This window comes from Rhizobium sp. NPDC092011 (assembly GCF_044756305.1).
GTDB lineage: Bacteria > Pseudomonadota > Alphaproteobacteria > Rhizobiales > Rhizobiaceae > Rhizobium.
The window spans coordinates 1-108,438 of record NZ_JBIVSO010000002.1; the positions used below are offsets into that span (position 1 = coordinate 1).

General features: G+C 59.0%; 122 protein-coding genes, 1 tRNA gene and 1 other RNA gene (1 of these 124 only partly in view). 82 read left to right on the forward strand and 42 right to left on the reverse strand.

The genetic code is table 11. The features are described 5' to 3' along the window. A partial coding sequence (locus ACIQJ2_RS08335; protein WP_400746505.1) for a glyceraldehyde 3-phosphate dehydrogenase NAD-binding domain-containing protein occupies positions 1 to 290 on the reverse strand: 290 nt, incomplete at its 3' end. Positions 291 to 354: 64 nt separating this feature from the next. After that, positions 355 to 2,337 (reverse strand): transketolase, encoded by a 1,983-nt coding sequence (tkt, locus tag ACIQJ2_RS08340; RefSeq protein WP_400677122.1) that lies wholly within the window; start codon positions 2,335 to 2,337, stop codon positions 355 to 357. Between the two features lie 404 nt (positions 2,338 to 2,741). On the opposite strand from tkt, the gene ACIQJ2_RS08345 reads away from it, so the two are divergent. The 3 genes from ACIQJ2_RS08345 to ssrS all read left to right on the forward strand — a co-directional run bounded on the left by ACIQJ2_RS08345 (position 2,742) and on the right by ssrS (position 3,666). Then, a complete protein-coding gene (locus ACIQJ2_RS08345; protein ID WP_199148295.1) occupies positions 2,742 to 3,017 on the forward strand; it encodes a DUF4164 domain-containing protein in 276 nt (91 codons plus the stop codon). Positions 3,018 to 3,064: 47 nt separating this feature from the next. Further along, the gene (locus ACIQJ2_RS08350) at positions 3,065 to 3,442 is read left to right on the forward strand and encodes a cell division protein ZapA (RefSeq protein ID WP_400677126.1); all 378 of its coding nucleotides are present in this window, start codon (positions 3,065 to 3,067) and stop codon (positions 3,440 to 3,442) included. Between the two features lie 65 nt (positions 3,443 to 3,507). Next, positions 3,508 to 3,666, forward strand: a non-coding RNA gene (gene ssrS, locus ACIQJ2_RS08355) — 6S RNA. A 138-nt stretch (positions 3,667 to 3,804) separates the two neighbouring features. On the opposite strand, the gene ACIQJ2_RS08360 is transcribed toward ssrS, so the two are convergent. Further along, positions 3,805 to 5,604: a chloride channel protein gene (locus ACIQJ2_RS08360; protein ID WP_199148297.1), complete on the reverse strand. Its 1,800-nt coding sequence runs from the start codon at positions 5,602 to 5,604 to the stop codon at positions 3,805 to 3,807. A 330-nt stretch (positions 5,605 to 5,934) separates the two neighbouring features. Between ACIQJ2_RS08360 and ACIQJ2_RS08365 the strand changes: the two genes are divergently transcribed. Next, positions 5,935 to 6,375, forward strand: a complete 441-nt coding sequence (locus ACIQJ2_RS08365; protein ID WP_400677130.1) for a MarR family winged helix-turn-helix transcriptional regulator — start codon at positions 5,935 to 5,937, stop codon at positions 6,373 to 6,375. Positions 6,376 to 6,455: 80 nt separating this feature from the next. On the opposite strand, the gene ACIQJ2_RS08370 is transcribed toward ACIQJ2_RS08365, so the two are convergent. Next, positions 6,456 to 6,779: an ArsR/SmtB family transcription factor gene (locus tag ACIQJ2_RS08370; protein WP_400677133.1), complete on the reverse strand. Its 324-nt coding sequence runs from the start codon at positions 6,777 to 6,779 to the stop codon at positions 6,456 to 6,458. A gap of 74 nt (positions 6,780 to 6,853) precedes the next feature. On the opposite strand from ACIQJ2_RS08370, the gene ACIQJ2_RS08375 reads away from it, so the two are divergent. The 8 genes from ACIQJ2_RS08375 (at position 6,854) to ACIQJ2_RS08410 (ending at position 15,961) form a co-directional block, all read left to right on the forward strand. Continuing rightward, entirely contained in the window at positions 6,854 to 7,336 is a 483-nt protein-coding gene (locus ACIQJ2_RS08375) for an SRPBCC domain-containing protein (protein WP_400677136.1), read from the forward strand. Between the two features lie 525 nt (positions 7,337 to 7,861). Then, entirely contained in the window at positions 7,862 to 10,471 is a 2,610-nt protein-coding gene (gene mprF, locus ACIQJ2_RS08380) for a bifunctional lysylphosphatidylglycerol flippase/synthetase MprF (RefSeq protein WP_400677139.1), read from the forward strand. After that, positions 10,468 to 11,865: a virulence factor gene (locus tag ACIQJ2_RS08385; protein WP_400677142.1), complete on the forward strand. Its 1,398-nt coding sequence runs from the start codon at positions 10,468 to 10,470 to the stop codon at positions 11,863 to 11,865. The genes mprF and ACIQJ2_RS08385 overlap by 4 nt, the downstream gene beginning before the upstream one ends. Positions 11,866 to 12,206: 341 nt before the next feature. Then, positions 12,207 to 12,881, forward strand: coding sequence for an HAD family hydrolase (locus tag ACIQJ2_RS08390; protein WP_400677145.1), 675 nt, complete (start codon positions 12,207 to 12,209; stop codon positions 12,879 to 12,881). A 104-nt stretch (positions 12,882 to 12,985) separates the two neighbouring features. Next, positions 12,986 to 13,573 carry a 5-formyltetrahydrofolate cyclo-ligase gene (locus tag ACIQJ2_RS08395; protein ID WP_400677148.1) on the forward strand — a complete coding sequence of 196 codons (588 nt, stop codon included), beginning with the start codon at positions 12,986 to 12,988 and terminating at the stop codon, positions 13,571 to 13,573. A gap of 3 nt (positions 13,574 to 13,576) precedes the next feature. Next, positions 13,577 to 14,401 (forward strand): YmdB family metallophosphoesterase, encoded by an 825-nt coding sequence (locus ACIQJ2_RS08400; protein WP_400677151.1) that lies wholly within the window; start codon positions 13,577 to 13,579, stop codon positions 14,399 to 14,401. Positions 14,402 to 14,555: 154 nt separating this feature from the next. Then, positions 14,556 to 15,101, forward strand: a complete 546-nt coding sequence (locus tag ACIQJ2_RS08405; RefSeq protein ID WP_400677153.1) for a hypothetical protein — start codon at positions 14,556 to 14,558, stop codon at positions 15,099 to 15,101. Positions 15,102 to 15,214: 113 nt separating this feature from the next. Then, complete coding sequence (locus ACIQJ2_RS08410; RefSeq protein ID WP_400677156.1) at positions 15,215 to 15,961, forward strand: YebC/PmpR family DNA-binding transcriptional regulator; 747 nt, start codon at positions 15,215 to 15,217, stop codon at positions 15,959 to 15,961. A gap of 52 nt (positions 15,962 to 16,013) precedes the next feature. On the opposite strand, the gene ACIQJ2_RS08415 is transcribed toward ACIQJ2_RS08410, so the two are convergent. Further along, complete coding sequence (locus ACIQJ2_RS08415; RefSeq protein WP_400677159.1) at positions 16,014 to 16,832, reverse strand: zf-HC2 domain-containing protein; 819 nt, start codon at positions 16,830 to 16,832, stop codon at positions 16,014 to 16,016. Beyond that, a complete protein-coding gene (locus ACIQJ2_RS08420; RefSeq protein WP_400677162.1) occupies positions 16,829 to 17,602 on the reverse strand; it encodes a sigma-70 family RNA polymerase sigma factor in 774 nt (257 codons plus the stop codon). Before ACIQJ2_RS08420 ends, ACIQJ2_RS08415 begins: the two co-directional genes overlap by 4 nt. A 324-nt stretch (positions 17,603 to 17,926) precedes the next feature. Between ACIQJ2_RS08420 and ACIQJ2_RS08425 the strand changes: the two genes are divergently transcribed. From ACIQJ2_RS08425 to ACIQJ2_RS08435, 3 genes are all read left to right on the forward strand, one after another. After that, positions 17,927 to 18,901 (forward strand): MBL fold metallo-hydrolase, encoded by a 975-nt coding sequence (locus tag ACIQJ2_RS08425; RefSeq protein ID WP_400677165.1) that lies wholly within the window; start codon positions 17,927 to 17,929, stop codon positions 18,899 to 18,901. A gap of 25 nt (positions 18,902 to 18,926) precedes the next feature. Next, complete coding sequence (locus tag ACIQJ2_RS08430; protein ID WP_400677168.1) at positions 18,927 to 19,388, forward strand: tetratricopeptide repeat protein; 462 nt, start codon at positions 18,927 to 18,929, stop codon at positions 19,386 to 19,388. Between the two features lie 105 nt (positions 19,389 to 19,493). Continuing rightward, on the forward strand, positions 19,494 to 19,931 hold the full coding sequence (locus tag ACIQJ2_RS08435) for a DoxX family protein (RefSeq protein ID WP_400677171.1): 438 nt from the start codon (positions 19,494 to 19,496) through the stop codon (positions 19,929 to 19,931). Between the two features lie 66 nt (positions 19,932 to 19,997). On the opposite strand, the gene ACIQJ2_RS08440 is transcribed toward ACIQJ2_RS08435, so the two are convergent. Next, complete coding sequence (locus ACIQJ2_RS08440) at positions 19,998 to 20,996, reverse strand: LLM class flavin-dependent oxidoreductase (RefSeq protein WP_400677174.1); 999 nt, start codon at positions 20,994 to 20,996, stop codon at positions 19,998 to 20,000. 190 nt (positions 20,997 to 21,186) lie between these two features. On the opposite strand from ACIQJ2_RS08440, the gene ruvC reads away from it, so the two are divergent. The 8 genes from ruvC to ACIQJ2_RS08480 all read left to right on the forward strand — a co-directional run bounded on the left by ruvC (position 21,187) and on the right by ACIQJ2_RS08480 (position 26,244). Next, the gene (gene ruvC, locus ACIQJ2_RS08445) at positions 21,187 to 21,699 is read left to right on the forward strand and encodes a crossover junction endodeoxyribonuclease RuvC (protein ID WP_400677177.1); all 513 of its coding nucleotides are present in this window, start codon (positions 21,187 to 21,189) and stop codon (positions 21,697 to 21,699) included. 60 nt (positions 21,700 to 21,759) lie between these two features. Further along, the gene (locus tag ACIQJ2_RS08450) at positions 21,760 to 22,011 is read left to right on the forward strand and encodes an AbrB/MazE/SpoVT family DNA-binding domain-containing protein (RefSeq protein ID WP_075851557.1); all 252 of its coding nucleotides are present in this window, start codon (positions 21,760 to 21,762) and stop codon (positions 22,009 to 22,011) included. A 2-nt stretch (positions 22,012 to 22,013) separates the two neighbouring features. Further along, positions 22,014 to 22,427, forward strand: a complete 414-nt coding sequence (locus tag ACIQJ2_RS08455; protein ID WP_199148311.1) for a type II toxin-antitoxin system VapC family toxin — start codon at positions 22,014 to 22,016, stop codon at positions 22,425 to 22,427. 12 nt (positions 22,428 to 22,439) lie between these two features. Then, positions 22,440 to 23,054 (forward strand): Holliday junction branch migration protein RuvA, encoded by a 615-nt coding sequence (gene ruvA / locus ACIQJ2_RS08460; RefSeq protein ID WP_400677181.1) that lies wholly within the window; start codon positions 22,440 to 22,442, stop codon positions 23,052 to 23,054. Positions 23,055 to 23,207: 153 nt separating this feature from the next. Continuing rightward, on the forward strand, positions 23,208 to 24,248 hold the full coding sequence (ruvB, locus tag ACIQJ2_RS08465) for a Holliday junction branch migration DNA helicase RuvB (RefSeq protein ID WP_199148313.1): 1,041 nt from the start codon (positions 23,208 to 23,210) through the stop codon (positions 24,246 to 24,248). Between the two features lies 1 nt (position 24,249). Further along, the gene (locus ACIQJ2_RS08470; protein ID WP_400677185.1) at positions 24,250 to 25,152 is read left to right on the forward strand and encodes a metallophosphoesterase; all 903 of its coding nucleotides are present in this window, start codon (positions 24,250 to 24,252) and stop codon (positions 25,150 to 25,152) included. Between the two features lie 6 nt (positions 25,153 to 25,158). Continuing rightward, complete coding sequence (locus ACIQJ2_RS08475; protein ID WP_400677188.1) at positions 25,159 to 25,668, forward strand: NUDIX hydrolase; 510 nt, start codon at positions 25,159 to 25,161, stop codon at positions 25,666 to 25,668. Between the two features lie 12 nt (positions 25,669 to 25,680). Continuing rightward, the gene (locus ACIQJ2_RS08480; protein ID WP_400677190.1) at positions 25,681 to 26,244 is read left to right on the forward strand and encodes a DinB family protein; all 564 of its coding nucleotides are present in this window, start codon (positions 25,681 to 25,683) and stop codon (positions 26,242 to 26,244) included. Here the strand turns inward: ACIQJ2_RS08480 and ACIQJ2_RS08485 are convergent. From ACIQJ2_RS08485 to ACIQJ2_RS08495, 3 genes are read right to left on the reverse strand one after another with little or no spacing between them, the layout of a single operon-like run. Further along, a complete protein-coding gene (locus ACIQJ2_RS08485; RefSeq protein ID WP_400677193.1) occupies positions 26,213 to 27,142 on the reverse strand; it encodes an NAD-dependent epimerase/dehydratase family protein in 930 nt (309 codons plus the stop codon). The genes ACIQJ2_RS08480 and ACIQJ2_RS08485 overlap by 32 nt on opposite strands. Further along, complete coding sequence (locus tag ACIQJ2_RS08490; RefSeq protein WP_400677196.1) at positions 27,139 to 28,005, reverse strand: glycosyltransferase; 867 nt, start codon at positions 28,003 to 28,005, stop codon at positions 27,139 to 27,141. The genes ACIQJ2_RS08485 and ACIQJ2_RS08490 overlap by 4 nt, the downstream gene beginning before the upstream one ends. Continuing rightward, positions 28,002 to 29,222 (reverse strand): NAD-dependent epimerase/dehydratase family protein, encoded by a 1,221-nt coding sequence (locus ACIQJ2_RS08495; protein ID WP_400677199.1) that lies wholly within the window; start codon positions 29,220 to 29,222, stop codon positions 28,002 to 28,004. Before ACIQJ2_RS08495 ends, ACIQJ2_RS08490 begins: the two co-directional genes overlap by 4 nt. 136 nt (positions 29,223 to 29,358) lie before the next feature. On the opposite strand from ACIQJ2_RS08495, the gene ybgC reads away from it, so the two are divergent. The 11 genes from ybgC to glmM all read left to right on the forward strand — a co-directional run bounded on the left by ybgC (position 29,359) and on the right by glmM (position 41,409). Beyond that, positions 29,359 to 29,814, forward strand: coding sequence for a tol-pal system-associated acyl-CoA thioesterase (ybgC, locus tag ACIQJ2_RS08500; RefSeq protein ID WP_199087732.1), 456 nt, complete (start codon positions 29,359 to 29,361; stop codon positions 29,812 to 29,814). 413 nt (positions 29,815 to 30,227) lie between these two features. Continuing rightward, the gene (tolQ, locus tag ACIQJ2_RS08505) at positions 30,228 to 30,950 is read left to right on the forward strand and encodes a protein TolQ (protein ID WP_199148321.1); all 723 of its coding nucleotides are present in this window, start codon (positions 30,228 to 30,230) and stop codon (positions 30,948 to 30,950) included. A gap of 26 nt (positions 30,951 to 30,976) precedes the next feature. Beyond that, complete coding sequence (gene tolR / locus ACIQJ2_RS08510) at positions 30,977 to 31,438, forward strand: protein TolR (RefSeq protein ID WP_400677203.1); 462 nt, start codon at positions 30,977 to 30,979, stop codon at positions 31,436 to 31,438. 9 nt (positions 31,439 to 31,447) lie between these two features. After that, positions 31,448 to 32,704 carry a hypothetical protein gene (locus tag ACIQJ2_RS08515; protein ID WP_400677206.1) on the forward strand — a complete coding sequence of 419 codons (1,257 nt, stop codon included), beginning with the start codon at positions 31,448 to 31,450 and terminating at the stop codon, positions 32,702 to 32,704. Then, positions 32,704 to 33,120 (forward strand): hypothetical protein, encoded by a 417-nt coding sequence (locus ACIQJ2_RS08520; protein WP_400677209.1) that lies wholly within the window; start codon positions 32,704 to 32,706, stop codon positions 33,118 to 33,120. Before ACIQJ2_RS08515 ends, ACIQJ2_RS08520 begins: the two co-directional genes overlap by 1 nt. A gap of 28 nt (positions 33,121 to 33,148) precedes the next feature. Continuing rightward, the gene (tolB, locus tag ACIQJ2_RS08525; RefSeq protein ID WP_400677212.1) at positions 33,149 to 34,453 is read left to right on the forward strand and encodes a Tol-Pal system beta propeller repeat protein TolB; all 1,305 of its coding nucleotides are present in this window, start codon (positions 33,149 to 33,151) and stop codon (positions 34,451 to 34,453) included. A gap of 151 nt (positions 34,454 to 34,604) precedes the next feature. Further along, positions 34,605 to 35,141, forward strand: coding sequence for a peptidoglycan-associated lipoprotein Pal (pal, locus tag ACIQJ2_RS08530; RefSeq protein WP_400677215.1), 537 nt, complete (start codon positions 34,605 to 34,607; stop codon positions 35,139 to 35,141). A 159-nt stretch (positions 35,142 to 35,300) separates the two neighbouring features. Beyond that, entirely contained in the window at positions 35,301 to 36,314 is a 1,014-nt protein-coding gene (ybgF, locus tag ACIQJ2_RS08535) for a tol-pal system protein YbgF (RefSeq protein ID WP_400677218.1), read from the forward strand. A gap of 5 nt (positions 36,315 to 36,319) precedes the next feature. Then, positions 36,320 to 37,651, forward strand: a complete 1,332-nt coding sequence (gene tilS, locus ACIQJ2_RS08540; protein WP_400677221.1) for a tRNA lysidine(34) synthetase TilS — start codon at positions 36,320 to 36,322, stop codon at positions 37,649 to 37,651. Between the two features lie 116 nt (positions 37,652 to 37,767). Further along, the gene (ftsH, locus tag ACIQJ2_RS08545; RefSeq protein WP_199087717.1) at positions 37,768 to 39,711 is read left to right on the forward strand and encodes an ATP-dependent zinc metalloprotease FtsH; all 1,944 of its coding nucleotides are present in this window, start codon (positions 37,768 to 37,770) and stop codon (positions 39,709 to 39,711) included. A 345-nt stretch (positions 39,712 to 40,056) separates the two neighbouring features. Next, a complete protein-coding gene (gene glmM, locus ACIQJ2_RS08550; RefSeq protein WP_199148106.1) occupies positions 40,057 to 41,409 on the forward strand; it encodes a phosphoglucosamine mutase in 1,353 nt (450 codons plus the stop codon). Positions 41,410 to 41,506: 97 nt separating this feature from the next. Here the strand turns inward: glmM and ACIQJ2_RS08555 are convergent, their stop codons facing one another. Next, positions 41,507 to 42,061 carry an SH3 domain-containing protein gene (locus ACIQJ2_RS08555; RefSeq protein ID WP_400677225.1) on the reverse strand — a complete coding sequence of 185 codons (555 nt, stop codon included), beginning with the start codon at positions 42,059 to 42,061 and terminating at the stop codon, positions 41,507 to 41,509. A gap of 320 nt (positions 42,062 to 42,381) precedes the next feature. Between ACIQJ2_RS08555 and ACIQJ2_RS08560 the strand changes: the two genes are divergently transcribed. Both ACIQJ2_RS08560 and ACIQJ2_RS08565 read left to right on the forward strand, forming a co-directional pair. Continuing rightward, positions 42,382 to 43,230: an outer membrane protein gene (locus ACIQJ2_RS08560; RefSeq protein WP_199148107.1), complete on the forward strand. Its 849-nt coding sequence runs from the start codon at positions 42,382 to 42,384 to the stop codon at positions 43,228 to 43,230. Between the two features lie 241 nt (positions 43,231 to 43,471). Continuing rightward, positions 43,472 to 44,305, forward strand: a complete 834-nt coding sequence (locus tag ACIQJ2_RS08565; RefSeq protein ID WP_400677227.1) for an outer membrane protein — start codon at positions 43,472 to 43,474, stop codon at positions 44,303 to 44,305. A 9-nt stretch (positions 44,306 to 44,314) separates the two neighbouring features. Here the strand turns inward: ACIQJ2_RS08565 and ACIQJ2_RS08570 are convergent, their stop codons facing one another. Further along, positions 44,315 to 45,100, reverse strand: a complete 786-nt coding sequence (locus ACIQJ2_RS08570; RefSeq protein ID WP_400677229.1) for a glycosyltransferase family 25 protein — start codon at positions 45,098 to 45,100, stop codon at positions 44,315 to 44,317. Between the two features lie 264 nt (positions 45,101 to 45,364). Between ACIQJ2_RS08570 and ACIQJ2_RS08575 the strand changes: the two genes are divergently transcribed. The 8 genes from ACIQJ2_RS08575 to ACIQJ2_RS08610 all read left to right on the forward strand — a co-directional run bounded on the left by ACIQJ2_RS08575 (position 45,365) and on the right by ACIQJ2_RS08610 (position 52,952). Continuing rightward, positions 45,365 to 46,543, forward strand: coding sequence for a phosphoserine transaminase (locus ACIQJ2_RS08575; RefSeq protein ID WP_199148110.1), 1,179 nt, complete (start codon positions 45,365 to 45,367; stop codon positions 46,541 to 46,543). Between the two features lie 142 nt (positions 46,544 to 46,685). Then, complete coding sequence (serA, locus tag ACIQJ2_RS08580; RefSeq protein ID WP_400677231.1) at positions 46,686 to 48,281, forward strand: phosphoglycerate dehydrogenase; 1,596 nt, start codon at positions 46,686 to 46,688, stop codon at positions 48,279 to 48,281. A 205-nt stretch (positions 48,282 to 48,486) separates the two neighbouring features. After that, on the forward strand, positions 48,487 to 49,134 hold the full coding sequence (locus ACIQJ2_RS08585; protein WP_400677234.1) for a lysophospholipid acyltransferase family protein: 648 nt from the start codon (positions 48,487 to 48,489) through the stop codon (positions 49,132 to 49,134). Positions 49,135 to 49,136: 2 nt separating this feature from the next. Next, positions 49,137 to 50,084 (forward strand): phosphatidate cytidylyltransferase, encoded by a 948-nt coding sequence (locus tag ACIQJ2_RS08590; RefSeq protein WP_400677237.1) that lies wholly within the window; start codon positions 49,137 to 49,139, stop codon positions 50,082 to 50,084. After that, complete coding sequence (locus tag ACIQJ2_RS08595; RefSeq protein WP_400677240.1) at positions 50,081 to 50,485, forward strand: hypothetical protein; 405 nt, start codon at positions 50,081 to 50,083, stop codon at positions 50,483 to 50,485. The genes ACIQJ2_RS08590 and ACIQJ2_RS08595 overlap by 4 nt, the downstream gene beginning before the upstream one ends. Before the next feature lie 6 nt (positions 50,486 to 50,491). After that, positions 50,492 to 51,145, forward strand: coding sequence for a CDP-alcohol phosphatidyltransferase family protein (locus ACIQJ2_RS08600; protein WP_400677243.1), 654 nt, complete (start codon positions 50,492 to 50,494; stop codon positions 51,143 to 51,145). A gap of 369 nt (positions 51,146 to 51,514) precedes the next feature. Next, a complete protein-coding gene (gene mnmA, locus ACIQJ2_RS08605; protein WP_400677320.1) occupies positions 51,515 to 52,714 on the forward strand; it encodes a tRNA 2-thiouridine(34) synthase MnmA in 1,200 nt (399 codons plus the stop codon). Between the two features lie 161 nt (positions 52,715 to 52,875). Continuing rightward, positions 52,876 to 52,952 (forward strand) — tRNA-Met (locus ACIQJ2_RS08610). On the opposite strand, the gene ACIQJ2_RS08615 is transcribed toward ACIQJ2_RS08610, so the two are convergent. The 10 genes from ACIQJ2_RS08615 to ACIQJ2_RS08660 all read right to left on the reverse strand — a co-directional run bounded on the left by ACIQJ2_RS08615 (position 52,909) and on the right by ACIQJ2_RS08660 (position 58,454). Continuing rightward, the gene (locus tag ACIQJ2_RS08615; RefSeq protein WP_400677323.1) at positions 52,909 to 54,507 is read right to left on the reverse strand and encodes a recombinase family protein; all 1,599 of its coding nucleotides are present in this window, start codon (positions 54,505 to 54,507) and stop codon (positions 52,909 to 52,911) included. The two genes, ACIQJ2_RS08610 and ACIQJ2_RS08615, sit on opposite strands and share 44 nt — an antisense overlap. 128 nt (positions 54,508 to 54,635) lie before the next feature. Next, a complete protein-coding gene (locus tag ACIQJ2_RS08620; RefSeq protein WP_400677246.1) occupies positions 54,636 to 54,947 on the reverse strand; it encodes a hypothetical protein in 312 nt (103 codons plus the stop codon). Then, positions 54,947 to 55,144 (reverse strand): hypothetical protein, encoded by a 198-nt coding sequence (locus ACIQJ2_RS08625; RefSeq protein ID WP_400677249.1) that lies wholly within the window; start codon positions 55,142 to 55,144, stop codon positions 54,947 to 54,949. The genes ACIQJ2_RS08620 and ACIQJ2_RS08625 overlap by 1 nt, the downstream gene beginning before the upstream one ends. Next, positions 55,137 to 55,397 (reverse strand): hypothetical protein, encoded by a 261-nt coding sequence (locus ACIQJ2_RS08630; RefSeq protein ID WP_400677251.1) that lies wholly within the window; start codon positions 55,395 to 55,397, stop codon positions 55,137 to 55,139. The genes ACIQJ2_RS08625 and ACIQJ2_RS08630 overlap by 8 nt, the downstream gene beginning before the upstream one ends. A gap of 10 nt (positions 55,398 to 55,407) precedes the next feature. Continuing rightward, entirely contained in the window at positions 55,408 to 55,764 is a 357-nt protein-coding gene (locus ACIQJ2_RS08635; RefSeq protein WP_400677254.1) for a hypothetical protein, read from the reverse strand. 15 nt (positions 55,765 to 55,779) lie between these two features. Beyond that, positions 55,780 to 56,238: a hypothetical protein gene (locus tag ACIQJ2_RS08640; RefSeq protein ID WP_400677256.1), complete on the reverse strand. Its 459-nt coding sequence runs from the start codon at positions 56,236 to 56,238 to the stop codon at positions 55,780 to 55,782. Continuing rightward, a complete protein-coding gene (locus ACIQJ2_RS08645) occupies positions 56,235 to 56,468 on the reverse strand; it encodes a hypothetical protein (protein ID WP_400677258.1) in 234 nt (77 codons plus the stop codon). The genes ACIQJ2_RS08640 and ACIQJ2_RS08645 overlap by 4 nt, the downstream gene beginning before the upstream one ends. A 43-nt stretch (positions 56,469 to 56,511) precedes the next feature. Continuing rightward, positions 56,512 to 57,309, reverse strand: coding sequence for a hypothetical protein (locus tag ACIQJ2_RS08650; protein WP_400677261.1), 798 nt, complete (start codon positions 57,307 to 57,309; stop codon positions 56,512 to 56,514). Between the two features lie 81 nt (positions 57,310 to 57,390). Further along, a complete protein-coding gene (locus ACIQJ2_RS08655; protein ID WP_400677263.1) occupies positions 57,391 to 58,107 on the reverse strand; it encodes a helix-turn-helix domain-containing protein in 717 nt (238 codons plus the stop codon). Then, positions 58,104 to 58,454, reverse strand: a complete 351-nt coding sequence (locus ACIQJ2_RS08660) for a hypothetical protein (RefSeq protein WP_400677265.1) — start codon at positions 58,452 to 58,454, stop codon at positions 58,104 to 58,106. Before ACIQJ2_RS08660 ends, ACIQJ2_RS08655 begins: the two co-directional genes overlap by 4 nt. A gap of 253 nt (positions 58,455 to 58,707) precedes the next feature. Here ACIQJ2_RS08660 and ACIQJ2_RS08665 point away from each other — a divergent pair, with 253 nt between their 5' ends. The 5 genes from ACIQJ2_RS08665 (at position 58,708) to ACIQJ2_RS08685 (ending at position 61,593) form a co-directional block, all read left to right on the forward strand. Further along, positions 58,708 to 59,448: a hypothetical protein gene (locus ACIQJ2_RS08665; protein WP_400677268.1), complete on the forward strand. Its 741-nt coding sequence runs from the start codon at positions 58,708 to 58,710 to the stop codon at positions 59,446 to 59,448. A 151-nt stretch (positions 59,449 to 59,599) separates the two neighbouring features. Continuing rightward, positions 59,600 to 60,058 carry a hypothetical protein gene (locus ACIQJ2_RS08670; RefSeq protein ID WP_400677271.1) on the forward strand — a complete coding sequence of 153 codons (459 nt, stop codon included), beginning with the start codon at positions 59,600 to 59,602 and terminating at the stop codon, positions 60,056 to 60,058. A gap of 64 nt (positions 60,059 to 60,122) precedes the next feature. After that, entirely contained in the window at positions 60,123 to 60,563 is a 441-nt protein-coding gene (locus ACIQJ2_RS08675; protein WP_400677273.1) for a hypothetical protein, read from the forward strand. Then, positions 60,560 to 60,982 carry a hypothetical protein gene (locus ACIQJ2_RS08680; RefSeq protein ID WP_400677276.1) on the forward strand — a complete coding sequence of 141 codons (423 nt, stop codon included), beginning with the start codon at positions 60,560 to 60,562 and terminating at the stop codon, positions 60,980 to 60,982. The genes ACIQJ2_RS08675 and ACIQJ2_RS08680 overlap by 4 nt, the downstream gene beginning before the upstream one ends. After that, the gene (locus ACIQJ2_RS08685) at positions 60,979 to 61,593 is read left to right on the forward strand and encodes a DUF6362 family protein (RefSeq protein ID WP_400677279.1); all 615 of its coding nucleotides are present in this window, start codon (positions 60,979 to 60,981) and stop codon (positions 61,591 to 61,593) included. Before ACIQJ2_RS08680 ends, ACIQJ2_RS08685 begins: the two co-directional genes overlap by 4 nt. A 132-nt stretch (positions 61,594 to 61,725) precedes the next feature. On the opposite strand, the gene ACIQJ2_RS08690 is transcribed toward ACIQJ2_RS08685, so the two are convergent. The 4 genes from ACIQJ2_RS08690 to ACIQJ2_RS08705 form a co-directional block, all read right to left on the reverse strand. Then, positions 61,726 to 61,905: a YodC family protein gene (locus ACIQJ2_RS08690; protein WP_400677281.1), complete on the reverse strand. Its 180-nt coding sequence runs from the start codon at positions 61,903 to 61,905 to the stop codon at positions 61,726 to 61,728. Between the two features lie 41 nt (positions 61,906 to 61,946). Then, entirely contained in the window at positions 61,947 to 62,177 is a 231-nt protein-coding gene (locus ACIQJ2_RS08695) for a hypothetical protein (protein WP_400677284.1), read from the reverse strand. 321 nt (positions 62,178 to 62,498) lie between these two features. Next, on the reverse strand, positions 62,499 to 62,723 hold the full coding sequence (locus ACIQJ2_RS08700) for a hypothetical protein (protein WP_400677285.1): 225 nt from the start codon (positions 62,721 to 62,723) through the stop codon (positions 62,499 to 62,501). A gap of 68 nt (positions 62,724 to 62,791) precedes the next feature. After that, positions 62,792 to 63,091, reverse strand: a complete 300-nt coding sequence (locus ACIQJ2_RS08705; protein WP_400677288.1) for a hypothetical protein — start codon at positions 63,089 to 63,091, stop codon at positions 62,792 to 62,794. Positions 63,092 to 63,189: 98 nt separating this feature from the next. On the opposite strand from ACIQJ2_RS08705, the gene ACIQJ2_RS08710 reads away from it, so the two are divergent. The 24 genes from ACIQJ2_RS08710 to ACIQJ2_RS08825 all read left to right on the forward strand — a co-directional run bounded on the left by ACIQJ2_RS08710 (position 63,190) and on the right by ACIQJ2_RS08825 (position 87,263). Next, positions 63,190 to 63,663: a terminase small subunit protein gene (locus ACIQJ2_RS08710; protein ID WP_400677290.1), complete on the forward strand. Its 474-nt coding sequence runs from the start codon at positions 63,190 to 63,192 to the stop codon at positions 63,661 to 63,663. Further along, positions 63,644 to 65,101 (forward strand): terminase, encoded by a 1,458-nt coding sequence (locus tag ACIQJ2_RS08715; RefSeq protein WP_400677293.1) that lies wholly within the window; start codon positions 63,644 to 63,646, stop codon positions 65,099 to 65,101. The genes ACIQJ2_RS08710 and ACIQJ2_RS08715 overlap by 20 nt, the downstream gene beginning before the upstream one ends. After that, positions 65,101 to 67,248, forward strand: a complete 2,148-nt coding sequence (locus ACIQJ2_RS08720; protein ID WP_400677296.1) for a hypothetical protein — start codon at positions 65,101 to 65,103, stop codon at positions 67,246 to 67,248. The genes ACIQJ2_RS08715 and ACIQJ2_RS08720 overlap by 1 nt, the downstream gene beginning before the upstream one ends. Beyond that, on the forward strand, positions 67,245 to 67,556 hold the full coding sequence (locus tag ACIQJ2_RS08725) for a hypothetical protein (protein ID WP_400677299.1): 312 nt from the start codon (positions 67,245 to 67,247) through the stop codon (positions 67,554 to 67,556). Before ACIQJ2_RS08720 ends, ACIQJ2_RS08725 begins: the two co-directional genes overlap by 4 nt. Before the next feature lie 32 nt (positions 67,557 to 67,588). After that, complete coding sequence (locus tag ACIQJ2_RS08730; RefSeq protein WP_400677302.1) at positions 67,589 to 68,668, forward strand: hypothetical protein; 1,080 nt, start codon at positions 67,589 to 67,591, stop codon at positions 68,666 to 68,668. A 16-nt stretch (positions 68,669 to 68,684) separates the two neighbouring features. Then, positions 68,685 to 69,656 (forward strand): phage major capsid protein, encoded by a 972-nt coding sequence (locus ACIQJ2_RS08735; protein ID WP_400677304.1) that lies wholly within the window; start codon positions 68,685 to 68,687, stop codon positions 69,654 to 69,656. Positions 69,657 to 69,676: 20 nt separating this feature from the next. After that, positions 69,677 to 70,462 (forward strand): hypothetical protein, encoded by a 786-nt coding sequence (locus tag ACIQJ2_RS08740; RefSeq protein ID WP_400677307.1) that lies wholly within the window; start codon positions 69,677 to 69,679, stop codon positions 70,460 to 70,462. A gap of 12 nt (positions 70,463 to 70,474) precedes the next feature. Beyond that, positions 70,475 to 70,774 carry a hypothetical protein gene (locus tag ACIQJ2_RS08745; RefSeq protein WP_400677310.1) on the forward strand — a complete coding sequence of 100 codons (300 nt, stop codon included), beginning with the start codon at positions 70,475 to 70,477 and terminating at the stop codon, positions 70,772 to 70,774. 55 nt (positions 70,775 to 70,829) lie between these two features. Beyond that, entirely contained in the window at positions 70,830 to 71,396 is a 567-nt protein-coding gene (locus ACIQJ2_RS08750) for a hypothetical protein (RefSeq protein WP_400677312.1), read from the forward strand. A 17-nt stretch (positions 71,397 to 71,413) separates the two neighbouring features. Further along, positions 71,414 to 72,184, forward strand: a complete 771-nt coding sequence (locus tag ACIQJ2_RS08755; protein WP_400677315.1) for a hypothetical protein — start codon at positions 71,414 to 71,416, stop codon at positions 72,182 to 72,184. Then, a complete protein-coding gene (locus ACIQJ2_RS08760) occupies positions 72,181 to 72,411 on the forward strand; it encodes a hypothetical protein (protein ID WP_400677317.1) in 231 nt (76 codons plus the stop codon). The genes ACIQJ2_RS08755 and ACIQJ2_RS08760 overlap by 4 nt, the downstream gene beginning before the upstream one ends. Positions 72,412 to 72,420: 9 nt before the next feature. After that, positions 72,421 to 73,944: a beta strand repeat-containing protein gene (locus ACIQJ2_RS08765; RefSeq protein WP_400746508.1), complete on the forward strand. Its 1,524-nt coding sequence runs from the start codon at positions 72,421 to 72,423 to the stop codon at positions 73,942 to 73,944. A gap of 10 nt (positions 73,945 to 73,954) precedes the next feature. Further along, complete coding sequence (locus tag ACIQJ2_RS08770) at positions 73,955 to 74,761, forward strand: hypothetical protein (RefSeq protein WP_400669629.1); 807 nt, start codon at positions 73,955 to 73,957, stop codon at positions 74,759 to 74,761. A 22-nt stretch (positions 74,762 to 74,783) separates the two neighbouring features. Beyond that, entirely contained in the window at positions 74,784 to 76,604 is a 1,821-nt protein-coding gene (locus tag ACIQJ2_RS08775) for a hypothetical protein (RefSeq protein ID WP_400669631.1), read from the forward strand. Then, positions 76,601 to 76,999, forward strand: coding sequence for a GNAT family N-acetyltransferase (locus ACIQJ2_RS08780; RefSeq protein ID WP_400669634.1), 399 nt, complete (start codon positions 76,601 to 76,603; stop codon positions 76,997 to 76,999). The genes ACIQJ2_RS08775 and ACIQJ2_RS08780 overlap by 4 nt, the downstream gene beginning before the upstream one ends. Further along, the gene (locus ACIQJ2_RS08785; RefSeq protein ID WP_400669637.1) at positions 76,983 to 77,981 is read left to right on the forward strand and encodes a tail fiber domain-containing protein; all 999 of its coding nucleotides are present in this window, start codon (positions 76,983 to 76,985) and stop codon (positions 77,979 to 77,981) included. Before ACIQJ2_RS08780 ends, ACIQJ2_RS08785 begins: the two co-directional genes overlap by 17 nt. After that, the gene (locus tag ACIQJ2_RS08790; RefSeq protein ID WP_400669639.1) at positions 77,981 to 80,623 is read left to right on the forward strand and encodes a hypothetical protein; all 2,643 of its coding nucleotides are present in this window, start codon (positions 77,981 to 77,983) and stop codon (positions 80,621 to 80,623) included. The genes ACIQJ2_RS08785 and ACIQJ2_RS08790 overlap by 1 nt, the downstream gene beginning before the upstream one ends. 171 nt (positions 80,624 to 80,794) lie before the next feature. Then, complete coding sequence (locus tag ACIQJ2_RS08795) at positions 80,795 to 82,690, forward strand: hypothetical protein (RefSeq protein WP_400669642.1); 1,896 nt, start codon at positions 80,795 to 80,797, stop codon at positions 82,688 to 82,690. Between the two features lie 735 nt (positions 82,691 to 83,425). Next, positions 83,426 to 84,718: a hypothetical protein gene (locus tag ACIQJ2_RS08800; protein ID WP_400669644.1), complete on the forward strand. Its 1,293-nt coding sequence runs from the start codon at positions 83,426 to 83,428 to the stop codon at positions 84,716 to 84,718. Positions 84,719 to 84,730: 12 nt separating this feature from the next. Beyond that, positions 84,731 to 85,162, forward strand: coding sequence for a hypothetical protein (locus ACIQJ2_RS08805; protein WP_400669647.1), 432 nt, complete (start codon positions 84,731 to 84,733; stop codon positions 85,160 to 85,162). A 20-nt stretch (positions 85,163 to 85,182) separates the two neighbouring features. Continuing rightward, the gene (locus ACIQJ2_RS08810) at positions 85,183 to 85,506 is read left to right on the forward strand and encodes a hypothetical protein (RefSeq protein WP_400669650.1); all 324 of its coding nucleotides are present in this window, start codon (positions 85,183 to 85,185) and stop codon (positions 85,504 to 85,506) included. A 37-nt stretch (positions 85,507 to 85,543) separates the two neighbouring features. After that, a complete protein-coding gene (locus ACIQJ2_RS08815; RefSeq protein ID WP_400669653.1) occupies positions 85,544 to 86,272 on the forward strand; it encodes a lysozyme in 729 nt (242 codons plus the stop codon). Further along, positions 86,272 to 86,658: a hypothetical protein gene (locus ACIQJ2_RS08820; protein WP_400669655.1), complete on the forward strand. Its 387-nt coding sequence runs from the start codon at positions 86,272 to 86,274 to the stop codon at positions 86,656 to 86,658. Before ACIQJ2_RS08815 ends, ACIQJ2_RS08820 begins: the two co-directional genes overlap by 1 nt. A gap of 110 nt (positions 86,659 to 86,768) precedes the next feature. After that, on the forward strand, positions 86,769 to 87,263 hold the full coding sequence (locus ACIQJ2_RS08825) for a hypothetical protein (protein ID WP_400669657.1): 495 nt from the start codon (positions 86,769 to 86,771) through the stop codon (positions 87,261 to 87,263). 107 nt (positions 87,264 to 87,370) lie between these two features. On the opposite strand, the gene ACIQJ2_RS08830 is transcribed toward ACIQJ2_RS08825, so the two are convergent. Then, positions 87,371 to 87,832, reverse strand: coding sequence for a helix-turn-helix domain-containing protein (locus ACIQJ2_RS08830; RefSeq protein WP_400669659.1), 462 nt, complete (start codon positions 87,830 to 87,832; stop codon positions 87,371 to 87,373). A 48-nt stretch (positions 87,833 to 87,880) separates the two neighbouring features. Beyond that, positions 87,881 to 88,135 carry a DUF4258 domain-containing protein gene (locus ACIQJ2_RS08835; RefSeq protein WP_400670245.1) on the reverse strand — a complete coding sequence of 85 codons (255 nt, stop codon included), beginning with the start codon at positions 88,133 to 88,135 and terminating at the stop codon, positions 87,881 to 87,883. Between the two features lie 502 nt (positions 88,136 to 88,637). Between ACIQJ2_RS08835 and ACIQJ2_RS08840 the strand changes: the two genes are divergently transcribed. Beyond that, entirely contained in the window at positions 88,638 to 88,853 is a 216-nt protein-coding gene (locus ACIQJ2_RS08840) for a hypothetical protein (RefSeq protein WP_400669662.1), read from the forward strand. A gap of 439 nt (positions 88,854 to 89,292) precedes the next feature. On the opposite strand, the gene ACIQJ2_RS08845 is transcribed toward ACIQJ2_RS08840, so the two are convergent. Next, a complete protein-coding gene (locus tag ACIQJ2_RS08845; RefSeq protein ID WP_400669664.1) occupies positions 89,293 to 89,547 on the reverse strand; it encodes a hypothetical protein in 255 nt (84 codons plus the stop codon). 501 nt (positions 89,548 to 90,048) lie between these two features. Here ACIQJ2_RS08845 and ACIQJ2_RS08850 point away from each other — a divergent pair. Next, positions 90,049 to 90,903, forward strand: coding sequence for a hypothetical protein (locus tag ACIQJ2_RS08850; RefSeq protein WP_400669667.1), 855 nt, complete (start codon positions 90,049 to 90,051; stop codon positions 90,901 to 90,903). A 316-nt stretch (positions 90,904 to 91,219) separates the two neighbouring features. Here ACIQJ2_RS08850 and ACIQJ2_RS08855 read toward each other — a convergent pair whose 3' ends face one another. After that, positions 91,220 to 91,474 carry a PilZ domain-containing protein gene (locus tag ACIQJ2_RS08855; RefSeq protein WP_400669669.1) on the reverse strand — a complete coding sequence of 85 codons (255 nt, stop codon included), beginning with the start codon at positions 91,472 to 91,474 and terminating at the stop codon, positions 91,220 to 91,222. 369 nt (positions 91,475 to 91,843) lie between these two features. Here ACIQJ2_RS08855 and ACIQJ2_RS08860 point away from each other — a divergent pair, with 369 nt between their 5' ends. Next, positions 91,844 to 92,170: a hypothetical protein gene (locus ACIQJ2_RS08860; RefSeq protein ID WP_400669672.1), complete on the forward strand. Its 327-nt coding sequence runs from the start codon at positions 91,844 to 91,846 to the stop codon at positions 92,168 to 92,170. Between the two features lie 109 nt (positions 92,171 to 92,279). Here the strand turns inward: ACIQJ2_RS08860 and ACIQJ2_RS08865 are convergent, their stop codons facing one another. The 4 genes from ACIQJ2_RS08865 to ACIQJ2_RS08880 all read right to left on the reverse strand — a co-directional run bounded on the left by ACIQJ2_RS08865 (position 92,280) and on the right by ACIQJ2_RS08880 (position 94,148). After that, entirely contained in the window at positions 92,280 to 92,531 is a 252-nt protein-coding gene (locus ACIQJ2_RS08865; protein ID WP_199150356.1) for a DUF6074 family protein, read from the reverse strand. A gap of 122 nt (positions 92,532 to 92,653) precedes the next feature. Beyond that, positions 92,654 to 92,908 (reverse strand): DUF982 domain-containing protein, encoded by a 255-nt coding sequence (locus tag ACIQJ2_RS08870; protein ID WP_246762376.1) that lies wholly within the window; start codon positions 92,906 to 92,908, stop codon positions 92,654 to 92,656. A gap of 301 nt (positions 92,909 to 93,209) precedes the next feature. Beyond that, a complete protein-coding gene (locus ACIQJ2_RS08875; protein WP_199150357.1) occupies positions 93,210 to 93,467 on the reverse strand; it encodes a DUF982 domain-containing protein in 258 nt (85 codons plus the stop codon). A 420-nt stretch (positions 93,468 to 93,887) separates the two neighbouring features. Continuing rightward, positions 93,888 to 94,148, reverse strand: a complete 261-nt coding sequence (locus ACIQJ2_RS08880) for a DUF982 domain-containing protein (protein WP_199150358.1) — start codon at positions 94,146 to 94,148, stop codon at positions 93,888 to 93,890. A 259-nt stretch (positions 94,149 to 94,407) separates the two neighbouring features. Here ACIQJ2_RS08880 and ACIQJ2_RS08885 point away from each other — a divergent pair, with 259 nt between their 5' ends. From ACIQJ2_RS08885 to ACIQJ2_RS08895, 3 genes are all read left to right on the forward strand, one after another. Continuing rightward, a complete protein-coding gene (locus ACIQJ2_RS08885; RefSeq protein WP_400669677.1) occupies positions 94,408 to 95,106 on the forward strand; it encodes a DNA-3-methyladenine glycosylase I in 699 nt (232 codons plus the stop codon). Between the two features lie 51 nt (positions 95,107 to 95,157). Next, entirely contained in the window at positions 95,158 to 96,189 is a 1,032-nt protein-coding gene (locus ACIQJ2_RS08890; RefSeq protein WP_400669679.1) for a hydroxyacid dehydrogenase, read from the forward strand. 88 nt (positions 96,190 to 96,277) lie between these two features. After that, complete coding sequence (locus ACIQJ2_RS08895; protein ID WP_400669681.1) at positions 96,278 to 97,276, forward strand: prohibitin family protein; 999 nt, start codon at positions 96,278 to 96,280, stop codon at positions 97,274 to 97,276. Between the two features lie 81 nt (positions 97,277 to 97,357). Here ACIQJ2_RS08895 and ACIQJ2_RS08900 read toward each other — a convergent pair whose 3' ends face one another. The 4 genes from ACIQJ2_RS08900 to ACIQJ2_RS08915 form a co-directional block, all read right to left on the reverse strand. Next, positions 97,358 to 98,014: a methionine ABC transporter permease gene (locus tag ACIQJ2_RS08900; protein ID WP_400669683.1), complete on the reverse strand. Its 657-nt coding sequence runs from the start codon at positions 98,012 to 98,014 to the stop codon at positions 97,358 to 97,360. Beyond that, the gene (locus ACIQJ2_RS08905) at positions 98,004 to 99,089 is read right to left on the reverse strand and encodes a methionine ABC transporter ATP-binding protein (RefSeq protein WP_400669685.1); all 1,086 of its coding nucleotides are present in this window, start codon (positions 99,087 to 99,089) and stop codon (positions 98,004 to 98,006) included. Before ACIQJ2_RS08905 ends, ACIQJ2_RS08900 begins: the two co-directional genes overlap by 11 nt. A 128-nt stretch (positions 99,090 to 99,217) precedes the next feature. Next, positions 99,218 to 100,066, reverse strand: a complete 849-nt coding sequence (locus ACIQJ2_RS08910) for a MetQ/NlpA family ABC transporter substrate-binding protein (protein WP_400669688.1) — start codon at positions 100,064 to 100,066, stop codon at positions 99,218 to 99,220. Positions 100,067 to 100,276: 210 nt separating this feature from the next. Further along, on the reverse strand, positions 100,277 to 100,780 hold the full coding sequence (locus tag ACIQJ2_RS08915) for a cupin domain-containing protein (RefSeq protein WP_400669691.1): 504 nt from the start codon (positions 100,778 to 100,780) through the stop codon (positions 100,277 to 100,279). Positions 100,781 to 101,119: 339 nt separating this feature from the next. Here ACIQJ2_RS08915 and ACIQJ2_RS08920 point away from each other — a divergent pair, with 339 nt between their 5' ends. Continuing rightward, positions 101,120 to 101,509 carry a hypothetical protein gene (locus ACIQJ2_RS08920; protein ID WP_184702785.1) on the forward strand — a complete coding sequence of 130 codons (390 nt, stop codon included), beginning with the start codon at positions 101,120 to 101,122 and terminating at the stop codon, positions 101,507 to 101,509. A 57-nt stretch (positions 101,510 to 101,566) separates the two neighbouring features. Here ACIQJ2_RS08920 and ACIQJ2_RS08925 read toward each other — a convergent pair whose 3' ends face one another. Beyond that, positions 101,567 to 101,983 carry a carboxymuconolactone decarboxylase family protein gene (locus tag ACIQJ2_RS08925; RefSeq protein ID WP_199150366.1) on the reverse strand — a complete coding sequence of 139 codons (417 nt, stop codon included), beginning with the start codon at positions 101,981 to 101,983 and terminating at the stop codon, positions 101,567 to 101,569. Positions 101,984 to 102,213: 230 nt separating this feature from the next. On the opposite strand from ACIQJ2_RS08925, the gene ACIQJ2_RS08930 reads away from it, so the two are divergent. Next, positions 102,214 to 103,374 (forward strand): CaiB/BaiF CoA transferase family protein, encoded by a 1,161-nt coding sequence (locus tag ACIQJ2_RS08930; RefSeq protein WP_400670248.1) that lies wholly within the window; start codon positions 102,214 to 102,216, stop codon positions 103,372 to 103,374. Positions 103,375 to 103,414: 40 nt separating this feature from the next. Continuing rightward, positions 103,415 to 104,692, forward strand: coding sequence for an L-fuconate dehydratase (locus ACIQJ2_RS08935; protein WP_400669696.1), 1,278 nt, complete (start codon positions 103,415 to 103,417; stop codon positions 104,690 to 104,692). A gap of 73 nt (positions 104,693 to 104,765) precedes the next feature. Here the strand turns inward: ACIQJ2_RS08935 and ACIQJ2_RS08940 are convergent, their stop codons facing one another. From ACIQJ2_RS08940 to ggt, 3 genes are all read right to left on the reverse strand, one after another. Further along, positions 104,766 to 106,319 carry a VOC family protein gene (locus ACIQJ2_RS08940; protein WP_400669699.1) on the reverse strand — a complete coding sequence of 518 codons (1,554 nt, stop codon included), beginning with the start codon at positions 106,317 to 106,319 and terminating at the stop codon, positions 104,766 to 104,768. A gap of 228 nt (positions 106,320 to 106,547) precedes the next feature. Beyond that, positions 106,548 to 108,002 carry an MFS transporter gene (locus tag ACIQJ2_RS08945; RefSeq protein ID WP_400669702.1) on the reverse strand — a complete coding sequence of 485 codons (1,455 nt, stop codon included), beginning with the start codon at positions 108,000 to 108,002 and terminating at the stop codon, positions 106,548 to 106,550. A gap of 354 nt (positions 108,003 to 108,356) precedes the next feature. Continuing rightward, on the reverse strand, positions 108,357 to 108,438 hold the 3' portion of the coding sequence (ggt, locus tag ACIQJ2_RS08950) for a gamma-glutamyltransferase (protein ID WP_400670251.1). It continues 1,661 nt past the right edge of the window; the window shows 82 of its 1,743 coding nt (coding positions 1,662-1,743); the start codon falls outside the window, past its right edge — the gene reads right to left on this strand; the stop codon is at positions 108,357 to 108,359.

The following is a 108,438-nucleotide window of genomic DNA, read 5'->3' on the forward strand; positions in this document are numbered from 1 at the left end:
ATCGCGATGTCAACGCCGAGATCGCGGTGCGGCAGCGTTGCCGGATCCTTGATCGCCGTGACCTTGATCGGCTTGCCGCCGCCAACGATGATCGTGTCGCCTTCGACCTTCACTTCGGCAGGGAACTTGCCGTGGATCGAGTCGTAGCGCAGCAGGTGCGCGTTGGTTTCGACCGGGCCGAGGTCGTTGATGGCGACGACTTCGATGTCGGTGCGGCCCGACTCGACGATGGCGCGCAGGACGTTACGGCCGATGCGGCCAAAGCCGTTGATGGCTACTTTTACAGTCATTGAAATTCACTCCCGTTCACTCAGGGTGTTTGTCTATTGGATTTGAGAGCGCTTGTCAGCGCCCTCAGGAAAGCTTTGCCTCAGCAGCGGCGACAACGGCTTCCGTGGTGATGCCGAAGTGCTTGTAGACGTCCTTGTAAGGAGCCGAAGCGCCGAAGCCCTTCATGCCGATAAAGGCGCCTTCCGGTCCGATGAAGGCATCCCAGCCTTCGCGAACGCCGGCTTCGACGGCAACCTTGACCGGCGAGTTGCCGATGACTTCCTTGCGGTAGGCATCCGGCTGCTCGAAGAAGAGTTCGGTGCAGGGAACGGATACGACGCGCGTCGAGATGCCCTTGCCTTCGAGAGCCGTGCGGGCTGCGACAGCAAGCTCGACTTCGGAGCCCGAAGCGAAGATGGTCACCTTGGCGTCGGCATTGCCGGCCAGCGTGTAGGCGCCCTGTTCGCAGAGGTTCTTTTCGCTGTATTCCGTACGAGCGGCCAGAAGGTTCTGACGGGTCAGAGCGAGGCCGGACGGGCGGTTGGTCGTCTTGATGGCGATCTGCCAGCATTCCGCCGTTTCCGTGGCGTCCGCCGGACGGAACAGCTGGAAGTTCGGGATGGCGCGCAGGCTTGCGACCTGCTCGACCGGCTGGTGTGTCGGGCCGTCTTCGCCGACGCCGATGGAATCATGCGTCAGGACGTGGATGGCGCGGATGCCCATCAGGGCGGCCAGGCGGAGCGGCGGGCGGCAATAATCCGAGAAGATCAGGAAGCCGCCGCTATAGGGGATGAGGCCGCCGTGGAGCGCGATACCGTTCATGGCAGCAGCCATGCCATGTTCGCGGATACCCCAGTGCATGTAGCGGCCCGAGAAATCGGTCGGGGTGATCGACTTCATCTGGCTGGTCTTGGTGTTGTTCGACGGCGTCAGGTCGGCGGAACCGCCGATCGTTTCCGGAATGAAGCCGTTGATGACTTCGAGCGCGTCTTCCGATGCCTTGCGGGTTGCGACCGTCGGCTTGGTTTCAGCGAGCTTCTTCTTGTAGTCGCTGATGGCGGCGTCGAAACCATCAGGCAGCTTGTGGTCGAAGCGGCGCGTGAACTCGGCCTTCTTGGCAGCGTCGGCTGCAGCAAGGCGGCCTTCCCAGGCTTCACGGGTGCCGACTGAACGTTCGCCGGCAGTGCGCCATTCACCCAGGATATCGTTCGGGATGACGAAGGGCTCGTAAGGCCAGTTGAGCGCGACGCGGGTCGCGGCGATTTCCTCGGCGCCGAGCGGCGAGCCGTGGACCTTGTGGGTGCCCTGCTTGTTCGGAGCGCCGAAGCCGATGATCGTCTTGCACGCGATGAGCGTCGGACGGTCGGACTTGTGAGCGGCTTCGATAGCGGCGCTGATGGCGGCCTGGTCATGACCGTCGACTTCGATGGTGTTCCAGTGAACGGCCTTGAAGCGCATGATCTGGTCGGTCGAATCCGACAGCGAGACGGCGCCATCGATGGTGATGGAGTTATTGTCCCAGAACAGGATCAGCTTGTTGAGCGTCAGGTGGCCGGCAAGCGCGATGGCTTCATGGCTGATACCTTCCATCAGGCAGCCGTCGCCGCACATGGCGTAGGTGTAGTGATCCTGGAGCTCCGAGCCGAATTCCTCGCGCAGCTTGCGCTCGGCGATCGCCATGCCGACGGCATTGGCAATGCCCTGGCCGAGTGGGCCGGTGGTGGTTTCGATGCCGGTGGCGTGGCCATATTCCGGATGGCCTGCGGTCTTGGAGCCGAGCTGGCGGAAGCGCTGGAGCTCATCGACCGTCATGTCCGGATAGCCGGTGAGGTAGAGAACCGAATAAAGCAGCATCGAGCCGTGGCCGGCCGACAGGACGAAGCGGTCGCGGTCAGGCCAGAGGGGGTTTTTCGGATCGAAGCGCAGATATTTGCTAAAGAGAACGGTGGCAACATCGGCCATCCCCATTGGCAAACCGGGGTGACCGGAATTGGCCTTCTCGACAGCATCCATGGCAAGGAAACGGATTGCATTCGCCATCCGGTCGTGTTGTTCGCGAGAGTTCATGGGTTTTTCCGCAGTGTTCCGGGTTCTCGGGGGATGGCCACACGCTTGGGAGGGAGGGCCATCGGTTGAAAGGCGGGCGAAGGGGAGACGCTCTTCCGAACGCTATTTCCAACGTTGCCTCAGGCGGCTGAGACATAGCAGTTGGGGCGAGCAAGTCAACAAATCGAGGGGCCATTCGGGGTCGCCTGCGGCAATTTTTTGACATTTGCCCGATCACTTTTACAAAAGACGACAATCATGCGACAAGGCCTATGCAGCCGGCAAAGGCGGCATTCATCCACAGAATAGGGTGCCTGCGGCATGGCAGCCTTTATTGACGTGCAGTCGCCGAGTTGAATATTGTTGCGAAATCAGACAAGTGGCCGGATGTTTTGATTCGGGCCTTGCGCGGAGTATCGAAGGCCATGACACCTTCAGGCAAAACGGTGGAAGCAGCGCTCGCCCAGTTACGCCAAGCGCTTTCGACTTTGGAAAGCGCTGTCGACGGGCGGTTCGAGCGCGAGCGTGCGCATAGCGACATAGAAGGCGAGGTTCGGCGGGTTCATGCCGATCGCTCGCGCCTGGCTCAGGAGCTCGATCAGGCCGAGTTCCGGGCGAACCGGCTTGAGGAAGTCAATCGCGAAGTGTCGCGTCGGCTTGTCACGGCGATGGAAACCATAAGAGCCGTGCTGGACCGCTGATCCCTCGGGAGGCAGCCGTCGCGGCACGGCAATGATCGGAAAGTCGAATGGCACAAGTAACGGTAACGATCGACGGCAAAGCCTACCGGATGGCCTGCGAAGAAGGGCAGGAAGATCATCTGACCGATCTTGCCACCCGCTTCGACCGCTATGTGCTGCACTTGAAGGACCAGTTTGGAGAGATCGGCGACCTGCGTCTCACCGTAATGGCCGGGATCATGATCACCGACGAGGTGTCGGAACTGACGCGACGCGTTTCCGCGCTGGAGACCGAGCTGGAGGGCTTGCGCAGCAATCGCGATACGACCATGGCCGCCAATGCGCAGGCTGAGGAGACGCTGGCCAGCGTCATCGATGAGGTGACGATGCATATTCACGGTATTACCGAGAAGCTGATCGCCCGGCCAAGCACCGAACAGGCTTGAGTTTATTTGTGCGGATGCCGGCCGGTGCCTCTGGTGCGCCGGCGCAATCCGCTCTATATAGTTCATGCGGTCTGCGCTTCCCGACAGGAACCACAATCCCTGGGGCCATACTCGATCCAAAGGGAGCTGTCCCTGACCAGGCCCGTGGGCTTGGACATATGGCGCCCACCTACGTTTGTAGGCACCCAGGATCGTAAACATCCATCGGTCGTCGTGGATCGCTCTTCAAATTTTTCCGTTCCATCTCTTTGAAAAGGCGCATCAGCTTTTCTGAAAATCGATTCCGATTTTCAGGCCGATGCTGTAAGGCAAGGAAGGCGCCGCGCAGTTCTTTTGCCACGCTGACGCCACTCCTCCTCCCCTTAACTTTTCGAACGCAGATAAGCGCCTCGCTCCAGTTCTGCGCGATTGGTCGCGCTGCGCAGTCGCAGCAGATCCTTGCGGGCGATCAAGCCCACGAGCCGGCCGGTTTGTGCCTCGACGACGGGGACGCGGCCCGTATCGGCCTGGATCATGATGTCGGCAACGCGGCCCACCGTGTCCTCGAGATGAGCGACAGGAATGGCCGTGTCCGAGATCACGTCGTAGAGCGATTGGTCCATCAGTTCGGGTTCGCTTTGCCACCGCAGGGCGTCAGCACGCGAGATCATGCCAACCAGCCGACCATTGTTTTCGACAACGGGATAGAAGCGATGCGCGTCCAGCCGCTCGGTCATAAGCGCCAGGGCTTCGGACAGGCGCATGGTGGCGGGCAAGGTGTCGACCTTGGCGATCATGATATCGGCGGCACGGGTGAGTTCGAAGGGATCGATGCCGTATTCGCGGGTGATGTGCTGGCCGCGTCGGGCGATCTTCTCGGTCAGGATGGAGCGGCGCAGCAGCAATACGGTGACGGCATAGGCCGCTACGGTGGCCGCGAGCAGGGGGACGACTGCCCCCATGTCTCCCGTCAGCTCCATGGCGAAGAAGGTGCCGGTCAGCGGCGCGCGCATGGTGCCACCCATCATGGCCGCCATGCCGAGCAGAGCCCAGAAGCCGGGATCGCCGGGGAGGACCAGGCCAACGAGCCAGCCGAGCGCACCGCCGAGGATAAGGAGCGGTGCGAGCACGCCGCCCGACGTCCCGGAGGACAGGGCGACCAGCCAGATACCTGCCTTGACCAGAAGGATCGCAAGGACAGCGCCTGCTGCAATATGGTTGTGCAACAGATCGGCGATGATGTCATAGCCGACGCCGAGCGCGCGAGGCTCGATCAAGCCGCCAAGGCCGACGACGAGGCCGCCGAGGGCCGGCCACCACATCCAGTGGATCGGCAGTTTTTCGAAGGCGTCTTCTATCTTATAGAGCAGGGTGGTCAGCAGGCCGGATTGCAGGCCCGAAACGATGCCGAGACCGGCGGCGAGCAGGATGCCCCACCAAGACAGGGTCGTCTCGAAATGCGCGGGAAACAGCGCGCCGCTGCCGATCAGCAGTGGACGCCAGACGACAGAGACGCAGGCTGCGACGGCGACGGGGATGAAGCTGCGTGGCTTCCATTCGAACAACAGCAGTTCGACGGCGAGCATCACGGCAGCGATCGGGGTGCCGAACACGGCCGTCATGCCGGCTGCGGCACCGGCGACGAGCAGGGTCTTGCGCTCGGCCGCGCTCAGATGAAAGAGCTGTGCGAAGAGCGAGCCGATCGCTCCACCCGTCATGATGATCGGGCCTTCCGCGCCGAACGGGCCGCCGGAGCCGATCGAAATCGCCGATGATAGGGGTTTCAGCACAGCCACTTTCGGCGACATGCGGCTGCCGCCGATCAGGATGGCTTCGATGGCCTCGGGAATCCCGTGGCCACGGATTTTCTCTGAGCCGTAGCGTGCCATGAGGCCGATGACGAGGCCACCGAGAACCGGAGCCGCCACCATCCAGGGCGAGCGTGCCACAGCGGTGAAAGACAGCGGTTCGGTGCTGACCTTGAACAGCCAGACACCATTGCTGACGAGAGCGATGAGCTTGATCAAAACCCAGGCAGCAAAGGCGCCGCCGGTGCCGACCACCAGCGCCATGGCCATCAACAGCAGGACGCGCTTGTCTGTGGTGAAGTCGCCATTGTCCTTCCGGGATGCTCCGCCGGAAAAATCATGCCTGTTATTTTGTGCGGTATGGATGTCCTGCATAGGCGACCTTCTGTGCCGGAGCATTTCCGCCTTCCTTCGGGCCGCGAAAATACTCTATCTTCTTGTTTTTACGCATTCCGGACGGAAAACCGCTTCGCACTTTTCCTGGAATTGCTCTAAAGCGCGTCGCGATCTTTCAGATTCGCTTCACGCGCTTTAGCTCTTTGATTTCACGCATGTCGTAGCCGCAAAACCGCTGCACACTTTTGCGCGACATGCTGTAAGCGTGAGCGCCTGTCATTCGATTGCTTTCGGCGCTGAGATGGCAATTATATCGTAATGCGATATAAATCAACAGAGATTGCCGGCTGCGGCAAAGAGGACGATGTGATGGTGCGGAATTTGGATGAAACCTTGTCGCAGGCGGATTACGAGGCGCTGGCCACGCTGCGCTACACCCTGCGCAAATTCACGGATTTCAGCACGTCAGCCGCTCAGGAGGCTGGCCTGCCGCCACAGCAGCACCAGGCGCTTCTGGCTATCAAGGGCAACCGCGCCGGCGATCTGATGACGATCGGCATGCTGGCGGAAAAGCTGCTGATTGCGCCGCATACGGCGACGGAGCTGGTCGGGCGATTGATCGATGGTGACTATGTGACACGCCACCCCGATCCCGCAGACAAACGTCGCCAGACCCTGCACCTGACGGAAAAGTCCGACAAGGTTCTGCAGCAACTCAGCTCGATCCATCTGGTCGAAATTCGCGATATGGCGCCGAAGCTGATCGAGATCCTCACCCAGCTTCAGGCCGGTGTTCGGGCCGAAAATTGAACCTCGGGCAATTCGCGTCGGCGCCTCGCAAGGGTCGGGGTGCTGATGCCCGGTCTCGTTGCGGACAGATCGATGGGGCTCTAGCCCTCCAGGTCATTCTTCAGCTGATCGAGGATGGTGAGGGCGTGGCCGGCATAGGCGCTGATCCAGCGATCGTGGATTTGTTTGATCGGCAGGCTGTTCAGATGGTTCCAGCGTTCGCGCCCATCTTTCCTGGCAACGACGAGATCCGCATCCTCCAGCACTTTCAGATGCTGCATGACAGTGCAGCGATCCATATCCGCAAAGGCCTCGCAGAGCGCGCCGGTCGTGCGCGGCGCGTCCTTCAGCATGTCGAGAATTTCGCGCCGCCGCCGATGGGCGAGGGCTTTGAAAATGAGGTCGCTATCCGATTCGGTTGACATGTTATGCTTTTATAACATTAATGAGGCCATTCGCAATGGAGCGACGGTCTGAAACTGATAACGGAGGAGATGTCATGACATTGAGTGTTCGGATCTCAGGACGGATCGGCCGCAAGGTCGAAGAAGTCTTCGATGCCGTCGTCAATCCAAGCAAGCTTTCGAGCTACTTCACGACCGTCGGTGGCGCCAGTGCCCCGCTCGTGGCTGGAACGACCGTCATCTGGTGGAAGAATATGCCTGTGGAGGTCAACGAAGTGGAGGACAACAAGCGCATCGTCCTTCACTGGGAAGGCGGCACTGGAGAAGACGGCATTCGCTACAGAACCAAGGTCGAGATGACGTTCGATGCGCTGGATGATGGAGGCACGCTTGTCGTCATCGAGGAATCCGGTTGGCGTGAAGACGAAGCGGGCCGCCGCGGCACCTATCTGAACTGCGAGGGGTGGACGCAGATGCTTTGCTGCATGAAGGCCTTTGTCGAATATGGCATCAACCTGCGTGAAGGGTTCTTCCGGAGCGAGATGCGGGGCGAACCGGCGGAAGCGCCAGATCGCTGAAGGTTGTGAATATCATGAAGCTGCCATCACGGCTCGTCCGCAGAAGCCATGCGGACGAGCCGATTTTTATGGGCCGTCTGGCCCCAATCCTCGATTGCAGAACCTGGTTGATCGGGCGGCTCGGCGCGCTATCTTTCGTTGTGATTTGCTGAAGAAGATGTCCAGAACTTTGTTTCCAGTCGTCTTTTCCGCGCGTGCAAATCTCACTTCGAAAGGCACGGAACGGCAGGTGACCGGGAAGTCGATTCCTGATAGGGAGCAGCGGTCAAGGTGGGATAAAAAGGTGACTTTTGTGCATGGGGTTAAGCTCAAAAGCCAACGGAATGACGAAATCATTTAAATAATGACAGATTCATTGTTGGTGGATCGGGGCCTGCGCCAAAATTGCCTAAATTTAGAATGATGGGGGCGCGCATCATAACGGGCCCGTGCAAGAAATGCAGGGCTGTAACACAAAGACATATTGTCGGTGTTACTGAATGTCCGAACAATCAGGACTGGCGACGGTCAACAAGCGAGTAAAGCATGTCGAGTCCAATCGATCTGGAAAATGCCGATGAGGAACTGGAAGAGCGTGGCGGTATCGTCGGTTTCCTCAATCGCTTTCGCGCGCTGATTGTTGCCGTTCTCACCGTCGCCGTCTTCTGCATCGCAGCCTACGCGATCTACGATCTGACCAATGAAGTCCGCTACGACGACGTCGTGCATGCGCTGACGACGACGAAGATCTCCTCGGTGCTGCTGGCTCTGCTATTCACGGGCCTCAGCTTTGCGTCGTTGATCTTCTACGATCAGAACGCGCTCGAATATATCGGCAAGAAGCTGCCGTTTCCGCATGTGGCGCTCACCTCGTTCAGCGCCTATGCCGTGGGAAATACCGCGGGCTTCGGTGCACTCAGCGCCGGCGCGATCCGTTATCGGGCCTATACCCGCATGGGCTTGTCGCCCGACGACATCACCCGGGTTATCGCATTCGTCACGCTGGCCTTCGGTCTCGGTCTTGCCGCCGTCGGTGCCGTTGCGCTTTTGGTGATCGCCGATGAGATCGGCCCGCTGATCAACGTCGCAGGCCTTTGGCTGCGCCTCGTCGCAGTCGCCATTCTCGTAGCGCTCGCTTTCGTGGTTTTCGCGGGCCGCAATGGCCGCGAGATACGACTCGGACCGGTTGCCGTGCGCTTGCCGGATTCGCGCACTTGGTCGCGACAGTTCCTGGTAACCGCATTCGACATCGCCGCCTCGGCCTCAGTACTCTACGTACTGCTGCCGGAATCCTCGATCGGCTGGCCGGGCTTCTTTGCCATTTATGCCATTGCCGTCGGTCTTGGCGTCCTCAGCCACGTTCCGGCCGGCTTCGGCGTTTTCGAGACGATCATCATCGCCTGGCTCGGCAGCTCGGTGAACGAAGATGCGGTGCTGAGCTCGCTGGTTCTCTATCGCGTCATCTACAACGTCATTCCGCTCGTCATCGCGATTGCGGCGATCTCGGTCGCCGAGTTGCGTCGCTTCGTCGATCATCCCGCCGCGTCCAGCATGCGCCGTGTCGGCGGTCGTCTCATGCCGCAATTGCTGTCCGCTTTTGCGCTCCTGCTCGGCATGATGCTGATCTTTTCGAGCGTGACGCCGACGCCGGACCAGAATCTGATCGTCCTGTCCGACTATCTACCCCTGCCTGTCGTCGAAAGCGCGCATTTCTTCTCCAGCCTGCTCGGACTGACCATCGTCGTCGCGGCACGCGGCCTCGGGCAGCGGCTCGACGGTGCATGGTGGGTGTCGATATTCTCCGCGGCCTTCGCCCTCTTGCTATCGCTGCTGAAGGCGATCGCCATCGTCGAAGCAGGCTTGCTGGCTTTCTTCATCTTCAGCCTCGTCGTCAGCCGCCGGCTCTTCAACCGACCGGCATCTCTGTTGAGTCAGACGCTGACGGCCGGATGGCTGACGGCTATGGCGGTGATCTGCATCGGTGCCATCGTGGTGCTGTTCTTCGTCTATCGCGATGTCGGATACAGCAGCCAGCTCTGGTGGCAGTTCGAGTTTGCCGACGAAGCACCGCGAGGCCTCCGTGCCGCGCTCGGTATTTCCATCCTGTCGTCTGCGATCGCCATCTTCAGCCTGCTGCGCCCGGCGGCGAAGCGGCTGGAGCCGGTGACGGGCGATGTCGTGGCGCGTGCGGTGGAAATCGTCCGCAAGCAAGGCATCGCCGACGCCAATCTCGTGCGCATGGGCGACAAGAGCATCATGTTCTCGGAGAAGGGCGATGCTTTCATCATGTACGGCAAGCAGGGCCGTTCCTGGATCGCCCTTTTCGATCCAGTTGGCCCGCGCCACGCGCTTCCCGACCTCATCTGGCGATTTGTCGAAACGGCCCGGGCGGCCGGCTGCCGCTCGGTCTTCTATCAGATCTCGCCGGCACTGCTTTCCTATTGCGCGGACGCCGGTTTGCGCGCCTTCAAACTCGGCGAGCTGGCGGTGGTCAATCTCTCGAATTTCGAGCTGAAAGGCGGCAAATGGGCCAATCTCAGGCAGACGGCAAGCCGCGCGGTTCGCGATGGACTAGAATTTGCCGTTATCCAGCCGCAAGATATAGCCGAGGTGATGGAAGAGCTGGCTCATGTCTCGGATAGCTGGCTCGCTGATCACAATGCCAAGGAAAAAGGCTTTTCGCTGGGCGCGTTCGATCCGGACTATGTGAGCTCACAGCCGGTAGGCGTATTGAAGAAGGATGGAAAGATCGTCGCTTTTGCGAATATTCTGATGACGGAGACCAAGGAAGAGGGATCCGTCGACCTGATGCGTTTTTCGCCCGATGCCCCGAAAGGTTCGATGGACTTCCTGTTCGTTCAGGTCCTCGAATACCTCAAGGGTGAGGGCTTTCATCGTTTCAACCTCGGCATGGCTCCGCTATCGGGCATGTCGAGGCGAGAATCGGCACCTGTCTGGGACAGGGTCGGGGGAACGGTTTTCGAACACGGCGAACGCTTCTACAATTTCAAAGGGCTTCGTGCCTTCAAATCCAAGTTTCATCCCGAGTGGCAGCCCCGCTATCTGGCTGTTTCGGGCGGTGTGAGTCCAATTATCGCGTTGATGGATGCCACATTCCTCATCGGGGGCGGACTTAAGGGGGTCGTGAGGAAATGATCTTGAAATACGCAATGTCATTGGCTTTCGGATGCATGTTGTCGGCAGGCCTGCTGGTGTCGGGTCAGGCACGGGCGGAAGCTGACGATACAAAATACGATCTGGGCATGATCCCGGCGCCGCATATCATGCGCCCGCAGGGCAAGGTCTCGAACGAAGTCGTGCTGATTTCGGACCTGGCCGGCTGGGGTGACAAGGAAAAGGCGGTTGCCGACAAGCTCGTTTCGAACGGTTCGCTTGTCATCGGTATCGACTATCCGTCCTTCCTGGCTTCGCTCAACAAATATGACGTCAGCAAGAATGACGGCTGCATCTACATCGTCGCGGATCTGGAATCGCTGAGCCAACAGGTGCAGCGCTCCTTTGCCGACAGCACCTATCAGCTGCCGATCATCGCGGGTGTCGGTGCCGGCGGCGCCATGGCGCTGACGATTGCGGCCCAGACGCCGGATGCGACGGTTGCCGGCACGCTGGCAGTCGATCCGACAGCCGGCATCGGCCTGAAGCAGGAACTCTGCACGCCGGCCGAGAAGAAGACCGATGGCGATATGGTGTCCTTCGGCCTGCAGGACGGCGCTCTGCCCAATCCCATTCTCGTGACCTATACGGCAAATGCGCCGAAGGATGGCCGTGACCACGTCGCAGACATCCAGAAGGATCATCCCGAGGTCCAGACGACGGATTCCGACAATGCCGACACCTATGCGACGCTTGAGGCTTCGCTTGCCGATCTGATGAAGACGATCGACAGCTCGAAGTCGCCGCTCGGCCTGCCGCTCGATGTCATGGAAACGACGCCGACGGAAGACACGCTTGCAATCGTCTATTCCGGCGATGGTGGCTGGCGCGACATCGACAAGGAAGTCGGCAGCTATCTGCAGGATCAGGGCATTCCGGTCGTGGGCGTCGATTCCCTGCATTATTTCTGGACCGAGCGGGATCCGCAGCAGACGGCGAACGACCTTGCCCGGATCATCGATTTCTACACCAAGCGCTTCAAGGTCAAGCATGTGGTGCTGGTCGGCTACTCCTTCGGCGCCGACGTGCTGCCGGCGAGCTACAACCGCTTGCCGCAGGTCCAGAAGGACAAGATCGTCCAGATGTCGCTGTTGTCGCTGTCGCAGAAGGTCGATTACGTGATTTCGGTCATGGGCTGGCTTGGCGCATCGAGCGAAGGCAAGGGCGGAGATCCGGTCAAGGATCTGAAGTCGATCAATCCGAAAATGGTGCAGTGCGTCTACGGCAAGGACGATGACGAGGATGTCGCGTGCCCGCTGCTCAAGGACACCGGCGCCGAAATCATCGCCATGAGCGGCGGCCACCATTTCGACGACGACTACGAGGCTTTGTCCAACCACATCATCAATGGTCTGAAGAGCCGCCTCGGCGAATAACAGATCGACGCGGGCGGCTGATTTGTGCAGCCGCCCACCACCACCCTCATATGTTTTCCTGGTGATGCCAGCCTCTTCTTCCGGTATGGAGGCAGGCGAACGCAGCGAGCGGACCTTTCCGGGGTTCGTCGCTCAGCAATCAATTGCTTCTTGCTGCGGCTGCCGCTAGTCGGAGGAAGCACATATTGCGAGTGGTGCGGCTGGCGCCGCCGGTCGCTTTCACGTCTCGAGCATTTCCGTTTCAAACCGGGTCGCGGAAATGCTCTGTCTTTTGTCTTCACGCAATTCCGGACGCAAAGCACCGCCCAGCTTTGCGGTAATTGCTCCAGAAAGGGCCTGCCTTGTCCGCCGCACCGTCTTCCGCCTTCGCCAAATCCTATTCCGGCTTCCTGTTCGACATGGACGGCACGATCATCAATTCGATCGCCGCTGCCGAACGCGTCTGGGGCAATTGGGCCCGCAGCAAGGGTCTCGATGTCGAGAAGTTCATGCCAACCATGCATGGCAAGCGCGGTGTTGATACGATCGGCCAATTGAACCTGCCCGGCGTCGATCCGGTTGCCGAGTCGAACCTGATCATGGAAGCGGAAATTGCCGACATAGAAGGCGTGGTCGCGCTGCCGGGAGCCATCGACTTCCTGGCGTCCCTGCCACCGGAGCGCTGGGCGATCGTGACGTCTTCGCCATATCGTCTGGCGATGGCCCGTCTTGATGCCGCAGGTATCCCCGTGCCGCGCTTCATCGTGACAGCAGAGGATGTCAAGGTCGGCAAGCCTGATCCGCAGGGCTATATCCTCGGCGCGCAACGTCTTGGTCTGCGCACCTCGGATTGCCTGGTGTTCGAGGATGTGATGGCGGGTATCAAGGCCGGCGAAGCGGCCGGCGCGGATGTGCTCGTCATTACCGCGACGCATTCCCATCCCGTGGAAACCGATCACTCGACGCTGCTGAACTATGAAAATGTTCGTGCGCATGTCGACGGCAACGGCAAGATATCGATTGTCCGTAACGGCTGATATGCCGGATCGGCCACAGGATTGCCGCATGTCGCTTTCGCGCATTGCATTGGGCGGCCGGCTCATTATGTTTTCGTGATATCATAGATTTTTGCGAAGATCCGATGACCCCGAAAGAGCTGAAAGCCCAATATCGCAACGAGCGTCTGGCGGCGCGGGACGCCATCCCGGCCGACGAGCGCATCGAAAAGGCGTTGGCCATGGCTACCCATGGCGGCGATGCGATCGACATCGAGCCCGGCACTGTCGTTTCCGGCTTTCTGCCGATCCGCTCCGAAGCCGATGTAAGGCCGCTAATGGCACAGTTCAGGGCGCGGGGCGCGCGGCTCTGCGTGCCCATCATTCTCGATAAAAGCACGATCGTCTTTCGTGAGCTCGTGCCGGGTGCGCCGCTCGTCCCTTGCGGATTCGGGACGTCCGGACCCGGCCCCGAGGCGGCGGTGCTTGACCCAGGGGTCATGCTGATACCGCTTTCGGCATTCGACAAAACCGGCCACCGCATCGGCTACGGCGCCGGCTATTACGACCGTGCGATCACCCGTCTGCATGAAAAAGGCCTGAATCCGCGCCTGATCGGCATTGCATTTGATTGCCAAGAAGTGCCATCAGTACCGGCTGAGCCGCATGATGTCCGTCTTGACGCGATTTTGACCGAGAGCGGACTCAATTTCGTTTCGGAAGCGATTGGATAGAGAATGCGGCTGCTTTTCTTGGGTGACATGGTCGGCAAGACCGGACGGGTTGCGGTATGGGACCGTTTGCCGGGGTTAGTTTCCGACCTGAAACTCGATTTCGTCATCGTCAACGGCGAGAATGCTGCCGGCGGCTTCGGCATCACCGAGGACATTTTCCTTGAGACGATCAATGCCGGCGCCGATGTCGTGACGACAGGCAACCATGTTTGGGATCAGAAGGAAGCCGTGGTTTTCTGCGAGCGCCACGACCAGTTCCTGCGCCCCGCCAACTATCCTGCCGGCACGCCCGGTCGCGGATCCGGCATCTACTACGCACGCAATGGCGCCCGCGTGCTCGTGGCGAATATCATGGGCCGCGTCTTCATGCATCCCGAGCTGGACGATCCCTTCAAGGCGGCAGAAGCCATTCTCGACGCATGCCCGTTGAAAGAGCAGGCGGACGCGATCATCTTCGATTTCCATGCGGAAGCGACCAGCGAAAAGCAGTGTTTCGGCCATTTTGTCGATGGCCGCGCCAGCTTCGTCGTCGGCACGCATACGCATGTGCCGACGGCCGATGCGCAGATCCTGAATGGCGGCACGGCCTATATGTCGGATGCCGGCATGTGCGGCGATTACGATTCCTCGCTCGGCATGGAAAAGGAAGAGCCGCTCAACCGGTTCATTTCGAAGATGCCGAAGGGACGGTTCGAAGCGGCTTCCGGGCCTGCGACCATCTGCGGCGTCGGCGTCGAGATTTCCGACGCAACGGGATTGGCGGAAAAGATCGCGCCGCTGCGGCTCGGACCGCGGCTTGCGGAGACCATTCCGGAGTTCTGGCGCTAACCTTGTCCGGGTTTCGCCAGCGAACCGATATATTTCAGCCGGTTCGACGAAAAATCCGATGATCTTGGGCGATTCTAGCCTGCGAACGTGTTTTTTCCATCTTTGCAACCTATGCTGGGTGTGGTTGATTGCGCTGTACTATTGGGGGAAGCGCATGAACCGGGTTCTTTTGACTACCATCATAACTGCGACACTATCGAGCTGCGTCTCGCCTAATCCGGTCAGCACCACCTCGGACGGCTACCGCATCGAAAAATTCAGTCGAGGCGCGGTTTTCGTCGGCAAGAGCTGGGATCCGTTCACGCCCGGCACTTGGAGCATTGATTGCCCGATCGATTCGATGACCGACAAGCGGGATTGCAGCATCTCCCCGGTGAATGGGACGCCCCTTCACATCCGCTATGGCAATTCGACCACACCACAAAGCGTCTGTGTAAGTACGAGCGGGATTACCGCCTTCATGCGGGTCGATAGCAATCCCCCGATTACCACCGACGGCAAAGGCTGCGTTCCGGCGGGCCAAATCATCGGCCAGCTCAAGACCGGCACCATCTACCGGGCGAGATATGGTGTGATGACTGAAAGCCTAACCAATCCGCAGGCGATCCCGAACGAGGGAACGGTGTCACTCGAAGGATTTAACAAGGCGATGGAGATAGTTGCGGATATCCAGGCTGGAAGGCTTGCCGTCAAGCCATAGGAATAGCGGCGGAAGGCTTCTGCCGTCGGCGTTACCCGGCTTTTTACTTGAATGAAAGCCGCTTCGCTTTTATAAGGCGCCCATTCCCAACAAAAGACGTGAACAGGGGTGCCATGGCTGGCCATTCACAGTTTAAAAACATCATGCACCGCAAGGGTCGTCAGGACTCGGTGCGTTCGAAAATGTTCTCGAAGCTGGCGCGTGAAATCACCGTCGCCGCCAAGTCGGGTCTGCCTGACCCGACCATGAACGCAAGCCTGCGTCTGGCGATTCAGAACGCCAAGGCGCAGTCGATGCCGAAGGACAACATCGATCGCGCCATCAAGAAGGCGTCTGGTGCCGACACCGAGAATTACGATGCGATCCGCTATGAAGGCTACGGTCCGGGCGGCACGGCGATCATCGTCGAGGCGCTGACCGACAATCGTAACCGCACGGCGTCCAACGTCCGCTCGATCTTCACGAAGGCCGGCGGTGCGCTCGGCGAAACCGGTTCGGTGTCCTTCTCCTTCGATCACGTCGGCGAAATCACCTACAAGCCGAGCGCTGGCGATGCCGACAAGGTCATGGAAGCGGCGATCGAAGCTGGCGCCGACGATGTCGAAAGCGATGAAGAAAGCCATGTGATCATCTGCGCCTTCGAATCTCTCGGCGAAGTTGCCAAGGCGCTCGAAGCGACGCTCGGCGAAGCCGAAACGGTCAAGGCGATCTGGCGCGCACAGAACAATGTGCCGGTCGACGAAGAAAAGGCCGTGTCGCTGATGAAGCTCATCGACAGTCTCGAAGACGACGACGACGTTCAGAATGTCTATTCGAACTTCGAAGTCTCGGAAGAAGTTTTGGCCAAGCTCTCGGCCTGATCCTCTACGATCAATCAAAAAGCCGGCTGCAGCGATGCGGCCGGCTTTTGCTTTATGGCGTTGTCGCGCGCGTGAAATCGTCGCGAAAAGCGGCGAGATCGGCGGCTGCTACATCGGAAACGGCCCAGAAGATCAGCCCGTCCGCATGCCATTCGAAAAAATTGTAGCCGTCCTTCTCGGCATTGCTTCGGCCTCCCGATGCTGCGGGCCAGACGAAGAGATTGATGATGTGGCCGTGCCGGCGATAGATCAGCGCCGCCACCACCCGGCCGTCGAGGTAATCCACCCGGCCGCCCACAAGGGGAAAGCCCTGGCTCGCCAGATCCACCACCGGCGGCGAGAAATCGATCTTGCCGTTGAACCACGGTTTGACGGTGTGCTGGTCTGAGGTCAGCACATCGGTCAGGTGATCTGCCAGCATCGAGCGCACATGGCTTGAAAGAAGCTGGTCTTCTATCGTCTGGCTCTGCTGCGGCACGTTCAGCACCAGCATGAGGCTGGCGCCGAGAACGGCAAGCGACGGCACGAAGCTCCATTCGCGAACCAATCGCCAGGCGCGATGCCATGGGCTTTCCGTCAGGGGGCTTTCCGTCTGGATCGCGGCCGTCGCACGCCTGGTCATGGCCTGTTCCAGCGAAAGTGCGGCCTGAACGCGGGCATGGACGGCGTCCGGCGCCTGCCACTTTACGCCGTCGCGCGCGGAAAGGCGTTTGACCATCATGGCATTCTCCATCTCGCCGGCACATTCCGGGCAGGTCGCCAGATGGGCCTCGAAACGTGCCGCATTGGCTGTGTCCAACTCTCCGTCGATGAAGCCATGCAGCAGGTCTGCCCACTCGCCGTGATCATCGTGCTCCCTACCACCGCTCATCGGGCTGCCCCCGTCTGATCAAAGCTGCGCCAGGCCTCGCCGAAATCACGGCGGGCGCGGGCAAGGCGCGACATGACAGTGCCGATCGGCGCGTCGATAATGTCGGCGATCTCCTTATAGGAAAGATCCTCAAGCTCGCGCAGGACGAGGACCTCGCGCATGGCATCGGGCAACATGTTGATGACCGCGCGCACCCGCTGTGTTTCCGATTTGCGGATGAAGGCGGCTTCCGGCGTATCTTCCTCTGAGGCCGGATCGGGCGAGGGCACGCCTTCGTCCGAATCCCGTTCGTCGGTCATGGGCTGTTCGTAGCGGGTCTTGCGTCGGCCTTCCTGCAGCCAGGCATGATAGCAATTGCGGACGATGGTGAAGGTCCAGGCGCGGGCATCGCCGTCACGAAAACCGCCAAAACCCCTATAGGCGCGAAGATATGCCTCCTGCACGATATCCTGCGCCGCATCGGCATCCCGGCTCAGGAAGCGCGCAAAATTATAGGCGGCATCCAGATGGGGGATGATGGTGCGCTGGAAGCGGCGCATGGTCTCGTCGGGGGAGGAGTTTGCGTGACGTTGCGCCCCGGCATCGGCGGTCGGTTCCGCCACCGCCATGAGGATGGCGCGAGAGGTTGTTTTGGGCCGTGCAAAGAACGCAGCCACGCGAACCAGAAGCTGCGCCAGCCTGCCTCTCACGGTGTTTTGCGGCCGGTGCCATGTCCATAGGTTGAACTGGTCGGCGAGCGTCATCGAACTCATAATCCGGGCGTCTATCATCGTGATCCCCGCAAAACGCCGATGCCGACTGTAAGCCTCGGATAGGGCGCTTGCAATGTTGCCTGATAGCTTAGATCGCACTCGCGCGGGGTTTATTCCCGGCCCGACACAAAAAAGTGCGCCGGCTGCGATCTCAAGCCTGCCGCCTTATCGCGCGAATCCCGATCCGTAAAATTAACTTCAATCATTTCAATTGGTTGAGAGAAATATTCCAGCGGCGGGGAATAAGCGTCCACCTCCGTCGATCTTCTTCCTCAGTGGATGGCTGCGATCGGTCGCGGCCTCCACCTGGCCCGAAAGCCATAACCATGAGGAGATATTGCGATGTTTGATATGACCCGCCGCGCCGTACTCGGCACGGCTGCTGCCGCGGCCGCCTTCGGGCTGTCGTCGAAGCTGGAATTCATTCCGCAAGCCTTTGCCGCGACCCTGCTGGAGCCGACAGTCGGCTTTTACAAATACAAGGTCGGCTCGATCGAGGTCACGGCCATTTATGACGGCATCTGGCGCAAGCCGCACGATCCGGCCTTCATCAAGAATGCTTCCGTCGAAGACACCAAGGACGCGCTCTCCAAGGCCGGTCTTACCACCGATTTCATGCCTATTCCGCTGACCGTCGTCGTTCTCGATATCGGCGGACGCAAGATCATGATGGATGCCGGCTCGGGTGTCGGGCAATGGCAGACCAACGCCACGCATCTGCCGGCCAACATGGCCGCAGCCGGCATCGACTACAAGAAGATCGACACGATCATGATCTCGCATTTCCATCCGGACCACGTCTGGGGCCTGATGGAGAAGGGAACCAATGCCGCGGTCTTCCCGAATGCCGAGCTGATCGTCAACGCCGCCGAATTCAACTGGTGGACCGATCCGGGCCGCGTCGACAAGCTGGCGGAAGGTCGCAAGGAAGCCGGCCGACGCATCGCCTCCGTCTTTCCGAAATGGAAGAACTGGAAGCTGGTCGAGGATAACGCCGAAGTGGCACCCGGCGTGCATATGCTGGCTGCCTATGGTCATACGCCGGGCCATTCCGTCTTCCTCATCGATGGCGGCAGCGAGCAACTGATGGTCTCGGCCGACATCATGTATGTGCCGGCGTTGCTCGCTCCCCATCCGGAATGGGAAGGCACTTACGATCAGGACGGCCCGATGGCCGTCGCAACCCGCCGCAGGCTGATCGATCGGGTCATTGCCGACAAGATCAGGATTTGCGGCTCGCATTTCCCTTTCCCGGGCTCCGGCACCTTCGTCAAGGACGGCAATGCCTACGGATTTACCCCCACCATCCAGGCCTGAGTGGCCAAAAAGAGGAGCAAATATCATGTTCAGACATGCCATTTTCGGGATTGCCGGCCTGTGCGCCGTTGCCATCCTTCCGGCCGCAACGGCAGGCGTCGCCTTTGCCGTCGACAATATGGAATCGACCGATGCGCCGGATCTGACTTCGGTGCGCGCCAAGATCGACGCAAAGGACTATGCCAGCGCGCTGGCCGAGCTTCGCGACATTGCCGAAGAGCATCAGCAGGCCGATGTCTACAATCTGATGGGCTTCACCCTGCGCAAGACCGGCGACTTCAAGACGTCGCTCACCTACTACACCAAAGCCCTGGAACTACAGCCGGATCATAAGGGCGCGCACGAATATCTAGGCGAACTCTATGTCGAGACCGGCGACATGCCCAAGGCCCGCGAGCAGCTGGCGACGCTGACCAAGCTTTGCCCGGCGGGATGTGAAGAGCTTGAAGATCTGACCAAGGCGATTGCAGCCAAGGGAACCAACTAGACCCGGGTTCGACCAATCCGGCGGCATTCAAACTCGACCAAGTCGAGAGGATGCCGCCGGGCAGGACCGGAGCGCGCGGGGATATCGATGGGAAGGAGACAAGCCATGGAATTCGAAGAGGAGAGTGCCGTTCTTGTGAATATGGCCGACATGGCATTGTTGTTCGGCCGCATCCTGCTGTCGCTGCTCTTTCTGGAAGAAGGCATCGAACTTGCCAGCAATTTCGACAATGCGTTGGAGGTTATGGCCAAGCTCGGTGTTCCAGCCCCCATCGCGATTGCAACAATCGTGCTGCAGCTAGGCGCCGGGCTTGCCATTGCGCTCGGCCTGATGACGAGGCTGGCGGCATTTGGCCTCGGCCTGTTCTGCTTGCTGACGGCGATGCTCTTTCACACCAATTTCGCGAGCCATAATGAGCTGCTGCACTTCGAAAAGGATCTGGCGATCTCGGGTGGCATGTTTGCATTGATCGTCGCCGGCGCCGGTAAGCTGTCGCTCGACATGCTCATCCGGCGTCATTGGAACACGAGGCTCGTGGCTTGAGCCTGTCGGTCATTCGGTGAGCCGCGCATGTAGGATCGGCTCACCGACTAAACTGCCTTCCGAAAATCAGGAAACCTTCTTGAAGCTTGGAAGCGTCGCGAAAAGCTCCACCGAATTCAGACGCGCCTCGATATCGTGGATCGGCATCGAAATAATGACTTCATCGGCTTCCGTGTCCTTGATGAAACGCGAGAGCTTTGCCTCTGCCGTTGCGGGCGAACCGACCACCGCATAACGCAGCGTATTTTCCACGTTCAGCTTTTCCATCGGCGTCCAGAAATCGTCCATATCGCTGCGCGGGCGGGGGAAGGGGCCGCGCACGTTGCGGCGCAGATTGACGAACTGCTGTTCCGCAGAGGTGAAATGATATTGCGCCTCCTCATCGGTATCTGCGACCGACCCCATGGCACCGACCATCACATAAGGCTTGTCGAGCGTGGCCGAAGGCGTGAAGCGGTCGCGGTAGATGGCGATGGCGTCCAGCAGCGAGTCCGGTGCGAAATGCGAGGCGAAGGCATAGGGCAGGCCGAGCATGGCGGCGAGATGGGCGCTATAGAGACTGGAGCCGAGCAGCCAGATCGGCACGTTGGCGCCGTGGCCAGGAACGGCGAGGATGATCTGATTGTCGTCGGCAGGGCTGAAGAGGTGTTGCAGCTCGACGATGTCCTGGGGAAAGCTCTGTGCGCCCGCATCTATATTGCGGCGCAATGCCTGTGCGGTGCGCATGTCGGTGCCGGGCGCGCGGCCAAGCCCAAGGTCGACGCGGCCGGGGAACAGCGCTTCCAGCGTGCCGAACTGCTCGGCAATGACGAGCGGCGAATGGTTCGGCAGCATGACGCCGCCCGAACCGATGCGGATGCGCGAGGTCGCTGCGCCGATATGGCCGATAACGACTGAGGTCGCGGCGCTGGCAACGCCCGGCATGCCGTGATGCTCGGCGAGCCAGAACCTGTTGTAGCCCAGTTCTTCCGCCTTTTGCGCCATGCGCTTCGAGCTGTCGAAGGACTGGCGGATGGTGCTGCCTTCGGCAACGGGCGAAAGATCGAGGATGGAAAAGGGAACCATGGCAAGAAACCTGCGTGGTGGAAGGGAGGGTCGCTCCCACATGTAGGAGCGCGGTCCGCCTATTCCAAACCCTGCCGCCGCAATTTCGTCACGATGTTTTCAGCGTGGTCTGCGCGGTGCAATCTGTGTCTTGTTTTTGTTTTGTTCACATTTTGCTGGCACATCTTCAGCCCGAAAGATAGGTTGGCTTATGCAGAACACGATTCGCATCATCGGCATCGATCCAGGCCTTCGGCGCACCGGCTGGGGCATCATCGACACGCTTGGCAACTCGCTTCGCTTCGTGGCCTCGGGCACCGTCACTTCTGACGGCGACATGGATTTGGCGTCCCGCCTTTGCCAGCTTCACGACGGGCTTGCCGAAGTCGTTCACAGCTATCAGCCGGATGAAGCCGCCGTCGAGCAGACCTTCGTCAACAAGGATGCGGTGGCGACGCTGAAGCTCGGTCAAGCGCGTGGGGTCGTGATGCTGGTGCCGGCGCGCGCCGGCCTGCCGGTCTCCGAATATGCGCCGAATGCGGTCAAGAAAGCTGTCATCGGTGTCGGTCACGGTGAAAAGCAGCAGATCCACATGATGTTGAAGATCCTGATGCCAAAGGTCGAATTCAAGGGCAATGACGCGGCGGATGCGCTGGCCATTGCTGTCTGCCATGCCCACAACCGCGGCACCAGCCGGTTGCGGCAGGCGGCGTTGGCCGGATAGTTTGTTCTTGACTTGTTCTTGTGGTAATGATAATTCTTACTGCAAGATCGGAGAGTAAGAATGCGTGTGACGTCCAAAGGGCAAGTGACCATCCCTCGCGATTTGCGGGAGTTGGCCGGCATAGAGCTCAACAGTGAAGTCATATTTTCCGTTGAGGATGGAAAGCTGGTTGTTTCCCCCAAGAACGGCAAGCGAGAAATGGAAGATCGGCAGCGGCTCGATCGGTTCATGGCCACCCTCAAGCGTTTGGAAGGCACCGGTGATCAGGATATCGACGCCGAAGCACTGATGTCGATGACGCGTGATCGCTAATCATGGTCACCATCGTTGATACGAATGTGCTGGTTGATTTGGCCATACCAGGTTCAGCTTGGTATGGCTGGTCGACAGGGCAGATTCTTTCCGCTTTCAAGCGAGGACCGGTCGTCATCAATCCCATCATCTATGCGGAATTTTCGGTGCGTTACAGCAGTGTGGACCGTGTAGAGGAGCTGCTGCCTCAAAGTGAGTTTCGCCGTGAAAATCTGCCCTGGGCCGCTGCCTTTGCCGCTGCGGCTGCTTTCAAGGCCTATCGTCAGAGCGGTGGGGGGCGGGAGCGTATTCTCCCGGACTTTTTGATCGGCGCACATGCCGCCATTCGCGGTTACTCGATACTGACGCGAGATTCCAAGGGTTATCGGTCTTATTTCCCCACCGTTGGCCTCATTTCACCTGAAACCCATCCCTGACGGACATTATTCATGATCGGCAAGCTGAAAGGCACAATCGAAGAGATCGGCGAAGACTATGTGCTCGTGGATGTGCATGGCGTCTGTTATGTCGCCTATTGCTCCGCCCGGACGCTGTCGAAGCTCGGCTCGGTCGGAGAGGCCTGCATTCTATTCATCGAGACCTATGTCCGCGAAGATCAGATCCGGCTTTTTGGTTTCATGACGGCGCTGGAGCGCGAGTGGTTCAACATCGTGCAGACGGTTCAGGGCGTCGGTGCGAAGGTGGCGCTGGCGCTGTTGTCGACGCTGACGCCGGCCGAGTTGGCTAATGCGATCGCTCTGCAGGATCGCGCTGCCGTTTCGCGGGCGCCGGGCGTTGGTCCGAAGGTTGCCATGCGTATCGTGACGGAATTGAAGAACAAGGCGCCGGCCTTTGCCGGTGATGCAGCCAATATCGGGCTCAAGCAGGAGCTGGGCGAAGGCATTGCGGCAGCGCCCGTTGCGGATGCCGTGTCGGCGCTCACCAACCTCGGCTATTCCCGCGATCAGGCCGCCAATGCCGTGGCCGCGGCCTTGAAGACGGCCGGCGAGGGCGCCGACAGCGCCAAGCTGATCCGCCTCGGCCTCAAGGAACTCTCGCGGTGAGGCTTTGCACCTTCCGCGTTCCTTACTATTGTCTCAAAATCGGGACATCGACTTGCGATGCTCTTCCGACGAAGACTATTTTGAGTGCGGCAGACCTGATGCCGCCTTCGGCCTGAAAGCCGAGAAACGAATACCGGGAATGGAACCTCTGACATGAGTGAAGCCGCACGTCTGATATCGCCGGAAAAACGGGGAGAAGATATCGATGCGACGCTCAGGCCGCAGTCGCTGGACGAATTTACCGGCCAGGCGGAAGCTCGGGCCAATCTGAAGGTCTTCATCGAAGCAGCCAAAGGGCGCGGCGAAGCGCTGGACCACGTGTTGTTCGTTGGCCCGCCCGGTCTCGGCAAGACGACGCTCGCGCAGATCATGGCTAAGGAGCTCGGCGTCAATTTCCGCTCCACATCTGGCCCCGTCATCGCCAAGGCGGGCGATCTTGCGGCGCTATTGACCAATCTTGAGGAGCGCGACGTGCTCTTCATCGACGAAATTCATCGCCTCAATCCGGCCGTCGAGGAAATCCTCTATCCGGCCATGGAGGATTTCCAGCTCGATCTGATCATCGGCGAGGGGCCGGCGGCGCGTTCCGTCAAGATCGATCTCGCCAAGTTCACGCTGGTTGCCGCCACCACCCGTCTCGGCTTGTTGACGACGCCACTGCGCGATCGCTTCGGCATTCCGGTACGGCTGAGCTTCTATACCGTCGAGGAACTGGAACTGATCGTCCGGCGCGGCGCCAGGCTGATGGGTCTCGGTATGACCGATGAGGGCGCGCGCGAGATTGCGCGCCGGGCCCGCGGCACGCCGCGTATCGCCGGCCGGCTGCTGCGCCGCGTGCGGGATTTCGCCGAAGTGGCCAAGGTCGAGGCGGTGACGCGGGAGGTTGCCGACGAAGCGCTGACTCGGCTTCTCGTCGATAATGTCGGCTTCGATCAGCTCGACAAGCGCTATCTCAACATGATCGCCGTGAATTTCGGCGGCGGTCCCGTCGGCATCGAAACCATCGCCGCCGGTCTTTCCGAACCGCGCGATGCGATCGAGGACATTATCGAGCCCTATATGATCCAGCAGGGCTTCATTCAGCGCACGCCGCGTGGCCGTGTCTTAACCGCAATTGCCTGGAAGCATCTCGACATGCAGCCGCCCAAGGAACTGGAGGCAGCCCAGTTCCGGCTGTTCCAGGAGGGGGACTGAATTGCTTGGCCGTCGCGCCTTTCTGAAGCTTTTCGGCGGCAGCGTATTCGGTTTGATGACGCTTGGGGGCTATGCCTTCGGATATGAGCCCGTCATCCGGCTGGATGTGACCCGCTATGCGCTGACGCCGCCGGGATGGACGCCGGGGTTGAAGCTTAGAATCGTGGCGCTCGCGGATTTCCATGCCTGTGAACCGTGGATGACAGCAGAGCGCATCGGGTCGATCTGTGCCCGTGCCAATCAGCTTGGTGGCGACATCATCGTCCTACTCGGCGACTATACGTCCGGGACCGATTTGATTACGGGCAGAGTCGACCACCGAGCCTGGGCGGCGCAGCTTGCCACGCTGATGGCGCCGCTGGGTGTTCATGCCATCCTCGGCAATCACGACTGGTGGCACGATGCCGCCGCCCAGAGAAGCGGCCGTGGCCCCACATTCAGCCATCGCGCCTTGACCAGCGTCGGGATCGAAGTCTATTCCAACCGCTCGGTACGCCTGGAGAAGGACGGCCAGGCATTCTGGCTCGCCGGCCTTGAGGATCAGCTCGCGTTGAGGCGCAGCATTCGCTGGAAGCGGCCTTTCACCCAGGGGCTCCACGATCTCCGCGGTACGCTGGCTCAAATTACCGATGATGCGCCCGTTATTCTGCTCGCACACGAGCCCGATGTCTTTCCGGATGTGCCGTCGAGGGTGTCGCTGACCCTTTCCGGGCATACGCATGGCGGGCAGGTGCGGGTCTTCGGCTGGTCGCCTTATTCGCCCTCACGCTACGGAGACAGATATGTCTATGGTCATATCGTCGAGGAGGAGCGCCACATCATCGTCTCCGGTGGCCTCGGGTGCTCGATCATGCCGGTCCGCCTCGGGGTTCCGCCTGAAATCGTCGTGATCGATGTGGGTTGAGGGATCATGTCGAAAAGCAAGCTGATCAGACTGAATGCGGGGCGCTCGCGCTTCCAGATGCGCGTGGCGGGTCTGGCCTTTCGCGATGGGCATGTGTTGGTCCACAGAGCCGTGCACGAGAGCTTCTGGACCTTTCCTGGCGGCCGTGCGGAGATCGGGGAGACATCCGAGGAAACGCTGCGGCGCGAAATGCAGGAGGAGCTTGGCGCGGACGTTAGGGTTGTGCGGCTTCTCTGGTCGGTCGAGAATTTCTTTCATTACGAGGAACGCGACTGGCACGAGTTCGGCCTTTACTACCTGATGGAGATACCTGCGAGCTTCCCCTTCGATCCGCAGGAGATCGTGCATCGCGTGCAGGACGGCGACAACGATCTGGAATTCAAATGGGTGCGGGCGACGCGAGAGGCGCTGGTTGCACTCGATATCCCGCCCTATTTCATTGCCGAGGAGATCGAAGATCTGCCTTTGATGCCGCGTCATCTCGTCTGGCGCGATGGCGATCTCGATCAAGGCTAGGAGGGGTATTCGATGTCTGGTTTCGATCCAATTCGGAGCTTTCGAAAGCTTGCCTATAACAATGCGCTGGCAAATGTCCGGCTGCATCAGGCCTGTGCGACCTTGCAGCCTGGCGAGTTCGAGGCCACGCGTGTCAGCTTCTTTCCGTCGATCAAGTCGACACTCAATCACATACTGACGGTCGATTGGTTCTACGTTGATGCCTTGGAAGGCGGGACGCTGGGCCTCAAGGCCTTCGACATCGAGGAGCCGTATGACCGCTTCGATGAATTGACGACTCAGCAGATGGAGGTTGACCGCAGGCTGGTCGCCTTCTGTGAGGAACTGACATCGGAAACGGTGGTGCAGATCGTCAGTATCGAGCGCACGGGCCGTGTCCAGCAGGAGAGGGCGGACGATGTGCTCACCCATCTGTTTCAGCACCAGACACATCATCGCGGCCAAGTGCATGCCATGCTGGCCGGAACGAGCGTTGCGCCGCCTCAGCTCGACGAATTCGTCGTTGCCGATGACGCGCGGTTCAGGCGGGAGGAACTGGCCGCGCTTAGTTGGGATGAGACAAAGCTGATGCGCTGATATCGGGCTGCTGAGGCCTTGATCCGGCCAGCTTTTCTATCGTTTGCCGGAGCAGAGCCTTGCCGCCGCCTTGCCATCCGAGCGCGCGGATCCTCGATGTATCCATGGCGTTCACTGCTTGTTGCCGCGCTGCTGCGGGCAGTGCGTGCGGACAACCTGTCGCGCTTTGAAGATAACCCAGGATTTCGTGCGTATCGGTTAGAATATCCGAAAGATTGAAGGCTTGACCATCGATCCGGCTGGCCTCCGTTTCCAACAATAGGCGAATGGCACGGCCGAGGTCTCGGCCATGAACTTCCGTTCCCGTGCGAGACGGAACCGGTCTGCCATGCAGATAATCGTCGAACAGCCGGTCCCATTTGTTCGGGCGCAGATCACCATAGACGCCGGTCGCTCTCAGGCTCGCGGTGGCGAAACCGGGTGCGGAAAGAGAGGACAGGGCGTGCTCGGCGTCGCGTTTGACCTCGCCGTAGAGCGTGTTTGGCGTCGCGTTGCTCGCCTCGGTCAACGTCTCACCGGTGGGTCGATCGCCATAGACGGCGCGCGAGGATAGGAAGATGCAGCGGCGGATACCCGCTTTCCTGGCGGTTTCGAAAAGCCTGACCGTGCCGCCGAGATTGAGCCGGCGAAACCCATCGGGGTCCTCTCCCTCACCGCCGCGATACTTGCCGGGAATGTGACTGAAGGCGGCGTGCACAAAGACATAGGCATCGTCGAAGGCTTGGCTTTGGTCCTCGGTGGGGTCAAGGCTTAGCGGCACGAAGGAAACCGGCCGTGAGAAGAAGCCTGCTTCCGGCGCGTTGCGACCGCCAATCGCGATCTTGTACCCGGCCGACAGCAGCTCCTCGGCGATGTATCGGCCGACAAGACCCGTTCCTCCCGATATGAGAACCTTCATGCCGCCTCTTTTGGATTGGCGAGCGTCGCGATGTCCGGCACGCCTTGCCCCGTGTGGAAGGAATGCCACAGATCGATCAGCGGTCTGAGCAACTCCGCCTTGGGGTGGTTTTCCTCCCAGGGCTTTTCGTACTGATAGTGCAGGATCGAAACGCTGTTCCAGTTCCAGAGTTCGGGCATGCTGAACCAGACATATTGCAGCATGTTCATGAAGACAGGCAGGCCGTGCCAATCCGGGAAAAACGCCTCGAGAAAAGTTTGGTCCGTCCGCCGCCAAAAGACATCCGGGCGATCGAGTTGGTGCAGCATGTCCTGAAATGTTGCAAGAGATGGCTTGGCGACGAAGACACCGGAGTTCAGTCGGTGAAAATCGGAGAGGCTCTCATAGACGTTAGGCGCTGCCGAGAATTCGGGATAGTCGAAGAGCCTGTCGACGTTACGTAGTACGAGCGCATCCGCATCGATGAAGGCGCAGGTATCGTATTCGATCAGCTGCCAGAGCCGCAGCTTGCAGAAATTGTCGAGGGGCGTATGGAAGGAGGGCTTGCGGCCCTTGGTGAAGGGAGCGGCGGCATGGAGGTTGCCGCGCGCGTGCCGCTCGTTGAAGGCGTCCGAGAGGGGCAGGTGTTCGACTTCGACAAGGCGGCAATCGAGTGCGGCGAGCGGAGCGAGGTCGCTTTCGCGGACGCCGGCGGTATGCAGCACGACGATGTCGGCCTTGGTGCCGGTCCGAACGATGGAGCGCGCCAGCGCCAGCGCGCCCATGGCATAATCGGCATTCGTGACAAGGGTCACGAATGCCTGACCCGAGCGAGGACGGGTGTGTGCGCGTAGCCCCTGCAGCATTTCGCTTCCCAGCATCATGACACGGACTTCAACCTCTTGCCTTCGGGATCATGGTTGACGGTCGCGGCGAGGTCCTTCGTCCAGGCAGAGACGGCGGGGACGCGCGAGCGGTCGACGCGATAGGCATACTTCTTGGCGACATCGACGATTTCGCTGAGCAGGCCGGTTTCCAGTGTGATCGGCGCCAATCCGAGGCCAAGAAACTTGTCGTTCTTGACGATCAATTCGTTCTCGGGCGCTTCCTTGCGCGGATTGGGCAGGCGGACGACTTCGGCGCCGCTCATCTTGGCGATCATCTCGGCGAGATCGCGCACACGGTGCGTTTCGGTCATCTGGTTGAAGATCTCGACGCGGGCGCCGCGTGCAGGCGGATTCTTCAACGCAAGCTCGATGCAGCGCACCGAATCCTGGATATGGATGAAGGCGCGGGTCTGGCCGCCGGTGCCGTGCACCGTCAGAGGATAGCCAATTGCCGCCTGGATGAGGAAGCGGTTGAGCACGGTGCCGTAGTCGCCGTCATAGTCGAAGCGATTGATCAATTGTTCGTGACGGCGCGTCTGCTCCGTATGCGTACCCCAGACGATGCCTTGATGCAGGTCGGTGATCCTGAGCCCGTCGTTCTTGGCATAGAACTGGAAAAGCAGCTGATCGAGGCATTTCGTCATGTGGTAGATGGAGCCGGGATTGGCGGGATAGAGGATTTCCTGGCTTACCGTACGACCGTCGACCGTATCGATGCCAACGGGCAGATAGCCTTCGGGGATGGCGGCGCCGATCGTGGAATAGCCATAGACGCCCATGGTGCCCAGATGCACGAGATGCGCGTCGAGATTGAGTTCAACCAGCGCGTTCAGCAGATTATGCGTGGCGTTGACGTTGTTGTTGACGGTGTAATTCTTGTGGCGATCGCTTTTCATCGAGTAGGGGGCGGCGCGTTGCTCAGCGAAATGCACGATGGCATCGGGGCGATGCTCGGCGAGCCACTTCTTCAAAAGCTCGTAATCCTTGGCGAGATCGATGAGATTGAAGTGAATGCGGCGGCCGGTTTCGGCGTGCCAGATGCGGGTACGTTCCTGGATCGAATCCATCGGCGTCAGCGACTGCACGCCCAGTTCCGTATCGATCCATCGGCGGGAGAGATTGTCGAGGATGTGGACCTCATGACCGGCGTCGGAAAGATGGAGCGATGTTGGCCAACCGATGAATCCGTCACCACCCATTACCGCTATTTTCATGAGGCTTTTCCTTCTGCGCCGATCCGCTCTCCGGCACCATCCCGGATAGTCGGAGTCTATGACAATTGTTCAAAGCTTGCTTGATGGCAGAACTTCGGCCAAAGAGGTGCCGGACATTCAAGGAGATGCGGCAACGATGAACAGCCCCTTTCTGATAGCTGGGGAACTGGAAGCCGGAAGCCACCGGCTGGTGCAACGAGTCTACTATGAGGATACGGATTTTTCCGGGCTCGTCTATCACGCGCGCTATCTCCATTTCCTCGAGCGCGGCCGCACGGACTATCTGCGTTGTCTCGGCGTGGAACAGCGCGAACTCCTGAATGCGGACGAAGAAGGCCTGGTTTTCGTCGTTCATCGCATGGAGATCGACTTCAAGGGACCGGCGCGCATGGATGACGTGCTGACGATCCGGACCGTCACCGAGAAAGCGGGCGGCGCCAAGATGGTGCTTTCCCAGGAAATACGTCGCGACGATACTTTACTGATTGCCGCCAAGGTCATCATCGCCGTCATCAATGCCAAAGGACGGCCGCGCCGGCTGCCGGAAAAGCTCGCGGCGCAGATGCTCACGGCCTCGGAATCCGCTGGCTAGCAGGGTATTTGTCGGGCGCCGCTCAGCGGTGCTGCGCAAAGATAGGGTCAATTTCCTGAGGATGCTTGCCAAAACTTGAGTTTTATGTGAAGGAATTTCCGCGCAAGTCATGTCTGCGTGTGTCGCCGGTTTCATCCGGTCAGTTCTTCCCGGGAGCTAGAATAGCCTTCGCCGCCGCTAAATCCTTCATGGTTCGACGCTAACATTCTTTTAACCATAATAGTGTCTTACTGCTTTAGTCGGAGTTTGTGCGGTGCACGCCTTCCTTTGACCAAATTTGACGGCAAGAAGGCAATTGTAAGCTTGGAAGGCTTGACCAGGGCGTTCAGCGGCGGCTGCCAAACATTTCTTGTGAGATCACTTTTAGCCGCCCGGTCTAGCACCGGGCGTTTGGATTCGGGGATTTTGGATCAATGGAACAAGTAGCATTGGCAGCGGCCACCACACCGGACATCACTCTCTGGTCGCTTTTCATGCAGGCGGGCCTGGTGGTCAAGCTCGTCATGATCGGCCTTCTGGCCGCGTCCGTTTGGACTTGGGCGATCGTCATCGACAAGTATCTGAGCTATGCGCGAGCGCGCCGGCAATTCGATCAGTTCGAGCAGGTCTTCTGGTCTGGCCAGTCGCTCGAAGAACTCTATCGCACCCTTTCGGAGCGCAACAATACGGGCTTGAGCGCCATTTTCGTCTCGGCCATGCGCGAATGGAAGAAGTCGTTCGAGCGCGGTGCGCGTTCGCCGATCGGTCTGCAGATGCGTATCGACCGCGCCATGGACGTGACGCTGGCGCGGGAGTCGGAGCATCTGACCGCCCGTCTCGGATCGCTTGCGACCATCGGCTCCGCCGGCCCATTTATCGGTCTGTTCGGTACGGTCGTCGGTATCATGACCTCGTTCCAGGCCATCGCCGGTTCGAAGTCGACAAACCTCGCGGTCGTTGCACCGGGTATCGCCGAAGCGCTGCTGGCGACTGCCATCGGTCTGGTCGCGGCTATTCCCGCCGTTATCGCCTACAACAAGTTCTCTGGCGATGCCGGCAAGCTTTCGGGACGCATGGAAGGCTTTGCGGACGAATTCTCCGCCATCCTTTCGCGCCAGATCGATGAGAAGCTGCAGCCTCGCCAGGCTGCGCAGTAAGTCGCGGACAGAACCGGAGTATTCACATGGGAATGTCTGTTGGAGGCAATGGTGGCGGCGGTGGCCGCCGGGGCGGTCGTCGCGGCGGTGGCCGAGGTGGCCCGATTTCCGAAATCAACGTGACGCCGCTGGTCGACGTCATGCTCGTGCTGCTGATCATCTTCATGGTGGCTGCGCCGATGATGACGTCGGGCGTGCCGATCGACCTGCCGCAAACTCAGGCCGGCGCACTGAACGCCCAGACCCAGCCGATCACCATCTCGATCAAGGCCGATGGTCAGGTCTTTCTGCAGGAAACACAGATCAACGTGACCGAAATCGCCGCCAAGCTGCAGGCGATCGCGACCACCGGTTATAACGAACGCATTTTCGTGCGTGGCGACGGCAAGGCGCCCTACGGCGTCATCGCCGATGTCATGTCGCGCATTCAGGAAGCCGGTTACAAGAATATCGGCCTGGTTACACAGCAGCAGACAACGGATCACTGACGAATCGCCATGAAGCGCAGTCTTGCCACATCTGCGGTTTTTCACGTCCTGGTGCTGATCGGCGCCATGGTGACGCTGAGTGCGCCGGCGCCGTTGGCGACGCCGGAAAGCACGGCGATGGATGTCGATATCGTGCCGGCAGAACAGCTCCAGCAGGGCGAGAAGAAGGCACCGGTGACCGATCACGTCTCGCGCAAACAGACGACGAGGCAGGACCAGGTCGCTAACGCCCAGAACGTCGGCGAGAACAACGTCGACATCAAGAATCCGGTCGTGCCGACCAAGCGGCCGGAAAGCGATACCGCGGCATTGGCGCCCAAGAAGGTGGACACGCCCGTTCCACAGGACGATCCACGTCCGAACGATGCCAAGACGATTGAGCAGAAGGAAACCGAGGCTGCGCCCAAGGAAGTGGCCGCCGTTCCGCAACAAAAGCCGGATGTGACGCCTACTCCCACGCCGAAGACCGATCCGACGCCGCCGACCCCGAAGGCGGATGCGACGCCGACACCGCCGCCCGAACAGCCGACGCAGCAGGCCGAGATCCAGCTGCCGAACAATGTTCCCGTACCGGACATAAAGCCGCAACCGACGCCGCCGAAGACCGTCGAGCAGAAGCCGGAAGTCAAGCCGGCGCCGAAGCCGGACGTGAAAGTGGCCGACGCCAAGCCGACGGACAAGACCGCGACCCAGAGTATCAGCAAGGAAAAATCAGCTGACGACGGCAAGAAGGACGCGGACAAGAAGCGTGACTCCGCCAAAGGATCCAAGTCGACCCAGAGCGATTTCAACGAGAATGACATTGCGGCCATGCTGAACAACACATCGTCGAAGGGCGGTGCTGCAAGGTCGTCCAAGCAGGCTTCTGCCGGGGCAGAAACTCAGGTTGCCTCGCGCGGCGGGATGAAGTCGCTCGGCGGCGGTAAGCTTAGCCAGAGCCAGAAGGATGGTTTGCGCGACCTGATCGGTAAGAACTGGAACGTCATCCCGGGCATGGAAGGGGCGAGCGATGTCACGATCAAAGTTCATGTTCGTCTCGACAAATCAGGACAGATTATCGGCGCACCTGAAGTTTCCGTCAGCGGTGGACCGGCCACGACGCAGAATGCCCTGAGAGGGGCGGCTGAGCGTGCGGTGATGAAAAGCCGATCTGATCTGCAAAAGGAAGTGAATGCCGGAGGATTGTTGCCACCGGATAAGTATGACGGCGCGGATGGCTGGAACGAGTTGGTGCTCAACTTCGATCCGAGGGACTTGGGGCTGTGATGCGGCAACTGCAGCTTTTGACGAACCACTGTCCACACATAGGCTTGGGTCTGCTCCTGGCTTTGGCGCTGGTGCTGACGGGCGCTCTGTCGGCAGAGGCGGGAAGCGGTGCGCGGCGGCATCAGGATTCTGCGTTGAACAGCTTGCGCGAGGATCTTGCGAAGAACTTCAATGTCATGCCGGGCATGGAGGGAGCTAAAGAGGTCCGTGTCAGGCTGCATCTCAGGCTCAGCCGAAGCGGAGAGATTGTCGGTGAGCCAAAAGTTATGGTGACTGGCGGCCCCAAAGCGACGCAGCAAGCCATAACGACAGCCGCCGTGCGAGCTGTGCTCCGCTCTGCTCCGTTCAAGAACCTGCCAATGGATCAATATGACGACTGGAAAGAAGTCACCATCAACTTCGGTCCGGCTATCTGACGAATTAATGCTGAAAGGCTTGGCACATATGATCAGAAACTCCCTCGTTCGTCTCCTGCTGGTGCTGGCAGGCCTGACGGCCGCACTCGCCACTCCGGCCTATGCCGTGGTCGAGCTCAACATCAACAAGGGCAATGTCCAGCCCATGCCGATCGCGATCACCGATCTTCTGTCGAATGACAGTCTCGGCCCGCAGATCTCGGGCGTGATCGCCGCCGACCTGCAGCGCTCCGGCCTCTTCGCACCGATCAACAAGCAGGCCTTCATCGAGAAGATCAGCAATCCGGATTCGACACCGCGCTTTGCCGACTGGACGGCGATCAATGCGCAGGCGCTGGTCACCGGCCGCGTGACGCAGGAAGGTGGCCGTCTCCGCGCCGAATTCCGCCTGTGGGACACCTTCGGCAACAGCCAGATGATCGGTCAGCAGTTCTACGCGCAGCCCGACAACTGGCGCCGTGTAGCCCACATCATCGCCGACGCGATCTATCAGAAGATCACCGGCGAGAAGGGCTATTTCGATACCCGCGTCGTCTTCGTTGCGGAAAGCGGCCCGAAGACGGCCCGCAAGACGCAGCTCGGCCTCATGGATCAGGATGGTGCCAATGTGCGCATGCTGACCGATGGCAGCGATCTCGTTCTGACGCCGCGCTTCTCGCCGAACCGGCAGGAAGTCACCTACATGTCCTTCGCCAATCAGCAGCCGCGCGTCTATCTGCTGCAGCTGCAGACAGGCCAGCGCGAACTGGTCGGCAATTTCCCGGGCATGACGTTCTCGCCGCGGTTTTCGCCGGATGGCCAGCGCGTGATCATGAGCCTTCAGCAGGAAGGCAATGCCAACATCTACACGATGGACCTGCGCTCGCGCACGACCACGCGTCTGACCTCGACGGCTGCAATCGATACCTCGCCTTCCTATTCGCCTGACGGCACCCAGATCGCCTTTACGAGCGATCGCGGCGGCAAGCCGCAAATCTACGTGATGGGTGCGGATGGCTCAAACCAGCGCCGCGTTTCCTTCGGCGACGGTTCCTATTCGACGCCGGTCTGGTCGCCGCGCGGCGATCTCATCGCCTTCACCAAACAGTCGGGCGGCAGCTTTTCCATCGGCGTCATGAAGACCGACGGTTCGGGCGAACGCCTGCTGACAACCGGCTTCCACAACGAAGGCCCGACCTGGGCTCCGAACGGCCGCGTCATCATGTTCTACCGCCAGCCTGCTGGTTCCGGCGGCCCGCAGCTCTACTCGATCGATCTGACCGGCTACAACGAGCAGAAAATCCCGACTCCGGGCTTCGCTTCCGACCCGGCCTGGTCGCCGCTGCTCGAGTAATAGAGGCTCTGCCACTTTATCGCCGTAAAGTCCTGTGACTGGACCGTTTCCGGACAATTTTAGGACATCATTAACCATATTCGTTGGAATCGGATTAACCGAACCCGGTTACAGTCTGGCAACCCTGATAGAGACTAAGGAGAGACCGGCAATGAGCCGCATCGCAACCCCGGCCGTTGGCCATATGCAAAACCTCGCTCGCAACCCGATCATGATCGCGCTTTTCGTCGGCCTTTCTCTGGCTGGCTGCGCTTCCAAGAAGGGTCTGCCGAATGATGCCAACGGTCTTGGCCTGAACGGTGGTGCCGGCGCCGCTACTCCGGGCTCGCCGCAGGACTTTACGGTCAATGTTGGCGACCGCATCTTCTTCGACACGGACAGCACCTCGATCCGCGCCGATGCCGCCCAGACGCTCGACCGTCAGGCTCAGTGGCTCGCTCGCTATCCGAACTACGCAATCACGGTCGAAGGCCATGCCGACGAACGCGGTACGCGCGAATACAACCTTGCTCTCGGCGCTCGCCGTGCGGCTGCCGCCAAGGACTACCTCGCTTCGCGCGGCGTTCCGGCCAAGCGCATGAAGACGATCTCCTACGGCAAGGAACGCCCGGTCGCGACCTGCGACGACATCTCCTGCTGGTCGCAGAACCGTCGCTCCGTTACCGTGCTCAACGGCGCCGGCTCCTGATAGGTCAAGCGACCCGTCGAAATGCATAAGGCGGTCCTTGCGGCCGCCTTTGTTTTTTTGACCACACTTTGGCCGAACTCCGTTGCTTTTTGAGAGCAATTGTAAAAATCTCCTGTTCGAGCCCCTGGCCCGAAGAATCAATGAGACAGGACGATCCATATGAGAAAACTTGTCGTGGCGAGCATGCTGTGTCTCGCTGCCTTTGTCGGTAGTGAGCGCGATGCTTCTGCCTTGTCGCTGTTTGGAATCCACCTCGGGAGCCGCGATGCTTCCGCGCAGTCGGCACCGAACAACGCGTATCAGAGACAAGCACAATACGGCAATGCGCCGGTCATCAAGGTTCAGAACAGCGATGCCGAGGTTCGCCTGCAGCAGCTGGAGGACCAGATGCGCCAGTTGAACGGCCGCGTCGAGGAAATGAGCTATCAGCTGCTGCAGATGCAGGAGACGATCCGCAAGACGCAGGAAGATAACGAATTCCGCTTCCAGCAGCTTGAGAAGCGTGGTGGCAGCGCGCCGGCAGGCGGCGGCACGATGAAGAAGAGCGAGGCCGATGTGCCGGCTCAGGGCTCGAGCGGGAAGCAAGATGACATCGCCGGTGTCATCAGCGGTTCTCAAAACACAGGCGTTACCCCTCAGCGCGGCTCCAGCACGGGTAAGCCGCCATCGCAGCTCGGCTCTATCCAGTTTGATCAGAGCGGCAGCGAAGTGGGCAGCTCGTCTACCGGAACCGATAACGGTTCCGGCGCTGCGCCCAGTTCCGGTTCGGGGGCGCAGACGGCGTCGCTCGGCAACGAAAACGATCAGTACAAGGCGGCCTACGGCCACGTCCTGTCCGGCGACTATAGCGTCGCCGAACGGGAGTTCCGCCAGTATATCGACAGCTACCCCAGCAGCTCGCGGTCTGCCGATGCGAATTTCTGGCTTGGCGAAGCGCTCTATTCTCAGGGCAAGTACAATGATGCCGCCAAGACATTCCTGAATGCGCATCAGAAGTACAGCACGTCGGAAAAGGCTCCTGAAATGCTTCTGAAGCTCGGCATGTCGCTTGCCGCGCTCGACAACAAGGATACCGCCTGCGCCACGCTTCGCGAGGTCGGCAAGCGCTATCCGAAGGCTTCCAAGGCCGTTACCAGCAAGGTCGCAAGCGAACAGAAGCGTCTTGCCTGCTGAGTGCCATGTCTGAGGTCGCTGTGACCGGTGCTGCCGCCGCTCTTGCGCCCGAAGTCGCAGCCGCCGCGTTTCTTCATTCGCTGGCAAAGCCCGCTCATATTCTGGTCGCCATTTCCGGCGGCAGCGATTCCACCGGGCTGTTGATCGCCCTTGCCGAGCAGCTGAGTTCCTCTCCCCATTCCGATTTCACCCTCTCCGCCATAACCATCGATCATGGTTTGCGCGCCAGTGCCGCAGATGAAGCGCTGGAGGTTGCCGCACTCTGCGCCCAATATGGCATCTCTCATTTCACCCGTCGTTGGGATGGCGCCAAGCCGACGAGCGGCATTATGGCCGCCGCCCGTGAAGCGCGCTATGAACTGATGGCCAACCTTGCCGGTGAGATCTCAGCCGATGTGATCGTTACCGCGCATACCGCCGACGATCAGCGCGAGACGCTTGCCATGCGGAGCGCGCGCGGCGGCAAGGCGAGGGACGAGGCCGGCACCGGCGTTGCGGACGCAATTCTGTTCGATCGCCGCATCTGGATCGTCAGGCCGTTTCTTTCGTGTACGCGTGCGGACATCCGCGCTTATCTCGAAACACATGGATTGTCCTGGCTCGAAGACCCCAGCAACGAGGATACCCGCTACGAGCGCGTGCGGACACGTATGCGTCTGGCCGCGCAACCGCTTGATGCCATTGCAGCAAACAATGGTGCGAATCGTGTCGCATTGGCCGAACGAGCGGCGGCTTGGCTGGACGAGTATGTGACCGTTCACGCCGCGGCGCTCTGTGCGATCCGCCGATCAGCCTTGTCGGAGGATGCGGCGATTGTTGCTTATGCGCTTTCCTACCTTGCCGCTGTCTTCGGCGGTGAAGTCTATGGGCCCGGCCGCGATCCTATGGACCGCATTCTCGCTTTCGTGAAGGGCGGCATCCCGGGACGGCGCACGGCAGGCGGCGTCGTCTTCGATCTGCGCCGAGAGGCGCTTTATCTCATGCGGGAAAGCCGCAACATCGAGCCGCTGGCGCTCTTGCCGCGCGCAAGAGGTATCTGGGACGGCCGTCTGGAGGTGGTCAATCAAGGATCGGCGCCGATTTGTGTAAGAGCGGCCGGTGCGGATGACGCGTCGATTTTTCCACCGAGTTTGCCGAGGGGCGCTGTGCGACGCGCGCGCGCGGCCATGCCTCGGATTACCTCGGACGAGGCCGGAACAGCGCCTGACGTGACGGTTGCGCCTTATCTCGCGCCGTTCGACCGCTTTTTGACACGATTCGACCTCATATTTGCAGATCGCCTTTCGGTCGCTTTTGGCCGTCAAGCCTATATGCGGCCGCCGCTTTCGGTCCTATAGACGTAAAAAACATGTGTCGACGCTGTTTGCCTTGGCAACGGCTTGGCGCAACCCTATGTTAGGGATCAAGTAATGCCGTCGCTCAAGCGGCGGAAGTTTCAGTGCTGGGGAGTTCGATGAACCCTAATTTTCGTAATTTCGCTCTGTGGGCAATCATAGCTCTGCTGTTGATTGCTCTGTTCAGTATGTTTCAGAACGCGCCGGCACAAACAGGCTCCAGGGAAATTCCTTATTCGCAGTTCCTTCGGGAAGTTGATTCCGGTCGCGTCCGTGACGTTACCGTCACCGGCAATCGCGTCGTCGGCAGCTATGTGGAAAATGGAACGCCCTTCCAGACCTATGCTCCGGTCGTGGATGACAGCCTGCTTGAACGCCTGCAAAACAAGAACGTCAACATCGTCGGTCGTCCCGAGTCGGACGGCTCTTCGAGCTTCCTGAGCTATCTAGGCACGCTGTTGCCGATGCTCCTGATCCTCGGCGTCTGGCTGTTCTTCATGCGGCAGATGCAGGGCGGTTCGCGCGGAGCCATGGGCTTCGGCAAGTCCAAGGCCAAGCTTCTGACGGAAGCGCACGGTCGCGTGACCTTCGAGGACGTCGCCGGCGTCGACGAGGCCAAGCAGGACTTGGAAGAAATCGTCGAATTCCTGCGCGATCCGCAGAAGTTCCAGCGCCTCGGCGGTCGTATCCCGCGCGGCGTGCTGCTCGTTGGCCCTCCCGGCACGGGTAAGACGCTTCTGGCCCGCGCCATCGCCGGCGAAGCCAATGTGCCGTTCTTCACCATTTCCGGTTCCGACTTCGTCGAAATGTTCGTCGGTGTCGGTGCGAGCCGCGTCCGCGACATGTTCGAGCAGGCGAAGAAGAATGCGCCCTGCATCATCTTCATCGACGAAATCGACGCCGTCGGCCGCCACCGTGGCGCCGGTCTTGGTGGCGGTAACGACGAGCGCGAACAGACCCTCAACCAGCTGCTGGTCGAGATGGACGGCTTTGAGGCCAATGAAGGCATCATCCTGATCGCTGCGACCAATCGTCCCGACGTTCTCGACCCCGCGCTTTTGCGTCCGGGCCGTTTCGACCGTCAGGTCGTGGTTCCCAACCCGGATATCGTCGGTCGCGAGCGCATCCTCAAGGTGCATGCCCGCAACGTTCCGCTCGCTCCGAACGTCGATCTGAAGACGCTCGCCCGCGGTACGCCCGGCTTCTCCGGTGCCGACCTCATGAACCTCGTCAACGAAGCCGCACTCATGGCCGCCCGCCGCAACAAGCGTCTGGTGACGATGCAGGAATTCGAAGACGCCAAGGACAAGATCATGATGGGCGCCGAGCGCCGCTCTTCGGCCATGACCGAGGCGGAAAAGAAGCTCACGGCCTATCACGAGGCCGGTCACGCCATTACCGCACTCTACGTCGCCGTTGCCGATCCGCTGCACAAGGCAACCATCATTCCGCGCGGCCGTGCCTTGGGCATGGTCATGCAGCTCCCCGAGGGCGATCGCTACTCGATGAGCTACAAGTGGATGGTCTCGCGCCTGTGTATCATGATGGGCGGCCGCGTGGCGGAAGAGCTGACCTTCGGCAAGGAAAACATCACCTCCGGCGCATCCTCCGACATCGAGCAGGCGACCAAGCTTGCCCGGGCAATGGTTACGCAATGGGGCTTTTCCGATGAGCTCGGTCTGGTCGCCTATGGCGAGAACCAGCAGGAAGTGTTCCTCGGCCATTCCGTTTCGCAGTCGAAGAATGTTTCGGAAGCGACCGCGCAGACGATCGACAACGAAGTGCGTCGCCTGATCGATCAGGCTTACAGGCAGGCCAAGGATATCCTCACGGAGCAGCATGACGGCTTCGTTGCGATCGCCGAGGGCCTCCTCGAATACGAGACGCTGACGGGCGAGGAAATCAAGGCGCTCATCCGCGGCGAAAAGCCGGCGCGCGACCTTGGTGACGACACGCCGCCGAGCCGTGGTTCGGCAGTGCCGAAGACCGGCGCGAAGAAGGACGGCCCGCTCGGGACCAAGGGCGATGAACCCGAAGGTGGTTTCGAGCCGCAGCCACGCTGAGCAAGCGGGCAAAGCCAAAACAAGAAAGGCCAGCTGCCGCATAGGTTAGCTGGCCTTTTCCTTTGCGGCGTAGAGATCGATCTTGGCCAAGACATGTTGTTCACGAAGAAGTATTGCGCGCCGCCGGATTGGGGAAATCGGAATATTGTCCGCCGCATCCCGTTGCGTTTTTTAGTGCATATTAATGGTAACGCGTTGTAATAGGCGTTCTCGGTAATTTAAGTGCTGAATTTCGCAATCTGTGGCATGAGCCACAAGCGTCGATGCTCGCGAGGCCTCCGAAGTCGGAGCAGCGATTTCGGTGCCGCTGCATCTTGCAGGGATGCCGCAACGACAGGAGTGCATATGAAACGTCGCTATTTCGGGACCGACGGGATTCGCGGTCAATCGAATATCTATCCGATGACGCCGGATCTTGCCATGCGCGTGGGTATCGCTGCTGGCACGATCTTCCATCGAGGTAGTCATCGCCATCGAGTGGTTATCGGCAAGGACACGCGCCTTTCCGGCTATATGCTGGAAAACGCGATTGTTGCGGGCTTCACGGCTGCTGGCGTCGATGCCTTCGTTCTCGGACCTATTCCGACACCCGCCGTGGCGATGCTGACCCGTTCGCTGCGCGCCGACATCGGCGTGATGATTTCGGCATCGCATAATCCTTACGAAGACAACGGCATCAAGCTTTTCGGCCCTGATGGCTACAAGCTGTCCGACGATCTCGAAATGCAGATCGAGGACCTTCTCGACAAGGATATCTCGGCGCATCTCGCCAAGTCCGAAAATATCGGCCGTGCCAAGCGTGTCGATGGCGTGCATGACCGCTATATCGAACATGCCAAGCGCACATTGCCGCGCGATGTGACGCTGCAGGGGCTGCGCATTGCCATCGACTGTGCCAACGGTGCCGCCTACAAGGTTGCTCCGGCAGTACTTTGGGAACTGGGCGCCGATATCGTGACCATCGGCAATGAGCCGAACGGCACGAACATCAACTTGAATTGCGGCTCCACCAGCCCCGTGGCCCTGCAGAAGAAGGTGGATGAAGTTCGCGCCGATATCGGCATTGCGCTGGATGGCGATGCCGATCGCGTCATCATCGTCGACGAAACCGGCACGATCATCGACGGTGACCAGCTGATGGCCGTCATCGCGGAAAGCTGGGCCGAGAGCCAGCTGCTGCGCGGCAACGGCATCGTAGCGACGGTCATGTCCAATCTCGGCCTGGAACGCTTCCTCGATGAGCGCGGCATGTCTCTCGCCCGTACGGCGGTCGGTGACCGCTACGTCGTCGAACATATGCGCCAGAACAATTTCAATGTCGGCGGCGAGCAATCCGGCCATATCGTGCTGTCGGATTACGGCACGACCGGTGACGGCCTCGTTGCCGCCCTGCAGATTTTGGCCGCCGTGAAGCGCACAGGCAAGCCGGTCAGCGAGGTCTGCCGGCGTTTCGAGCCGGTGCCGCAGTTGCTGCGCAACGTTCGCATCTCCGGCGGCAGGCCGCTGGAAGATAGCCAGGTGCGCAAGGCGATAGCCGATGCCGAAAGCGAGCTTGCCCGCAATGGCCGCCTGGTGATCCGGCCATCCGGCACCGAGCCGTTGATCCGTGTCATGGCCGAGGGTGACGATCGCAGCCAGATCGAACGCATTGTCGGCGGCCTGATCGATGTCATCTCAAGCGTGCGTACCGCCGCCTGAGTTATTGTTCGACTATAGTCGCGAATATCATATCAATGGCCGCCTTTACTGAAGGCGGCCATATGTTTTTCCGGCTCCCATGATGGAATGCCGCTGCCTACTGGAACATCTCTCCGGGATAGGCGCCCCAGAGCTTGCTCTGCCTGACATAGCCGCTCGCTGAATGTCCCTTGACGGAAACGTGGCACCAGCTTCCGCCGCAGGAATGCAGCGAAAGCAGAACGCGCGGCTGCAGTTCGGCGATCAGCGCACCGGTTGACTCCGGATCCGATCGCAGCATGGCGTTCTTCGTCAGCCAGGGTGCGACGACAGCCATCCGTGTTCCGGAAAGAAGAGCACTGTGCATCCAGCCAGTGACGCCGGTATCGTCGCGAACCTGCCGCCAATGGCCATATTCGTTGATGATTTCCATTGGAAGGCCAGGTTTCATGTAGATCCATTTCGTCGCATAGCTTGTCGACGGGCCGACCCGCATGCGCGCTTTATGGGCTTTCACGGACGCAAAGCGGGGGATAGGCAAGCCTGTTTGGCGCCCCTTCTTCCACGCCGTCGCGGCGGCAGAACTTGCCGGCGTTGCACCGGCAAAGGCGATAGGGCTTAGGAAGAGCAAGGTCAGGCAAAGGCCGGCGCATATTTTTCGTTGGTAAGTCAATGACTCCCTCGTTGGTGAACTCCCGGCAGGTACACTGTACCCGCCGGATTCTTGCCAATTGGTTTAGAAAATCTGCAGATACCGCCAGCCGGATTCTATGCTTCAAGCGGTTCAAGAGAGGCGGATTTTACCTCTATCTCTTTATCTTTATTGGTGATTTATTGTCATCTAATATGTCTGTTTGAGTATACTCGTGAGTAAAACAGGGTAAACATTCGTAGTTAATCAGGTTTTAACTCCTTTTCTTCATTATCCCGATCATGTCTTTTCGGTTGGCAAGCATCTGCTGCGCCAATGGCAAGAAATTTGGAGCCAAAGCCATGATGAAAACCGTGATCGGCGCACTTGCCACCTTGCTTGTCGGCACGTCAGCCTTTTCCGCTGATCTTTATACACCAGAGCCGCAGCAGCCGGCGCCGGAAGTGGTCGTTGCCCAGTCGAGCGGTTGGTATCTGCGCGGCGATGTCGGTTACGCCTTTACGAAACTGCGCGGCTCGAACTACTTCCAGGGTTCCAATGGCAGCCTGGTGGACTTCGACAGCGCCAAGCTCGATGGCAACCTGACGCTGGGCGGCGGTGTCGGTTATCAGATCAACAACTATCTGCGCACCGACCTGACGCTCGACTATCTCTTCAAGTCGGACTTCAAGGGCTCGACGAAGGGCGATTGCGGCGCCTGCGGCCCGAATTGGACCGCCGTGCCTGCGACTTCCCGCGATCTTTCGTCTCTGACGGCCTACAGCTTGCTTGCCAACGCCTATGTCGATCTCGGTACGTATAGCGTGTTCACGCCCTATGTCGGCGCCGGTATCGGCGGCACCTACGTCAAATGGGACAAGCTGAACAATACGTCGTGCTCGGATGCCAATCCGGACTCTTGCGACGGATCCGTCAATCATAACGGCCGCGGCAGCTGGCGCTTCACCTACGCGCTGATGGCCGGTACGTCGATCGACCTCAGCTGTAACCTCAAGGCCGATGTCGGCTACCGTTACCGCCATATCCAGGGCGGCGACATGTTCGGCTATGCCGAAAACGGTGGCCCCGGCTACGACAAGGGCATCAACCTGCATGAAGCCCGCCTCGGTGCCCGCTACACCTTCGGCGGCTGCCAGACGGCGAGCTACATGCCGCCGGCCGATATCCCGGTCCAGCCGGTTTACAAGTAAGCCTCCGTCTCGCAAGTTATTGAAAAGCCGTCCGGTTTCCCCCGGGCGGCTTTTGCGTTTTTCGTCTTCCCGTTAAGCAATTTTCCCCGGCCTTAAAGCTTCATTAACCATGAATTCCCTATGGTTAATGAAATGAGAATGGCGTGTTCCCGGTCATTGACCCTCTTCGGGTCCTTGCAAGGGCAGGAAAGCCAGCCGGTTGAAAGGCAGGCATCCATACGAGGATGGAAGGCGAGGGGTAATGATCCGTTTCGACGCTTTGGCGCTGGCCGCAGCGATGGCCGGTGCATCGGCCGGCGCAGCCCTTGCCGGCGACGCGCCGCCGCCAGAGATCAAGATGCCCGAAGTCAGCGTTCAGGCAGCGAAGGGCTGGTACGTGCGCGGCGATGTCGGTTATGCCGTCAATGCCAGCCGTGGCGACATGAAGGTTCGTTCCTACGATCCGGCCGGTGGTGATTATCAATCAGGCTCTTTCGATTCGAACCGCTTCGGCGGCGATTTCTCCGGTGGCCTCGGTATCGGCTACCAGTTCAACGATCTGTTTCGCGCCGACGTGACGGGCGATATTTTCAGCGGCGACTTCAACGGTCGCCTTTCGAGCGCCATGTCCTGTTCCGGCGGAGCAGTGGGCACCGGTTGTTCCACCAAGGCACGATCCTCGTTCACGGCGGGAAGCCTGATGGTCAACGGCTATGTCGATCTTGGAACCGTTGCCGGCTTCACGCCCTATCTCGGCGCGGGCCTCGGGGCGACGCGGGTCTCCTGGGGCAGCGTCAACGCCATCGGCTCATGCGTAGACGGTACGTCGAGCTGTGGTGGTGCGGCCCCGGTCAGCACTCGCTATCCCGGCGACAGCGACTGGCGCCTGACCTATGCCTTGATGGCCGGTGTCGCCTACGAAGTCACGCCGAACATCAAGGTCGATCTCGGCTATCGCTTCTCGCACATCGCCGGCGGCGATATGTTCGGCTACTCCGCGGCGGATTCAGCAGCAGGCGCCGGTGGCGCTATGGGCCGCGACGGCGCGCTGTCGCGCCATGAAATTCGGGTTGGCCTTCGGATCACCACCTGGTAGGCCAAGCGCTCAAGGTGTCGCCAGGACATAGGCGATGCGCCTGAAAAAATCCAAGGTACGGAACAGGTGTGCGGGTATCCGCCGCCACGCGGATGACTTGGCCGCCCGATAATCGCGGCGCCAGCCGACCATCGTGCTTCCCCGCAGCGGGCCGAAGCCGAGGACGTTGGTGCGGGTGGTGAAGATGGACATCTGCATGTCCCATCCGCGCTCGATTGCGACATCCCAGGGCAGCGACATGACCGACAACGATCTCACGATCTTCTCCGCACCCTTGCGTGTGATGAGATAGCACGCCGTCGAACCCTGAGGGCCGAAGAGGCAGCGACCGACGATGTCACCCTTCGGGCTCTCCGCCCGGGCATGAAAGCCGCTCCAGCGGTGATTGACGAGCTTGATCAGATCAGCCGTCGGTGCCGCTTCCTTGGCGGATATCGCACGGTCCAGGAAATCTTTGTCCAAGGCCACATCGTCTTCAATGATGATGGCCATGTCGTCGCCGTTGGCCAAAAGCCGACGCAATGCCAGCAGGTGGCTCCGGTAGCAGCCGTACTCGCCGGGCAGGATGGTTCTGCCGTGCCGGCGCTGAAAGCGCCCGTGATCGACATCTATCCATTGCTCGCGAGGAACAAGAGCGCCGTCGACGCCGTCGATCCGTTCGAAGCGTAACCCGAGCTCAACGCTCTGGCGCTCGATCTCTGCAAGTCTGTCTGCCGCTCGATCGATGTTGATCAGATATACGGGAATGGGTTGTGGGAATTCGAAAGGACGTTCGGCGAGTGCAGTGAGTGACATCGAGCACACTTGTTATTTCCGGCGGCGCGAATCAACTCGCGCTCGACCTAATGTGATTGCATTTCGCCGTAGAAATCAGCTTTTGTGAGGCCCGATTTAGATCAGCTCCATTACGGCTAACTTGCGCCATCAAATTTCTCGCACGAATTTGTGAAGTGATGTGGCAGTTCCACTTTCCTGTTGCGCCGGCAGGCGGCTTCCAATATACCCGGCGGCGGGACACTCCTCCCCAACGAGGAGCTTTCTATCTGAGAGGATAGCATCATGACTAAGCTCGCCAAGCCGGACATCCGTCCGGACAATACCCATTTCTCTTCTGGCCCCTGCTCGAAGCGCCCCGGTTGGACGCTCGATGCACTTTCCGACGCGGCTCTAGGCCGTTCGCATCGCGCGAAGGTCGGCAAAGCCAAGCTCAAGCAGGCCATTGACCTCACCCGTGAAATTCTCGAAGTGCCGGCGGACTACCGCATCGGCATCGTTCCGGCTTCCGACACCGGCGCCGTCGAAATGGCGCTCTGGTCGCTGCTCGGCGAACGTGGCGTCGATATGGTCGCCTGGGAAAGCTTCGGTGCCGGCTGGGTTACCGACGTCGTCAAGCAGCTGAAGCTCAAGGACGTCCGCAAGCTCGAGGCCGGTTACGGCGAGCTTCCTGATCTTTCCACGATCGATTTCGATCGCGACGTGGTCTTCACCTGGAACGGCACGACATCCGGCGTGCGCGTCCCGAATGGCGATTTCATTCCGGCCGACCGCAAGGGGCTGACGATCTGCGACGCCACCTCGGCGGCTTTCGCTCAGAACCTCGATTTTGCCAAGCTCGATGTCGTCACCTTCTCCTGGCAGAAGGTTCTGGGCGGCGAGGGCGCACATGGCGTCATCATCCTGTCGCCGCGCGCCGTCGAGCGCCTGACAACCTACGTGCCGGCCTGGCCGCTGCCGAAGATCTTCCGTATGACAAGCGGCGGCAAGCTCATCGAAGGCATCTTCCAGGGCGAGACGATCAACACACCTTCGATGCTCTGTGTCGAAGACTATATCGATGCCCTGCTGTGGGCGAAGGATCTCGGCGGCCTGAAGGGGCTGATCGGCCGCGCCAATGCCAATGCAAAGGTCATCCACGATTTCGTTGCCGCCAACGACTGGATTGCCAATCTCGCCGTCAAGGCCGAGACGGAATCCAACACTTCGGTGTGCCTGAAGATCGTCGACAAGGATGTCGTCGCTCTCGATGCCGATGGTCAGGCGAACTTCGCCAAGGGCCTTGTTGCGCTCCTCGAAAAGGAAGGCGTCGCCTATGATGTTGGCCACTATCGCGACGCACCGTCGGGCCTTCGTATCTGGGCAGGCGCTACCATCGAAGCCTCCGACATGCAGAAGCTGATGCCCTGGCTTGCCTGGGCGTTTGAAACGCAGAAGGCGACGCTCTCCCAGGCTGCCGCCTGAGGTTTGAAGCGTGAATGACTCCGCCGTTGAGGCGGAGTCCAGCATTCCGAATTTCTCGTTATTCTCATGCAATTCCTGACGGAAAGCCGCTTCGCATTTCCCGGAAATTGCCCGTCTTAGGTGACTTTTTCAGGAGGCCTCAATGGCACCTCGCGTACTCGTATCCGACGAACTGTCGGAAACCGCCGTCCAGATCTTCCGCGATCGCGGCGTTGAAGTCGATTTTCAGCCGCAGCTTGGCAAGGACAAGGATCGGCTGTTCGAAATCATCGGCAACTATGATGGTCTCGCCATCCGTTCCGCCACCAAGGTGACGGAGAAGATCATCGGCGCCGCCAAGAACCTCAAGGTCGTCGGTCGTGCCGGCATCGGTGTCGACAATGTCGATATCCCCGCTGCATCGCGCCGCGGTATCATCGTCATGAACACGCCGTTCGGCAACTCGATCACCACGGCCGAGCATGCTATCGCCTTGATGTTCGCCGTTGCCCGTCAGCTCCCGTCTGCCGATGCCTCGACGCAGGCCGGCAAGTGGGAAAAGTCGAAGTTCATGGGTGTTGAAATCACCGGCAAGACGCTCGGCATCATCGGCGCCGGCAATATCGGCTCGATCGTCATCACCCGCGCACTCGGCCTGAAGATGCATGTTGTTGCTTTCGACCCGTTCCTGTCGAAGGAGCGCGCCGAGGAAATGGGCGTGACCAAGGTAGAGCTCGACGAGCTTTTCGCCCGCGCCGACTTCATCACGCTGCATGTGCCGCTGACAGACAAGACCCGCAACATCATCGACGCGACTGCCATCGCGAAGATGAAGCAGGGCGTTCGCATCATCAACTGCGCCCGTGGCGGGTTGGTCGATGAGGCAGCTCTCGCCGCCGCCATCAAGTCCGGTCATGTTGCCGGCGCTGCGTTCGACGTCTTCGAAGTGGAGCCCGCCAAGGAAAGCCCGCTGTTCGGCCTGCCCAACGTCGTCTGCACGCCGCATCTCGGTGCCTCCACGACGGAAGCGCAGGAAAACGTCGCCCTCCAGGTTGCCGAGCAGATGGCTGACTATCTCGTCAAAGGCGCCGTCTCGAACGCCATCAACATGCCCTCGATCACAGCTGAAGAAGCGCCGATCCTGAAGCCTTTCATCAAGCTTGCCGATGTTCTCGGCGCCTTCGTCGGCCAGGTCACCGATGACCCGATCAAGGAAATCGAGATCCTCTACGACGGCGTAACCGCCGGCATGAACACGAAGGCTCTGACGAGCGCCTTGCTCGCCGGTCTGATCCGCAATCAGGTTGCCGACGTCAACATGGTTTCGGCGCCGATCATGATCAAGGAAAAGGGTATCGTCCTTGCCGAAGTCAAGCGCGACAAGACGGGCGTTTATGATGGCTACATCAAGCTGACGGTCACTACCGACAGCATGACCCGCTCGGTTGCCGGCACCGTCTTCTCGGACGGCAAGCCGCGCTTTATCCAGATCAAGGGCATCAACCTCGATGCCGACGTCGGCAACCACATGGTCTATATCGCCAATACCGACGTCCCCGGCATGATCGGCTTCATCGGCACGACGCTTGGCTCCGCCGGCGTCAACATCGCCAACTTCCAGCTCGGCCGCGACAAGCAGGGCGGCGATGCCATCGCGCTGCTCTACGTCGACGGCGCGCTCAGCGATGAGGTGCTTGCCAAGCTGACGGCACATCACGCAATCCGTCAGGCGAAGCCGCTGGTGTTCAACGTCGACTGAACCACCCTTCCGAGGGGCGGTCGAACCATCCGGTTTGCTCCTCCCAAGAGCCAACTCCGAAACCCGGCGCGACGTAAGTTGCGCCGGGCTTCTTTTGTTGTTGCAAGGGTTGTGGATAAGATGGGCGGACAGGCTATCGAGGTTTGCGAAACGAGCCTATTCCTTTGTCATGGAGGCATTGCGGAAGAACATTTTCGGGGAAGGGATGGGTACGCCGCTCGAGTGGCTGGCGCGGCCTGTTTCGGTGGCGATCGTGTTGTTCGCGCGGGCTATCACAGCGGTACGGGCGATATGGCCCGAGAGCGGCATGCGCACCAGGCGCTGCATCTATTTCGCCAATCATTCCAGCCATGGCGATTTCATCCTGATCTGGACCGTGTTGCCGCCGCGGTTACGCCGGCGCGTCCGTCCGGTGGCCGGCGCGGACTATTGGCTGAAATCTCAATTGAACAGCTTCATCGGCCGCGACGTCTTCAACGCCGTGCTGATCGAACGGGACCGCGAAGCGCGCCAGCAGGATCCGGTCGAGCAGATGACGCAAGCGCTTGATGCCGGTTCGTCATTGATCCTGTTTCCGGAAGGCACCCGCAATCTCACCGAACAGCCGCTGCAGCCCTTCAAGAGCGGCCTCTTCCATCTCGCCAAGGCCCGCCCGGACATTGATCTCGTTCCGGTCTGGATCGATAATCTCAATCGCGTCATGCCCAAGGGCGAGTTCGTGCCCATTCCGCTGATCTGCACCGTCACCTTCGGCGAGGCGCTGCATATTGGCGAGACCGAGGAGAAGGCGGATTTCCTGGCGAGATCCGAGGCGGCGTTGCTGGCGCTTGCGCCCAAGCGGGCGGGAGACTGAGCATGGAGGCAGCCAGCGCCGATCTCATCCATCTCGTCCTCGGCATTTTCGGCATCCTGATTGTCGCCTCCATCGTCGGCTATGTGCTGGAACAGCGCCTGTCGCCCGATGGATCGAATGCCGCGATCGAAAATCTGAATGCGCGCATCAAGGCGTGGTGGGTGATGGTCGTGCTGATCGGCATCGCCTTTGTGGCGGGTCGCGCCGGCGTCATCCTCCTCTTTGCTTTCTGCTCCTTTGCGGCGCTGCGGGAGTTCGTGACGCTGATCAATACGAGGCGGGCGGATCACTGGGCGCTTGCCGCCGCCTTCTTCGTCGCGCTGCCGATACAATATTATCTGCTCTGGGCTGAGCAGTACGGTATCTATTCGATCTTCATTCCGGTTTATGCCTTCCTGTTCATGCCGATCATCGCCGTGCTGCGCGGCGATACCGAACGATTTCTGGTGCGCATCGCCGAGGTGCAATGGGCGCTGATGATCTGCGTTTTCTGCGCGTCCCATGTGCCGGCGCTGCTGACGCTGCATATCCCAGGCTATGAAGGCCGCAACGTGCTGCTGATCGCCTTCCTCGTGATTGTCGTGCAGCTTAGCGACGTCCTGCAATATGTCTGGGGCAAGCTTTTCGGGAAGACCAAAATCGCACCGCGGCTTTCTCCTTCGAAGACCGTGGAAGGATTTGTGGGCGGTGTCGTCAGCGCCTCGCTGATCGGAGCAGCTCTCTGGTGGGTGACGCCATTCACGCCGTTACAGGCTGGGCTTCTTGCCTTCGCCATCACGCTCATGGGCTTCTTCGGCGGGCTTGTCATGTCGGCGATCAAGCGGGATCGGGGCGTCAAGGATTGGGGCCATCTCATCGAAGGCCATGGTGGGCTGATCGACCGGTTGGACTCAGTCGTTTTCTCTGCGCCGATCTTCTTTCATCTCGTGCGCTTCTGGTGGGCCGTTTGACCCGCGGCCGGCTCAAGGCTCTGGCCGGCAGCAGCGTCGTTCACGTGCTTTTTGCTTTCCTCGCCATGGGCAGCTGGGCAGTTTTTGCAAATCGCATGCATCCGATGCCGCGCCCGTTGATATCGGGCCTCGTGCAGGGCGTGCTTTCCGGCTGCCTGACGCTGTTTCTGAAGTCCGTGGTCGAAGGCCTGGCGCGGCGGTTCGGCGGCCTCACGCGCCTTTGGGCGCCGCCGCTGATCGCCTGCCTCGGCTCGGCGACCATTCTCGTGGCCATTCATGCTCTTAGCGGTACGCCGGAGATTCTGAAGACCATTGCCGTACCGCTGCTGGTCTCTTCCAGCTATGCGGCCATCTACAATTATTTGATATCGGGCGGGAGGCAGCGAAGCCATGACGGGTGAGGGACCATGACAGGCGAAGGGATGGGCGACAGGCGGCCGTTGGCGAGCCGCAATACACGATGGGCGCAGGCGCTGGCGCGGCGCATGACGGCGCTCTCGGTGACGCCGAACCAGATCTCGCAAGCCAGCATGGCCATGGCGGCGCTGGCGGGCGGATCTTTCTGGCTCTCCGGCGTTGCCGGCAGTACCGGGATGCGCGTGCTGCTGCTGCTCCTGGCGGCGCTATTCTGCCAACTGCGCCTGCTTTGCAATCTGCTTGACGGCATGGTCGCAGTCGAGGGCGGGAAGGGCGAGGCCGACGGCCCGTTCTGGAACGAGTTCCCCGATCGCATCGCCGATATCCTGATCTTCGCCGGCATCGGCTACGGCATCGCATCGCCTGGGCTCGGTTGGGCCGCTGCCGCTTTTGCCGTGCTGACGGCCTATGTCCGCGAACTTGGCCGCGCCACCGGCAATCCGAGCGATTTCGGCGGGCCGATGGCCAAGCAGCACCGTATGGCGGTGGCCACGGGCGCTGCGCTGCTCTCCATCATCGAGGCTCTCTGGAGCGGTGGCAGTTGGGTTTTGATGATCGCGCTCTGGGTCGTCGCCATTGGGTCGGCGGTGACCGTTCTGCGGCGAGCCGGCAATCTGATCGGGCATCTGAAGGCCAAAGGCTGATTCGCCATTTGTCGCTACCCCTTGCATGGGATGGCAATCCTTTCTATATCCGTCCACAATTGAGGCTGGCCGAAAAGAGCGGTCATTACAGTGCCGCGCGTCTTTCAAGACGCGCAAAGGACGCTGGAACGCTTTGAGATGCTGCATAATTCCTTAAATCGAGATCGACTTGAGGAATTATGCAGTGGCCCCTTATGATGGAAATTCGCCGTTTTTGCGTGGCATTCGGCGGTGAGAAGCATGATCCTGGAAGCGATATCGTTTTTGGATCAGATCATGCGAAATCAACTAACGAGAGCGTGACGACTTTTCTAAAAAGTCATTCCGTTCGGCAGCATCGAAGATCGTTCAAGACTGGCGGCAATGACCGTGAATACACTGGATTTTGACAAGAAGCCGGAAGATACCCGCGTCGTCGTCGCCATGTCGGGCGGTGTCGACAGCTCAGTCGTCGCCGGCATTCTGAAGCGGCAGGGTTATGACGTGCTCGGCATTACGCTGCAGCTCTATGACCATGGCGCTGCCGTGCACCGCGCCGGCTCCTGTTGCGCCGGTCAGGATATCGACGATGCGCGCCGCGTCTGCGAGACGCTCGGCATACCGCACTATGTGCTCGACTATGAAAAGCGTTTCCGCGAAACGGTGATCAATCCCTTCGCCGAGAGCTATGTCGCCGGCGAAACGCCGATCCCCTGCGTTGCCTGCAACCAGACCGTCAAGTTCGCCGATCTCTTGTTGACCGCCAAGGAGCTCGGCGCCGATGCGCTGGCAACCGGCCACTACATCCGCTCGCGGCCGAACCCGACTGCCGACAATCCCGGCCGCCGCGCACTCTATCGTCCGGCCGATGCCGATCGCGACCAGAGCTATTTCCTCTTTGCGACGACGCAGGAGCAGATCGACTATCTGCGCTTTCCGCTCGGCGGCATGCCGAAGGCAGAGACCCGCGCCCTTGCCGAGGAGATGGGCCTTGTGGTCGCCAAGAAGGCCGATAGCCAGGACATCTGTTTCGTGCCGCAAGGCAAGTATTCCGACGTCATCGCCAAGCTGAAGCCGAATGCGGCGCTGGCCGGCGAGATTGTCCATCTCGATGGCCGTGTGCTCGGCCAGCATGAAGGCATCCTGCACTACACGATCGGCCAGCGCCGTGGCATCGGTGTTGCGACGGGCGAGCCGCTTTATGTCGTCTATCTCGACGCCCGCTCGCGCCGCGTCATCGTCGGCCCGAAAGAGGCGCTGGAAACGCATCGCGTCTATCTGCGCGACGTAAACTGGCTCGGCGACGAGCCGCTGCTGCAGGCTGCTTCCGGCGAGGGCTTTGCCTGTTTCGCCAAGGTCCGCTCCACCCGCGCACCGGCTCCAGCCGTACTCCATGCAGATGCCAGCGGCATCTATGTCGATCTGTCCGTCGGTGAGGCGGGTGTTGCTCCAGGCCAGGCCTGTGCCCTCTATTCGGCGCCGGGCGACGATGCCCGTGTCTATGGCGGCGGCTTCATCGAGCGCTCGGAAAGAGAGCCGCTTGCGGAAGCTTCCCTGAAGGCTCTACTGGCCAGTCCGGTGGCTGCCTGAGGGACAGAACACGCCGGCTTGGAGAAAGCACTGATTTTTCCAAATCATCCGCTTGACACCAAGCCGAACCGCACCTTATAAGCCGCTCACCAACGAGCTGGCGCTTCCGGGCAGCGGTTCGTTTGACCTTTGCGTGTGATGCTAGCCATCAAACGCGGCGTGGCGGAGTAGCTCAGTAGGTCAGAGCAGAGGAATCATAATCCTTGTGTCGGGGGTTCAAATCCCTCCTCCGCTACCAGCAAAACAGCCGACAAGTCTGGTCCGGCAATTCCTTCCAGCCAACCCTTGATCTCGTAGTGATAGGCTTCCCCGGGTTTCCTTTTGGAAACGATGATGCCTGAGATCACCTCCCGGAATGACCTTGCCATCTCCACTGTCGGCTCGGCCCCACGCTGTTTGAGGATTTCGGCTAGGCTCTCCACATCCTCCCGAAACTTGGCTACCGCCCTCGGCTTGATCTCGATGACGTTGGTCATTGGCTCCTGCGCGGCAAGTTCTGACTTAAGTCGCTCTCGCTCCGCCTTCATTGGCGGCAGCATCGATAGAACGTCTTCTTCCTCGATTGTTCCCCGGGCCACCTGATCGAGAAGGCGAGCAATTCGGCCTAGGACGTCCGCCAGAGCGCGTTCCGTGGTGCTGCGATTGTTGCGCCGCTCTGCAGCCAATCGTTTGCTCTCGGCCTGATATTCGGTAACGTATGCGTCGATATAGGACGTGTCTGCGAACATTTCCCGCAATCGATCCATGACATCCCGCTCGATCTTCTCGACGTAATAGCGGGCATCATTGGAACAAGTCCCTGATTCCTTGTTCACGGTGCACTGGACGCGTGGGCCGCTCCGGTCTGAGCCGATGATCGACAAGGATCCCCCACACTCGCAGCGCAGCAGGCCAGATAGGAGCCGCTTGTTCTTCGGTACCGTCCGAGCTGCAGTACCGGTTCTCTCCTTCTTGCCGTTCTTAACAACCTGAAAGAGCCCATCGCCAACAATCCGGAGATGAGGAGCATCAATCGTCTCCACCAGCGCATCGTCATTGATTCTGGACACGCGCTTTCCGGTCGAAGGGTCTTTGACCATCCGAACGCGGTTCCAAACGATCTGGCCGGCATAGATTGGATTCCGAAGAATGCCGTTTCCCCGGTTGCTGTTGCCGTTTATGGTTGAGGCATTCCACTGCTTGCCACGCGGGGCGGCCACGCCTTCGTCATTTAATGCTTTGGCGATGGTTCGCGCGCTGAGACCGGCAGCGTACAGCTCGAAGATACGACGAATGACAGCCGCTTCCTCCTCGACAATTTCCAGCTCGCCCTTCTTCCCGTAGATTGGACGATAGCCATAAGCCTTGCCGCCAGGGTTGCGACCGGAGCGAACAACGCCCGTCATGCCCCGCTTGACCTTCTTGGCGCCTTCCTCGCGCTGCATCTGGCCTATGACGCCGTGCATGCCGATCTGGATCGTATCCATCTCGCCGCCGTTGACACAGTTTATGACGATTCCTCTGAACCGCAGCGTCTTGTGGACATGCGCAAGATCAGCCATGTCGCGGGAAATGCGGTCTGGGGCTTCCGATATCAGGACATCGAACTCGCCGCGCTCGGCTGCTTGCATGAGATCTGCAAGGCCGGGTCGGCCGAACATCGAGGCGCCGGATTTCGCTCGATCGAAGTAATCCCGGATGACCTTGAGGCTCAGGCGCCCAGCATACGCCTTGCAGAGGCTGATCTGATCCTCGACCGACTTGTCGTTCTGCAAATCGGTCGAGTATCGGGCGTAAATCACCGCGCGCTTCATTGCTTTCTCGCCTGCTCGTCCTTCGGAAGGTTCTCATTAGCGGGCGTAGGAGGAATGGCGTCAAGGCGGGCACGACGACGTGCCAGAGCCCTTACAAGCGTGATAAGGGGGTTTTCGGTAGCCATCCCTTATTTCTCCCCATTATCCACAGGCATACACCCGTAGAACGCTCCCCCTTTAAGGGAGGCCAGAAACAGGAGCGCCTTCCGGTCATCCGAGCAGTCGCCGAGCTCTTCGAGCAGGTTGATGTCGCCTTCGATAAGCTCGATCTTCTGGATATGCTCTTCCTGTGTTGCGCAACGGTACCCGAGGATTTCATCGGGCAGGGCCATATATTCACGCCACTGCGGGGATACTGCAGCACTCCGGGAGTCCATATCGTACTGGGCTTCCCAGGTTTTCTTCACATTCTGGTAGCGTGCGATCAATTCGGTCAGCATCAGCCTTTCTCCCCAATTCGGTCGAAAACGGCGAGCGCTTCGTTGACGTTGGCCTGAGCCGCGTCGACAAGCAGATGGAAGGCGCAATAGTCGCTTCCGCCGCCTCCCAGAGCCTCGCAGCTGTCGATTGCCATCTTCAGAGCATGAAGGAAGCTCAGCGTCGCGCCCAAGGCGTCATCGATTTCAGGATTATGCATGGATCGCCTCCTTCGCAGGTGAGCGATCGGCCTGACGTGCACGCGAGAAGCCGCCTTCGATACGTTCGATCAGATCACGGGCGACCCATACAAAGGCGCAGGCGCGATCAATAGAGTGCTTGGCGTCGTGCGTCAGCGGCTCATGGTCGACATCCAAGAGCTTTGTCATAGTTTCGTCGATCAGGTGTCCGAGGTGGATGACATCGCTCTGGATATCGTCAAGGGTATATGACCCGGAAGAGTTTGGTTTCATGGTTTCGTCCTCAGACCGCATCAGTTGAGAGCGGGTTGGCGATAAGGTCGGCCAGCGTCGATTTGTGAAACTCTCGGCACCAAGCTTCATATTGAATGAGAGTGGCGAGGCGCTTCTGGCCGTCTTCATCGCTGGTGTTGGGGCGCTCGCGCAGATCGCTTACGATGTTGCACCGCTCTTCAGCCAAGTATTCTTGAAGCTCTTCCAGATATTTCGCCGTACGCCCCCATTCGCCGGAACGGAGGACGTAGTGGAGAGCCATGTTGGCGGTCTCTTCCAGATTATCGAGAATGCGATAGAGCCGGCATAGATCATCGGTAAAAAATGCCTCTGCGGAAACGCGGGGAGGGGCGTTGCGGTTAGCCATTGTCGATCCCCCTCGTCAAAGCTTGCGAACAAGGGCGCGCTGCAGATCGCGCTCGTACATGTAGCGAATGCCGACTTCATCGGCGTCACGCGGCGCCAGCCGGAAGCACCGGCCATCCTTGAAATCGTCGAAGGCGCTAAATCGGACCACGTGAAAGATCGGCGCTTTGTTCCAGGCGATTTTCACCTCATAGAAACCGTCGCCCTGCCACTCGATGATATACGGCTTCAGTCGCTTGATCACGCTGACGAAGTTGTTGTCGGTGCGCACGACACGGACATTTCCATCCCCATGAATAGCAACCATGGCCGCCTCTAAGGCGATGACGGCTGCTTCCAACTGGGCCTCGGGCGTCAAGTCCGGATCAGCGGTCTTTGGCCTAAGGAATGGCGCTGCAGCAGCGACAGACGCCGTGGAAGCGGTGATTGCGCCCATGAGGCCCAAGGCAGCGCGGCGAGTCATATTGGCCATCATGCGTTCCTCCTTAGGCAATCTAGAAGTTCGTCGACCTCCGAGATCTTATCTTCGATGATGTCCGCGACCGTCGTTATCGCGTTCATGTGGTGACGATCGCCAAGCCCATGGGCTGCCAAGAAGATCGCCTCGTTGAGATGCTTGATCTCCGACAGGATGTTTTTGGCATCCAAGACCAAGCCTGACGGATCGGGCATAGCTTCGCCCCCCGAATGAATCGGCTGTTTCATGATTTCACTCCATGTTTTCGGGATTATTGTTTTTTGCCGCGGATCAGCCGCGGCGCTGCATTACGTGAAAACTTATTCTCGGCGGACGAGCTGCAACTTGCCCCGGGCCTTGACGTTCGGCGATGTAGGCGCGAGCCGTCGTCAAGAGGCCGTTCTCCATGCAGTGGCGAGCTTTGTCCGGATCGAAGAGCCGAACGGCTTTGCCACCGATATCGGCCCTAAAGCCGAATTCCATGGCTGCGCCCATGCGCTCAAGGCGATTGCCAAGCCAGAGCGTGCCGCATTTCAATCTTGGAAGAAGGTATTGATCCCAGATCGCCTTGGCAGGAACGCCCTTGCGGCGGATAGCATCCGGAACAACCTGTTCGCGGAGTTGCGCGATCTCGCGGCGCATTGCGTCAAGATCGGCATGGACAGGCTCAAGCTCCTGGCGAACGACGACGCCGGCATTGCGCTTGATCATGCCGCCAAGCATACTCCGAACCGACGGGTCGAAATCGACGGTTCCCGTCAATTGGCCGCGGCGCCAAGCCACAAAGACCTTGATCAGCATATGCCGAACGGCGGGAGCGCGGTCGGCGTCCGAGAGTGCTGCCACGAGGAGCGCCTGCTCTTCGGAAAGCCAGTATTCCACATACTCTCTGCCGCGGTAAGCGCCCCGCTGTAGGGCGAGTGGGCCGAACGCTTCGAGTTCCCCCTTATTCCGCTCGATTAGCTCGCGGATTTTGCGCTGACGCCGGAAGCCGAGGCGTTCCGCAAGATCGAGATCGCGCGCCCTTGGCTCTCCCTCAAAAACGGAGAGGGCGACATCCTGAATCGGGTTTTCGGAGTGTGACGGCATATTCGCTCCATCGGTTGGATGGAACAAAACTAATAATGGATAAATCCAAAGTCAAGATTTCATTTTTGGACAAATCCAAAATCAAGAAATGTCGCGCACAACTCGTACAACAACCCCATCGATGCTGACGTAGTTGTTGTCGTCCGCCACATAAAGGTTTTCTTGTACGCCCAATCTTGCTTTCAGCTTGATAACGTCGGAGGTTCCGCTCACTGGGTGCGTGTGCAGTTGCGCATCGGAATCGCGCCAGACAACCTTTCGAATGGAGAGTTCGGTTATTGCGGGCGACTCAATGTGCCTGCTGCACACCAGAAGTTTTCCATCATCTAGTGAAATTCGCTTCTCGTTTGGAGGGGCGGCGGCCGTGACGAAGTCACCCTTTAAAATACCCTCCCCGCTCATTGACTGATCGTTCACAAGATACACATTTAGCGCGTGATCAGGGTAGCCGGCGTGCCCGAGAATCTGTACTTCAATCTTAGGCACTTGGCTGTTGTCCCTCTTGAAAACCCCGGCCTCTACCACGTCCTTGATGGCTTTCATTTGCATTTCAAGACGAGCGCTCGTGCTCTTCTTCTGATGGGGGTCGTCGGCATCTCCGGTGAGGTACGCAATCGAGCAATCCAGCACGATGGCTATTCGCGCGATAGTGTCCATTGTCGGCTTTAGTGATTTCCCGGCAATAATATCGCGAACGGCTGTTTTGCCCAGTTTTGCCTCAATCGAGACCTGAAGGGCGTTCGTTTTCAGATCGGCCATTCTGGCCTGGATGCGCTGTACAAGAATATCGTGTCTCATGCGTTGGCAGTATCCATATTTTTCAAGATATCGCTATTGGGACGTATCCATAAATCGCGCTTGCTAAAAATGGATGAATCCATATAGTTAATAGCGTCATGGAAAACGAACTCCGCAAAATCCTCCTTGAGACCGCCGCATCGTTCGCGAAAGCGAGCAATTGCGCCGTGTCCACCGTCGGCCGCCGGGCGAAAAGTGATCCAAACTTCTTCAACCGCGTTGCCGACCCCGAAAACACATTCACCGCACGCACCTTTGACCAGGTCATGCGGTGGTGCTCTGAAAATTGGCCTGCCGACAGGCAGATGCCGTTGCCACTCATGAAATGGATGGACGAAACAGGTCATCAGTCGTCGGAGGCCTCCATATGAAGGGCCATTCCAGACCAAGTCGCAAACTTTGCGACTTGATTGAAACTTTGACGAACTCGTCAAACATTACCCGAGCCGCCCGATGGCTCGCCGATCAGCAGCGGTCACAGGGTTCGCAAAGTTGGCGAACCCTCCACGAAGTCGCCTCTCGCCTTTGTCTGACGGACGCTGACGCGGCCGAAGCGATATTGCTCGCCGGAAACTTCTCAATTTGCCGGAGGGCGTTCGGGTGAGAAAATTTGCATCTATTCCACCCCGCGTCTGGCAAGCTGATCTTAAGGCGGTGCGCGGCAACCTCGAAGCGATCACGGTTCATTATCACCTGACAACGTCCGGTCACGCCAACATGATCGGGCTCTACTATGTGCCGATCACCTACATCGCACATGAGATCGGATGCACTGTTGAAGGGGCTTCGAAGGGGCTTCTTGCCCTCGTTCAAGCCCAAATATGCTCTTACGACTTCGAACGAGAGCTTGTGTGGGTACACGACATGGCTGCCGACCAGATTGCGGCCCAACTTTCCCCAAAAGACAAGCGCGTTAAAGGTATCGCGGACCAATTGGCCATGTTGCCTATGTGTCAGATAACGTTAGGCTTTTACCAGCGCTATCGACTGCCCTTTCACCTCTACGACGAACGGAATCTTGAAGAATTCGAGCTTTCAATGCCATCCGGCGTGGAAGCCCCTTCGAAGCCCCTTCGAAGCAAGGAGAAGGATAAGGAGAAGGACCTAGAACAAGGAGAAGGAACATCTTGCTCTGAAGGGTCTGAAAAGTCTCTGATGTCTTCAGAGACAATGTTCACTCCTTATCTCATTCCAGCTTCATCCGCTGAAGGAAAGGCCTTTCTCCTCGCCAAGGGCATTCCTGCTGATCAGATCGACGGCTGCCTGCGCAATCTGCTCGGCGGCAACTTCAGCCCATACGACCTTGAAGGCGTTTTGGCCCAAGCAAGGAGCGCCGCATGAACACGCTGCCTCCCTTCATCCGAGACCCATCAATGCTTCCGCCGAACGTCCTGGATGTCATGCCATCGATCATTCGAAAGATCGCGGCCGAAACGCCATGGCCGCCGACGCCGAAGGCCGGTGAGATTGTGCCACTGAAACGGAGAGTAGCATGACCGCTTTCATCGACATCAAGCCGGGCCAATGGGTTCTGGCATTCGATCAGCCCTATGGCCCTTATCAAAGCGATATGCCCAAGCATCTAGAGAGGTTCGCTCAACGCGGCGGGGGGTGGGACTCGCACCATGCGGATGAAATCTTCATCGTGCATCTCGTCGACAGTGTCGCACCCAAGACGTACCAGGCTCAGGCTGACATCCCGGAATCATGGCGGCGGCAGCACGCCCACCTAGCAGGTCGCTATTATCGCGCTTGCGTCATTGCGGCCGGCGCCAGCCGAGACGAGATGATCGCGCTGCGCAATCGGTTCTTTGCCATCGGCGAGGAGGCGGGAGAGGCGATTGAGAAGGAGATGTATCGCAGGATCGAAAAGTTTGCCGAAAGGAAGCGGGCCGCGGCCGAGCGCAAGATACATTGGCTCCTTCCTCAGCATTTCAGGGGGCAAGCGTGATGCTGATTTTGCGAATTCTCAGACTGCGCTGGAAGCTCTGGCAGCTGCTGAAGGAGCTGAGCCGATGAGCCAGATCCTAAACGTGACCAAAAACGACGACGGCCAGTTCGAAATCACCGACCAACACGGGAAGGTGGTCGAGGGGCCGTTCGAGACGAATGCAGCCGCTTGGAAGGCGCTTGATCGGCTCGACCAGCAGAGCTCCATTCCTGATCGCCCGAAGAACAATAAGAAGGTTCTCTGGGGGCGCCCCGACTACAAGGCTGAAAAGAAGCTCCGAAAGGAGAAGCGCGCCGCGGCGAAAGCAGCCAAGCAGGAGCGCCAGATGAAGATCAACGCGGCTAAGGCGCCGGGATGGGTGCGAACGGTCGCCGCCAAGAAGTTCGACCCTGCTGGTGAGCGTGCCTATCGTGATTACAAGCTCGGCACGTTCGGCGCGGCGTCAGAGGTAAAGCATATCGATCCTGCCGTGTACTTGGCGGAGCAGGCGGCGAGGAATCGTTGAACGCACCCGTCAACATCCACAAGGTGGCCCGCGAATGCGGTGTGATCCTCCGCGACTGGCAGCATCACAGCCCTACGAGCCGCAAAGCTCGGGAATGCTATTGCAAGCCGACGGTCAGAGAGATCGGCCGGCGCTACGGTGAAGAGCATCTTCGCTTGGTTCTCATGCTCGTCACCGGCAACAACCGCAATGCCGGCGAACTTTTCGCCGATGTCCTGAAAGCGGTCTCGAGACTGTTGATCGCCAATCCAGAATTGGTCCGGCGTCCGTCCCTGGTCGCAGAGTTCGACGCAATCGACCTCGGCGCCATCCGGCGTAGTGCCAAGACCATGAAATACGGAATGGCGACGAGTGATGAGATCCTGGTCGCCCTGAGAATGCAATTCGGCCTTTGGCCATATCTAGGAGAAGCGGCATGACGATGGTTTTCGCGGAATGGACGTACGAACAAGTCAGGGCGCAGATCATTGAGGGCGCTTTGACGCTGAGAGCCTCGCCAGCGGCGTTAGGGCCACGGATGGGCCTCGGTGCCATGTCGGACATCATTCGAGAGATGATAGAGGGTTATGGCTACAACGAGACGCAGGTCAGGCGGGTACCTTCGGCCGGCGCGATCAGCCGCATGTATCAGACATGGGACTGGATCAATACCTACCTAGACGAGGCAGATCGCAAGCTCGTCTATGATTTCGCGTTCATCAAAACCCGGAAGGGCGTCTATTTCGATGCCTATCTGAAGAAAATCGACATGTCGCGAAGAACTTTTGAGCGTCGGATTGCCTCACATTGTCAATGTATTGCGGACAATCTCAACCAAAAGCATCGCGTCCGGTTGACAGTGACCTTTGACGACCTGACGCAAATTGCCGTAGAACCAACGTCAATAACGGTAGCTTCGAAGAATTGCGCGACGAACTGGCGCGATGTCGAGGTGGCCGGCCAGAAGGAGCAGATAAGGGCGGATGTCCTGGCCCACGCCAACTGGCGAAACGAACGCCGACGGCAGCTCCTGGAGCGTGCTGAGCGGTAATGCCGCAATCGACCCTTCCCATCGGGAATTCGAACACCGGGTAACCGGGCGCGGCAATTGCGGTACACTGTGGCTTCTGCAGATACGGTTAGTTATTCCCCGGTCTGTTTAGGCATCCCGGGGAATAATCATTTAGCCCTGATCAATGCTCCTTAAGGTTTCTTGCTTGAACGAGTGACCTTTGATTTCCCAAGTTCGATCTGACTGATTGAACCAAACACAATATAGATCGCCATCGCTTTTGACGGTGTCCACTGTCATACTTGGACCACCGGATTTCAGAGTAACGCGTTCGCCGATTTTGAATGCCATTCTACACTCCTCTAAAATTTGATTGCGCGACTATAGAAATTTTACTGCTTGAGGTAGCCAGCCGCCTCGCTGGCAATGCGACGTTCTTCTTGAGTGATTTTGTTAGCCAACGTTTGAAGATCTTCCTTCACCTCGATTTTGCTGTTGCCATCGTTCGATAGAGCCAGATTCAAAACGGTATTGGCGCTCAACCGACCTGGGCTGAAGTGTGTAACTAGATTCATATTGACAAAAATCGTTTCGCCACCCGGCCGCGTGAGTTCAAGCCACATATATAAACCCCCTATGGTTGTTTGAAGCTCACAACAACACACGCCGCGAAGGGAAACGCAAGCCCCGTAGACTTGGTTTTTCAACCTCTATTTGCTCACCTGATGCAAAGCCGGTTTTCGATCCTGATAGCTCGGATCTCAAGTCGCAAAGTTTGCGACTTGAGAAAGCCAACAAGCTTCGCGAACGCGAGGCACGGCGTCGGGCTAAGCTGCAGGTCGCAGCCTGAATACTCACAGTGTCAATACGTGTTCGAGCGGGCAACCATAGCCGCGCTCCTCGGAGAGCCGCGCTCGGCAAATTCGCCCCAATGCTCGATGCAATTACATCATCAGCATTGTCGCCACCGCTTCGATGGTCCCCGACGGGGACCAAGCAAATGGTGCACTGACTACGAGACCAACGAACCCAAGCGCAATGGCTGCAACTAGGCCATGCTTATGCCAACCATAGGTGGCGCCGAAGCCTACAGCGGCCGCGATGATGATAAATGCCCAAACACACCGAAAGATGATCCGGATCCACCGCATGGCAGTATCTGAGGTCATCGAGTTCTCCAGATGGTCACGTCACATGGGAGCGCACGCACTGGGTTGCATTGTCATAACCACCATCATCATGGACGAGCGGGAGCGATGATGAAAAGGGTAGCGAAGCAAACGACGTAGACCATCACCGATCTCAAAAGTAGCTTTCTGTCCGGTGCGAAATCCGGTCCGGTCAAAATCCGATTAAAGAGCACGCTTCGACGTCCCGCCCGCTCACCCAAACTCATAGCCGATTTTTCGGCCGATATACGGAATGCTCCAACGCGATAAAGCATTCTTGCTGCCGTGGTGAAGGCAATCACGAGTGATGCAATCATCATGGCCAAGCAGATCATCACGGGTGCGCTCGCTGCCCATTCGTAGGTCAAGGTCTCAGCTCCCCATCGGTTTAGCGCTTGGCATGAGAGTGTCTGAACTTCGAACGACAATCAACGCAATTCCAACTGGCCCATCAGAAGGCAGGAACATGACAGGCAGACCATCAGACTTCACTCAGGCGATGGCGGACACCATTTGCGAACAGCTTGCCGAAGGAAATAGCCTTCGCAAGATTTGCGCGCCCAAGGACATGCCGTCAAAGGCGGCGGTGTTTAGATGGTTGGCGGCACACGATACCTTTCGTGACCAATACGCGCGCGCTCGCGAAGCTCAAGCCGACGCCCTCTTTGATGAAATCCTCGACATCGCCAACACGCCGATCACGGGCAAGAAGACGAAAGTCGACAAGGATGGCAACGTCATAGAGGTGACGAAGGGTGACATGATCGAGCACCGTCGTCTGCAGATCGATGCCCGCAAGTGGATAGCTTCGAAGCTGCGGCCGAAGGTTTACGGCGACAAGTTGGATGTTGATGTAACCGGCGCGCTCGATTTCGTTGTCAGCGCGAAGCCGGTGACTGAAGAGCAATGGCTTAAAGAGCATGGTGGATCTGACACGTAGGGTTATCTGGGCTCCGCAGGAGGGGCCCCAGAAAGCTCTCGTGGATTGCCCGTTTCGCGAAATCTTCTTTGGAGGTGCGAGAGGCGGCGGCAAGACCGACGGCGTTCTCGGCAAATATGCCATCAAGGCGGCTATGTATGGCTCTGCCTTTAATGCGCTGTTTTGCCGGCGCGAGCTGCCGATGCTCGACGACGCGATTGAGCGCAGCAAGGAAATATACGGCAAGATCGGCGCCGGCTGGAACGATCAGAAAAAGACGTGGGTTTTTCCGGGCGGAGGTCGCCTTCGCTTCAGACCACTGGAGCGAGTGCAGGACGCTGACAAGTATCAGGGACAGAACGTCAGTGACGCGTGCGTAGAGGAGGCTGGCCTCTATCCAGATTCCAAGCCGATCGATCGCTTATTCGCCGTCCTGCGCTCTGCCAAAGGCGTGCCCACGCAACTGATCCTCACCGGCAACCCTGGCGGCGCTGGTCAGCACTGGCTCAAACTTCGGTATATCGACCCCAATCCAAGCGGCATGAAGCCTCTTGTGAGGGTTCTACCGAATGGCAAGCAGCATCGTTTCGTTTTTATCCCCAGCCGGATCGAAGACAACAAACTGCTGCTTCAGAATGACCCGGAGTATGTCAACAATCTCTACCTTGTCGGCTCTGACAAGCTTGTCCAGGCATGGCTGCGGGGCGATTGGAACGCAATTGAAGGCGCGTTCTTCGACTGCTGGGATACTGGCAAGCACGTGGTTAGACCATTCGCTGTACCGGAAGATTGGACACGGTTCCGATCTATGGACTGGGGCTCCGCCAAGCCGTTCTCTGTCGGATGGTGGGCAATCGCTTCCGATGACCTGCAAACCGAGAGCGGACTTATCCCGCGCGGCGCGCTTGTCAGATACCGCGAATGGTATGGCTGCAAAGCTGGCGAGGCGAACGTTGGCCTGAAACTGACAGCCGAGGAAGTCGGGAAAGGGATCTCCGAGCGCGATTATCGTGACAAGATCTCATTCGGTGTTCTCGATCCGGCAGCATTCTCGGAGGATGGCGGCCCGTCGATCGCCGAGCGCATGGCAAAGGCAACAGGCTACAAGGTCTTTTTTAGGCGCGCTGACAATGCCCGCGTCTCGCAGCGCGGCGCAATGGGTGGATGGGATCAGATGCGCGCCAGGCTGAAAGGTGACGGCGAGCGGCCGGGATTGTTCGTGTTCTCGACCTGCAAAGACTTCATTCGAACGGTGCCGCTCCTGCAGCACGATCAGGACAGGCCAGAGGACTTGGACACGGATGCTGAGGATCACGTTGCCGACGAGGCGCGCTACGGATGCATGTCTCGTCCATACCTCCGACCAGTGGCAGAGGCGCGGGAAGAGCCACGTGATCTGCACACCATGAATTTCAATGACCTTGTGGCTTCGACGCCATCATTTAGCGAGCGAATCTAATGGCGAATGACGAAACCAGATCAGAGGATGCCAATAGCCCGGATCTGGTGAAGCTCGGGGCCTATTGGAAAGGTGAACTCGAAACGTCTGCCCGGTACTTTCAGAACTGGCGCACGCGGTGCGAGAGGATCGAGAAGATCTATCTGCAGCAGGACTCGGCGCAGCAGACGACAGCCAAGCGCAATTTTGCGATGCTGTGGGCAAACATTTCGGTGTTGCAGCCGGCCGTTTATGCCGGATCGCCTAAGCCGGCCGTCGATCGCCGCTTCAAGGATTCCGATCCGGTAGCGCGCACAGCGTCCGAAATGCTTGAGCGCAACCTGTCGTTCCTGATGGATGCGGGCGATATCGATGGAACGATGGAGGAAGTTCGAGACGACTTCCTGCTCTGCGCCCGTGGTACGGCATGGTTGCGTTACGAGGCCGATATCGAACCGCAAGAGATCGGTGATGATTTCTCCGAGGGTGCTCAAGGCTTCCAGAGCGGCGGGATGGGTGACAATGGCGGTCCACCCCTTGAGCAGATCGCCGACGAGCGTGTCTGCATCGACTATGTGCACTGGTCCGACTTCCTGCATGGACCGGCGCGCAAGTGGAAGGATGTTCCGTGGGTAGCCCGTCGTACCGCCAATGAGGAAGCCGATCTCGTCAAGCAGTTCGGCCAGGACGCCGTCAATCGCCTGAAAATCGCTAATGAGACGGCGAGCAAGGGACGGAATGACAAAGAGCGCGCCGAGAACGAAGGCAAGATCTACGTCTGGGAAATCTGGTGCAAGACGGAAAACTATGTCGTCTGGGTTGGTGACGGCACTGCGATAGCTCTGGATTGCACAGAGCCGCCGCTCGATCTGGAAGGGTTCTGGCCATGCCCCGCGCCCGCCTATGGCACGCGTAGCACGAGCAGCACCATCCCGGTTCCCGACTATGTCTATTATCAGGGCCAGTGCGAAGAGATCGACATCCTGACCCGGCGCATCAACAAGCTGATGGATCAGCTGCGCCTCAAGGTTTTCTATCCTGCCGGCGACGGTTCGGTCTCTCCCGCCATCGAGAAGGCGATGAAGCCGGACAATGACACTATCATGGTGCCGATCCCGGAATGGGCTGCCTTCACAGATAAGGGCGGCTCGAACGCCATCGTAACACTGCCGATCGACCAGGTGCAGAAGGTCATCACCGCCTGCATCGAGAACCGTAAGCAGCTCGTTGCCGACGTGTATCAGATCACCGGTATCAGCGACATTGTGCGCGGCGATACCGAGGCGTCAGAAACGGCGACGGCTCAGCGGATCAAAAGCCAGTGGGGTTCGATCCGAATTCGCGACCGTCAAAAGGAGCTTGCCCGGTTCGCTCGGGATGTCGTCCGGATTGCTGCCGAGATCATCTGCAACCAGTTCCAGCCCGAAACGCTGATGATGATGAGCGGTATTCAGTTGCCAACGATGCAGCAGAAGCAGCAGGCGCAAATGCAGATCCAGCAAGCGCAGGCATCCTATCAGCAGATCGCCGCTCGCGCGCAGCAGATGGGCCAGCAGCCGCCACCGCCGCCGCAGTCGCCTCCTGGCTTTGACGAGATGATGCAGCAGCCGACGATTGATGAGGTCGTCCAGCTCCTGCGGGACGATAATATGCGCGGCTTCCGTATCGACATCGAGACCGACTCGACGATCGAGCCGGATGAAGACGCCGAAAAGAAAAGTCGCATGGAGTTCGCAGAAGTGATCGGTGGCTTTATTCAGCAGGCGGGTCCGGTGCTGGCACAGATGCCCACCCTGATCCCGGTTTTCGGCGAAACCCTTTTGTTCGTATCGCGCGCGTTCCGCACCGGGCGTCAGCTTGAAAACTCGCTTGAGCAGGCAATCAATCAGGTCACGCAGCAGGCCATGGCGCCCAAACCGCCGCCACAACCATCGCCGGATGAGCAAATCAAACTTCAGACGACGCAGGTGAAGGCCCAGGCAGAGCAGGAGAAAGCTCGCATGGGAGTGCAGACCGCGCAGCTTGAGCAGCGTTCCGATATCGAGCAGATCCGGGCACAAGGCGCCCTCGATGCCATGCATCATACTCATGAGACCGAAAGGATGGAGATGCAGCATCGTCACGAGATGAGGCATGCCGCGATGCAACCCAGAGGGACGGTTCAATGAAACAGCGTTATTGCCGCGTTTGCGGTGGCTGGCATGAACTTGATGCATGGCCCCACAACTGCATGCCGGAACAGACCGCAGCCCGCTCGTCGCTGCCGGCGCCGCACTTCGTCACTGACACGATCGAGATCCGGTCGATGCATGACGGCAAGATGTATACCTCGAAGTCCAAGCTTCGAAGCGAGTACCGCGCCCATGGCGTGGAAGAAATCGGCAATGAAAAGCCGCAACCGATCGTCAAGCCGAAAGCGGACAGCAAAGGCATCCGCAAGGCCTTGAAAGACGCCTACCAGCAGCATTCCGTCTGAACGGGCATCAATCCCCGAAATAGGATCAAACCATGTCTGACTTTTTGAACGATGCCGGAAACGGCCTCGAAAGCACCGTCGTATCTACCGAACAGCAACCCGCCGAAAAGCCGGTTAGCATCCGGGATAGCCTGAAAGCGGCGCTGGATGGCAACGAGCCGGACACTTCTGCGCCCTCTCTCGATCGTCGACGTGATGAAGCCGGTCGTTTCGCGAAGGACAATTCCGGTGTCCAGCAGCCGACGCCAGCCGCTACGGCAACCCCGGCGCAGGCTGCCGCAACGCCAGCGGCGCAGTCAGGTTCAGAGGCGCAGCAGCCGGCCGCTGCTTCGGCGGCGCGCGTGCCTCCTGGCTGGTCTGCCGAGGCCAAGGCGCAATTCGGTACATTGTCGCCAGAGGTTCAGGCCGCCATTTCCAAGCGGGAAGAAGAGATCGACAACGGCTTCAAGGTTCTGCAGGATTACAAGGGCCTCGAAGAATTCACGCCCCTGATCAAACAGGGCAACACCACCCACGCCGATGTGATGCGCAAGGCGCTCGACTACGAGAAAGCCCTGCAGCGCGATCCGGTCGGGACGGTTTTGCATGTCGCCCGCATTGGCGGCATCAATATCAACGCTTTGGCGCAGGCGATCGTGTCCGGCAACATTCCGACGCAGCCGGCGCCACAGCAGCAACAGGTCCGTCAGCAACCGCAGCCTCAGATCAATGTTGAGCAGACGGTTGAACACGTCCTGAAGAAGCGAGACGTTGATACTCAGGTCAACGCCTTCCTCGCAGACCCGGCAAACGTGCATGCGGAAGCCGTCTTGGATGACATGGTTGCCCTCATCAGCGCAGGGCGAGCCGCAAATCTGAAAGACGCTTACGACGCCGCTTGCTGGATGCGTCCTGACATTCGCCAGCAGCTCATCAACCAAGCTGCGCCGGCCAATCCCGCAATCAATCAGCAAACCCAGAGAGCAGCAGCGGCAGATCAAGCCCGCAAGGCTTCTCGCTCCCTCGCAGGTTCGTCCGCTCCCGGTCCAACGAAGGATCAGACCCCGGGCAAGCCACAATCCGTCAGAGACTCGCTGCGCAGCGCTATGGCCTCGTCAGCTGGTCAAGTTTGATCATAGGTGATTATCTATGCCGTCTCCCAATCTCTCTGAAATCGTGACGACGACGCTGCGCAACCGCAGCGGAACCGTCGCGGACGACGTGACCAAGAACAACGGTCTCCTGTCGCGTCTCGACAGCCGCGGTCGCAAGAAGCCAGTCTCTGGCGGTCGCACCATCGTTCAGGAACTCCAGTATCAGGAAAACAGCACCTTCAAGCGCTATTCCGGATACGACCTCCTGAATGTGCAGCCCTCCGATGTCATGACCGCCGCAGAATACGACTACAAGCAGGCAGCTGTGGCGGTCTCGATCTCCGGTCTTGAGCAGTTGCAGAACTCCGGCGAAGATGCCGTTCTGGACCTGCTGGAAGGCCGTATCGAGAACGCCGAAACCACGCTGAAGAACAACATCGCTCTGGATTGCTACTCTGACGGTACCGCCGACGGCGGCCGACAGATCGGTGGCCTGGCGCTGTTGATCTCGACTTCTCCGGCTTCTGGCACCGTTGGCGGCATCTCCCGCTCGACGTGGGGCTTCTGGCGTAATCAGAAGTTCTCCGCTTCCGCAGACGGCGGCGCGGCTGCCTCCAACAGCAACATCCAGTCCTATATGAACCGGCTCTATATGAGCTGCGTTCGCGGACCGGACGCGCCTGACCTGATCGTCGCTGACAACAACTACTTCCGCCTCTACTGGGAGTCGTTGCAGGCAATCCAGCGCATTACCAGCTCCGACAAGGGCATGGCCGGCTTCCAGTCCCTGCAATACATGGGCTCCGACGTGATCTTCGACGGTGGTTTCGGCGGTGGCGCACCGGCGAACCAGATGTTCTTCCTGAACTCGAAATACCTGTTCTATCGCCCGCACCGTGACCGCGATTTCGCGCCGATCGGTGACGAGCGCATGAACACGAACCAGGACGCCACCATCAAGCTGATGGGCTGGGCCGGCAACCTCACGATGAACAACGCCTTCCTTCAGGGCGTCCTCTTCGCCTAAGCCGAGAAAGGATCTCGTCAATGACTATCGCAACGTCTCAGACCGAACGGATGGGTGCAAACCCGTTCGTGGTCGAAGGCCCGATCGTTCCCGGCAGTGGCGTGCTTGGACCGCAGTTTTCGCTCGGTACCCTTTGCTGGGGGCCGCGTGAGGCCGAATGGGTCTATACCAAACTCACGTTGGGTTCCACGACCACGCTGCAGCCCGGTATGTGGTTCCAGTGGGATTTCAACTACAATGCCACGCTGCTGACGACCGCAAACGCCGTCATCGGTCAGGCGGCTGGCGTCTTCTCCGGCGCAAACCAGCCTCCGACGCTCTCGGGTGGGCCGGTCGGCCCGGTAACGCTCGCCGCCGGCACCTATTACATCTGGCTGCAGCGTTCCGGCCAGGCGCCAAGCCTTGTCAACACCGTGACGGCAAACCTCGTGATTGCCGAAACGACCACCACGGCAGGCCAGGCGAATGCTCCGGCATCCGCTACCGTGGGTACGAAGCAGATCACGCCTGTTTCGTTCGCAGCGGCGAACGCCACTTTCACGGCCACGACTGTCAATGGTTCGGCCGTACTGACCGGCCTCAGCGGCGTATCCGTCGACGGTGGTCCGTTCATCGGCGCTGCTGTCTCCGGTACCGGCATTCCCGGTTCCACGACGATCTCCGGTATCACCTACACGCCAGCCGGCAGCATTCAGAGCATCACGCTCAGCAATGCCGCCACGGCGAGCGGTACCGGCGTCACCATCACGGCCACCGGCACGCTCGAAGCGCGTTTGATGTGGCCGTACATCGCCAAGACCAACTAAGGAGCCACGCAGATGGGCATTTTTGCTGATCTGCAGGCGAAAATCTCTGCCGGTCGCGAGGCTGGCAGGGATATCCCGCCTGTCATTGAAGAGCTTCTGCTGCTGATCGCCGACGTGATCGAACCGCAGCAGACGCATGAACCGCAGCCGCCGGTCAGCAACGATCATGTTGCGGAGGGTGCGACCCAGTTCACTCCAGCGGAAATCGCAGCCTCGGCTGAACAGCCTGCCGCCGCTGTGTCGCAGATATCTCCTGCGACCGCTGCCGAACCGGCCAATCAGGAGCCGGCGCAGCCCGCATCTCCGCAGTAATCCCGGGCGCTTCGGCGCTCGTTCCTCCCTCCCGCCATCAACCGCGAGCAACACCATGTCAAGCAATGACACGGGCATTTACGCCCAGTTTTACTTTGAGCCCGTCGAGCAAGCCTTCGAGACTGAAAAGCAGGGGCGCCCGATCTTCAAGGACACCGAATTCGTCCGCATCTTCATTGCCGGCGATCAGCGCACCGAGGTGACGCGTCCCGCCACCGAGATGGACAAAGTGCGCTTTGCCGACATCTATCGGCGCTTCAAGGACGGTGCTGCCGATCACGAGCAGTCGAACGGAACCCCGCTTTCCCAGTGGACGATGATGAAGCCCAGCCAGATCAAGGAGCTGCAGGCGATCAACATCTACACCGTCGAGCACCTGGCAGCTCTCAGCGATACCGGCAAGCAGCAGCTTGGCATGGGCGCCCATGAGCTTGTTGCCGCTGCAAGCGCCTATCTCGCCAATGCGCGAGACTCCAACGCCGCCGCCGCCTTCGCCGCCGAAAACGAGCGCCTGAAGACCGAAGTCGCGCGCCTGGAAGAGCAGATGAAGCTCATGGCGAAGCAGATGGAGGCCATGGAAGCCGATCACGGCGCCGGCCGCCGCAACGGTCGGGCGGCCTAAGAACGGAGATCCGCGCGATGTCGCTGTTGACCATCATTCAGAACGTATGCGCGGAAATCAGCATCGACCAGCCCGCAGCCGTGATGAGTTCGGCCGATCCGAAGATCATCCAGTTGCGGGTTCTATCATACCGTGCAGGGTACGCCTTGGCGCGTGACCATGATTGGTCATTCCTGGTAACGCCGACGAGCTTTGCCGCTACCGGCGTCATTCCAGAACCTGCCCAACCCCCGCCAGACTTCGAGCGGTTCGAAGACAATGCGAAGATCTGGAACAATTCGCGCCTCCTGTCCCTCAACGGCCCCGTAGATGGGCAGACGTGGCAGCGACTGCAGATATACAATTCGAACCCGGTGCCGCAGGTCTGGCGCATGCTGGGCGGCAAGCTGGCCATCTATCCGAATGTCGCGGGAGAGACGATCAGCTACGAATATATTTCGAGCAGTTGGGTGAATGTGAACGGGGCCGGGACTGCATTCGCTGGCAATTGGGCGAACGACAACGACACGTCTCGCATCTCGGAAGCACTCCTCGAGCTTTCACTGATCTGGCGCTGGAAACGCGCGAAAGGCCTCGATTACAGCGAGGAGATGGAGAATTTCGAGCGCGCGAAGGAATCGGAAATCGGATCTGACCGCGCTGCCGCCGCTGCTTCGCTCTCGATGCCCAATCGCGGCGATTATCCAGACAATATGTGGTCTGGCTACGTGGGTGGCGGCATTCCAGACAACGCGCTTGCCGGAGACGCTGATAACGGCGTGGTCATTCTGACGGGAGATGTGTCGTGACGCAGGTCAACAACATCAACACCCTGACGGTCGATACGCTCGTTTCTGTCGTCGGCGTGAACGCCTTCGGCAAGGCGCATATCATGCCGACACAGGCCTTCATAAACAGCATCAATCAAGCCGCTTTCAACATTTTCATGACGAATTGGCTTCAAAGCCTCCCCACGTCACTGCCGAGTTCTCCAGGTGTTGCCTGGAACAACGGCGGCGCCATTTGCCTTAGTTAGAGGTCTCCGATGAAGAAGATTTTCAGTGCCATAGCCGCATTGGCGATCGTGGCGATGCCGGCGCTCGCCCAACAATATCCTTCCCCGACATTCAACAACGTGACGATACAAGGGACTGGTACCGCCGTCACGCGCTCGCAGGGCGACAATTCGACGAAGCTTGCGACCACCTCCTATGTCGATAGCGGTCTTGCGACGAAACCGACGCTCATTGGCGGCGTTATCCCGATCTCGCAAGGCGGCACAAATGCCGGGACGGCTTCCGGCGCGCGCGGACAACTCGGTGCGGCCTCCTCTGGCGCGAACGGCGATATCACATCCATATCCGGACTGACGACTGCGCTTTCCGTGGGGCAGGGTGGGACAGGCTCTCCGACAGCGGCAGGCGCGAGAACAAACCTTGGCCTCGGATCTGCCGCCGTTCAGAATATTGGTACGAGCGGGGCGAACGTCCCGTTGTTGAATGGCACTAATACTTGGATTGGCGTTCAGATAGTACCGGGGATCAATGTCTACGGTGCAGCGAGTTCAGGTTCTCAAACCCAATATTTCAGTGCTGGCGGAAATTCCCGGTGGGCCTTTGGTATTGATAATTCCACGGAAAGCGGCGGCAATACTGGTGGCAACTGGTTTGTGAATTCGTATTCAGATGCCGGTTCTTATTTGACCACTCCGATATCTATCCAGCGTTCGAATGGTATTGTTACCATCAATAACGGCCTTGCTGTCGGTAACGCGGGTATAACCGTCAATGCCGGCGCGTTGACAGTAAACAATGGCATCAATCTAAATTACAATGGGGTTTCTGGACAGCTTCGCGCCAATAATATTCAGACCGCCGGTGTTATTCGTTGGCAATATGGAGGCTCTGGCACGTCGGAGACTGGCGGGAACACTGGCACCGATTTTTTCATCAACAGTTTCAATGATGCAGGCACTTATATCGGTACCCCGTTCCAAATTACGCGATCTTCTGGAAATACCCAGCTTACCAGTCTTAGCGTCCTCAATGGAGCCAATCTAAACACGCTCTCGCTAACGACAGCGCTTCCGGTTACTTCAGGTGGCACCGGCTCCGGTACCGCTGCTACGGCCTTCGCCAACCTAGGCGGTACGGCAGTCGGCAAGGCTGCATCCACCATGTCGGGGACGTGGACGCCGTCACTGACCTTTGGTGGTGGAAGTACTGGCCTGACGACCTCGGTTCGATCAGGGACATACACACGCCTTGGCAATCTCGTCTTCTACTCAGCCACCATCACGTTGACGGCGGTGGGCTCATCGACTGGTGCGGCGGTTCTGTCAGGGCTGCCGTTCACGAACGGGCCGGCCTATAGCCTTTCGACCGTCTACGCCGCCAATTTCAATGGAGGTTCGACGCCGGCGCAGGGGATCATCTCGAATGCTTCGAGCGCAATCAACCTCTATTCCGCCGCAGGCACGAATGGCAGCGTCCAGTTGACCAATGCGAACTTCACAAACACGTCCAGTTTTGTCGTTCAAGGCGTCCTAGATCTCAACACCCTGAATTAGCGAGGAAATAATGGTTCAGCATCTTTCGGATGTCGCGGCATATTGCCAACAGCTCGCTTCCTCAACTCATGACTCTGTCATGGGCGCCACGCGCGAGTTCATCGCCCGGTATACGGTGCACCCGGCCAACCCGGCGACCGACCCATATTATGCCAACATTACGTCGGCAAAGGCATGGGATACGATCATGACAGATCTGTGGAAGTGCATCCCCGCCGTTTCGGACCCGACCCAGCGCTATCCGTCGGTGCTATGCTACGACGCTACTGATCTCATGATCATGATCCTGGCAGCCCTTGGTGTCCGCTGTCGATCGGTTCGGTGCGTAGCAGTCAATCCCGTGTCGGCCTATAGCACGTATCCGGCCTATCTGGATCACACTTTTGCCGAGGCATGGGCAGGGACGAAGTGGAGCGCGCAAGATGCGTTCTTCAATGTCGAGTACGTGCTCGACCAGTATACCTTCGCCTCAGCTGACGATCTGTGTGGAATTTCCGATCTCAATCTCATTACGCCGCGGAACAAGGCTGCAAGCGGTTGGACGAATACTGCGGTCTCCGTCTTGAAGGACGAGGATTTCTATGCGGCGATTGAGCATCGAGACATGGGAGGTGGACCGCTTAACCCGGTTGTCAATGGGCAGGCTACTTCCTATGCCGGCGCGACAAGTATGGTCGTGATCAACGAGAGCCGAGGAAACTTCGATAGCTTGTTCTGTGTCGCCTCATCGAGCGCTCCCACAAGCTTGCGTCAGCTCATCACCTCGTCCACCCGTTATGGCGCCCCCACAGTGGCAAGCCTGAACGCTGCAGCTTAGTCCTATCCCTATCGGAGCTACAATGGTTCGCAAGCCCGCGCGTGTCACGGCAGTAAATCGACGCGTCTCCGATACCGCGGATTGGGTTGCCCCGACCGGTGGATGGCGAACCGATGTCGAGATGGCTGACATGCCGAAGGACGCGGCGTTTCAGCTCGACAACTTCTTTCCGGAAGCCAATCGCGTCCGCGCTAGGTACGGCTCGAACCCCTTCGCAACCGGCCTTGGGTCTGACGTTCAGACGGTCATTCCCTACTCTGGCCTGTCCAACAAGCTCTTTGCGGCGGCCGGCGGCAACATCTATGACGTGACAGCTGGCGGTGTCGTCGGCGCTCCGGTCGTTACCGGCATGTCCGGGGCGCACTGGTCGGCGCAGCAGTATACCAACGTCGGAGGTCAGTTCCTGCGTCTGGTGAATGGCATCGACATACCGCTGCTCTACAACGGGTCGTCATGGACGAACAATTACCTCGTCGGAACTGCAACGCTGGCAACGCAGACCGTCTCGGTGAAGGCTGGCACCTACACGCTTAGCTTCTTCGGTACAGGATCTGTCGCCCTTTCTGGTGCGGGCACGGGCACGCTGGCCGGCACTGGCGTCAGTAACCGCGTTTCCCTGACCTTCACCGCTGGTGCCGGCACGTTAACTGTAACGGTCACCGGCTCAGTGACGAATGCGCAGCTGGAAGTCGGATCCGCGCCGACGCCATACATCTCATCGACGATGATTACCGGCATTCCTGACCCGTCGGTGCTTATTGCGGTGGCTGCCTACAGGTCTCGCCTTTGGTTTATCGAGCGCAACTCGACCAACGTCTGGTATCTCGGGACGGACGCGGTAAGCGGCGCGGCTACGCAGTTGCCAATCGGAGGCAACATGAAATACGGCGGCACGCTCGTCGCGATCGGCGTCTGGACTATCCCGATCGCCAACGGCCTTGTTCAATGCCTTGTTTTGATGTCGTCGGAAGGCGAGATCATCGTCTTTCAGGGCTCAGACCCATCAAATTCGAGCAATTGGAGCCTTCTGGGCACGTTCAAGCTCGGTCGCCCACTCGGTACGGATCGCTGCCTACTGAACGTCGGTGCAGACCTGGCAATCATGACCACGGACGGTATCGTCCCGATCACCAAAGCCGTACAGCTTGATCGAGGCGCAACGGATCTCGGGGCGATCACGTCAAAAATCGGTCCCACCTGGCGCGAGACGGTTGCGGCGATCGGCACCACATCAGCCCAGTGGCAGCTTGCGGCTTTCCCCAAGCGGCAGATGGCTATCGTCAACCTTCCGTCGACCTTCGGCCCGTACCAGTATGTGATGAACACCGAAACGGGCGCGTGGTGCCGCTTTGTCGGGCTTGTATCCTCATGCTGGGCCACATGGCAGGACCGGCTCTTCTTCGGTTCGTCCGATGGGAACGTCTATGAGGCGGAAGTGGGTGCCAACGACAACGGGCAACCGATCGATGCGCTCCTCGTCGGTGCGTGGCGTCGATACGGCGATGGCTTCTCGTCGAAGTTCACAAAACTGATCGCCGTTGATGCGCAAATCGGCTCGGCCACGAAAATGTATGCCGGCGTCTCCACCGATTATCAGGCGTCAGTACCGTCAGCCCTCCTGTCTTCGACGAGCAATGTACCCGCTGCGATGTGGGGATCCGCGATCTGGGGAGTGTCCAAGTTCCCGGGAACGTCGTTCGTGCGAACCGACGCCAGTTCCGGTGCCGTCGGGATTGCGTTGGCGCCCACGATCCGCGCGCTGATCTCTGGAACTTCGGGTTCCGTTTCCGAAGGCGCGGTGGTTGGCGGCTCGATCCTGTACGAAAAAGGCCAACCCATTTGATCGTGACGGAACCGGCCGATGCGATTGCCGCATGGGTGGGGGCAAAGATCGGCGTTGCATTTTCGCCGCCCTTCACGGCGATCGGAGAAATCCGGAACGGCAAGATCATCGGCGCATACGTCTTTAATGTGTGGACTGCTCATGACGTCGAGGTGTCGCTCGCTGCCGATCGCCTGACGACCGCCCTCATGCGGCGCGCCTTTGCATATGTGGTGAACGAACTGGGGTGCCGGCGTGCGACGTTTCGGACGCGAGCAGACAATCTTCCGGCGCAACGCTGCCTTGAACGCCTTGGTGGGAAGCTCGAAGGCCGCCAGCGTGGATATTTCGGCGACTGCGATGCCCTTCTCTATGGCATATTGAAAGAGGAATTTCCGTATGGTCTCGACGCCTAAGGCTCCGACGCCGCCAGATCCGACGCAGACCGCAGCGGCGCAGACGGCGACCAACGTCGATACCGCCATTGCGAATGCCGGTCTGGGTCACACCAACCAGATTACGCCAGATGGCTCGCTGACCTATAATGTCACCGGCCATACGACGATGACCGATCAGAACGGCAAAACCTACCAGTTGCCGACCTATACGGCCACGCAGGCTTACTCGCCAGAAAATCAAGCGATCTATGACCAGACGCAGGCGACGAAGCTGGGCCTTTCCAAACTGGCCAACAATGAAACCCAGAAAATCAGCGGCCTGCTTGGCACGGATCTCGATCTAAGCTCCGGCAACATCGACAAGTATACCAACGACCACTACCTGACCGGCTTCAACAATCAGTGGGACCGCAGCCAGGCTAGCCTAGATCAGAGCTTGGCCGATAAAGGCATCCAGATCGGATCGGCCGCCTACAACAATGCCCAGCGCGATTTCTCGACGAACAAGCAGGCGGCCAATGATCAGTTTCTCGGGGATATGTATTCGAACGCGCAAAACGCGATCATCACCCAGCGAAACCAGCCGATCAACGAAATTTCGGCCCTCATGTCCGGGTCACAGATCAACCAGCCGAACTATGTCAATACGCCGTCAACGCAGTTGCCGACTGTCGACCAAGCCGGCCTGATCAACCAGAATTATCAGGATCAGCTCGGGATCTATAACCAGCAGCTCGCGAAATCTAACGCTGCTATGGGCGGCCTCTTTGGTCTTGGTTCTTCGCTGCTCGGTGGTTGGGCAATGTCAGACCGGCGCCTGAAGCACGATATCGTCAATATCGGACGCACGCGCTCCGGCGTCCCGATCTATGAATATTCTTATGTCTGGTCTCCAGAGCGACAGGTCGGCGTCATGGCCGACGAAGTATCTCACATTCCAGGCGCCGTTGCTGTCGGGCCTGGCGGTTTCGACATGGTCGACTATTCGAGGGTGGCATAATGTCTTTCAATTTCGATCCCAGCATGGGGCAGTCGGAAAGCAGCTCTTCGGTCGACCTTAAGCGCCGGTTGGCTGCGGCTATGTTGCAGCAGGGGATGCAGTCCTCGCCAATCCAGTCGCCATGGCAGGGTGTCGCTCGTCTTTCTGAGGCTTTGATGGGTGGCCTCGCTGTCCGCCGTCAGGCGCAGCAGGAGCAGGCAGCCAACAGCCAGATCATGTCAGCGCTCACCGGACAGCCATACACCCCTCCGGCGCAATCTGGCGGCTTTCTGTCGAACCTGTTTGGCGGTAATGACGTTCCGGCGTCGAGCGCTCAAAGTCAGGTGGCTTCGACATCGCCAAGCTCGACGACAGCCGCCGCCCCCGGCAATTCCCCCGCGCCCGATCTGTCGCATAACGACATTTATAACGGCTTCATGGACACCGTGAAGGGCGGCGTGACGAACCCGTATGGGCTCGCCGCCATTGCGGCCACCGGCAACGCTGAAAGCAGCTTTTCGCCGAAGCTGGCAAGCAGCGAATGGAATGACGGCAAGAACAATGCTGGCGGCATCATGTCGTGGAACGGTCCGCGACTAGCCGCGCTGAAAGCAGCCAACGGTGGTGGCTATGGCACGCCGCAGCAACAGGGCGCTTTTTTCCTTCAGGAAAATCCGGATCTGATCACTGCCCTGAACAAGGCCGGAAGCGTGGAAGAAGCCCAGCACCTGATGAACAACGCATGGGCTTTCAAGGGTTACAACATTCCCGGCAATGCCAACGCCGCCAGCCGTCTCGCGAATGCCCAGTCGATGCTGCCGCAATTTCAGCAATCCGCTGCAGCCGGTACCCCAACGCAGGTAGCAAGTCTCGATCCGTCCTCTGGCATATCGTCCGCAATGCCTTCGGCCGCCAGCCAGCCAATCGTGCCCCCTCCGTCTCCTACCGCGCAGCCGGGCGACATGTCGACGGTTTCGCCAGCGCAGATGCAGGCGATGCTTGGACCACAGGCGACTCCTGGATATCAGGATCCGACTGTCACAACGGCATATCGGGAAAATGCTCCCGCTTCGCCAGCTGCTGCCGCTATCAACGCGCAAGCGCCCGCGATGCCACCAGCGCAAAATATACCGGTTGATCCTACACAGACGGCTTCTCTTGGGCCAACCAGTGCGCCGATGCCTTCGGCTGCACCGCAGACCGCGGGAGCTTCGACTGCTTCAATGCCGCTGCCTTCTCAGGCCGCTACTGGTCCAACCGCTGCTGGTGATCAGACATCTCCTCGGGAACGCCTTGCGCAGGCTGTTTTGTCTCAGCCGCCGGCTGCGTCAGGTGGGTTCAATGGCGGCGCAAGCACAGTCGCGAACAATCCGCGCGCACAGGCGCTCGCTGCGGCAATGATGAATCCATATGCTACACCCCAGGCAAGATCCTTGGCTGCTGCGGCGCTCCAAACCCAGTTGCAGCCGCATACCCAGATCGTCACGAACCCGAATACCGGCACGACTTACCTCGTCGACACGTGGACGGGCCAAAAGCAATTGATCGATCAGGGGCAGACAGCTGACAGCGAGATCGAAAAGGATGCGAACGGCAATCCGATCGGCATCTTCAACAAGCGCACAGGTGAATATCATAAAATGGGCGATCCGACGGCTCAGCTCGATATCGTGAATCGTCCGGATGGCTCGATTATCGCGGTCAACAAGATCACGGGGCAGCAGGTGGCAGCTCCGGCCGGAGCCATGAAGACGGATAGCATCGTCGAGGGTCCTATCGATCCACAGACCGGTTACCCTACGAAATTGCTTTGGAACCCGGTCGATGGCGTCAAGGGAACCGTTATGCCAGACGGCACAATCCGCCCGGGTGGGGTAGGGGCGCCTGCGCCTCAACAGCCGAATGCTGGCCTCACGCCTCCTCCCGGCGTCGATCCCAAGAAATTCCGCGAGACGGCGGCCACGCGCGCCGCAGAAGCGGCGATGCCCTCTGCAAAGGATGAGAACGACTTCGCATCGAGCATGATGGCGCGGCCTTCCTACAAGGAGTTCTCTGCCGCAGTGCCGACGTGGAATTCCTTCACCCAGCATATTCAGGACAACAGCCCTGCCGCGGATAAGGCGATCGTCGACGACTTCGCGAAGATCCTCAACCCGGGGCGCGCCGTCACGACCGGTTCCTTCCAGCTCAATATGGATGCGCAGTCGGTGCCGGACTATCTACAGGGTCAAATTATGAAGGCCTTCACGGGGCAAGGTGAGCTTGGTCCCGATGCTCGCGCCCAAATGGCCCGGATCGCACAGCTCAAGGTTCAGGAATATCAGAGGGCGTGGAACCTCGATGCGGCACAGGGCACCAAGATTGCAACGTCGCACGGCTTGAACGTCGGGAATGTCATACCGGATGTACCGTCGATTTCCGACATCGACTTCTCGAAGATCAACGGGACCAACACGAACAGAAGCGGTAGCGGCCCAGCCAGTGCGGCTCCGACGCCGCAGCAAGCCGCTACGCCATCGGCCGCCCCCACTGGAGCTCCGACGGCCACAGGCGCAAACGGCGAAAAGTACCAGCTAAGCGGTGACGGAAAGTCGTGGATCTTGATCGGCGGTCCCACGGCGAACCCGAACTCGAATATCAATCGCGTACCGACAGGAAATTGAGCAATGGCTACCCTTCCGCCGCTTCCTCCTGGCGCGACCCTTGACACCGCCGCGGCCACGCCGGAGCCAACGCAGTATGTTCCGATCAATTCGAGCGCTTCGTTACCGGCTTTGCCGCCAGGTGCTACGCTTGATCAGCCGCCACAAGGAACCGGCAATACCGACACGTCCATGGCTCGGCTCATCACTGGACAGCCGGCCGGCGATCAGGGCGATTTGACGACGAATAACGCCGTGCGCTCGGTTGCCACTGGCGTCCCTATCGTCGGTGGTTTGCTGAACAGGATGGACGCGGCATTCAACGCCACCTTGGCTCCCGCTGTCGATCCGCTGCTGCCGGACAGTTTTCAGAAGCTTCCTGAGGACAGCTGGAGCGACCGCTATCAGCACGCACTCAACATCCAGAACGGCCAGGACCAGGCCTTTCATCAGGAGCATCCCTACGTTGATACCGGCTTGAACGTAGTCGGCGGGGTGGCGGGTACTGTGCCGGCGATGATGGCTGCCCCGAGTCTCTTCGGGATCGGATCCGGTCCAGTTCTCGGCCGAATGGCTGTATCGGGGGGGACGGGTGCCGCGATCAGCGGGACGGACGCGGCGATACGCTCTGACGGAGACATGAAGCAGACAGCAGAGGGTGCAGGTCTTGGCCTTGCGCTTGGAGCTGCTGGCCCCCCGATCGGCAAAGCCATCGGTGCAGGCATTCGCTATCTGACGATACCTACGGATGCGCTCTCAGATCTGGGCGCACCTGCACGGAACTACATTGCACAGGAGTTATCGGACCCGACAAAATTGGGAGCCTTGCAGTCGGATCTAACGCGCCTTGGGCCGGAAGCCACCTTGGCTGACGTCTCCCCTGAATGGATGGGGGTCGCGCGCGGTGCAGCCTCCCGACCTGGCACGCGTGATGCCATCGTCCAGCCGCTTCTAGATCGGCAGGCCGGGGCAAATGCGCGCCTGGCGTCGGATCTCGACGCATCACTGGGACCTGCCGTTGTCCCATCACAGGTTGATCAGGCGCTTCAGGCGAGCCAACAGCAGATTACGCCGCTTTATCGGAGTGCGTTTGCCAACGCGCTACCTTACGATACCCAGCCGATTGCCGATGCCATTGCACAAGATGCAAACCAGCTTCGAGGGCCGGCGCAGGCGGCTATGGCAAGAGTGCGAGGAATGCTCAATGTAAGCGGCACCGATCAGCTTTCGAGCGATCCTCGCGTGATGTTCGAAACTCGCCAAGCGATCGATGGCATGTTGACCGGCGAAACCGACCCCAAAGTCATCCGCGCCTTGTCTGAAGCTCGTCAGATGGTCGATGATGGTCTAACACAAGCAGTTCCCGGCATCAAAGACGCGGACGCCGCTTATTCGGAGCTTGCGCGTCAGCGCGAGGCTTTGGCGCAGGGGCGCCCAATCCTGAACAATCAGGCGACCGCCCTACGGCCCCAAGAAGTTCAGAATATGCTTCAACAGGGCGCTTTGCCCCAAGGGGAGCAGATAGGGCCATCTGGCGTTCCGACGCGCATGCAACAGGGGGTGCGTGCCGAGATCGACCGCGCCGCCGGCACGAACGCCGTCGATACGACGGCGATCCGCAACATCGTCCGCGGCGACGGCGACTGGAATCGTGCTAAACTTGGGATGCTATTCGGTCAGGATAATGCCGATCAGGCCCTCAATGCCATTGACCGAGAAACTACCTTTGGTCAGACGGCAAATCGCGTTACCGCAGGCTCCGACACTGCCATGGGGAAGCGGTTCGGTGATTTTCTGGACAATATCAGTACCCCGACTGAGATCCCGGGCGACCTGACCGCTATGGGCGTCACGATGAGAAGTGCCAAGAAAGTAGCTGATGCCCTGCTCGAGCAGCGTAGCGAAGGACAGGCTGCGCAATTCGCAAATGATCTTGGCCGCGTCTCGATCGCTACTGGAACACCCAGAGATCAGTTGGTGCAGGCCCTGATTGCTCGCGCTCAACAACCGGGTTCAACCGCTAATCCCGGAACGCAAGCATTGATCAATGCTGTTTTACAAAGTGCTGGGAAACAGGCGCTACGATAGGTTTCTGAAATCCCTAGAGATTAAGGCGAAGCAACCAATCGCGAGCAGAAAACCGGAGCCAAATCCGAAAATGTAGTCAAGGCCCATCCTTTTAAGGAAAAGCCAAAGGCCGCTCATGATCACTCCGTAGAGGATGAAGCAAATGGCTATGAGCAAATTCTTTCGATCTTGGATCATTGCTCGAAAATATCCTGTCTCTCGCCGCCCCGCAATGGGCCCATCAATAGGTCGTGCAGGTTACATTGTTTCCGAAGCGATTGCAGTTCGTAGTGCGCATCGCAGGTGCCGAATTCTGGTTTATGACCACCGGAGGCGGTGTGTATTGAGATCCACGAAATGCGAAAGTCGGCATGCGCCCGTCAGATTTTCCGCACTGATAGCTCATTCGATACCAAGTCACGGGGCCTGGCAGGATATCGGCAACGAGCCCTCCTGCGTTCGAAGAACTGTCCATAACCTGATATGTACCGCGGCAAATCTTGGCTGCCGCTTTTAAACATCCATTTGGTGACCCGTTGCACTTTGCTTGATGAACGACTTGGCCTCCGGGCGTGGGGACATCTTCATCTGCAGAAGAGACGCATGAAGTCAGGATTGCCGCGATGGCGGCCGACAAAAGGATGTTTCGCATAGTCCCCTCGGTGCGACAAAAATACAGTCGCGCGAACATCGAAGCAACATTTTCAACTTTCCGTCAAGGCACTCGCGAGGGTGCCTTTTTCTATGGAGATCTGAATGCCTCGCAATTCTAGCGGCGTCTACTCGAAGCCGGCCGGTACAACTGCCGTCACGAATACGACTGTCGATCCCTCTCCGTGGAACGGCCTAACGACGGATCTCGGCAACGAGATCACGAACTCGTTGCCCCGTGATGGTTCGGCGCCGATGTTGGCTCCGTTACAGCATGCAAACGGGACGCAATCCCAACCGGCGATCACCTTTGCATCTGACACGACGACTGGCTTCTATCACAAGGGCGCCGGTATCATTTCGGTTGTCACTAACGGCGCTGAGATCGCCACGCTTTCCGCGTCGGGGTTTGCGTCGGCGGCCGCCTATTCAGAGCAGAGCGGCAATCTCACCGCGACAAGCGCCAATCTCGGCCAGGTCATACGGTTTACCGCTTCCGCGACGGCGACACTCACTGCAGCCGCCTCATTGGGCAGCGGCTGGCGTCTGACTGTCATCGCTGATGGGGGCGATCTGACAATCACGCCTACTTCTCCGGATCTTATCGATGGCTGGTCGTCGCTGATTGTCCCCAATGGGCGTTCCTGCACCATCTATTGCAACGGTGCCGGTTTCCGGACGGATCGCGATTATGCGCAACTGGCTGGCTTCCGAAATCTGCTCATGAATCCGGATCTGCGCGTCAACGGCCGTGGCTATGTCAGCGGAACGGTGACGACAGCAGCCAATCAATATTCTGTTGACCGGTGGCGCGTCGTTACCTTGGGACAGAGCCTCACATTCGCTGCATCTGGAAACGGCTACACCTTCACCGCTCCCGCAGGTGGTCTTGAGCAGGTCATCGAGGCAGCCAACATCCGAGGCGGTGCCTATGTGCTCAATTGGAGCGGCAACGCCACGGCGACTGTCAATGGAACGGCAGTCACCGCCGGAACTCCTTTCACACTGACGGCGAATGCGAACGTGACGGTTCGTTTTACGGGTGGAACCGTCACTCAGCCCCAGCTGGAATATGGGAACGTGACTGCGTTCGAACAGCGGCCGATCAGCGTTGAGACTGCACTCTGCCAGCGGTTCTACGAGCGCTTTTTCGCAGCTTGGGGCGGCGATGCAACCAATTCGGCCGCCTACTTTGTGTGGTGCCCATTCAAGGTGACCAAGCGGGTACCGCCGTCGATCGTCAATATCTCCCAAAGCGGAGCACTCAACGGTGGGTTCAATGTGCGCACGGTTGGGGGCAATGACGTTTCAGGTGTGAGCATCACAGGCACGATCAGCGCCGCATCCGGACCTTCCAAGGGGTTCTCAGATGTCTGGTACGCCGACGCCGAATTTTAAGGGCAATCGAACATGACAGTTACCAGTGCACAATATACCGAAACTGGCATTATCGAGGCCGTCATTGATGGGGTGCGGAAGTTCATCCCCGATGACATGGAGAACAGCGATCGGCAGGCCATTGCCGATTGGGCGGCGTCCGGAAACGTCATTACGGCATTCGTGCCGCCGCTTCCGGCTTTGGCCGACTATCAGGCCGCTATCCAGCGCTTCATCGACACGACAGCTCAATCTGAACAGTTCAACGATGGCGTGACGCTGGCGAGCTATAAAGACAGCAGCAACGCCCTATGGGCGGCACAGGCTACCGTCTTCATCGCCTGGCGCGATCAGGTATGGGCATATTGCTATGCCCAGTTGGCTGCCGTGCAGGCCGGTCAGCGGGCGCAGCCAACTATTTCCGCATTTCTTGCCGAGCTTCCCCCCATTACCTGGCCCAACTAACCAACTCCCAAGAGGTTCACATGATTTACATCGCTCTCGTCGCGGTGCTCGTTGCCGCGTTCATCGTTTTCGACGCCTTCCGGGTCTATCGATCCACTCCTGGCACCCAATGGATTACCGCTTTCCATAACTCCGCGACTATTGCCGTGGCACGTGTCGGATCGCTGGGAAGCGCCATCATCGCTGCCGTAGTCGCGATCTCTTCCTATCTTGGAGATCCAAACATCGCGAATGCGCTTCAAACGGCTCTGACGGCGATCAATCCCGCGCTGGTCCCGTTTATTCCGCTGGCGCTTCTCGTGCTCGCCGAGTTCGCCCGTCGGCGCACGCTGAATAAGGGTTGATCGGGAAAACTGCCCCCTCAAATTTCAGGAGATCGCAATGCCGATCAATAAGCTTCGCGCCACGCCGCGGGCGACGGGCGCTATTGCTGCGATTGTGGCGATATCTGTTGCCGGATATGCGACCGTTTTTGGCTATCGTGTACATGATGATGTCGCGCTGGCGGTGACTGCCGTAACCCAGCCATGGGAAGGGCGCTCGCTGCGTGCCTACCTCGACACCCTGCCGAAGAAGCCGGTCTGGACGATTTGCGACGGAGATACGAACAACGTCCGTGCCGGCATGGTGGAGACGCCTGAAGGCTGCAACAAGCGACTGATGACGAAGATGGAGAGCGATTACCGGCCGCCGCTGGTCAAATGCATCGTTTCTTGGGACATGCAGCCGCTGTCGTGGCGCGCCATGATGATCGATCTCGCATGGAACATCGGAACAGGAGGAGCCTGCGGCTCGTCTGCGGCGCGGATTGTCAATGAAGCCACGAGCGCCAAGCAGAAGCCGGACTATATCGCTTCCTGTAATGCTGCGACAGCCTTTAATAGGGCCGGCGGTCGCGTTCTGATAGGTTTGGTGAACCGGCGTGAGATGGGAGATTCCAACCGTATCGGCGAAGGCGAGCTTTGCGTATCCGGCATCGCAGGCGCAGCGCCGGCTTCGACACCGACTGCGGGTGCCCCATCTCAAATCCCGGCTGAGCCTGTGGACAGCCCGACAAAAGCGCCTTCCTACTGGCATCAGCTCGCGCACTGGATCGGGAGTTTCTTCTAATGGGATGGCTCCTCAATCTCATCAACCCGCTCGGCAAAATCATCGACGGGCTGAACGCTGCCTATAAGGCCAAGCTGCAGGCGCAGAATGATGCCGATCGCGTCGATGCTGAAAAGCAGATCGCCTTTTTCCAAGGTCAGATCGAGCTTGCCACGCAGGCGGCGCAATCGGACCGCTGGTGGAGCCCTCGATCACTGATGGGTTTCTGCGCCACCATCTACGTGGCGAAGATCGTTGTCTATGACACAGTCCTGCAGCTCGGTGTCACGCCGAATCCTGGCGGCCAGGTGACCGGGATTGTTCTTACTGTGATCGGCTTCTATTTCGGATCCAAGACGGTTTCCGATGTGGCCGGAAAGCTTATCGGCGCTTGGGCACGAAAGTAGCGCTCTACCTTCTCGGTTTTCTCGCAACATCCACCACGCTGGCGGCCTTCCTGCTGCTGGCGTGGAATTCAATTTAGCAATTTCTGATCATCGAGGGGCACATCGGGGCAATGAGCGAGGTCATCATGCAATTTCCGGAGCGCAGCAAAAAGTTCGAATGGAACTTCAACACCATCGTCATGCTTGGGAGCATGGTAGCCGGTCTCGTCGTTACTTCGGTCGGGTGGGGCGTCACCTATGCTGATATGAGGAACGACAACAAGGATATGCAAAAGCAGATTTCCGAGATCAATACGCGGCTCGATAAGGACGCGATCGACCGCAAGGCCCAGTTTGCCGATGTCCAGCAGCAACTCATCCAGATCGCGCCCCTGACCTTTCAGACGACCCGGGCGACAGAAGCCGGCGCCGAAAACAAAAAGGCGATCGAGCTGACCAATGACCGCATCGATCGGGTGATCGACACCCTCGGCAAAAAGCTCGACACGGCCATCGACAATATCAACAAGGTCGGGACCCAGGTCCAGGTCTTAAGCTCGAAGCTTGAGGACATGCAGGGAAAGCCTGACAAGACGCTTTTCCGAATGCCTGTGGTCAGGCCATAGGAGCCTTGTAAGGGCGTGAAAAATAGGTAACTGCGATTTTTATAAACGAGTGAATGAACAGCGTACAAAATGAAAAGGGGCCATTGGCCCCTTTTTTATTGCGTCCACTACGCAGCAATCAGCTCGTAAGGCTGTGTATCGCTTTCTGTTTTAGCGATCTGAATCCGCTGGCTCTCAGCTGTCGGAACGCTTCGCCTGGACAATTCAGCCATGCCAAGGTCAGCGGGAAGCCCGAGGGTTTCAATCGCCAGTCGACGCACAATCGCCTCAGCGGTGCTGTCAATCTCAACCTCGGCGCGCTCCCATCTGCCGATCGATTGTTTATCCCGATGAACCAGTTGCGCCATCTCTGCTTGTGTGAGGCCCATTTCTGTCCGGAGGAATCGCAGTTCGTCACCGCTTATGCCCTTCGGGTGGGTGACTATTCCGAGCGCAATCATCTGGTGCAGTTCGTTGACATGAGGAATTGTGATGATTTCATCGCCCTCATCGTCAACTTCAACCAGGATGCCGCTGATTACGACATTTTGCAGCCCGCTCTCCGTGTAATGGTGGTCAATCTTTTTCATCCTTCTTCTCCGACTTGCACGCCCCATGGCGTGTCTAAACGCATCAGCCTATTCATCGATCCACATGACTGAGATAATTTTCAAAAGGCATCCGCTCACCGAGGGAATTACCGCGACTCCAACTACCCTGTTTCCGCTATTGGGCGTTTTGCATTCCATACGGTAGCGGTATAGATCGGGTCGGGTCGCTGGTACCGCGGGCTGATAGACGAAGCCGTTCTTGAGTACGTAAAGCACGTCCGAAGCGATTAAGTCTCTTTCCGCCATGCGCTCCTTGGCGTGGAGCTTGTATGAAACGGTCATTCGTGGACTTTTTGCAATCGCCCGAATTTTGTTAGTTGCAGTGCCAGGTGCCCAAGGTTCGTCTAAGCTCACGTTTCCTCCTTAGCTCAGCGGTATGCCGTCGCTTTCATGTATCATGGTGATACCTATATGGTGATGAACCGTCAATTAACAAGATCGTGCTCAGCTGCGTTCATGGTGAATTTTTTTGTTAACTTTTTGATTTGAATAATTAAAAAAATATGCTGTTAAATTAGGAAATATGCAATATTCGCCCGCTGGAATAGGCCGCGCAAGTTTACAACCAATCTCGCACTGAGCAATAGAAGCTTAACGTTCCCACTTCACCAAGCTGCGAAATCGCTGTCGTCATTCCGGTTACCTCGCGAGGTAACAAATCTGACCGTCCGCAGGCGCGAAAGCGAGTACGAGGCCTCTGACGCCCGCGGCCAACTAACACTTTTGCGAGTGGACAGCTGGACCTCTCTGCGGCCTGATGAGCCATCGAACGCGGAGAACGATGATGACAGTCAGTGTCCAAGTGATTGATCAACTGCGCCTGGTGCAAGGCAGTCTGCATCTGGTCGAGATGGCGTCAGAATCACTCGACGATCAAGACGATGCGATGGCTTTGCACGTGGGGATATCCCTCGTGCGGCAAGCTATTGACGACCTGCGGGCTCTCCTCGACCCATCTGGGCAGTTCAGCGTCCCTTCAGGTTCGCAAGGATGGCATTGACCTCGGCAATCTGAGGAAATCACCGCACTGACCGCCAAGCAAATCTCATAACGATACCCCCGGTTTTCAGCCACCTTTAGCTTACGACGCGCGAACGCCGATGGCGAGATTTCGCCAGCCGGCCGCAGCCTCAGAGATCAAACGGTCGATCTGGGAAATCCTCGTCGTCCCAGTTCTCGGGTCCATCTGGTCTTTGGACATTCCGGCGTCTTCGGCCGCCTGCTTTCGGGTAAAACTGGTAGGGTTGTCCCCACCAGTTTCCGAAGGTCGACCTGCACCATCACGTCTGTGGCCTTCACTGGAAGCGAACGTTATTGCGGAGAGGCTTTTGAAGCTTGAGCTTCGGCGATCTGGGTAGAAAGAAGCTGAACCATGTATTCTGCTTGGTCGATGGGAATGGCGAAACCGACTGGACCATAGGCAGGATGCTGAAAGCTCATCACGGCAGCCTCACCAATAAGTCCGGGCTGAAGCCACCAACGAGTGTTGAGGACGGCTTCGATTTGATGCCCTTCGAGGGGGGGATGTCTTTGCCCTCAACAAGCGTCATGTGAACTCTTCCTAGTCCTTGCACCAGCTTCAGCAGTTGTTCCTGAGTTAGTGCAAGAGTACCAGTCGCGCCGCTTTCCGGGAGAAATTCGACTTCGACGCCAGAACGATCCTCAGCGATTTGGATCTTCATCCTTTCGGCCATTTCTCAAATCCTCCTAACGAATACGTTAAATAGAAATATCAAAGCTCAGGCGAATGTCGATGGCTAGATTTCGCTCGCTGGCTGCATAGGCACCGGCGGCGCGGATCACTGTTGTGTTCTATCTCACAGCTACGATCTAAATCCGCTGGACGGATCCGAGTTTGTGAAATGCTTCCAACTGCTCTTGAGATGCAGTCGTAGGCGCTAGAAAGCGTGCTCTCTTGCCTGCGGCAACGATTTTCTTGACGGCGTCGAAAGCTTCGCCTTAACTTTCGTAGTGATCTGATCCCTCTGCGGACAAACCATCAGCGTCATAACTTTCCACGTACCAAGTTTTAGCCACACTTCTCGATCCTCCGTTTTCCACCGTTTGCGTCAGTACTGATCACCTACCTGTGGATGTTAGGCATTGCGAAAGCCTTTGGCTAGGTCACGTTGGGATGCATGGCAATTGCAGGCCTAAAACCGTCTTGCCAAATCTGGTCTCAGTGGAGGAGAACCATGCAAGACAATATCAGGCCTGTAGCCCCAGTAAGTTTAGCTGGGCTGACGCCACAGATGCCCCCTACAGGTATGCCTATATTCGAGTTCGTGCGGCCAACAGATCTGCTTATTGATCCCGCATATCAACGCAATGTCAGCGAAAAAGGCCTGCGTCAGATCCGGCGGATGATTGAAGGGTTTGATTGGACTAAATTCAAGCCGCCGATCTGCGCTTACTCTGAGTATGATGGGACAACGGTGCTCAAGGTCCTAGATGGCCAACACACGGCAATCGCCGCAGCGTCAAATCCATTCGTCGAATTGATACCAGTCATGATCGTTGAGGCTGAGGATACAATCGCTCAGGCAAAAGCCTTCATCGGTCAAAATACCGACAGGCTTGGCGTCACGAATTTGCAGATGCATCAAGCCGCCCTGGCTGCGGCTGATGAAGACGCGCAGACACTCGAGCTTGTTTGTCATCGCGCCAACGTAAAGGTCCTCAAGACGACGAACGCTTACACTGGTGATGGTTGCCGGCAGACGATAGCGATAAAGCAAATTGAAAATATGATCAGCCGGCGCGGGGCGCAACGATCGCGTGAAATCCTTGAGGTGCTTGCCAACGCAGAGCGCGGGCCACTCACAGCGCCGCAAATCAAGGCCGTTGAAATGCTTCTTTCCGATCCGGAGTACTGCGAGAAGATCACAGGGGAGGATCTGACAGACGCGATTGTCGAGCTTCTCACGACTGCTGAGGAAGAGGCAAAGCTCCTAGGTGTGACCCATAAAATACCGTTTTGGAGAGCGCTTGCTATCACCTGGTTCAGGAAATGTAAAAAGCGGAGACCGACTCTCAATCGTGCTGCTTAAGGCTGTTCCCGTTTGAATTCTGCCGCAGCGAGGTCATTTGCTGCGGTAATTTCTTTCGTATTTTCAAGATATTGCCTAATAGCACGACCAAGCGTGATCTGCCACGTTCCCAAGCTGATCTCGGTCCGTTCCTGCTGTCGGCTGTCGTGACCAGAACGGACCTCCGCTACCACATTTGACAATTGCCTTCTTAGAGTTAATTGATAGCGTGGTCGGCGTGGATGTTCCAATCCCTGGCGCGTACTTTGGAAATAGCATGTTTGGCTTTTGGTGGCTGGACGGCTCGATGCGACGATTTTCATTGGCCGTTGCGTGTCTAAACGAACTGAACGCCCATGCTGTTGATCTTTCTCCAGCGGACTTCGCAGCCCAGGACTCTGTTGTCGGATAGCTGGAGATCGAACGTATTCGGGGCTGCGAGCGGGTTTTCGATCTGGATCATCGCGCCCGTATCGGACAGGTTTCTGACGAGGCAATCGTAGACCGAATGCCCGTCGTTGAAGATGATCTTGGCTCCGAGAAGGGTCCGCTTCCGTGCGGATATTCGGTTGTTTTGCGCGGCTTCGGTCATCGCGTTGTTTCCGGATAGCGGTTTAGCTAATTTGATATGTTCTAATATCCCAAAAGTTAATGGGATCTTGCCGACGATGCGCTTTCCACATCTCGTAAAATAAGGGATGGCATTGCGATGTTGCCGTTGGATGCTTGACTGCGGCTGGCGGCGGCCTTGCTGCTGGCATTCGCCAAATCACGGGGAGAACTGCGGCATAGGCCCCGTGTTCGCATTTCGGTTGAAATGTCGGGGGCAGTCCACATTTTTCGAGAACAAGCTGCCTCGACTTGCGTTGTATTTCCAAACAGTCACCGCAAATCCGCGCGACATGTCTTGCAAGACGAAACGGGCTCTGGCAGCGTGTTGTCGCGGGGAACGGGGTTTTCAATGAAACGATTTTTGGTGGTGGCCACTGTCTTGGTGGTCGCCAATTCTGCAATGGCTGCCGACGATGTCGTGAGCAATGCATATCGCGTCTGCAAGATGATCGACAATACCGGCTTGTTCACCGGACCTTGCCAGGTCTCCAGCCGGAAATATGCTGTGACGGCGACGATCGACGTGCCGACCGCCGATGCTCGGAAAGCCTGCATGCAGATTGCAGGCGTTGCCTCTTCCAAGGGCTATCATTTTCCCGGTGGTGAATGGACGGTACAACTCAAGTCGCCGACGAGCGGCGACAAGTCCGTTGCGTTCTGCAGATTGCCGCGATAGGGCAGTTTCAGGAAAAGTGCGCAGCGGTTTTCCGTCCGGAATTGCCTAAAGCAAAGAGCCAGAGCGACTTCTGTGCTTCCGGAATGAAGCGCGCGGCGCTCCAGCCGCCTCAGGCAGAGGCGTTGAGCTCATCTATCGCAAAGGCGAGCTGCAGTTCCATCTGAACCGCGTGCATGAAGAGCGCGGCTTGCTGCGAAATTTCGCCTTCGTCTATTCCCTGTGCCGTCAATCTCGCGGCGAAGCTTGCCATTTCCGAACGCCAGAAGCGATTGGCTTCTTCGCCATTCAGTTGCAACAATGCCTTGGCGCAGCGTCTGATATCGCTGGTGCGTCTGTCGGCCGGGAATGCTAAAAGCGACATAATCTCTCCGTCATTGGCACGGCGAATCGCCTGCCCTTGTTGGAACAATCGCTGGCAGTGGTTCACAAAAGGTGAATTGCTTCTTGTTAGATTACAATCGCTTGCGGCTCATAGTGAGGATTTCACTGCATCACGGATATGCCGGCCTCCCGCGCTGCCTTGATCAGGGCTTCTCTTGCCGCTTCGGGAGGGACGGCTCCCAGCATGGCCTCCAGGCAGACGCGCACCGCAGCAACATATTCTTCGCCGTTTTCGACCGGCCAATGCTCCAACAATAATTCTGCAACCTGATGCACCGAATTGACACGGCGATAGCCGCCGTCCTCTCCCATCACGAGAGTTACGGCAGGAAATGGTCGTAAAGTGTTTCGTTTCAAAACGCGTTACCTCCGAAACGTAAATGCTCCGGTAAGCCTGCAAGAAGCATTCCGTATGGTACGCTATCTTGCCCGGCATTATTACGGTTGTTTTCGGTTGCGCGTCCATTGCCGCGCGGCGGCCAGCCGGCTCCCGGCTGACCACAGTCAAACGGGTCAGCTTTCGATATCGCCGGTGGCTGTCGATGGTTGTTGCTCTCGCTGGGAGAGCCGTCTTGCGCACATCGAATGACGACTTCTTTGTGCCACGGGACTCGACGCGATGATGCCCGCTCACAAGCTTACGTTTATGCCAAACCGACTAATCCAGCACGTTTGCTTCGAGGCAGGCTTCGAGAAACACGTTCCTGGCCTGCTCGTATAGAAGGAGGTTTCCGCTTGCGGCGCCGCATAGATGTGCCGCCGATTGATATTTCTCGCCCCGGATGGCCGGCCAGCGGAAGAGAAGATGGTTTAACGCTTCCTTCGGGCTTCTTATCGTTTCCGGCATTCCGTAGCCGATACGCAGATATACGGGCTCGGACCAGCGCGTGTTGCTGGCACTAAAGGTCATGTTCATTTCTATTATGCTCCGACATCGCTACCCAAACTCCCGCCGCAGGAAAAGGTTTCGAAATTTTTCGGAAAATCGGTCGGAGCAATTCTGCGATTGAAGAACCGGCGCAAGCAGCACGCGACAAGGTGGCTTGTGGCTCCATTTTGGATGCAAGCAGACGGGCTGCGGAGCGCTCCGCGCCGCCGGAGGGAATAATGGGCATGCTAGAGCGCGATTACAACGAGCATGAACAGGAGCAGGATCGCCAGTCCTGTGAAAATGGCGCGTAGGATGCCGCGCAAGACTATCGCGAGGACAATGGCGACCAGCAGCGCGACGATCATGAGGCGCCCTGTTCCAGATCGTCCAATGAACGCGGTGCGCTCATAAGGATTTACGCAAAGGCTTCATGCTTCGAGCCGGCAACACGGTTGGGCCGATGCTCTACTGAACGACCGGGGTTTCGATCGGCACGCTAGCTTCCATCGCAGCGGCAACGAAACTGTTCCGGGCTTCCGTCTCCTGTCCGTGGCCGCTTTCTACATCTGCGCAGATCTGCAGTGCCATCATAAACGCCTTGCCTTCCGCCACGGGCCAGGCGTTCAACAGCATGTCCAGCGCTTCCTTCGTGTTGGCGACCGTGTAGACCTTTCCGGTCCGCTTGCAGATGACCATGATGGGATAGTTCCAGTCTTTGTTGTTCATGGTGCGAGGCTCCGATCCGACGCCGCTGAAATTAACGTCATGGTATGTGAAATCTCAAGTTAATTTCACGAAGGTATCTGGTGCAGTCCGGAATCGTTTCAATCGCCGGCTGATCGATTCAAGCGAGAGTCTGATCAACTTTGTGTTGGCGGTTCCAATGCCCGCGTTTCTGGCAGGCATGAGCGTGTTCACAGACCCCTTGCGCGCAGAGGCGGTATATAAAAGATTTGGCGCATGGCACGGTCGAAGGAGGACATGCATGGGAAGCTTTGGCGAGATCAGGGAACGCGCCGAGAAACGCAAGGGCGGTGCAGATGGCCTGAAGGCGTTGATGCCTGGCATGCCCAATCATGAGGTGCTGCGGGCGCTGACGGATGACCGGGTCCTGTCTGAGATGACGCGCTATGTCTTCTATGCGGGCTTCGTACGCAATGTCATCGATGCCAAATGGCAGGGTTTCGAAGCCGCCTTTTCCGGCTTCGATCCGGCGTTCCTCAACCTCGCACCCGATGATTACTGGCATGATCTGACCTCGGATACACGGGTTATCCGCAACGGCGCCAAGATCATGTCGGTACGGGCCAATGCGCAGTTCATCCGGCGGCTCGCCGACGAGCATGGAAGTGCCGGTCGCTTCTTTGCCGACTGGCCTCTCGAGGACCAGATCGGCCTGCTTGCCGTGTTGGACAAGCAGGCGAACCGGCTCGGCGGCATGACGGGCCAATATCTTCTCCGCGCACTCGGTCGCGACAGCTTTGTCATGAGCCACGATGTTCTCGTCTGCCTACGGCTTTCCGGCGTGCCGATTTCGGAAAGCAAGCCCACCAAAAAGGATCTGCGGTTGATTCAGGACCAATTCAATGCCTGGCATTCGGAGACCGGCCTGCCGCTCACCCATCTCTCGCGTATCTGCGCCTTCTCGGTCGGAATGCCCAGTGAAGAGGGTGAGGCGGATTGATCTCACTCAGCGAATGATATTGGATCCTCGCCCGAGACAGGGAGGAATGGAATGACGACCGACAGCAGACCCTTGGCCATCAGCGCGCCAGAGCCGCGTTCGCTTGGACTGATTTTCACCGGGGACGCATTATCACTCCTCCATTCGAAATACCGCATCGTCGAGGCGGATCCGGACGATATCGCCGGACTGGGAGATGAGGTGCTTGGCGCGGCGCGCTACATCATTGGTCAGCCGCCGCTGTCGAAGGAAACGCTGGATCGCATGCCGCAGCTGCGCTGCATCCTGAACGTTGAGAGTAACCTCATCAACAACATGCCCTATGAGGTGCTTTTCGAACGCGGTATTCATGTCGTGACCACCGGTCTGGTCTTTGCCGAGCCGGTTGCGGAGATCGGCCTCGGATTTGCCTTGAGCCTGGCGCGCGGCATTGCCGACGCGGATCTGGATTTTCGCGAGGGAAGGGAGCTTTGGGGCGGTGACGGCAATGCGAAGGCCCGCCTGATATCGGGCAGCGATATCGGCATCATCGGCTTCGGCGACCTCGGCAAGGCGCTGAACCGGCTGCTTTCAGGCTTCCGGGCGAATATCCGAGTGTTCGATCCCTGGATGCCGCCATCGATCCTTAGAGAACACGGTGTGCAGCCAGCTGGGTTGGACGAGGTTCTGTCGGGTAGCGATTTCATATTCGTGGTCGCTTCCGTCACCAGCGAGAACAAGGGCTTTCTCGGCGCCGAAGCTTTCGCCAGCATGCGAAAGGGGGCTGCTTTCATTCTGCTCAGCCGGGCCGACGTCGTCGATTTCGATGCGCTGATGGCGGCGGTTGCCTCCGGCCACATCGCGGCGGCGAGCGATGTCTATCCAGAGGAGCCGCTCAGTCTCGATCATCCCGTGCGCAAGCTCGGCGGCTTCCTGCGCTCGGCACATCGTGCCGGTGCTCTCGACAGCGCTTTCAAGAAGATGGGCGATATGGTGCTGGAGGATATGGATCTGATGGATCGCGGCCTGCCGCCGATGCGATGCAAGCGTGCGGAACGGGAGACGGTGTCGCGTATGCGTTCCAAGCCGGTGACGCGCAACTGACGGAGCCGCCGGTCCCTAATCTGCCTGCGAGTGCATTTTCGGTTCGACTCATCTATGTCTCGGCCATTCGGGAATGGTGAGGACAGCGATGGCAAACCGGGAAATCGACATAGCATCCATGGCGAACAAGGGGCGGGTGACATTGTTCGCAGGCGTCATCCTCGTGGTTGCCGTGCTGATGCTTGTGTTCAGTTCATGGTACACGATCGACCAGGGCGAGCGTGGTGTCATCCTGCGGACCGGTGCGATGGTCGGCACCGCTGAACCGGGGCTGCACTTCAAGCTGCCGTGGGTAGAAACCGTCGTCAAGATCCCCGTGACACAGCAGGTTACCTACTGGACCTGCCAGAACGGCGCCAGCTGCCAGGCCAACGAGCATCAGCAGATGGCTGCCTATTCGCAAGATCAGCAGCCGGCTGACATGCGCGTGACCATCTCCTGGCATGTGCCGGCGGATGCGGTCGAGCATGTCTATTCGGAGTTTGGTTCGCTCGGCAATCTCGAATCGAGGCTGATCGCGCGGCGCGCGCCTCAGGACGTGAAGACCGTATTCGGCAAATTCACCGCTGCTTCCGTCATTCAGAACCGGGCGCAGTTCAATACCGATGTTCAGGCTGCGATCGAGGCGGGCATTCAGGGACCGGTGCAGATCGACAGTGTTCAGGTCGAGAATATCGATTTCTCTGATGCCTATGAGAACAGCATAGAGCAACGCATGCTGGCCGAAGTCGAAGTGCAAAAGCTGAGGCAGAATGCCGAACGCGAGAAGGTGCAGGCGCAGATCACTGTGACGCAGGCCCAGGCTGCCGCCGATGCTCGTCGCGCCGACGCCCAGGCACAGGCCGATGCCGTGCGGCTGCAGGCAGAAGCGGATGCTCAGGCAATCCAGCTTCGCGGCGACGCCGAAGCAAAAGCCATCAAGGCGCGCGGTGATGCGTTGCGCGACAATCCGAACCTGATCTTCCTGACGCAGGCGGAAAAATGGAACGGGCAGCTGCCGACCACGATGCTGCCGAATGCCACGGTGCCGATGCTCAACCTCGATCCGCGCCAAAGCTCCGCCACGTCGGCGGCGGAGCACGAATGACGCTTCGATGCGCGCCGTTGTACAGATCAGGAGCGGCGGTCCAGCCTTCCGCGGATGGCTGGAACCGTCTTCGGCTGTGAGTTAGCGGCGATCGAGGCGGGTAGCCAGGCGGTCGCCCAGCCATTGCATACCCCAGACCAGAACGATCAGGATGATGACAACGGCGATCATCACATTCGTTTCGTAGCGCTGATAGCCATAGCGGATGGCAAGGTCGCCAAGGCCGCCGCCGCCGATCGTGCCGGCCATAGCGGAAGCGCCGATCAGCGTCACCAGGGTTACGGTGAAGCCGGCGACGATGCCGGGCATGGCTTCGGGTATCAGCACCTCGCGGACGATGGTCCAGCGATTGCCACCCATGGCGCGCACGGCATCGATCAAGCCTCGATCGACATCGCGCAGCGAGACCTCGGCAACACGCGCGTAATAGGGGATGGCGGCGATGGTCAGCGGCACGATCGCCGCCGTTGTGCCGAGCGCGGTTCCGACGATCAGGCGCGTCAATGGAATCAACGCGATGAGCAGGATGATGAAAGGGACGGCGCGGAAACCGTCGACCAATATGCCCAGGACTCGGTTGATCGCGCCTTGCTCAGCGATGCCGCCACGGCTGGTAACGACGAGGGCGAGGCCGAGCGGCAGTCCGATGATCAGAGAAAGGAAACCGGACGCGCCCGTCATCCAGATGGTCTGCCAGAAGGAGCGCCAGAGCAGGCCGAGAATTACATCAGTTGTCATAGCCTAGAACCTCCACCCGGGCGGAGCGGGCTTTCAAGAAATCGATGACCTGCGTCGGCAAGGTCGCGTCTCGCGTCGGCACGGCAACGAAGAAGCGGGCGACGGGCTGGTTCTGGATATGGTCGATGCCGCCGTGCACCAGCCGGAAGGAGCGGGGTAGAGCAGCCGAGAGGTCGGCAAAAAGAGCGCCTTGGGCGGCAGGGCCGGCGAGATCGACGCTGATGATGGCCTCGGCCCCTGATGTTGGGGAGAGGCGCGCGGCGATGTGGTCCGGGAGTTGCGGACGAGCGCCGCTGAGCAGGCTCGCGGTGATTTCCGCTTCGGGATTGGCGAAGACCGTCCAGACTGACCCCTCTTCGACGATCCGACCGGCATCGATGACGGCGACGCGATCGGCGATCGAGCGGATCACCTCCATCTCATGGGTGATGAGCAGGATCGTCAAGCCGAGCTTGCGGTTGATATCCTTCAGAAGAGCCAGGATGGCGCGGGTCGTTTCCGGATCGAGCGCCGATGTCGCTTCGTCCGACAGAAGAATGGCGGGCCGAGCGGCAAGAGCGCGCGCAATGCCGACGCGCTGCTTCTGTCCGCCTGACAGGGCCGATGGGTAGGCTTTCGCCTTGTCGGCGAGGCCGACGAGATCGAGCAGTTCGCGGGCGCGTTGCAAACGTTCGGTTTTGCCGACGCCCTCGATCTTCAGCGGCAGGGCGATATTTTCTTCGACGGTGCGCGAGGAAAGCAGGTTGAAGTGCTGGAAAACCATGCCGATGCGGCGACGCAGCGGCTGCAGTTCCTTCTCCGACAGACGCGCGATATCCCGGCCCTCGATATGGATTTCGCCGCTATCGGCGCGTTCCAGCCCGTTCAAGCAACGGATCAGCGTCGATTTGCCGGCGCCGCTGCGGCCGATGATGCCGACGATCTCGCCACGGCGCGCAGTCAGCGAAATGCCGTCGAGCGCGGGCGTCGTGCCGAACCGGCGGCGGACGTCGACGAGACGGACGATCTCGTCGCCCGACGATCGCTCAGGCGGCGCCTGTCCATCGATTGACGTGGCGGGGGTGAAGGAATTCATGTCTGTTTCCCGATCTTCTTATTGCGTTCGGCGCGGGTGATGCTGCGCTGTAAACGCCAAAGGCGGCCTGGGCAATATATGCCCCGGCCGCCCAGCCGCTCAGCGCTGTCCCCCGCGCCGTCCGGTTATCAGTAGGCGCTCTGGCCCGTACCCTTGTAGACCTTGTCGAACTCGGCCTTCACAATATCATTCTGATAGGCGGCCACCAAGGTCTTAACCCAGGGTGCACTCTCATCGCTCTGGCGAACGGCGATGAAATTGCGGTACGGGTTGCCGTCGATCTGCTCCTGGGCGATGCGGTCCTTCGGCGACAGGCCTGCCTTCAGCGCCCAGTCGGTGTTGACGACAGCGGCGTCGAGATCGTCGATCGAACGACCGACGATGCCGGCATCCAGTTCCTTGATCTCGACATTCTTCGGATTTTCGGCAACGTCAGCGGCAGTGGCGAGGATGTTGGTAGGATCCTTGAGCTTGATGACGCCTTCGTGCTGCAGAACGAGCAGCGCACGTCCTTCGTTGGACGGATCGTTCGGCACGCCGATGACGGCACCCTTCGGCAGCTCGGCTACGGTCTTGTACTTCTTGGTGTAAAGGCCGATCGGCCAGATGCCCGTATAGCCGGCAACCACGATGTGGTAGCCGTGCTGCTTGATCTGGTTGTCGAGGTAGGGCTTGTGCTGGAAGGCGTTGGCGTCGATCTCACCGCGTTCCAGGGCTTCGTTCGGCTGGGTGTAGTCGTTGAAGACGACAGGCTCCACCTTCAGGCCCTTCTTGGCGGCTTCGGTCACAACCGCGCGCCAGACGTCTTCGTCTTCGCCGCTCATGATGCCGACCTTGATCGTCTTGTCCGCAGCAACGGACTTCGTGGCGGTTGCCGTCAAGCCGAAAGTGGCGACAGCGGAGGCGAGGATGACAGCAAGGCCGGCGCGGCGGGAAAGGCGCAGCGCGTCGAAACCTTTAGAAAGCTTTTCAGTCATGGGAAATCCTGTTCCAGATAAGCGAGATCGTCTCTCGTTGACGGCTTGATAATCTCAGACGCGTGTTCCCGCTGCCAAGCAGGATCATGCGTTGTGCACTGCGGTTCTGAAAAACTGTTTCAGGATCAGGTGGAGGTGGAAATTAATTTTCTACAAATACTATGGGTTATTTGTGCGGCAAATTGGGCACTTGCCTAAGGTTTGAGCAGGTCAGCGGTGGATCGGATCTATCCAGAGAACTTCCTCTGGCTTTTCCACCGGTTCGATATCGAGATTGACGACGACGGGCTCTTGTCCGGAGCGCACCAGCACACATTCCAAAGTCTCGTCGCGGCTGGCGTTGATTTCCTGATGCGGCACGAATGGCGGCACGAAAATAAAGTCTCCGGGGCCTGCTTCGGCGACGAATTCCAGATTCTCGCCCCAGCGCATCCGAGCCTTGCCCTTCACCACGTAGATGATGCTTTCGAGATCCCCATGATGGTGGGCTCCGGTCTTGGCATTGGCATGGATCGTCACCGTTCCCGCCCAGATCTTTTCGGCGCCGGCGCGGGCATTGTTGATGGCGGTTGCACGGTTCATTCCGGGCGTCTGCGCCGTATTCGGGTCGAGCGCATTGCCGGGGATGATTTTGATGCCATGTTCGCGCCAGTCGATCGGTTGATGGTCGTGATCGTGGCTGTGTTCATGCCCGTGTTCATGATCGCCGCACATGGTCTTCCTTTCACCGTTTTGGAAGGGATTCGCATGCCTTCCGGCTACCAGACGCAATTTCAGTCTACGTGAAGCCATTCAAAAATAAAGGGAAATTCAGAAAATTATTAATTAGGCTTTTCAAGTCGAGATTAATCTATAGACTTGATCAAGTTAAATGACCGGTGGGAACATTTTGTGTGTGTCCCGCGTTGCGCCGGTCAGAAGATGGTTTGCCGCGCCGCTTGCCCCCATGGACTGTGTTCGGGGCGCGCCAAACTGAAGAAGCAGCGCCTGGGTCTCTACGGGGACCATCGAGTTTCATACATGCGCCGGACTTCCAATTGAAAGGAGACAGACATGTCGAATGCCTTGCCGCCCCTTCATGAGGGTCATGCCCCCATCACTCTGCAGCAGCTGTTCCGTGAGGCGCTCTATGCCTTTGAGGAATGGGACAGCGAAGTCACCGAACCGATCGTGACGTTCGAGGGGCGCATTGTCCCCATCAGCGTCGTTTTCGAAGCCATGCGCGAATGCACCGACATCGTGCCCAACAATATCGTCTCGGCTGTGACCGAGCGCCTGACCAAGCCCTGGGAGGGCGAAGGTCCGCTGGATACGATGACATTCTCGACCGCAGCGCGCGTCATGGGCGTTCTGGTTCGCAAGAGGTTGCTGGCCGTGAACAACGGCATCAACGTCGCCGCGATTGCCGCAGAGGTTCAGGCTACCGAAAAGTCTGACCGCTAAAAGCGTCAACATTACTGATAGAAGGCCCGCCGGCACCCGCCTGCGGGCCTTTTTGCTTTATTTGCGGTGGCCGGCCTCGAATTCCGGATCGACGGGAATCTGCATCGACGTCACGAGATGGTTGGTTTGGCCCGCGAGGCCGATAACGGCAAGCAGATCGGCATGCTGTGCATCCGTCATACCCTTGGCTCTGGCGGCAGCCGTGTGAGAATGGATGCAATAGGTGCAGCCATTGGCGGTCGAGACCGCGATATAGATCATCTCGCGCACCAGCGGATCGAGCGGGCCGTCCGCCATCATGACCGCTTTCAAGCCTTCCCAGGTGCGCTTGAGCAGAACCGGGTCGTTGGCGAGGCCGCGCCAGAAATTATTGATGAAATCCGATTTCCGGACCGCACGAATATCGTCGAACACGGCTTTGACCGCCGGGATCGCTTCCGCCTCGGCATCGCCGAGCAATTTGACCGTCGCCATACTCCATCTCCTCGTCAAGAACCTCGTCCTGTCGGAACATAGCGCATTTTCCGGTGGCGTAAGCCCGATGGCCGGCAAATATCCTCCGTCTTTCTGTTTGCAAATATGATCCATATGTGAAAATATTATTTACATAAGAAGATTGAGGCTTGCGCGAAAATCGGAACGACGGTGATTGTCGAGACAGAGGAGCGCGTTTGCCGGAGCGAATGAAGAGAGCGGAAGTATCGATGGCGCTGAAGAAGGACCTGCCGCTGGCCGGGCTTGTTATCGTAGACATGAGCCAGTTTCTGTCCGGCCCATATTGCACTCTGCGGTTGATGGATCTCGGCGCGAGGGTCATCAAGATCGAGCGGCCTGCCGGCGGCGATCTCTCGCGCGGCCTTTATCTCAGCGACCATGAGAGCGGCGATTCGACCATCTTCCATGCGATCAACCGCTCCAAGGAGAGCTTAGCGATCGACCTGAAGAACGAGCGCGACATGAGCGCTTTGCGCAAGCTGATCTCCAAAGCCGATGTTCTCGTTCAGAATTTCCGCCCTGGCGTGATCGAACGGCTGGGTCTGGATTATGAAACCGCGCGCAAGCTCAATCCGCGCCTCGTCTATTGTTCGATCAGCGGTTATGGTGAAGAAGGGCCATGGGTGGCGCGGCCAGGACAGGATCTCCTGGCGCAGTCACGCTCCGGTGTCATGTGGCTGAACGGCGACGAGGGGCAGGGCCCGGTGCCCTTCGGCCTCGCGATCGGCGACATGCTGGCGGGTGCGGCTGCGGCCCAGGGCATTCTTGCAGGATTGGTGCGTCGCGGCGTGACGGGCGAGGGCGGATTGGTGGAGACCAGCCTGCTCGAGGCTCTGGTCGATCTGCAGGTCGAGGTGCTGAGCGTACATATGAACAGCGACAACAAGCTGCCCGAGCGCTCCCATGTCCGCAGCGCCCATGCCTATCTTTCCGCCCCCTATGGCGTCTATCCTGCGGCCGACGGCTATCTCGCCATTGCCATGACGCCGCTTTCCAAGCTTGCCGATCTGCTCGGCATGGACGAACTCGCGCCCTATCGCGATGATCCAAAAAGCTGGTTTACCGCGCGCGACGAGATCAAGGCGCTGATTGCGGCGCGCATTGTCACCCGCAATGTCGACGATTGGCTTGGGATACTAGAGCCTGCCGACATCTGGTGCGCCCGCGTGCTGAACTGGCCGGAGCTGCTGGGCAGCGAGGGCTTCCGCGCTCTCGACATGCTGCAGACGGTCTGGCGCGACGATGGCGTCAGTCTGCATACCACCCGCTCGCCCATCCGCATCGATGGACAGCGACCGAAATTCGAGCGTGCGGCCCCGCACGTTGGCGAGCATAATGCGGCACTCTGGGAGGAGTTCGATCTCGGTTAAGGGGTCGAGAGGTCGCGATGGATTTAGAAGGAGTTTTCCAGTGACGCGCATCACCAATCTTCGCGTTTTCGATTTGCGCTTCCCGACATCGCAGAGCCTCGACGGCTCTGACGCGATGAATCCGGACCCGGATTATTCGGCAGCCTACGTCATTCTCGAGACCGACCGGCCGGGCCTTGCCGGCCATGGCCTGACCTTCACCATCGGCCGCGGCAACGAGATCTGCTGCATGGCGATCGAGGCGATGCGGCATCTGGTTGTCGGCACAGAGCTTGCGACTGTTCTGGAAAACCCCGGCAAATACTGGCGGCACCTGACCAGCGATAGCCAGCTGCGCTGGATTGGCCCGGAAAAGGGCGCGATGCATCTGGCAACCGGCGCTGTCGTCAATGCCGTCTGGGACCTGCTCGCCAAGGAAGCCGGCAAGCCTGTCTGGCGACTGGTTTCCGAGATGGATGCCGAGCAGATCGCCGATATCGTCGACTATCGCTATCTGACCGACGTGCTGACCCGCGACGAAGCCGTCGCCATCCTGAAGAAGGCGGAAGCCGGCAAGGCCGACCGTATCGCCACGCTCGAGCGCGAGGGCTATGCCTGCTACACGACTTCGGCCGGCTGGCTCGGCTATGACGATGCCAAGCTGCGTCGCCTCTGCCAGGAAGCCATCGATGCCGGCTTTAACCATGTGAAGATGAAGGTCGGCCGTGATCTCGAAGACGACATTCGCCGCCTCACCATTGCTCGTGAGGTGATCGGCCCCGACCGCTATCTGATGATCGACGCCAATCAGGTCTGGGAAGTCAATCAGGCGATCGACTGGGTTCAGAAGCTCGCCTTCGCCAAGCCCTTTTTCATCGAAGAGCCGACAAGCCCGGATGATGTTGCCGGACACCGCAAGATCCGCCAGGCCATTGGGCCGGTGAAGGTCGCCACGGGCGAGATGTGCCAGAACCGCATCATGTTCAAGCAGTTCATCGCCGAGGGTGCGATCGACATCGTGCAGATCGATTCCTGCCGCATGGGTGGTCTGAACGAAGTTCTGGCGGTGCTGCTGATCGCGGCCAAGTATGGATTGCCGGTCTGGCCGCATGCTGGTGGCGTCGGGCTTTGCGAATATGTGCAGCACCTGTCGATGATCGATTACATCGCCGTGTCAGGCACCAAGGATGGCCGCGTGATCGAATATGTCGATCACCTGCACGAGCATTTCATCGACCCCTGCATCATCCGAGACGCCGCCTATATGCCGCCAAGCCTGCCGGGCTTCTCGATCGAGATGAAGCCGGAATCGATCGCGGAATATACGTTCAAGGGGTGAGCCCCAACTGTACTCGTCAAAGCGAAAGCCCGCCAGATGGCGGGCTTTTGTCTTTCTGTTCAAGAGGTCGGTCTCAGACGGATTTGTTGAGCCACGTCTGAATGACCGGCACATCGGCATCGTCAAACTCGTGACCGGCGGACACTGTCGCAAGCTCGACCTTGGCACCACTTTCGCGCAAGCGGTCGGCCAATGGCTGAGCGTATGGACCGTAGAGGTCTTTTTCGCCAGCGAGCACCAGCACATCGGCATCAGACATATCCGCTGCGGGTGGATTTTCGAGCACGGCCATGGAGCGCAACAGCGCCGCGCGGCGGATGAGATGCGGTTGCAGCGACAGCATCGCGTTCAGCAGGTTGGCGCCATTCGAATAGCCGATATAGACGATGCGATCCGGATCGAGACCGTAGGCGTGGACCGCGCCATCGATGAAGGCGGCAAAGGCCTCGGCTTCGCTGGCGATATCCGCCTGATCGAAGATCATAGGCCCGTTGCGACGGAACCAGCGCGGGGCACCTTCCTCAAGCGCGCGGCCGCGCACGGTGAGCAAGGTCGCATTGGGGTCGATCTTGTGGCCAAGCGGCAGCATCGTCGTTTCATTGGCGCCGGAACCATGCAGCAGGACGAAGACATTGCCGTTCGGCTGCTCGGGCGTGAAGAAGCGATGGATGAAGGGCAGATCGCGATAGATCACGCGCGGTTCGCCGGGCATGGAGAACTGCGGCAGGATCACGTTCAGTTCGGCCAAAAGCTTCGGACTGTCGCCGGGGGCAAAGAGGCGTGTGCCAAGCGTCGCCTCATCCTCATCGATCAACATGCCCGGTGCATCCGTCGCGAGTTCGAACAGGATACGGCCCGGTTCGCGCACGTAGAGCGAGCGGAAGTACTTGCGGTCATGCATCGCGGTTGGCCAAGAATTGACCGCTTGCAGCGCGGTGCGGACCGACTGCAGTTCGGCATCGTCTTCGGCGCGGAAGGCGACGTGATCGACCGTGCCCGTGCCGGGCGCGCTTGCCCAGAAGCCGCGTGCGTCCCTGATGTCGAGGATATCCCCGGGCTCCGAGATGAGGCGGCTGATCGCGCCACTGGTGGCGAATGGCTTGTAATCGAAGTGGTCGATCAGGATGGCCTGCGTTTCCTCGGGCGTTTCGCTGAACAGCGTTGCGCCGCGAATGCGGCGGATCGCGTGTTCCTGCGGAATATTCTCGCTCGTCCACGGAGCCGTTGCCGGCAGAGTATTGGTCCCGACCAGCTTGACGATGACACCGTCCGGATCCTTCAACCGCAGGACCGGTTCGCCAAATTCATCCGACGGCCCCTCCGGCTTGAGACCGGCGCTCAAGGCGCGGGTCAGCCAGAAGCCGATGCTCGTCGGATCGATTGCCAGCGAGATTTCGCCGACCTGGCCGACGCCGGCGCGACCGGGCGAGCCGTCTTCCCAGACGAGAAAAGTGATCAGCGAGCCGGGCGAGCCGGTGGCATCGCCGTAAAGGAGATGAAGCTGCGTGGCGTCCTCGAAGCCGCCGGTGCGCTTGACAAGGCGCAGGCCGAGGAAGCCGACGTAGAAATCGACATTTGACTGAACCTTGCGGGTAATCAGCGTGATGTGATGGATGCCAGCGACCATGGGATGCTCCAGACTGTAATTTGGTTCTGGCCGCTATTTAGGTCGTGGTTATTGTTCAATGCAATGCGCCGCCCGTGAAGGCACTGTTCACAAAAGGCGCTATTGCTTGAGTCTGCCGGCGGCGAGCCGACAGCATCGGCCCGAAAATCTGACAGGATTTTCGGAAGCCCGATGCGTAGATTCAAAGAGATAGAGCGTCTTTGTGCCTCCGAAAGGAAGCACGACGCTCTAGTGCTCGCCGAGGCTCTCTTCCGGCGATTTGCGGCGGTGACCGCTGATTTCCGAGCCGGCGGTGCGGGAGAAGCTGGCGTTCCAGATGACTGCGAGAAGTGCAATCGCGGTGACGACGATGAAGGCGACGGAGAAGTCGGCCATTTCGGGCTTGGCGTGGCCCAGGAACTGCGTCGAGCCGTGCAGTGCAAGGGCGGCGACGCAGATGCCGAGCGAAAGCATCAGCTGCTGGAAGGTCGAGTAGAAGCTGGTCGCGATGCTCATGCGGTCGCGCTCGATCTCGTCATAGGCGATCGTGTTGTAGGCCGTGAACTGGAACGACATGAAGAAGCCGCAGAAGAACAGGATCACGAAGATGACGGGCAGCGGCCAGTCCGGCTTGAAGATGGAGCATAGGCCGTAGCCGAGCGTGCCGATCAGGCCGAAGATGATGAGCGCCGTGCGGAAGCCAAGCGTGCGCAGGATGCGGACCTGGAAAGGCTTCATCGCCATCGAGCCGAGCGCGGTCGCGATTGCAATCTGGCCCGCTGCCGCGGCGGAAAGACCGAAGCCGAGCTGCAGCATCAGCGGGATCAGGAAGGGGTGAGCCCCTTGGCTGATGCGCGTCAGCGAACCGGCGATGACCGAGGTGCGGAAGGTCGGCACCTTCATCAGCGAAAAGTCCATGATCGGCGAGGGATGCTTGCGGGCATGGCGCAGATAGGCGATGCCGAACAGGAGGCCGATGGAGATCAGGAATATGGCGAGATAGCCTTCGCCTTCACGGCTCGACATTTCGAAGCCGAAGAGCAGCGATCCCAGCGAAATGCCCGAGAGGATGAAGCCCGAAAGATCGAAGCGACCGGTGCGCGGGCCTTTCACTTCCTCGATGAACATCGATACGAGGATGAAGCCGATGATGCCGATCGGCACGTTGATATAGAAGATCCAGCGCCAGTCGAGATAGGTCACGAACATCCCGCCGACCGGCGGGCCGAGGATGGGGCCGACGAGCGCCGGGATCAGCAGCCAGGACATGGCGTTGACCATGTCCTTGCGCGCGACGCTGCGCATCAGCACGAGACGGCCGATCGGCAGCATCATGGCGCCGCCGAGACCCTGCAAAAGCCGGGCAAGGACGAGGAAGAACAGGTTCGGCGCCTGTGCGCACAAAAGCGAGCCGAGAACGAAAACCGCAATAGCGGATCGGAGGACGGTGCGCGACCCGAAGCGGTCTGCGATGGCACCGCTGGCCGGAATGAAGATCGCGAGGCTGAGAAGGTAGGATGTCAGCGAGATACTCATGGCCGGCGCGCTGACGCCGAAGTCTCTTGCCATGGTCGGAAGGGCTGTTGCGAGCACGGTCGCGTCGAGCTGTTCCATGAACATCGCACTTGCTACGATAAGTGCTACTACACGAAAATTCGGTGCGGCCCGCCGGGTAGGGGCGGCCTGGAATATCTGGTCCGACATTGTCGGGGATCGCTCTCGATGGTGCGGTGGGGTCGCAAGACAGAACCGCAAGTCTGGTCACGGCCGCGAAGGCCCGTTTGAACGGCGGTTTGTATACTCCTGCTCTGCCGCGATGGCCATATCAGAAACCGCAAATCTGATTGATGGGATGAAAAAAATGACACACATAAGCGTGAACGCGGCGGCAGATGAACGCTAGGTGAATGAATTGCGCGATATCGCGCGGAAATGCTCACGGTTGGTTTTTCGGCGTAAGATAATGTGCTCTCTGCACGCGGTCTTCTCTGCCGAAAAGACCGGTGCCGACAAGGGCGGCACCGATCAGGTTCATCGAGTCGGCCGGTGTTCGGCGCCTCAGTAACCGGCCGCCAGCCCCGAGCCCGCGCGGCTATCCATCGCGCCATTGTAGCGGGCGCCTCCGCCCTTGGCGATGTCG

What these genes read in the sequence shown, in the direction of transcription:
- tkt (WP_400677122.1), bottom strand. Translation starts at nt 2,337, where the DNA reads ATGAACTCTCGCGAACAACACGACCGGATGGCGAATGCAATCCGTTTC.
- ACIQJ2_RS08345 (WP_199148295.1), top strand. Translation starts at nt 2,742, where the DNA reads ATGACACCTTCAGGCAAAACGGTGGAAGCAGCGCTCGCCCAGTTACGC.
- ACIQJ2_RS08350 (WP_400677126.1), top strand. Translation starts at nt 3,065, where the DNA reads ATGGCACAAGTAACGGTAACGATCGACGGCAAAGCCTACCGGATGGCC.
- ACIQJ2_RS08360 (WP_199148297.1), bottom strand. Translation starts at nt 5,604, where the DNA reads ATGCAGGACATCCATACCGCACAAAATAACAGGCATGATTTTTCCGGC.
- ACIQJ2_RS08365 (WP_400677130.1), top strand. Translation starts at nt 5,935, where the DNA reads ATGGTGCGGAATTTGGATGAAACCTTGTCGCAGGCGGATTACGAGGCG.
- ACIQJ2_RS08370 (WP_400677133.1), bottom strand. Translation starts at nt 6,779, where the DNA reads ATGTCAACCGAATCGGATAGCGACCTCATTTTCAAAGCCCTCGCCCAT.
- ACIQJ2_RS08375 (WP_400677136.1), top strand. Translation starts at nt 6,854, where the DNA reads ATGACATTGAGTGTTCGGATCTCAGGACGGATCGGCCGCAAGGTCGAA.
- mprF (WP_400677139.1), top strand. Translation starts at nt 7,862, where the DNA reads ATGTCGAGTCCAATCGATCTGGAAAATGCCGATGAGGAACTGGAAGAG.
- ACIQJ2_RS08385 (WP_400677142.1), top strand. Translation starts at nt 10,468, where the DNA reads ATGATCTTGAAATACGCAATGTCATTGGCTTTCGGATGCATGTTGTCG.
- ACIQJ2_RS08395 (WP_400677148.1), top strand. Translation starts at nt 12,986, where the DNA reads ATGACCCCGAAAGAGCTGAAAGCCCAATATCGCAACGAGCGTCTGGCG.
- ACIQJ2_RS08400 (WP_400677151.1), top strand. Translation starts at nt 13,577, where the DNA reads ATGCGGCTGCTTTTCTTGGGTGACATGGTCGGCAAGACCGGACGGGTT.
- ACIQJ2_RS08405 (WP_400677153.1), top strand. Translation starts at nt 14,556, where the DNA reads ATGAACCGGGTTCTTTTGACTACCATCATAACTGCGACACTATCGAGC.
- ACIQJ2_RS08410 (WP_400677156.1), top strand. Translation starts at nt 15,215, where the DNA reads ATGGCTGGCCATTCACAGTTTAAAAACATCATGCACCGCAAGGGTCGT.
- ACIQJ2_RS08415 (WP_400677159.1), bottom strand. Translation starts at nt 16,832, where the DNA reads ATGAGCGGTGGTAGGGAGCACGATGATCACGGCGAGTGGGCAGACCTG.
- ACIQJ2_RS08420 (WP_400677162.1), bottom strand. Translation starts at nt 17,602, where the DNA reads ATGATAGACGCCCGGATTATGAGTTCGATGACGCTCGCCGACCAGTTC.
- ACIQJ2_RS08425 (WP_400677165.1), top strand. Translation starts at nt 17,927, where the DNA reads ATGTTTGATATGACCCGCCGCGCCGTACTCGGCACGGCTGCTGCCGCG.
- ACIQJ2_RS08430 (WP_400677168.1), top strand. Translation starts at nt 18,927, where the DNA reads ATGTTCAGACATGCCATTTTCGGGATTGCCGGCCTGTGCGCCGTTGCC.
- ACIQJ2_RS08435 (WP_400677171.1), top strand. Translation starts at nt 19,494, where the DNA reads ATGGAATTCGAAGAGGAGAGTGCCGTTCTTGTGAATATGGCCGACATG.
- ACIQJ2_RS08440 (WP_400677174.1), bottom strand. Translation starts at nt 20,996, where the DNA reads ATGGTTCCCTTTTCCATCCTCGATCTTTCGCCCGTTGCCGAAGGCAGC.
- ruvC (WP_400677177.1), top strand. Translation starts at nt 21,187, where the DNA reads ATGCAGAACACGATTCGCATCATCGGCATCGATCCAGGCCTTCGGCGC.
- ACIQJ2_RS08450 (WP_075851557.1), top strand. Translation starts at nt 21,760, where the DNA reads ATGCGTGTGACGTCCAAAGGGCAAGTGACCATCCCTCGCGATTTGCGG.
- ACIQJ2_RS08455 (WP_199148311.1), top strand. Translation starts at nt 22,014, where the DNA reads ATGGTCACCATCGTTGATACGAATGTGCTGGTTGATTTGGCCATACCA.
- ruvA (WP_400677181.1), top strand. Translation starts at nt 22,440, where the DNA reads ATGATCGGCAAGCTGAAAGGCACAATCGAAGAGATCGGCGAAGACTAT.
- ruvB (WP_199148313.1), top strand. Translation starts at nt 23,208, where the DNA reads ATGAGTGAAGCCGCACGTCTGATATCGCCGGAAAAACGGGGAGAAGAT.
- ACIQJ2_RS08475 (WP_400677188.1), top strand. Translation starts at nt 25,159, where the DNA reads ATGTCGAAAAGCAAGCTGATCAGACTGAATGCGGGGCGCTCGCGCTTC.
- ACIQJ2_RS08480 (WP_400677190.1), top strand. Translation starts at nt 25,681, where the DNA reads ATGTCTGGTTTCGATCCAATTCGGAGCTTTCGAAAGCTTGCCTATAAC.
- ACIQJ2_RS08485 (WP_400677193.1), bottom strand. Translation starts at nt 27,142, where the DNA reads ATGAAGGTTCTCATATCGGGAGGAACGGGTCTTGTCGGCCGATACATC.
- ACIQJ2_RS08490 (WP_400677196.1), bottom strand. Translation starts at nt 28,005, where the DNA reads ATGATGCTGGGAAGCGAAATGCTGCAGGGGCTACGCGCACACACCCGT.
- ACIQJ2_RS08495 (WP_400677199.1), bottom strand. Translation starts at nt 29,222, where the DNA reads ATGAAAATAGCGGTAATGGGTGGTGACGGATTCATCGGTTGGCCAACA.
- ybgC (WP_199087732.1), top strand. Translation starts at nt 29,359, where the DNA reads ATGAACAGCCCCTTTCTGATAGCTGGGGAACTGGAAGCCGGAAGCCAC.
- tolQ (WP_199148321.1), top strand. Translation starts at nt 30,228, where the DNA reads ATGGAACAAGTAGCATTGGCAGCGGCCACCACACCGGACATCACTCTC.
- tolR (WP_400677203.1), top strand. Translation starts at nt 30,977, where the DNA reads ATGGGAATGTCTGTTGGAGGCAATGGTGGCGGCGGTGGCCGCCGGGGC.
- ACIQJ2_RS08515 (WP_400677206.1), top strand. Translation starts at nt 31,448, where the DNA reads ATGAAGCGCAGTCTTGCCACATCTGCGGTTTTTCACGTCCTGGTGCTG.
- ACIQJ2_RS08520 (WP_400677209.1), top strand. Translation starts at nt 32,704, where the DNA reads ATGCGGCAACTGCAGCTTTTGACGAACCACTGTCCACACATAGGCTTG.
- tolB (WP_400677212.1), top strand. Translation starts at nt 33,149, where the DNA reads ATGATCAGAAACTCCCTCGTTCGTCTCCTGCTGGTGCTGGCAGGCCTG.
- pal (WP_400677215.1), top strand. Translation starts at nt 34,605, where the DNA reads ATGAGCCGCATCGCAACCCCGGCCGTTGGCCATATGCAAAACCTCGCT.
- ybgF (WP_400677218.1), top strand. Translation starts at nt 35,301, where the DNA reads ATGAGAAAACTTGTCGTGGCGAGCATGCTGTGTCTCGCTGCCTTTGTC.
- tilS (WP_400677221.1), top strand. Translation starts at nt 36,320, where the DNA reads ATGTCTGAGGTCGCTGTGACCGGTGCTGCCGCCGCTCTTGCGCCCGAA.
- ftsH (WP_199087717.1), top strand. Translation starts at nt 37,768, where the DNA reads ATGAACCCTAATTTTCGTAATTTCGCTCTGTGGGCAATCATAGCTCTG.
- glmM (WP_199148106.1), top strand. Translation starts at nt 40,057, where the DNA reads ATGAAACGTCGCTATTTCGGGACCGACGGGATTCGCGGTCAATCGAAT.
- ACIQJ2_RS08560 (WP_199148107.1), top strand. Translation starts at nt 42,382, where the DNA reads ATGATGAAAACCGTGATCGGCGCACTTGCCACCTTGCTTGTCGGCACG.
- ACIQJ2_RS08565 (WP_400677227.1), top strand. Translation starts at nt 43,472, where the DNA reads ATGATCCGTTTCGACGCTTTGGCGCTGGCCGCAGCGATGGCCGGTGCA.
- ACIQJ2_RS08570 (WP_400677229.1), bottom strand. Translation starts at nt 45,100, where the DNA reads ATGTCACTCACTGCACTCGCCGAACGTCCTTTCGAATTCCCACAACCC.
- ACIQJ2_RS08575 (WP_199148110.1), top strand. Translation starts at nt 45,365, where the DNA reads ATGACTAAGCTCGCCAAGCCGGACATCCGTCCGGACAATACCCATTTC.
- serA (WP_400677231.1), top strand. Translation starts at nt 46,686, where the DNA reads ATGGCACCTCGCGTACTCGTATCCGACGAACTGTCGGAAACCGCCGTC.
- ACIQJ2_RS08585 (WP_400677234.1), top strand. Translation starts at nt 48,487, where the DNA reads ATGGGTACGCCGCTCGAGTGGCTGGCGCGGCCTGTTTCGGTGGCGATC.
- ACIQJ2_RS08590 (WP_400677237.1), top strand. Translation starts at nt 49,137, where the DNA reads ATGGAGGCAGCCAGCGCCGATCTCATCCATCTCGTCCTCGGCATTTTC.
- ACIQJ2_RS08600 (WP_400677243.1), top strand. Translation starts at nt 50,492, where the DNA reads ATGACAGGCGAAGGGATGGGCGACAGGCGGCCGTTGGCGAGCCGCAAT.
- ACIQJ2_RS08615 (WP_400677323.1), bottom strand. Translation starts at nt 54,507, where the DNA reads ATGAAGCGCGCGGTGATTTACGCCCGATACTCGACCGATTTGCAGAAC.
- ACIQJ2_RS08620 (WP_400677246.1), bottom strand. Translation starts at nt 54,947, where the DNA reads ATGCTGACCGAATTGATCGCACGCTACCAGAATGTGAAGAAAACCTGG.
- ACIQJ2_RS08625 (WP_400677249.1), bottom strand. Translation starts at nt 55,144, where the DNA reads ATGCATAATCCTGAAATCGATGACGCCTTGGGCGCGACGCTGAGCTTC.
- ACIQJ2_RS08630 (WP_400677251.1), bottom strand. Translation starts at nt 55,397, where the DNA reads ATGAAACCAAACTCTTCCGGGTCATATACCCTTGACGATATCCAGAGC.
- ACIQJ2_RS08635 (WP_400677254.1), bottom strand. Translation starts at nt 55,764, where the DNA reads ATGGCTAACCGCAACGCCCCTCCCCGCGTTTCCGCAGAGGCATTTTTT.
- ACIQJ2_RS08640 (WP_400677256.1), bottom strand. Translation starts at nt 56,238, where the DNA reads ATGATGGCCAATATGACTCGCCGCGCTGCCTTGGGCCTCATGGGCGCA.
- ACIQJ2_RS08645 (WP_400677258.1), bottom strand. Translation starts at nt 56,468, where the DNA reads ATGAAACAGCCGATTCATTCGGGGGGCGAAGCTATGCCCGATCCGTCA.
- ACIQJ2_RS08650 (WP_400677261.1), bottom strand. Translation starts at nt 57,309, where the DNA reads ATGCCGTCACACTCCGAAAACCCGATTCAGGATGTCGCCCTCTCCGTT.
- ACIQJ2_RS08655 (WP_400677263.1), bottom strand. Translation starts at nt 58,107, where the DNA reads ATGAGACACGATATTCTTGTACAGCGCATCCAGGCCAGAATGGCCGAT.
- ACIQJ2_RS08660 (WP_400677265.1), bottom strand. Translation starts at nt 58,454, where the DNA reads ATGACCTGTTTCGTCCATCCATTTCATGAGTGGCAACGGCATCTGCCT.
- ACIQJ2_RS08670 (WP_400677271.1), top strand. Translation starts at nt 59,600, where the DNA reads ATGACCGCTTTCATCGACATCAAGCCGGGCCAATGGGTTCTGGCATTC.
- ACIQJ2_RS08675 (WP_400677273.1), top strand. Translation starts at nt 60,123, where the DNA reads ATGAGCCAGATCCTAAACGTGACCAAAAACGACGACGGCCAGTTCGAA.
- ACIQJ2_RS08685 (WP_400677279.1), top strand. Translation starts at nt 60,979, where the DNA reads ATGACGATGGTTTTCGCGGAATGGACGTACGAACAAGTCAGGGCGCAG.
- ACIQJ2_RS08690 (WP_400677281.1), bottom strand. Translation starts at nt 61,905, where the DNA reads ATGGCATTCAAAATCGGCGAACGCGTTACTCTGAAATCCGGTGGTCCA.
- ACIQJ2_RS08695 (WP_400677284.1), bottom strand. Translation starts at nt 62,177, where the DNA reads ATGTGGCTTGAACTCACGCGGCCGGGTGGCGAAACGATTTTTGTCAAT.
- ACIQJ2_RS08700 (WP_400677285.1), bottom strand. Translation starts at nt 62,723, where the DNA reads ATGACCTCAGATACTGCCATGCGGTGGATCCGGATCATCTTTCGGTGT.
- ACIQJ2_RS08710 (WP_400677290.1), top strand. Translation starts at nt 63,190, where the DNA reads ATGACAGGCAGACCATCAGACTTCACTCAGGCGATGGCGGACACCATT.
- ACIQJ2_RS08715 (WP_400677293.1), top strand. Translation starts at nt 63,644, where the DNA reads ATGGTGGATCTGACACGTAGGGTTATCTGGGCTCCGCAGGAGGGGCCC.
- ACIQJ2_RS08720 (WP_400677296.1), top strand. Translation starts at nt 65,101, where the DNA reads ATGGCGAATGACGAAACCAGATCAGAGGATGCCAATAGCCCGGATCTG.
- ACIQJ2_RS08725 (WP_400677299.1), top strand. Translation starts at nt 67,245, where the DNA reads ATGAAACAGCGTTATTGCCGCGTTTGCGGTGGCTGGCATGAACTTGAT.
- ACIQJ2_RS08730 (WP_400677302.1), top strand. Translation starts at nt 67,589, where the DNA reads ATGTCTGACTTTTTGAACGATGCCGGAAACGGCCTCGAAAGCACCGTC.
- ACIQJ2_RS08735 (WP_400677304.1), top strand. Translation starts at nt 68,685, where the DNA reads ATGCCGTCTCCCAATCTCTCTGAAATCGTGACGACGACGCTGCGCAAC.
- ACIQJ2_RS08740 (WP_400677307.1), top strand. Translation starts at nt 69,677, where the DNA reads ATGACTATCGCAACGTCTCAGACCGAACGGATGGGTGCAAACCCGTTC.
- ACIQJ2_RS08745 (WP_400677310.1), top strand. Translation starts at nt 70,475, where the DNA reads ATGGGCATTTTTGCTGATCTGCAGGCGAAAATCTCTGCCGGTCGCGAG.
- ACIQJ2_RS08750 (WP_400677312.1), top strand. Translation starts at nt 70,830, where the DNA reads ATGTCAAGCAATGACACGGGCATTTACGCCCAGTTTTACTTTGAGCCC.
- ACIQJ2_RS08755 (WP_400677315.1), top strand. Translation starts at nt 71,414, where the DNA reads ATGTCGCTGTTGACCATCATTCAGAACGTATGCGCGGAAATCAGCATC.
- ACIQJ2_RS08765 (WP_400746508.1), top strand. Translation starts at nt 72,421, where the DNA reads ATGAAGAAGATTTTCAGTGCCATAGCCGCATTGGCGATCGTGGCGATG.
- ACIQJ2_RS08770 (WP_400669629.1), top strand. Translation starts at nt 73,955, where the DNA reads ATGGTTCAGCATCTTTCGGATGTCGCGGCATATTGCCAACAGCTCGCT.
- ACIQJ2_RS08775 (WP_400669631.1), top strand. Translation starts at nt 74,784, where the DNA reads ATGGTTCGCAAGCCCGCGCGTGTCACGGCAGTAAATCGACGCGTCTCC.
- ACIQJ2_RS08785 (WP_400669637.1), top strand. Translation starts at nt 76,983, where the DNA reads ATGGTCTCGACGCCTAAGGCTCCGACGCCGCCAGATCCGACGCAGACC.
- ACIQJ2_RS08790 (WP_400669639.1), top strand. Translation starts at nt 77,981, where the DNA reads ATGTCTTTCAATTTCGATCCCAGCATGGGGCAGTCGGAAAGCAGCTCT.
- ACIQJ2_RS08795 (WP_400669642.1), top strand. Translation starts at nt 80,795, where the DNA reads ATGGCTCGGCTCATCACTGGACAGCCGGCCGGCGATCAGGGCGATTTG.
- ACIQJ2_RS08800 (WP_400669644.1), top strand. Translation starts at nt 83,426, where the DNA reads ATGCCTCGCAATTCTAGCGGCGTCTACTCGAAGCCGGCCGGTACAACT.
- ACIQJ2_RS08805 (WP_400669647.1), top strand. Translation starts at nt 84,731, where the DNA reads ATGACAGTTACCAGTGCACAATATACCGAAACTGGCATTATCGAGGCC.
- ACIQJ2_RS08810 (WP_400669650.1), top strand. Translation starts at nt 85,183, where the DNA reads ATGATTTACATCGCTCTCGTCGCGGTGCTCGTTGCCGCGTTCATCGTT.
- ACIQJ2_RS08815 (WP_400669653.1), top strand. Translation starts at nt 85,544, where the DNA reads ATGCCGATCAATAAGCTTCGCGCCACGCCGCGGGCGACGGGCGCTATT.
- ACIQJ2_RS08820 (WP_400669655.1), top strand. Translation starts at nt 86,272, where the DNA reads ATGGGATGGCTCCTCAATCTCATCAACCCGCTCGGCAAAATCATCGAC.
- ACIQJ2_RS08825 (WP_400669657.1), top strand. Translation starts at nt 86,769, where the DNA reads ATGAGCGAGGTCATCATGCAATTTCCGGAGCGCAGCAAAAAGTTCGAA.
- ACIQJ2_RS08830 (WP_400669659.1), bottom strand. Translation starts at nt 87,832, where the DNA reads ATGAAAAAGATTGACCACCATTACACGGAGAGCGGGCTGCAAAATGTC.
- ACIQJ2_RS08835 (WP_400670245.1), bottom strand. Translation starts at nt 88,135, where the DNA reads ATGACCGTTTCATACAAGCTCCACGCCAAGGAGCGCATGGCGGAAAGA.
- ACIQJ2_RS08840 (WP_400669662.1), top strand. Translation starts at nt 88,638, where the DNA reads ATGACAGTCAGTGTCCAAGTGATTGATCAACTGCGCCTGGTGCAAGGC.
- ACIQJ2_RS08845 (WP_400669664.1), bottom strand. Translation starts at nt 89,547, where the DNA reads ATGGCCGAAAGGATGAAGATCCAAATCGCTGAGGATCGTTCTGGCGTC.
- ACIQJ2_RS08850 (WP_400669667.1), top strand. Translation starts at nt 90,049, where the DNA reads ATGCAAGACAATATCAGGCCTGTAGCCCCAGTAAGTTTAGCTGGGCTG.
- ACIQJ2_RS08855 (WP_400669669.1), bottom strand. Translation starts at nt 91,474, where the DNA reads ATGACCGAAGCCGCGCAAAACAACCGAATATCCGCACGGAAGCGGACC.
- ACIQJ2_RS08860 (WP_400669672.1), top strand. Translation starts at nt 91,844, where the DNA reads ATGAAACGATTTTTGGTGGTGGCCACTGTCTTGGTGGTCGCCAATTCT.
- ACIQJ2_RS08865 (WP_199150356.1), bottom strand. Translation starts at nt 92,531, where the DNA reads ATGTCGCTTTTAGCATTCCCGGCCGACAGACGCACCAGCGATATCAGA.
- ACIQJ2_RS08875 (WP_199150357.1), bottom strand. Translation starts at nt 93,467, where the DNA reads ATGAACATGACCTTTAGTGCCAGCAACACGCGCTGGTCCGAGCCCGTA.
- ACIQJ2_RS08880 (WP_199150358.1), bottom strand. Translation starts at nt 94,148, where the DNA reads ATGAACAACAAAGACTGGAACTATCCCATCATGGTCATCTGCAAGCGG.
- ACIQJ2_RS08885 (WP_400669677.1), top strand. Translation starts at nt 94,408, where the DNA reads ATGGGAAGCTTTGGCGAGATCAGGGAACGCGCCGAGAAACGCAAGGGC.
- ACIQJ2_RS08890 (WP_400669679.1), top strand. Translation starts at nt 95,158, where the DNA reads ATGACGACCGACAGCAGACCCTTGGCCATCAGCGCGCCAGAGCCGCGT.
- ACIQJ2_RS08895 (WP_400669681.1), top strand. Translation starts at nt 96,278, where the DNA reads ATGGCAAACCGGGAAATCGACATAGCATCCATGGCGAACAAGGGGCGG.
- ACIQJ2_RS08900 (WP_400669683.1), bottom strand. Translation starts at nt 98,014, where the DNA reads ATGACAACTGATGTAATTCTCGGCCTGCTCTGGCGCTCCTTCTGGCAG.
- ACIQJ2_RS08905 (WP_400669685.1), bottom strand. Translation starts at nt 99,089, where the DNA reads ATGAATTCCTTCACCCCCGCCACGTCAATCGATGGACAGGCGCCGCCT.
- ACIQJ2_RS08910 (WP_400669688.1), bottom strand. Translation starts at nt 100,066, where the DNA reads ATGACTGAAAAGCTTTCTAAAGGTTTCGACGCGCTGCGCCTTTCCCGC.
- ACIQJ2_RS08915 (WP_400669691.1), bottom strand. Translation starts at nt 100,780, where the DNA reads ATGTGCGGCGATCATGAACACGGGCATGAACACAGCCACGATCACGAC.
- ACIQJ2_RS08920 (WP_184702785.1), top strand. Translation starts at nt 101,120, where the DNA reads ATGTCGAATGCCTTGCCGCCCCTTCATGAGGGTCATGCCCCCATCACT.
- ACIQJ2_RS08925 (WP_199150366.1), bottom strand. Translation starts at nt 101,983, where the DNA reads ATGGCGACGGTCAAATTGCTCGGCGATGCCGAGGCGGAAGCGATCCCG.
- ACIQJ2_RS08930 (WP_400670248.1), top strand. Translation starts at nt 102,214, where the DNA reads ATGGCGCTGAAGAAGGACCTGCCGCTGGCCGGGCTTGTTATCGTAGAC.
- ACIQJ2_RS08940 (WP_400669699.1), bottom strand. Translation starts at nt 106,319, where the DNA reads ATGGTCGCTGGCATCCATCACATCACGCTGATTACCCGCAAGGTTCAG.
- ACIQJ2_RS08945 (WP_400669702.1), bottom strand. Translation starts at nt 108,002, where the DNA reads ATGTCGGACCAGATATTCCAGGCCGCCCCTACCCGGCGGGCCGCACCG.